The organism is Psychrobacillus sp. FSL K6-2843, assembly GCF_038626375.1.
In the GTDB taxonomy this organism is placed as follows: domain Bacteria; phylum Bacillota; class Bacilli; order Bacillales_A; family Planococcaceae; genus Psychrobacillus; species Psychrobacillus faecigallinarum.
Map to the genome: position 1 here is coordinate 2306480 of NZ_CP152021.1, position 115343 is coordinate 2421822.

Here is a 115343-nt window from a genome sequence, read left to right on the forward strand (position 1 = left end):
TGTTCGGATGTACCCTCAATATCAAGAATATCATCTTGAATTTGAAATGCCAGACCAATGTGGAAAGCATATTGACGCAAAGCATCCATGACTTCCTCGTTAGCTTTTGCAATAATTCCTCCTGCTATAATACTGAATAACAAGAGTGCACCGGTTTTGTTAATATGGACCTCTTCTAATTCCTCTAAGGATAAAGTTTTACCCTCACCAAGAATATCTAATACTTGGCCACCAACCATCCCTTCAGCTCCTGAAGCAAAGCTAAGACGGTCGATTAAGAAGACTTTTTGTTCAGCATCCAGATTTTTTAGTCTCGCAATAATACCAAAAGCCAATGTTACTAAAGCATCTCCAGCAAGAATCGCCAAAGCCTCTCCAAAAACTTTATGGTTAGTTGGCTTTCCTCTACGAAGATCGTCATTATCCATGCTAGGTAAATCATCATGTATTAAAGAATAAGTATGAATCATCTCTATTGTGCTAGCAACTTTTATGGCATCTTCGTTTTTAACGTTTAGTTCCTGTAATACCGCTAGCGTATATAAGGGACGTATTCTCTTTCCACCAGCTTTAAGGGAATATAGCATTGCTTCTTTTAGTTGAGAAGGTGCTTGAATTTCATTAATCATCGATTCCAGCTGTTGTTCAATAAGCGGTTGGTTGGCTTGGATAAATGTATTTAAGTTACTCATCAGTTTTCCCTGCTTCTTCTTTATTTTCGCCCATGAAAGATACTAATTGTTTCTCAGCGCTTTGTAATTTATCACTGCACAATTTAGATAGTTCCATTCCGTTTTGATAAAGTTCAATCGCATTTTCAAGAGGAACATCCCCTTGTTCTAGCTGTCGTACAATTTGTTCTAATTGTAGCATTGCCTCATCGAATGGAATTTCTTTTTTTGCCATGCTATTTTACCCCCTCTTTACTAACTGCTTGTTGAACTGTAGCCTCTATTTGACCATCTGATAATGTTACAAAAATAGAATCACCCTGTTGGACATCTTCTACAGACTTAACTAATATGCCTTCTTTGTAAGTAATACTATATCCGCGATCCATAATTTTCAAAGGATTTAACGCCTGCAAAGTTCTTAACGAACCAGTAAACTGTTGTCGATTTTTTTCAAAGGATGCAATCATTGCTTGTGTGAGTTGATTGGTACTTGTTTGTAATGTTTTTGACTGTATCGTTATAAGCTTTTGTGGGGAAAGTTGTTTAAATCTATTTTCTAACTGAAAAAAGTTCCTGTTTTTTTCTTGTGATATCCGTTTAACTTCTTTATGAAGTTGTTGTTCTGCCCGAATATACCTTTCTATAAAAGGACGATACAGTTTTTCTGGAGTTGCCATTACAGGCGAAGTAATAGCCCTACGGTATCTATTTTTTTCATCGGCAAGTCTTTTCGTAACAAAATGAAGACTAGCCGATTGGTAAGACAAAATATTCTTCATTAAGTTCTCTTTACTAGGTACTGCCATTTCTGCAGCTGCCGTAGGAGTAGGTGCCCTCAAATCAGATACAAAATCAGCGATAGTCGTATCTGTTTCATGGCCAACAGCACTAATAATGGGAATTTCGCTCTCTGCAATAGCACGAGCAACTATTTCCTCATTAAATGCCCAAAGATCCTCAATGGAGCCTCCTCCTCTTCCCACTATCATCACATCAATATCACCTAAGGCGTTTGCCTCCCTAATAGACTTCACTATTGAAGGCGCTGCCTGTGGGCCTTGAACGATACTTGGGAAAACGAGTACCTCACTAATTGGATAACGTCTTTCCAAAGTAGTCAAAATATCTCGTATCGCTGCTCCTGTCTTTGAAGTAACAACACCAATCTTTTTAGGGAAAGCTGGCAGCTGTTTTTTTCTGCTAGGATGGAAAAGACCTTCTTGTTCAAGCTTTTTCTTTAACTGCTCAAAAGCAAGAAAAAGTTCACCTATCCCGTCCGGCTGTATAGAAGATGCATATAGCTGATATTGACCTGCTGCCTCAAATACATTTATATCCCCACGCACCAACACATTCATACCACTCTCAGGTACAAATTTAAGACCTCGAGCATTCATAGCAAACATGACAGATGTTAAACGAGCTGACTCATCTTTTAGAGTGAAATAGATGTGACCACTAGAATGTACCTTCACATTGGAAAGTTCTCCTTTAACGTACACATCACGCAAATGGGTATCTGCATCAAATTTTCTTTTTATGTATTTAGTTAAAGCTTTTACAGTTAAATATGTATGAGACATAATATCAACTCCTACTACTTGATGACAAGCTAAAAGCTGTTCTACTGTAGAACAGCTTTTAGCTTATTTATCTAGTGTATTCTCAGCAGCCAAGCATGTATTTTCCATTAACATAGCAATAGTCATTGGTCCTACTCCTCCAGGAACTGGAGTAATTTTAGATGCTACTTCTTTTGCAGAAGCAAAATCTACGTCACCGCATAACTTGTTGTCTTCATTTCGATGTATTCCAACATCAATTACAACTACGCCTTCTTTTAAGTAACTAGAGTCAATCATTTTCGGCTGACCTGTAGCCACTATTAATATATCAGCTTGCTTTGTATGGTTATGTAAGTTCTTCGTTTTTGAGTGGCAGTAAGTTACCGTAGCATTCTTTTGTAAAAGGAGCTGACCCATTGGTTTTCCAACGATGTTACTTCGCCCAATAACCACAGCGTGTTTTCCTTCTATTTCAACGTCGCTATATTCTAATAGCTTCATCACCCCAAAAGGTGTACAAGATAGGAAGGTCGGCTGACCAATCATCATCTTTCCTACGCTTACTGGATGAAATCCATCTACATCTTTCAATGGAGATATAGCTGCAATTACACGATCCTCATTGATTTGTTTAGGGAGAGGCAACTGAACTAGAATGCCATGTATCTTTTCGTCCTGATTTAGCTTTTCAACACTATTTAAAAGCTCTTCTTCAGATATAGTTTCTTCCAGCTCAATCATAACCGAGTACATACCAAGTCTTTCACATGTTCTAGTTTTACTGTTCACATAGGTTTGAGAAGCTGGATCACTACCAACTAATACAACAGCTAATCCTGGTGTAATACCTTTTGCTTTTAGATTATCTACACGTTCTTTTACTTTTTCTGTAACTTTTCCAGCTATTTCTTTTCCATTAATTAGATTATCTGCCACTATAAACGCTCCTTAATGTTGAAGATTATTGCTCTGTATATTTGGATAATACTCCATTAACAAATCGACTTGATTTTTCGTCTCCATAAACTTTGCATATTTCTAATGCCTCATTTATAACTACTTTTGCTGGAGCTTCGTTTGCATATAATAATTCATAAACAGCTATACGAAGAACTGTTCTTTCGATTTTTGGCAATCTGGATAAAGACCAGTTTTCTAGCTTGTCTGATAAAGAGGCATCGATTTCTTCTTTATGTTCAATTGTACCCTTTACTAAATCTGTTAAAAAAGGGTCATTTTCTTCAGTAACATGCCCTATAGCTTCTTCTATTGTAATTTCATGATTGTCTAGCTGGAATATTGCCTGCAGTGCTAGCTCCCTTGCTTTTCTACGTTTCATTATTTGTTCTCCTTTAAATGTAGCTATCTAACCCATAATAGCATATTTTTTTAGAAAGTGCTTATTAGAAAGAAGAAAATAAGAAAAAGAGCCCCCCTAGGGAGCCCTTTTCTATTATTCTGTAGCTTCAAATTGCACACCAGTAATATGAACATTTACTTCTTTTGGAACTAAACTAGTCATATTCTCAATTGCTTGGCGTATTTGGGATTGGACTTCTCTTGCAACAGTTGGTACGGAAGCACCGTATTTTACTAGACAATATACGTCAATATACAAACCATCATTTGTTATTTCTGTTTTAATGCCTTTACCATGCACCTTTTTTCCTAATCTTTCTACTACTCCTGCAGCAAAGTTTCCTCGCGTTCCCGCGATACCCTCTACTTCATTTGTAGCAATTCCAGCAATTACTGTGATTACTTCAGGAGCAATTTCAATTGTTCCTAAGTACTCTTTGCCTTCAGGAGTCATTTGAACAAATTTTTGTTCGGTTGTTTCTGTCATATGGCTCACTCCTTTTTATGAATTCATCACATCGTATTTCTCTAAAAACTTTGTATCAAAATCTCCAGATACAAATACCTCGTGATTCATGAGCTTTTCATGAAAGGCAATTGTTGTTTCCACACCTTCGATTGCAAATTCTCCAAGTGCGCGCTTCATCTTAGCAATTGCCTCTTCTCTCGTTTCACCATACGTGATAAGTTTAGCCACCATAGAATCATAAAACGGTGGAATCGTATAGCCTGGGTATACTGCTGAATCCACTCTTACCCCCAGTCCACCTGGCGGTAAATAAAATTCAACAAGTCCTGGAGATGGCATGAAGTTTTTATCTGGGTTTTCTGCATTGATACGACATTCTATAGCCCATCCATTAAGTTTAATATCTTTTTGTGCGAAAGGCAATTTTTCTCCTGCTGCAACTTTTAACATTTGTTTTATTAGATCTATGCCAGTTATCATTTCCGTAACAGGATGCTCCACTTGAATTCGGGTATTCATCTCCATAAAGTAAAACTTTTGGTTGATATGGTCAAAGATAAACTCAACCGTCCCAGCGCTTTCATAACCAACAGCTAGGGCAGCTTTAACTGCTGCATTACCCATTTCAGCGCGCAGTTCCTCAGATAGTGCTGGAGATGGAGCTTCCTCTACAAGCTTTTGCATACGTCTTTGCACGGAGCAATCTCTCTCTCCTAAATGCACTGCATTTCCATAAGAATCTGCTAGCACTTGAATCTCTACATGACGAAATACCTCTATATATTTTTCTAAGTAAACGCCAGGGTTACCGAATGCTGCTGCCGCTTCTTTTTGTGTTATTTTAATCCCTTTGATCAAGTCTGCTTCATCTTTTGCTACTCGTATTCCTTTACCACCACCACCAGCGGTCGCTTTGATGATGACTGGAAAACCTATTTCATTTGCTACTTTTAGTGCGTCCTCTTCGGTTTCAACGATTCCCTTAGATCCAGGAACAGTCGGTACTCCTGCTTTTTGCATAGTTTCCTTAGCAACATCCTTTATACCCATGCTTTTAATCGCTTGTGATGTAGGACCAATAAACTTAATGTCGCACTCCTCACAAAGCTCTGCAAATTCAGCATTTTCGGCTAAGAATCCATAACCCGGATGTATGCCTTCGCAGCCAGTTAACTTGGCCACACTGATAATATTTGAAAAGTTCAAATAGGAGTCTTTCGATAATCTAGGCCCTATACAATAAGCCTCATCTGCTAGTTGTACATGTAAAGCCTCTCGATCCGCTTCAGAATATACAGCAACAGTTTCAATATCAAGTTCTTTACATGCTCTAATTATACGAACAGCTATTTCGCCACGATTGGCAATCAACACTTTTTTCATGATGCTTACCCCTTTCCTCTTTTGTTTTCCTATTTATGCTTTTACTAGGAACAGAGGTTGGCCATATTCTACCAATTGTCCGTCTTTAACTAGGACTTCCACAATTTCTCCGTCTACTTCTGCTTCAATTTCATTGAATAGTTTCATCGCTTCTACGATACATACGATTGAGTCAGCAGTCACTTTACTACCAACTTGTACATATGCAGGCGTATCTGGAGAAGAAGATTGATAAAATGTGCCGACCATTGGAGAAGTAATTTTATGTAAAGAACTATTATCTTCTTCAACTGGAGCTAGTTTTGCTACTTGATTTTCTGTTTCTACTACTTTTGGAGCCTCGTTAACAACCGGAGCCTGTATTGTTTCTACTTTCGAAGCCTCTCCAACTGATGAGCTTTCTAATGATTGAATAGTCGATTTGTGAGAGTTTTTATCCCCTCTTTTAATCTTAATTTTAGTTCCTTCTGATTCATATGAAAACTCATCTAGTGTAGACTGATCAATTAGCTTAATAATTTCTCTGATTTCTTGGATCTTCATTTAGCCCATCTCCCTTAATTACTATTTAATACTTCCCTTTTCATTTTAGTCGTTTTTAGTTTAATTGGGAATAGAAACGTTTAAATGTTCATTACTTTTAGGGAATAACAGACTTAAACAAGCCAAAAACTACCTTTTATACAGTAACTTTAATACGCTATATTAGTGAATTTTTTTAAAAAAATTAAACCATAAATTGTTATATATAGTATAAACAGAAAAAAAGTGCCCGTTATAGGCACTTCTCTTACAGACCATCAAATTTTACTTCTACTTGATAAGCTTGAGGATATTCTCTCTTCACTGCATAAACAATATCAGAAGCCTTTTTTGAGGATTGCTCATTTGAAACTACATCAATCAACACTTTGTTGTCCTCTATACGAACTAAGGCATCATCATAGCCTAGGGACTTTATGATAAGCTCCAACATCGCTTCTGTTGAATCTATTTTCACTAACTGCTCAATTTGAGAATATGCCTCATTTTTTTGCTCAGCTGTAAATTCAGTTGAAGCAACCTTAGATTCAAGTTGCTCATGGAGTTGACTACGTTTTTCTTGAACTTCCATACGTAACTCTTCATAAGCATTACTGTGAGAAACAAATGATTCTTCATTTGTGGAAGCAGTTTCTACTAACTTAACATCCTCTACCGAGTCATTTGAAAATAAAGCAATTCCATCAAAAGGGGATGGTTTTTCTGTTGCGTAATACACGGTTACCACTGCAACTAAGCTTAATAAAGTTAAAAACCAAACGGATCTCTTTTTAATATTCATTATTATTTATCCTCCAATTCCATTTCTTCTATCACTATTCGATGTGGAGATATTTGCAAAACAGATGAAAGGGTTTTTATAAGATTGTTTTTTATACGATTATCGCTCGCTCCTTCCGCAACTACCAGTATTCCAATCAGTTCTTCTTTTTCCATCTTGCTCTCACTTGTCCATTGGAAAAATGATGAATCACTTTCCTTTTTATTTTCAGATCGTTCTGCGTAATGAAAGTAAATAGACACCTTGCCAACCCCATGAATTTTTTCAAGTATTTCTGAGAGCTCATCCTTCGTTTGAGCTTCTGGAGGGGTGGAATTGTTTTTTACGTCATCCGTCAGCCCAAAAATCTCTGAAAATAAGAGACTAATGACTAATACTGCTAAACTTATAACTACAAAACGAAAAGTGGGTTTTTGTTTTAATGAAATAGTAGTTCACCCTTCTTTTCATATTGGATAACATACTTTATGCAACACAATCTATTTATATGAAGAAAAAGGAGATAATCCATACGATTATGGAAAGTTTTACGAAAAAGCCTGTTCTCTCCTTGTCCAATTGCTCGATTAAGATAGATAGAATTTCTCCAATTATGACAATGAGGAGAATTCCATATAGTAATGCTGAGAAATCTACCATTAACCCTTCACACCTATCAATAGTTTGGCAAAAAGCATGATTAAAATTATTGTAAAGAAAAACGCAAAGGCTATTAATACGGAGATAATCGAAAGTACAAATAATGTTTTTCCAATATCATCTAATAGACCGCTAATCTGCCCATCAACAAAAGGTTCAAGAATTGCACTGAGAAAGCGATATAGAAACGCAATTAGAATTGTTTGTATCGTTGGAATAGATATTAAAACTAATATAGATACCAAAATAGAATTTCCTGTGATAGCAGAAGCTGTAGATGAGTAGCTTTTCATTGTACTGATACTTTCGGTAAGCAAAGAACCAACAAAAGGTATATTGTTAGAGATCAATCTTTTTACTGTTTCATTTACAGCCCCGCTCACTGACCAAGTAATCACACCATTGACCGTTATAAATAGACTGTATAACAGAAGCATGATGGAGGTGGCTCCCACCAAAGTCATACGGATTAAATCTGACATTTTAGAAAAAGAAATGGCAGGTTGAATCCTAGTGATTAAATCAAAGAGAAAGGCTGCTAATAATGCAGGAATCATAATTTTATCTACCATAATAGATGTAAAGGTTGAGAACAGCAAAACGACCGGGTTCCATAGAGTGACTAGAAATGCCCCTCCAGATAAAGCTATCCCTGCCGTTAATACTGGATAGACTCCCAAAAACACGTGTACCAGCTCACCTGTTACTACTTGAACCATTTTTACTGTTCGAAAGGCAGGCTCCAAACAGTAAAAACAAATAATAAAAATAAACAATAATTTAAATAACCTTTTACTGCTGGGAATAAGCCATTCCAAACACATAAACGCAAAACCGAACAGGAGAATATAAACGAACGTTTGTATTACTTCTTTTGCTGGTTGCAAAATTGTTGCAATAATTTCATCCATTACTGCTCATTCCTTCAAGAGAGTAGTCCCATAACTGAAAAAAACTTTTCATAAAATTGTTTCATATGTTGGAGCCATACGATAAGTAAGATTGCCTTAGTCGTGAATGTAATCAGTGACGCCAAACTAGTGTACTCATAGTCCTCTAAGAGTTCTTCAACAATTTGCGAAATAAATAGGAGGATAACTGAGAACAATAATAGTTTTACGATTGGTAGAATCGCTTCTGGAACACTGGAGATATACTGATTAATAAAAGGAATAATGATTGAAGTAGTTAAATACGTTAAAAAGAGAAAAATATAAATGGTATAAATAAGGGAGTGAAGTTTGGGGTAGATTTCTTTAACTAACTGCAACAAGCAAAATGCTATTATAATAGTAATATAGACAATCATTTGCTAACTCGTCATAACAAGCCATTCTAAAAATGAGGAGATTTCATAAAAGAACAGCCTTAGTAAACGAAGCAATTCTATTGTCATGTAAATGTATCCTACAAAAAACAAAAAAAATGCAAACTCTTTTTTCCCTGTCGATTCAAAAAACAAGTGAAGAATTGCTATCAATAAGCCTATACCCGCAACTCGAAGTACATCGTGAAGTTCCACAATGCCTCCCCCTTCCCTATTACGTACTATATGTGGGACAGGTGGAGAATATGAACGAATAGTAAGGAAATACCTAGTCCGCTATATGTAACAAATTGAATAAATTCATAGTTTCTATTTATGTATAAAAATACGAACAATAAAAAAGTACACAATTATATACATATACTTTGCGATGAATAAAGTATAATTGATTTTTCACTTTAAGAGTATGTGTTCCGCAGCATGAACGATAAGCCATCATCGTGGCTTACCACAGATTCGCCGCCTGTCGTTCCAATAAACAGACTGACAAATGGTCGTTTTATAGAAAAATGCTATTTTGGAATTAATTAAATTCAAAAAAATTAGCGATTATTTTATAATGATTATGGATAAAACTATGAATTAAAAAGCGAGCCAATGTCATTGTAGGAATAGGCAACTATAGATTGTAAACTAGTATAAAAGGAAACAAAAGTGCTCTACTCGGAAGTTTTTAGCTAGCTGTATAATCCAACCCGTTCGCTTACCGTAAAGAATACTTGCATCCGGTAAAGGGAATAATATATTGAGCTAATCCAGCAAACGCTCTAAACTTTCCAATTAACTTCAAGAGGCATTGCGTTTGAAAATAGAGTATGTTTCTAGTTCAATATAAAAAGGTACCAGGAGGTTTCCCTCTTGATACCTTTTTTGATTATATTATGCTCTTGAAACGTATGAGCCTTCATCAGTATTAATGATAAGTTTATCACCCACATTAATAAATAGTGGCACTGTAACAACTAAACCTGTTTCTAATTTAGCAGTTTTTGAACCACCACCAGAAGTATCTCCTTTGATTCCTGGCTCAGTTTCTATAACTTCTAGTTCCACTGATTTTGGTAATTCTACACCAAGTGTTTCTCCTTGGTATTGTATTACTTGTAATTCCATGTTTTCACGAAGGAATTTTAATTCATATTCGATTTGGTTTTCATTAAGCTCTAATTGCTCGTATGAATCCGTGTCCATGAAGATATGTTGATCTCCGCTTGCATAAAGGTATTGCATTTTTTTGTTATCGATTTGAGCTTTCTCCACTTTTTCTCCAGCACGGAAAGTTTTTTCATTCACAGAGCCGTTACGTAAGTTTCTCAGTTTTGAACGAACAAATGCAGCACCTTTTCCCGGCTTTACGTGTTGAAAGTCTAGAACACGGTAAAGAACGCCGTCTACTACGATTGTTAAACCTGTTTTAAAATCATTTACTGAAATCATTTAATTTCCTCCAAATTACGATAATATTAATAATTCTTTTGTAGAGTGTGTTAGCTTTTCTAGGCCATTCTCAGTCACGAGTGCATCGTCTTCTATACGAACTCCACCTATGTTCGGTAGATAAATCCCAGGTTCTATTGTAATAACCATGCCTGGTTCTAAAACAATGTCCGATCTGAATGATAATCCAGGTCCTTCATGAACTTCTAATCCGATACCATGACCAAGTGAATGGCCAAATGCTTCCCCGTATCCTTTTGAAGCGATATAGTCTCGTGCGATCGCATCTGCTTCTTTTCCAGTCATTCCTGGTTTAACCTTTTCAAGAGCTAATAATTGAGCATCTAAAACTACTTGATAAATTTCTTTTAGTTTTTCACTCGGCTCTCCTACTGCAAGAGTACGGGTTGTATCAGAGATATAACCATTATAAAGAGCTCCGAAATCTAATGTAACAAAATCTCCAACTTCGATTACTTTGTCTGTTGCTACTCCATGTGGCAATGCAGAACGTGTCCCTGAAGCTACAATTGTATCAAAAGAAGAGGAAGTAGCGCCACGTTTACGCATAAAGAATTCCAGTTCATTCGAGACTTGTAGTTCCGTCATGCCAGGTTTTATGTAAGTCACAATATGCTCATATGCCTCATCAGCTATACGACAAGCTGCCTTTATTATACTAATCTCTTCGTCCGTCTTTATCAAGCGAATTTTTTCAACCACTCCCGACAAAGGTACAAGATCTGATGAAACAGCTTGCTTATATAATTCATAAACGCTGTAAGTCACATCATCTTTTTCAAAGCCTAGTGATTTAATACCCATTTCTGTTACTTGGTTAGAGACTTCCTCTAATAGAGTTTTAGTATGCTGAACAATACGAAAATCCTTCACTTGACTAGCAGCCTGTTCGGTATAACGGAAATCTGTGATAAACACTGCATCATCTTTAGATACAATTGCGACACCTGCCGTACCAGTAAAGTCGGTAAGATATCGTAGATTGTACCCGTTTGTGATTAATAATGCATCCACGCCTCTTTCTTCTAATGCTAAACGCAGCTTTTCTAATTTCATCATTAGCCCTCTTCTCATTATCAAAATAAACTCTATTGTCTATTTTATCATAGGAAAGGGAGTGGGTAAATTTTCATTTTCCAATCGGCTGATCCTTGGAATGGAATATGGCTGACTCCATGAGAAATCGCACACCTATAACGACGATGCAAATAAAGGGAATGGATGTTTTTTTTATCGTTTTAATCATTGTAGCATCACTAATCAGCCACTCTACGATAAATGCTAGTATAATCCCAAAAATGATACTGGAAATAGCAACTGGAACTTTCGCTGTCAAAATACTTATATAATAAATCACTAAACTTATTGCCCAAATAACTAGAAACAAAACTAACCAGCGAAGATAAACATTTGTATCATCGAACATCTCGAAGGATTTTGAATAACCTACTGGATTCCATTTAACAAAGTGAAATAAATGTAAAAATTTAAGCAATGCAGTAACTACAACAGCAGCTGCTAAGCTCGTAAAAAAAGATAAACTTTTCATGCACAACATCCTCCTTTTTAATCAGTTTGTGCCTTTCCTAGTTTTACTAAACAAAATAAGAAAAACATTTCCTATAGAAGATTCATAAAAAAATAAGTCTTTAAAGCAGTAGTTTTACATGTAAAAAAAGAGCATATGCAGAATCTGCATATGCTCTCTTCTATAATATTTACAGTCCACATTTTAGCTGTGCATTGCAATTTGTACAAGTGTTACATCCACCCATTTCCTCTACCGTACCTTTACGACAGACTGGACAAGTGTTTCCAACTTCAGATCCTATTGTTACGTTTGTAGAACGTAAATCCTGAATCGTATCGATCAAGACAATCGGACGTTTTTCCATTACTTTTTCTTCTTTTACTGCATCATCATCTACTGTGTTTTCTTCTGCTTTTAGCGTTAATACCTGTGAATCACGACTTCCATCTACGTAAACTGTTCCACCTTTTGCTCCACCGCTATACAATCGCTCATAAACTGCCTCTACTTGTTCTACAGTATAGCCCCGAGGTGCATTTACTGTTTTCGAGATAGAGCTATCAATCCAACGTTGGATGATACATTGCACATCTGCATGTGCTTCTGGTGGTAATTCCATGGCAGTAACAAACCAGTTTGGCAATTCATCTTCTTTTACAGTTGGATTTGCATCTAAATATTCCTGTACGATATCCGCTTTTACTTCGATAAACTTACCTAAACGGCCACTTCTGTAATACGTGAATGAATAATAAGGCTCTAATCCTGTAGATACTCCAACCATTGTTCCAGTAGAGCCAGTAGGAGCAACCGTTAATAAATGAGAATTACGAATTCCCTTTTCAAGCACTGCTTCACGAATATCTTGGGGCATAGTTTGCATAAATCCAGTTTCCGTAAATGCCTTACGAAGTCTGTTCGTTTCTTCTTCCGTCTCTCCAGTCAAGAATGGGAAGCTTCCTCTTTCGCTTGCAAGTTCCGCAGATGTTTCATAAGCAGCTACAGCAATTGTCTTAAAGATTTCGTCCACAAGGAGATTACCTTCCTCCGAACCATACTCTTTTTGGCAATAGATTAAAAGGTCTGCTAATCCCATAACTCCAAGACCCACACGTCTTTCTCCTAGAGCTTGAATTTTGTTCTCTTCTAAGAAATATGGAGTAGCATCGATGACGTTATCTTGCATACGAACACCAACACGAACAGTTTCTTTTAATGCTTCAAAATTTACTGTTTTAGTATCTTTGTTAGCAAATTGCGCTAGGTTTACTGCAGCTAGGTTACACACTGAGTATGGTGCAAGTGGTTGCTCTCCACATGGGTTTGTAGCGACAACTTTTTGTCCATATGCAGTTGCATTCGTTTTATCGTTAGCATTATCGATAAAGAACACACCTGGCTCTGCAGAATAAGTTGCACAGATATTGATAAGGTTCCATAATTCTTTTGCTTTCACTGTACGGTATGTACGAACCTTGTAGCCCATACGCTCCCACTCGCGAACGTCACCAATTTTATGCCAGTTTTCATTATAGAAGGTCATTTCTTCTTCTGTATAGGATTCTGTTGCTGGGAATCGAAGGTCGAAGTTCCCGTCCTCTTCCACAGCCTTCATGAAATCATCTGTAAGAGTTACAGAAATGTTTGCTCCAGTTAAAAACTCAGGGTTATGAACTGAGAAAGTACCTCCGTCACGCAGTTTTGTTTCTGCATCGCGGATAATCTCATCGCTGAAGCCTCCTAAGCCTGGAATGTTTTTATAGTTAACAATTCCCTGGTACATAGCTTCTTCTTGTGCAGTAAGAGGCTTAAATTTAAGCTTGTCCTTTGCAAGTTGTTTAATGGTTTCATCCTTAGTGTTCTCGATCAAAAAGCGAAGAATACGTGGATTTTGCATTTTAGAAATGATAAATTCCGCAATATCTGGATGCCAATCCGCAAGCATAATCATTTGTGCTCCGCGTCTTGAACCACCTTGTTCTACTAGGTGAGTAAGTTTAGCAATATCATCTAACCAAGATACAGACCCTGATGATTTACCGTTTACACCACGAGCCAATGTATTACGTGGACGAAGAGTAGAACCATTTGTACCTACTCCTCCACCGCGACTCATGATTTCCATTACTTGTTTACGGTGATCACTGATTCCTTCACGTGAGTCAGCAACAAAAGGCATAACATAGCAATTGAAGTAAGTTACATCTGTTCCTGTACCCGCTCCATATAATACTCGTCCAGCAGGTATAAATTTAAGGGAAACTAATTGTTGATAGAACTTTTCAAACCATTCAACTCTCTTTTCTTCCGTTTCTTCTACAGAAGCAAGTCCAGTTGCATTACGCTTAGCAATTTGTTCATAATAAACCTCTAACGGTTTTTCAATTACACTCAAAGGACGGCGAACGATGCCTGATTTTATCTTAGAGCTATCATCTATTGCACTGCGATAGTCTTCTTCGATTAATACTTCCGCCGTTTTATCTTCCTCGTTAATAGAGACAATATAACCAAGACCTCTAGCAGGAAACTTAGGGTCTTCCTTTACTGTTAAAACGACAAAATCTCCTACTTTTAGCGTTTTCTTCTCAGTATCCTTGAATGAATATCTGTCAATCATTACCAATCGAGATACACCTTTGTGTGTTAGATTCATATCTTCTGTTATTGGATGGACTTGAGGAAATAATTCGATATCTCGATTTAATTCTTTTACATTTAATTTCATATTAGTTTCATTAGTAGTAGTTACCAATTGTTTTTCCTCCTTTCTACAACTCGCATTGACACAAGATGTAGTAGCTTTATATATCATACGGTACTACATATAGAGGTGTAAAGTGATTTAATTTGGCAAATTAAATTTTAAGCATTAATTCCTATTCCTCATTTTGACCATATGCCTTTAAGACTTTTATTTTTTTAAATTCCATTCGTCATTTGCATAACGCCGTTTTTCCAACGTTTTCACATATTCAATTTGTTTCTCATTTAAGCTAAATGGCACCAATTCAACATTTAAAGCTTCTGAAAATCCATCCCTAAAAGCAACCTTGCATATGTCTATAGGTATCGGTTTTTGTAATAATTTGTTTATAGCGACAGCTTTTTGATTTATACTTTTTTTCACCTTTTCACGTGCTTCATCCGTAGAAAATTTAAAAGTTTGAACTAGTTTCTCATCGTCTAAATCTAAAAGTATCGCTCCATGCTGTAATATAACACCTTTTTGTCTAGTTTGAGCACTACCTGCAACCTTTTTACCTTCCACCACTAGCTCATACCAACTAGGTGTGTCAAAGCAAACGGCAGTTTTAGGATTCTTTAGAGCTTGTAGCTTATCAGGAGTGTTAGGAATAGAAAAGTAAGCTTCTAATCCAAGACTCTGAAATCCTTTCAACAGTCCCTCACTGATTACTCGATATGCCTCCGTGACTGTTGCTGGCATATCTGGATAGTCTTCCGAAACAATGACGCTATATGTAAGTTCATGCTCATGAAGAACTCCTCGCCCACCTGTTGGTCTTCGAACAAATCCTAAACCAAGCCTGCGAACTGCTTCCATATCTATCTCTTTTTCTACCGATTGAAAATAACCAATTGATAGAGTTGCAGGATTCCATTCGTAAAATCGAATCACAGGTGGAATCAAACCTTCACTATGCCAGTCTAGAAGTGCTTCGTCAAGCGCCATATTATAAGATGGGGCGCACGGACCTGAATCAATAAAGTACCATTTTGTTTTTTCCAAACTTCTCCCCCCTAACAACGCTATTCATTTTACCAAAATGATTGAATTGTATCTAGCAAATCTTTTATAATAGATATTGGAAGTATAGAAAGGGGAAAGACCGTGTTAGAGACTCTTTATATTATCATAGCAATATTGGTCGTATTATTAGTTTATGCTGGAATTTCAGCATACCGACTAAAGAAAACAGTTACAAACCTTACGCAGGAACAATTCATCGAGGGTTATCGAAAAGCTCAGTTAATCGATGTGCGTGAACCAAAGGAATTTGATGGAGGTCATATTCTTGGTGCAAGAAATATACCATCATCTCAATTGCGTCAACGTCACAAAGAAATTCGACCAGATAAGCCAGTATATCTTTATTGCGGAAATGGCGCAAGAAGTGGACGCGCAGCCATGTTCTTAAAGAAAAAAGGCTACACGCAGCTTAACCAATTACAAGGTGGTTTTAAAAGCTGGACTGGAAAGATAAAATCCAAATAATATAACATAAGGTTCTTCTTACCAAGAGGAACCTTTTTTGTTTAGAGCTTTTACATAGGGGGATTGGCTAATGAAGGTATTATTTTCTAACGAAGAACAATTTAGAGAGTTACACCCAAACTATGAGGATTTTGCTATTTTAACACGGAGAGTCATTAAGCTCTTAAATGAAAATTATGAGGGCAATTGGCAATTAGTGGATATAGGAGATCATATAATTCAATTAGATAACAGTCTAATCGAAATGATGGAAAATGAACTGATTCAATACAAAATTTTAGGAAATATTTATGAAGCAAAGCCATTAAGTAAAATTGCCAATAAATCTTCACTTTCGATGGAGAGCAAGCTAGAGATTGTCAGTACCTTTGAAAATACGGTTATTTTATTTCCTGAATATCAAGTGGCTGTAACGATGGCCTTTAATTTTTCGGGAGGGAATGCTTGGCCTGAATATTTTTTCTTTTCCACTTCCCCTGAAGGTGCCCTTTACTTTTTAGAAGAAATAAACGAAAAGCTACGTGAACTTCTCATGCAATCTGTCACCTATTTGGTAGACACGGAACACGGGGTACAACGAAGAAAATATGGGGAGCAAGCTGCCGTTCAAAGAGAGGAAGTTTTACTCGAGAACCATATTAAACAAGATATTTTTCGTTCTATCGATGAATTTTTTAATGAGGACGGTCATTTTTTCAAGGAATACGGTCTTCCATACAAAAGGGGTATCTTACTTTATGGTTCCCCCGGCAATGGAAAAACAACATTAGTTAAATCTATAACAGGATCTACAAAGGCTCCGGTGGTGTATTGGCAAATCACTGAATTCACAGGAAGCCATTCAATCCAAGAGGTTTTTGGGATAGTTACAAGATTAGCGCCAGCTATTCTAGTAATAGAGGATATTGACTCGATGCCTGAGTATACACGCTCCGTCTTTTTAAACACGCTAGACGGAACACAATCTCGCGAAGGGCTATTTATCATTGGAACCACTAACTACCCTCAAAAGATTGATCCTGCACTTATTAACCGAGCTGGAAGATTTGATCGTGCCTATGAAATTCCTTCACCCCCGCAAAAGGTAAGAGAAAATTACTTACAAAAGGTAGATAAAAAGAAGATTTTTACTGAGGAAGTATTGACAGATATAGCTAAACGTTCAAAGGGCTTATCTGTTTCCCAATTAAACGAATTGTACATGTCCATTGCATTGAATTGGCATTACGATGGGGAGCTTGGATACGAAAAACGTATTAACGAACTAATTCAACAAAACAAACGTACTCTTAAAAATGACTGGGAAGAGGACGATCATTCTATTGGCTTCTAATTTCTGCATAAACACTCCTGGATTTTAGTAGGAGTGTTTACTTTATTTATATAACTTTTTATACATAATAAATGTATGAATATTATATTTCAACTTGAAAAAATATTGAGTTTCTTCTATATAGAAGGACATATAGTTTATGAGAGAGACATCATAGTTAAAATCGTCCTATTATATGCGCAGAATGGAGATATTACCTCCCGCTCCATCTTTAGTAATTAAACGAGAGACTATCTAATCGATAGACGAATATTACTTCAGTTTATCTCTGGAGTACTCCCACTTCTCTTTATTTCCTCCGTGTTTGTAAGTACATTCCCTCCCTTCAACCAATTTTCTAATATATCATTGAAAAATTCTGGAGCTGCTAATGGAATTCCATGGCCTATACCACTAATAGTAATCGCATTTGCACAATCATGTTTGTTCAATAGGTCTCCCGCCGAATTTTTCATCACTTTTTTTTCTTTATCTCCTACAGTTATTAATAGCCTAGTTTTTACATTAGAATATTCGAATGGAATATGAAAGGACATATTCTCCTCAAGAACTCTTGTAAGGGTGTTTAAAGACATTTGGTTGCTCTCTTTGAAGTATTGTTCAAATCTATCTTCTCCTATATACAATGTCTTTGCTTGGAGCTTAGAAAAGGATCTACTCTTTATGAACGGATAAGTTAACTTTAACGAAGGTTTAACCATTTGCTTTCCAAGCGGTATCTTTCTTACGAGTGCACTATTAATCATTGCACAGTTTATTAAATTTTTGTTAATACATAGCATTTGAATAGCTATTTGTGCTCCTAACGAAAAACCAACAACAATTTTCTTCTTATCTTCATGCTGTTCCTGAAGTAAATGTATGAGTTGAAAAGCGCAATCCTCAATAGAGACAAATTCGCTCTCATTATCTTGGCCATGACCAGGAAGATCTGGTACAATACAATGATAGTTTTCTTTAAAGTACTGAACCTGCTTATCCCACATCCACCCTGCTACTCCTCCACCATGTAGAAATAGGATTATTTCGTCGTTTTCTTGGCCAAATTCCTTGTAATATAGGACCATTTTATTTCCCGCCTTTTCTTTTGTCCTCCAGACTGTAATTGTTTATCTGAGATGCCATCTGCTATCTTCTGAAAACAAAAAATAAGTAACATAAATATAGCTAACGGAGGTATTATGAGCCACAATTGTTTTGTTAGAAATACTTCCTTCGATATGGAAATCATTCCTGACAATTCGTAAATTTCTCGTGATAGTCTAGGGCTATCAAGAAAGTTAATTGCTCCACCAACAAAAATGGATAAAACACCTAAATGTACGAGTGTTTGAAGTACTTGCACTATGTGCTGGGCCCAATATAACCAAAGTTTCCTACCTATTTGTGGATTAATATGCTTTAGTACAATCCATATTAAAGACCCTCCCATTACAGCAGAGTTTTGTACATATTCTTTTTTAATCGCCTCATTCATTTCGTTGCCAATAAGACTAGTAGTAATCGGAAGTACTAGCACAGACAAGATAAAAACTTGGATAAACAATCTTTCCCACAGTGTAGTTTGCCATTCACCAGAATAGGCGATTAAAATCGGTAGAAGCAAAATATACATTAATAATGTTAAAGGTAAAAAGTGCATCCCGTCAGCTATACTATTAATGGCTTTTCTCCATTTAGCTTTTAAATAGAAAGCATAAACAAAACCAAAAACATATCCTCCAAACACTCTAACAGTAGCGACTAGAAGAGTTAACACAATAGTATATTTTGTTCCAACAAGTAGTTGTTGGAAAATGGAATATCCATGTGGATCCGTGCCTAAAAGAACACTACTAGATGGAGGCAGTGGCGACCTCCCGATTAGAGATCCTGTCTCGTCATATAAAAAATTTATCTGTTCCACATGGTCATCATAGAAAAAATAATATGCTACACTTACACTTAGCAGGCAAAAAACAATCATTAATGGAATTGTTATATTCATATACTGAGTGAGGAGAGCGAGTATGCTCACCCTTTTTTTAGTTTTATAACGAAAAAGATTCTTCCACTGGAGGGAATTCATGAATGAAACTCGCAACCCTTCGAAAAGAACACTTTTTTCTCGCTGACCCTTCTTAACCGTATTTTCTCCAATCGAATAAAAAAGAAAAAATGGTATAAATATAGATAAAAGTATGTACGCAATGCCCTTTGGAGTGAAATCATTTCTTAAATAATGCAGAATCCCCGGAATCCCAAAAAGATACTCTATGATAAATAAGGAAGACAGAGTAAGCCAGACAATTGACTTTGATTGAAAAAAGACACTTTGTAAGACGTTAGAGGTACAATGCCTAAGCAGAACCTCTAGCTTGGATAGACCCTTCGATCTAGCAAGCTCTACATATGGCTCTCCCATCTCTTGATTAAATAAAAGGACAAATAATTTATAAAAAAGAATGGTCGGAATTACTGAAAGACAAATAACTGGCGCAGCATAAATAACTTCTCCTCCTAAGCTATAAAAGGAAAGAATGCGATAACCAGACATTTTATATATCTGGACTACTGCTATTTGGATAAGAAATATATAAGCGAAATCGGGTACAGCAGTAAGTAAGTTTGCTAATTTTAATAAGACTTTTTGAATTGGCCCTTTTGAAATAGTTGTGAGAATAGCCAAAATAAAGGAAACAAACATAGAAAAAACCAACGAGGCAATCAAAATAGTCATAGAATACAAATATGGCCCAAATAATTACCTAAGCTTATAGGAATAGATTCACCTGTTTCAATAACAAAATAACTAAGAGACCATTGAGATGGTAAAACTAAACTTTTGCTCACCTCTAGCACTGTATGAAAATATAAAGAAAAATCGAATATGCTACCTATTTGAAACAAAACAACAGGGACACTACTAATTAAAACAATGCCCAAAACTCCTAAAAGAAACTTTCCTAATAAATTGAAACATTTACGCATATTTTCCCCCCTAGAAAAGTCTCTTTTAATGTTCTAAAGGGTTATACGTAATTTTTAGCTAAAAGTTTCAAAAATGTTAAAATTTAGATTTTATGTGGATTTTTTTACATTGTTAGTAAGATACATAGCTATTATATATATGACTTGTTCCTATTCATATCTGTAACTAAATTAGGATTTTCTTTCTTCATTTTTTCGACTAAAATTTCTGCATTTGTTGGATCCTTTATTAACATATCTAATTCTCTTTGCGTGATTCCAACCAACTGTATAAAATCTACTCTTCCATGAATGCTATCTATACCTAGAATCTCTGTGTCTTCCACAATAAGCAGAGCTGTAATTGCAGATTCTACTCCAATATGCAGAGAACCTCCATTACCTGCTACATACTGTAAAGGTTCAAACGGTCTTTTCTGTGTATTGGTATACCTAGCGAGATTAGAAAGCATAGATATTGCCCATAAACAATCTTCTGTCTCTTCCTCCGACAGCTTAATAGTCATTTCATAACCCCAACCACTCCATTCACCACCAACTGCTTGTTCGTCCACGTATAACTCGGTCATTCCATAAGTCACAATATGCTTATATCCATTAGGAGATTGATAAATACTATACCCGTCAATATATTCATCTCCGCCAAACATAACCCTAGAATGTAGATTAGTTCCAAAATGAGCTGGCTCCTGATTTGGATAAAGCTGATCAAAGACTACATCTATTGCATCCCAACCCGGTGACCAATCCTCTTGTTTTGCTGCTCGCTTTTTATATTCTTCTAAATTCATAGTACATCCATCCTCTCATCTGTAATTATATTAAAAGCTATCTGTATAAAATAAATGCTTCACTCCCTAAATGGGTGAATAAGTTATTAATTCTACGAGAAATGGGACCATTAAGTTTCAGATTTGGCAGATTTCAATATGGAAATTGCGTGGAAAAGTGATTTATGACCGGATAGATTTTTTTATGACCGTTCAGAGAGGTTTTATGACCGGATAGAATTTTTTATAACCGTTCACGACGGTTTTATGACCGGATAGAAAAATTTATGACCGTTCAACAAACTAAAACCACTTGGAGAAATAAAAAGAACGTATCAATAAGACCAATACGTTGTGACCTTGCTTCTTCTCGATTATGAAACAACACACATCAATAATATGAATATTTTAAAAAATGATAGAATTGTTACAATAGATTTTTTGTACTTTAATAGTAATCATCAATGATATAGGTGGTGTCTTTTTGGAAAAAGAAGTGAAAAAGAGCCTTATTAAAATTTATCCGTTACTGTCGTAGGTGTAATTCTAATATTAATGGTTCCTATTCTTTTTAATTTTTTTCTAATAACTGTTTTCACATTATCTTCTACACAATTTGGCTCGTCCTTTTAAGAAGGAATGGGGAACGGTATTCCCCCCCCTTCTTCGACTTATTCTATTATGCCCTTAACTTCAGAGATGCAATAAGGTAACCTTATTATTTTCATACATCTCATCTCCTCATATAATTACTAGATTACAACTATTGTATAGCCATTTTAAGCAATACTCCTATAAAAAAAGTGCGACCCCTTAGGATCGCACTTGATAATTATGATTTTGTGTATCTTAAAACAGGTTTACGAGCTGCCTTTGTTTCGTCTAAACGATTGATTACCGTCGTATGTGGTGCATTTTGAACGATTTCTGGATTTTCTTCCACTTCTTTAGCTATTTGAATCATAGCTTCGCAAAATGCATCTAATGTTTCTTTCGATTCAGTTTCAGTTGGCTCGATCATCATGCCTTCCTCTACATTCAATGGGAAGTAGATTGTTGGTGGATGATATCCGAAGTCAAGCAGACGCTTAGCCATATCTAATGTACGAACTCCTAATTTCTTCTGGCGACGACCACTTAAGACGAATTCATGCTTACAATGGCGGTTATAAGGAAGGTCGTAATAAGCTTCCAAACGTCTCATCATATAGTTAGCATTTAATACTGCATATTCTGTTACTGCTTTTAGCCCATCTGGACCCATAGAACGAATATAAGTGTATGCACGAACATTGATACCGAAGTTACCATAGAACGGCTTAACACGGCCAATTGTTAGTGGACGATTGTAGTCAAATGTGTATTTGTTGTCCTCTTTAACTAGAACTGGGCTTGGAAGGAAAGGAATTAAATCTGCTTTCACTCCTACTGGTCCAGAACCTGGACCACCACCGCCATGAGGACCTGTAAATGTTTTGTGCAAGTTTAAATGAACGCAGTCAAAGCCCATGTCTCCTGGACGCGCTTTAGACATAACAGCATTTAAGTTTGCACCATCATAGTAAAGCTTACCGCCTACACCATGGATAATTTCAGCTAGCTCTAAAATGTGTTCCTCAAATAATCCTAGTGTATTAGGGTTAGTAAGCATTAGGGCAGCAGTATCTGGACCTACGACACGACGAAGATCCTCTAAATCTACTAAACCATCTTCGTTTGACTTAACTGTGATTGTCTCAAATCCTGCTACAGTAGCAGAAGCTGGATTTGTACCATGTGCAGAGTCAGGCACAATTACTTTTGTCCGCTGTGTATCACCATTTGATTCGTGGAATGCACGAATCATCATAAGAGCGGTCCATTCACCGTGGGCTCCTGCAGCAGGTTGTAGTGTAACTTCATCCATACCTGTGATTTCTACTAGAGATTGCTGTAGATCATACAACATTTCCATTGCACCTTGCACTGTTGATTCATCTTGAAGTGGGTGTATGTTCGCAAATCCTGGGAAGCGTGCAACAGATTCATTGATTTTTGGATTGTATTTCATCGTGCATGAACCAAGTGGATAAAAGCCTGTATCCACTCCATGGTTACGATTAGATAACGCTGTATAGTGACGCATAAGGTCAAGTTCTGATACTTCTGGAAGCTGTGCCTCTTCTTCACGCATCATCCCTACAGGTAATATTTCGGATAAATCTACTTCTGGGACATCTAATTCAGGAAGACTATATCCTACTCTACCCTCTTTTGTTATTTCAAAAATTAGTGGTTGATTGTCCTTATGCATAAAGAGCCCCCATTTCTTGAACGAGTGTATCTATTTCTTCTTTTGTGCGTTGCTCAGTTACTGCGATCAACACATGATTTTTTAAATCAGAATAAATGCGGCCAAGATCAAACCCACCAATCATTCCTTTTTCAAGAAGCTTACTATTCGCATCAGCTATTGAGCCATTAACTTTAACTACGATTTCGTTAAAATGTGCCCCTTGGAAAGGAACCTCAAAACCAGCTTTTTCAAATGCTAGCTTCGCATAATGAGTCTTAGTAATATTTTGAATAGCCATTTCTTTTACACCTTTTTTACCAAGGGCAGTCATTGCTACAGATGCGGCAAGAGCATTAAGGGCTTGGTTAGAACAGATATTAGAAGTAGCTTTATCACGACGAATATGTTGTTCGCGAGCTTGTAGCGTTAATACAAATCCACGACGCCCCTCCTCATCAGTTGTTTCTCCAACAAGACGGCCTGGTACCTTACGCATTAATTTAGAAGTTACTGCGAAGAAGCCACAGTGCGGTCCGCCAAATGCTTCAGCAATACCAAAAGGTTGCGCATCTCCAACTGTAATATCTGCTCCAAATTTACCTGGAGGTGTCAAGGCACCCAAAGCAAGCGGATTAGCAGAAACAACAAACAATGCATTTTTTGCATGTGTTATTTGTTCAACTTTCGTTAGATCTTCAATTTGACCGAAGAAGTTCGGATATTGAACCATAACAGCCGCAGTATCCTCATCGACAGTTTCTTCTAGCTTAGCTAGGTCCGTTACTCCATTTTTCATCGGTACAGTAACCACATCCACATTTTGACCCTTTGCATAGACTTTAACTACATCAATGTATTCAGGATGGATTGCATCAGAAACAACTAATTTCTTGCGTTTTGTGTGTCCTGCCGCAAGGTTACCTGCTTCAGCTAAAGCTGTACCACCGTCATACATTGACGAGTTTGCAAGGTCCATTCCAGTCAATTCGCAAATCATTGTTTGAAACTCAAAAATAGCTTGGAGCTCACCTTGAGATATCTCTGGTTGGTATGGTGTATAAGCTGTATAAAATTCAGAACGTGAAATAACATGATCCACAACGATTGGCTTGAAATGATCATATACTCCGGCACCTAAGAAAGAAGCGTACTGTTTACTATCTGCATTTTTAGCAGCTAGCTGGCTTAATTCTTTTAAAAGAGCAGATTCTGCCTTTGCAGGTTTAATATTATACTCACCTTTAAAACGAACCTTCTCTGGGATATCAGCAAACAATTCATCAATAGAAGAAATGCCGATTACTTGTAACATTTCCTTTTGATCTTGTTCAGTCATTGGTAAATAACGATGCTTCATCAATGGACAACCTCTTTCTTTGGCTTATTTTTCTCTTTTATAAAATGGAGTAGGTATAGTAACTGCTTTTAGTCGCTTGTTGCGAATTTCAACCTCTACCTCTTGACCAATTTCTGCAAATGTTGCGTCAATTAAAACCAGACCAATATTCTTTTTCAAAGTAGGAGATTGAGTTCCCGTAGTAACAAAACCAATTTGCTTATCATTTGCAAAGATTGGATAACCCGTACGAGGAATTCCTTTATCAATCATTTCAATTCCAATACTCTTTCTAGGCACACCATTTTCTTTTTGTTCTACTAAAACTGATTTGCCATTAAAATCTTGTTCTTTATTTAACTTCACAACAAAGCCAAGCCCTGCTTCAAGAGGAGTAATATCCTTCGACAACTCTTGGCCATATAATGGTAGGCAAGCTTCAAAGCGAAGTGTATCACGAGCACCTAGTCCACAAGGTAGTAAACCTTCTTCTTTACCTGCTTCTAGAATACTGCTCCATAAATCTTTCATATCATTGCTAGCTGCATAGATTTCAAACCCGTCTTCTCCTGTATAGCCAGTTCGAGAAACTAGTACTTGTTTGCCAGAAACGTCTATATTATCTTTAAATCTGAAAAATTTAATTTCAGTTAAATCCTGAGAAGTTAACTTTTGAAGGATTTCTTGTGCTTTAGGACCTTGCAGAGCTAACAGGCCATAATCATTTGATCTATTGTCCAACTCAACACCATCAATAGTATTTTGTTTCATCCACTCAAAGTCTTTTTCAATATTACCAGCATTAACAACTAACAAATAATGTTGATCTTCCAGTTTATAAACTAAGAGGTCATCAACAATTCCACCGTCTTTATAGCACATCACATTGTACTGTGCTTGGCCATTCACTAATTTTGAAATGTCATTGGTAACAAGACTTTGTAAATAGCTTTCACTGTTCGGACCTTTTACAAAAACTTCACCCATATGGGATACATCAAATAATCCAGCTTTCGTACGTACTGCCTCGTGCTCTTCTTTAATACTTGAAAACTGAACTGGTAGCTCCCAGCCACCAAAATCGATTGTTTTCCCTCCGTAAGATGAATAGACATCAAACAAAGGCGTACGTTTTAACTGTTCTGACAATTTAAATTCCTCCTTTTAATAGGTAGAAAAAGCATAAGTGAAAAAAAGCTAAATGGTTTCTTAATCGCAAAAAAGGACAGAAAAACCCCTTTAACGTAAAAAGGGTTCTCTGTCCTGGCACCTGAAAGTTTACCATAAATGGCTTTCCCCTTTGGTGGCTTTCCGTTCATAACGAAAGCACTCTCCAGAGTTGCGTCCTATACGAGTTCTTTTGCCTGAGAGATTCATAATAGTAATTACTTGCTCCTTCGGCGACGCAGCTGATGCGTTCTCTCCCCATATATTCATCCGCTAAATATAGACAAAACACTAGCTTTGTCTATATCCTAACATTGAACCTAAGAGAGCGCAATCATTTTTGATAAACTTATTAAAAACCGAACGAAAATATATAAAACCAATGAATCATTCGCCTTTAAGACGATTTACTTGAAATCCTGCATATTCTGTTATTTGACGAAGATGCCTGTTTTCCGTACGAATCGTTATGTGGGCAGCCTTTTTGTAACTTCTCCTACGGGTGTTGAAAAGTAGCTGTAATTCTTCCTTCGTGCTTCTTTGAACGATTGGTCTATTTTTATCGTTCTTTATGCGTATCCAAATGTCTTCAAAGGTAGCATCAAGAAACAACACCAATCCATTGTTTCGCATAATTTTAATATTTCTATCGAGTGTCGCTACACCTCCACCCGTGGAAATAATACAAGATTCTTTTCGAAAATTTAGTAAAAATTCGGTCTCTAAATTTCGAAAATAGGCCTCTCCATGCTGTTCAAATATTTCAGGAATCGACATTTTCTGTCTTTTGACAATTTCTTTGTCCATGTCATAATAGGGCATCTTCAAGAGATAGCTCAGTCTTCTCCCGACAGCACTTTTACCACTGCCCATAAAACCCACTAAATAAATCTTGTACATTTTTTATCAACTCACTACATACCAGGATTATTTTCACGCTCAATAAAATTACTTATTTTATTGATAGTATCACTAATATGACGGATTTCCAACGAATCATATGTTCGATATTTGGATTGGTATGCTGCAGTTATCGTTAAAACCGAAAAACAAACTATAGATAGCAGGATAGTGGAAGCTAATAATAATGCACCTTTTTGGTCAAGTAGAATACGTAACATAGAAAGTATGCTCCTTTTGTTGTCCATTAAAAAAAGTAACGAAAAATGTAATCTTTTGTCCTTCAGCACTCACATTTAATGTTTGGACATTTAATAGAAGTGGCTCATGACCAAGTTTTTTTATTTGTTTTCTTACGACATTAGATGAGTATTCCACATCATATTCTATACCCTGCTTATAAAAACGAATTCCAGGTTGCTCACTTTGAACTATAAAATTCTCTACATCATTCAAATAAGCTTCCACATATTGTATAAATAGTGCCCATTCAATTTCGGATGGATCAGCTACTTTCTTTTCTGTTGTATATAACGACCACATAATAAGCGCAAATATTTGAGCAAAAATGATAAACACACTAAGCTGTATAATTCCGTCAATAAAAGTATAACCTTTTTCGTTACTTAGTTTGTTTGTGAGGTATCTACGCAATTTACTTTCTCCCCCCGAACCCCCTTGTACTCAATACAAATTTGCTTGAAATCTACACGAAATTGATATTCAATATTTTCAATGGTGAGTGATCCACCTGTTATATTTTCAGTTATGAACATTTTGGCAGCTTCATTCATGACCACAGCCGAATGGTATTTCCTCTTTTTATCCTCTAGCTGCACACTCATCTTCGTAAGAAGAGGTATTAACATAGTAGCCACCATAAATGTTATAAACAGTGTCAATAATGTTTCTGCCCAAGAAAATCCTTTACAATTCATAGCTTACCCTGCCTGAACCAATATGAACTGTCACTATTTTAGTTCCCTTCTTAGTAAGGAATGAAAATTTCCCAAATTGATTGACAGCACCATTAGTTTGAAAGCGTAGTCCCTTTAAATAACTATCTATAGACAAACTCATATGAGATGGCAGGCTACATTCCAGTAGTATAGTTCCCGATTGTTTTACGGAGTAACTAGTTCTATTCTCGTCAAATGCTAATGTGATCAATTGTTGATTACCTATGGCAATCGATTGAGCTTGTTGTAAATCTAAATGAAACTGATGTAAAAATCTTTTCTCTTCCAATTCCTCTATTTTATCGTTTGCTCCATAAATAACTGCTGACGTAATTACCATAACGATTAATAGCATCAAGATAGCCTCTATTAAGGTATAACCATTTTGGTTTAACTTAACCTCCACCATTGCCTGAATCCTTTATTGAAACTTTCCCATCTACTATAATAACTTCTTCCCCTCCCGGACAATTTTTGTTGTTCTCACCTAGATACTCTGCCACACTTAAATCATTCAACGTAGGGGTCACATTTTTATCTATTTTATATGCTTGTACTTGGCCTTCTACCATTTTCACAAATGCCTCACATCCTTTTTTATCTATGTTGGCAGAATGTTTGGTAACGTTAGGAATAGAGATTAATATTAAAACAGATATGATTAGCAATACAATCATCATTTCTATTAGTGTAAAGCCCCGCTCATTTTTTAAGATTATCCACATAAACTTGCTCCTTTAAATTATATTTATCATTTCATAAACTGGTAGTAATATAGCCAGATAAGCACCTATTATAAAGACTGCTAATATTAGGAACATTACTGGTTGGATGATACTAAGGTATCTAGATAGCCTTGCCTCCATTTGTTTATTCATAAAATCGCTGTATAAAGTCAATTCCTTACCTAAGTATCCGTTGTTCTCCCCATGTACGATAAATTGATGAAAGTCTACTGTGAAATTATCTACTAATACAGCCCCCTCAGAGAAGGAAGAACCGTAGATCACCTTTTCCTTCATCTCAGATACTATATGTTGAAGTAATTTGTTTTCCTTCTGATTAATTAATGCTCCAAAGGATTCTTGAAGAGATAAACCACTTTCTAGCAGTACACCCATTTCTCTCGAAAATACTCTAGTTAACAGTAAACGATACCAGTTATTGATAATCGGTGTTTTTTTAAGAAGTGTTATTTTAAATTCAACACTTTTGTTTCTAAATATGAACCATAGCAATACTATAAAAACTATCATGAAAATTAAAAGTGTAAGGAATATGTTAGGAAGGTTTAATAACGTATTGGTAAGCGCAAGTGAGCTTTGAGGTTGGGGTTGATTTTTGGAAAGTAAAGATTCCATATTAGGGAGAAAATACATTCGAAAAACAGTAAACAATAAAAAAATGACAACAAACAAAAAAAGAGGATACATTAATAGGCTCTTTAACCGCTTTCTTGCTTGCTCCATAAATTTGGCATTGATGCTTAAAATTTCAGTAGTCTCTGCAAGATGGCCATGCTGAGATGCTAAATGAAGAGGGAGCAATAACCGATTAGGAAATCCAAGCATCCTGAATACCTCTACTATACTCTGCCCTCTTTTTTGAATGTCCATCACCTTCATTTGAACTACATTTACATTTTTAACATGAAACGGCAAAAGCATCGTAACAGCTTCATGAAAAATATAACCCTCCTTCAGTAATTCGCTCAATCTATTAAGGAAGGTGGCTTGCTGTGATACCGGTACAATTTCATTCTTTTTATGAAAATAAGCTTTAAGTGTTTTTAATAACACCTTCCCTTATCCCCCTTTCAATTTGATAAGAAAGAGTTAGCGGAAAAGGTATTTTAAAGCTACTGCCATAACTCAAGGAAGTTAGAGCTTCTTCCAACATATCACCAGATATAATTTCGAATATAGCTGATAATTCAGGCGTATTAGTTTTAATTACTGTAACTAACCTTTGAGTAACAATTCCAGTTACTGTTTGTTTCAGCTCATCTAAGCTAATACCTAAATCCATTAATCTGTATAAGGCACCTATTCCGTCCCTTGCATGAATTGTGGACACTACTAAATGTCCCGTTAAAGATGCTTGAATTGCAGCCTTAGCAGTATCTTTATCTCTTATTTCTCCTATCATAATTACATCTGGTGAATGCCTTAAAATAGCCTTTAGACCTTTGGCATATGTCACACCAGATCGCTCATTCACTTGAATTTGTAGTAAATAAGATTGACTGTTTTCTACTGGATCTTCTAGCGAGATAACATGCCGATTCATATTTTCTGCGCAATACTTAGTTAACGAGTACATCGTCGTGGATTTTCCTGAGCCAGTTGGTCCAACAAAAAGGATCATACCTTGACGCTTGTTTGCTAATTCTACGATTTGTTCAGAGGCACCCCTGAACAAGGATAGCGAATGAATAATTTTGGCATTATCATGCTGCTGGAGACGAATGACAAGGCTTTCCTTTCCGTATACGGATGGTAAAGTGGAAACGCGAAATGAAAACTTTTGGGAGTTAAATATGTGTTGAAAGGAACCGCTTTGTGGTTTGCGTTTTTCGCTAATATCAAGAGAGGATAAAAATTTGAAGTATGAGATGATTTTTTCACCAAGATTTAATGGGAGCTGACCTGCCTCAAACATTTGGGAATTTTTTTTAAAAGAATATGTGTAGATTTCTTCATTAGGGATCATATGAAAATCTGAAGCACCAAATTGATGAGCTTTCTTTAATAGCTGAAAGCATTTTTGTTCCACTATATTTTCTTCCTGTTGCATTATCTATCCTTTCCCCAGTTACAAGCTTGGCCGCAAAAGCTTCTACAACATAGTATACTTCCTTTCTCCAAATAAATAAAGTGATTTTTTAAAATATTTGTAATTGATAATTAAATAATATTGGCATTTAAATACACAAACGTTTTGCACTTTCTTGATTGGAACTACTAGTAGTGCGACAGCAACCGATGAGGATTATCACTTACCTCACAGAAAGCTTCTGTCTAAAGCGAAAATAAATTATACTTCATGATATAATCTTTATTCTATCTTCGTCTTTATCATATTTTGTAAAATAAATAGGAATTATTGACTTGTTTACTTTATATTAGTTTGTCATTATTAATTTCTCCCTTATAATAAAGTTAATGGAAGGTGGGATTTACTTGTCCGACACATTAAAATTAACTGGTACCCTTGCTGATGAGACCAGGTACTCAATCTATCAATATATTACAAAAGAAAATAAAGAAGTGAACGTTCAGCAAATTGCACAACAGTTCGGGATTCACCCCAATGTTGCTAGACTACATCTTACGAAACTAAACGAAGCGAAGCTGCTGACATCTAAATTTGTTAAAAATGAAAAAGGCGGTCGTCCTGCACGAGTTTATGTGCTTGCAGAGGACCCTATCCACTTAAGCTTTCCCAAACAGGAGAATCATTTATTACTTGAATGGTTATTGGAATTAGTTGATGCTATGGGTGATGCAGCTATTGATAAAGCAAAGGATATCGCTTATCAAAACGGTCACAAAGCGATAAATCATAAACAAGTGGATACACTAACTTTTGAAGATAAACTAGAAATTATGAAAGAAACAGCCCATTCGATTGGTTATATCCCGAACGTAACTGAAAAAGAGAATAAAAAAATTATTACCTTTTCCATCTTTAATTGTCCTTATAAGGATTATTTGAATAAATATCCACATTTTATATGTATATTACATGAATCTTTCCTAAAGGGACAATTTGATACTCTTTTCCCTGAGAATACCTTTGTTCAATTAGAAAGCAAACAGAATCACTGTATTAATTGCGTATATCATGTGGAAGTCCTATAATGAGGTGAAGATGTATCTTATTTGTGACAAACTTATGTTATTCCAATGTAGATGTTTAATAATCAGTTTACATGTAAGAACACTTTCATTTATAATGAATAGGAGAATTATTTGTATTCTTTGCAAAAGGAGGGACTACAATTGGGCAATATGTATAAAGTAATGGCTTTCTGGACAGGGATTTTTGCAGTTATGTTTTATTTAGGTGATATGTCAGAAGCTTCTTTACTATTTTTAGCAAATACGGGGTTATTCCTTCTTTTAGGGTTCTTAAACCTATCTGAGCGTATGTATATGTACATCTTCGGGGCTTACTTAATGTTCTTCTTCGCCGGCTTTACATACTACACTACATTCATACATGTACCAGGTGGACATTAATTAAGTCCAAAAGCAGCTTCCATATTGGAGGCTGCTTTTTAAATTCGCTTTTTATTTGGGGTTAAACAACCCTTGTTGAAATTTACTTTTGATTAAAATCCATTCAAGAACGGGTTGGAGTTCATTTCATCCTGGATAGTTGACGCAGGTCCGTGCCCAGGATAGATTACAGTTGCTTCTGGGAGCGTTAATAGCTTTGTGTGTATGGAGTGTAACAATTGCTTCTCGTTCCCTCCTGGGAGATCGGTGCGACCGACGCTATTTTGAAATAACGTATCTCCTACAATAGCAAATTCCTCTGTCTCAAAGTAAAAAGTTAAACTACCCGGTGAATGTCCTGGGGTGTGAGAAATGAAAAATTCAAAATCGCCTATACTTGTTTTCTCCTCTTTACTTAAATAGAAGTCTGCCTCCTTGGCAGAAATATTCGGAATTTCGGCGTATTTAGCAGATCCATTCTTTCCTGGATCTATTAACCAAGATTTTTCTGAAGGATGTATATAAACTGGTATACTGAATACTTCTCTAACATCATCTACAGCTCCAATATGGTCAAAATGTGCATGGGTTAGGAGAATGGCAATCGGCTTTAAATTTAGTCTTTTTAACTCCTTTACAAGCTTCTCTCCATTTCCACCAGGATCAAAAATTAAGCACTCTTTTTTTGCATTAGAAATGATATAGCAATTCGTTTGAATAAAACCCAATGGATATGTACGTATATTTAACATAAATTCACCTCCCTTCTATTTTAAACGAAAGTGCATCCATTGTTCAATCTTTCGCCACTTTTATTACTCGACAAAAGAAGAGATAACAATTACAATAGAAGAGGAATATGCAATCGCGACATTCATTTAATATGTCGGAAGGAGTGTCTTTCATGAACTTATTAATGGTTATTTTTGGTCTTGTTGCAGTGCTAGGTATTATAGGCACTTTCCAAGCTCTCAAAGAGAAAAATTTACTAAGTGTTTTATTTAACTTTGGTACATTTGCAGTTTTTGGTTTCTTTACTGTTATGACAATAATAAACCAAGGATTTCCACCAAGCTTACACTAAAACGCAAAGAAAAAGCTGCTATACAACTGTATAGCAGCTTTTTCTATTCGATTATATTTAACCATTTTGCTTCTTTTAGAGGTTTCAATGAAATCCATTGCTCTTTCTCATGTCCACCTAAACAAACCTTACCACTCGGTGAACAGTCTATTGGACGCTCGTTAATATCGCCAAATAACTCTTCCCCTTTTACTGTGTAGCCTGCTATAATACTTTTTTCGTTCGTTTCGTCCATATTCCCTGCCTTTTTTGATTGAAAAGCAATGAAACTGTTTGGGGAAGTTATCGATATTGTAGGAATTACCCATTCTGAATAATTACTTACTGCAGGAGAGACCCATTCAAACATTTCCCCACTATTTTTGTCTTCTAAGTGATACTTAAATTCCATCTTTTCTTCATCTACTTGGATATATAACATCGATTCACCAAAGTTCTGGACATCTATTATATGTTCCCATTTTGTATCTTGAATCTCATGATCAGCTGTTGAATAAAGTTTCAATGAACTACCATCTAAGCTCGATCCACTCCAGTCGAAGACCATTAAATTTTCCTCATCAAACCATTTAACAAAAGGATTTTCAACATCTATAGCTTTCAATTCTTGTGTAGACCCTTCATAAACAAAAGCATTATAAGTCCAGTCCTCATAAAACGTAGAGAACACTATTAAATTAGAGTTAGTTGGATGCCAATCCATATAAAGCTCTGCTGATTCAAAGGAGAGACTTTGTTCTACAACTCCACTTTTATGTAATAATTGCACCTCTGCAGATGAAGAATTGTTAGAAGTATGTAATAGAATCATTTCCTTGTTCGGGTGAATTTTCCCTTGTATAATTGGGACGTTCGTTCTATAAATTTCTTTCCATTCCTCTTTAGATATCGAGTAAGACTTCAATATCCAATGACCTTTATCTACTAAAACAAATAAAATTTCATCATCTGACAACCAACCGACCACGCTGTGAAATTTTGAACGCTCCAAGTGGATTGATGGCATTTTTGTTTCATTGGACTCATTTTGTACTTCTTTAACTGGGGTTTGTTGCTGGGAGACGTCATCAGGGGTTTCTACCGATGGCTGCTCTTTTTCTTTACACGCTTGTAGTAGAATTACACAAAAAATCAAGAACACAATTTTTTTCAACAATCTCCCCCCTCACCTTACAAATTAGACGTTTCAAATAGACTTTTGTTTCATAAAAAAGCACAGACTTTTTTGTCTGTGCTTTTAAAAATAACCTATTTTGCCGACTCTTTAGTTTCATCAATCAAGAGGTTACCAGTTTTTAAATCATAAAATCGTAGTAAGTCTCCATTGATAATTTTATCGGAGTAACCTAGCTCCTGAGTAGCTCTGTCAATATACGTCTGACAGTTTTCCACATCTACCTCTATACCTGAACCATTCTCATAACAAGTGTTTCCAGCATATACGTAGTCCTCAGTAATAAATCCACCATTTCTGTTAATAACAAATTCCTCATGATCTTCAGAAAAAATGTCTGCACCTAGTTGCATATCTTTGTTCGTTTCAACACCTAACAAATGTAAGATTGTAGGTCGCAAATCAATTTGCCCTGAAATTTCACTCACTTCTTCTCCAGCTCCACTATTTGGGATATGGATAAACATCGGTACACTTTGTAATTTAGCAGATTCATATGGAGTAATCTCTTTACCTAAATACTGTGACATTGCAGTATTATGATTTTCAGAAATTCCATAATGATCACCATACATTACAATAATAGAATTATCATATAATCCTTTTTCTTTTAAATCATCAAAGAATATTTTTAAGGATTCGTCCATATAACGAACTGATTGGAAATATCTATTTAGTGTTCCAGAGTTCGAATCATATTCAAGTATTAACATATCTTCTTCATCTAATGTAAAAGGATGGTGATTAGTTAAAGTGATTAAACGTGAATAAAAAGGTTGTGGCATGTCTGTCATTAAGTCGACAGATTGCTCAAGGAAGGGAATGTCCTTAAGACCCCAGTTTACTGAATTATCATCATTCACATCATAACTCATGACATCATAGAACTTTTGAATGTTAAGTGACTGATACATCATATCACGGTTCCAAAAGCTTTTCTTGTTTGCATGCATAACATTTGTAAAGTAACCTTCGTCATTTAAACGTTCAGCCATTGAATGAAATGTATTTTCTCCGTGTGTAAAAAATACTGCTCCTCCGCCTAAACCATAAAGAGAGTTCTCTACTAAAAATTCTGAATCGGACGTTTTACCTAAACCAGTTTGATGATAGAAATTGGAGAAGTAAAAAGTATCCTTATCATTTGTTAGAGAATTTAAAAACGGTGTTACCTCATGTCCGTTCATATCGTTATTTAATACGAAGGATTGTAAAGATTCCATCGAAACAACAATAAGATTTCTATCCTCAGCTAAACCAAACGTTTTTTCATTTGGATCTGCTTGGTTTGAACGTACATAGTTATTAACTTCGACTAATTCACTTCCATCTGCAAGTGCACGCTGTGCGTGTGACTTAGACTGAATAAAGATGTCGTATAAGTGGTAGTTATATGAACCAAGATTTTTTACTAGCATTTCACGGTCAAAGCTTCTTGTTAGAAGCTGTGGTCTTTCAATTTCAGCAAGCCCTAAATTTAAAAATAGAATAGCAGCAGAAAGTACAAAATACGCTCTTCTAGTTGAAGCTTTAATAACCTTACTTTTTTCACCTATTTTTAACCATTTAATTGCTATTAAAATAATCGCAACATCAGTGAAATAGAAGATATCAGTCAAGAAGATACTTGCTGCAGCTGAAGATCCCAAATCACCAAAGTTACTTGTTTGGAACAAGACTGGTATGGTGATGAAATCTGTAAAGAAACGATAAAAAACTGCGTTTGCATAAAGTACTATTGAAAGTATCACACTAACAACTACTATATGTCTATTTCTGGCCTTCGTGGATTTGTAAAATAACGAAATTCCATAAACGATAAGCAAAAAGCTTAAAGGGTTAATAAATAAAATAAATTGTTGCATTATATTCTCGATTTTCATATCAAAGCTCGTGTGGTACACAGTATACGTTTTTATCCACGTTGCCACAATTGCAATTACAAGAATAGAATGTGTTGGCCAGGTTTTCTTCATTGCCTACATCCTCCCCTATTCACTCTTTCTATGAGTAAAAGTAACAGTGTATATATTAATCCTTTCATCAAAATAAATCAATATTAATGAAATGGAATTTTAATATAAAATTTACAAAACCTATTTTTACTTACCCTATGTTAGACGGATTAAAACCTAATAAGTTTCATTTAATTTAGAAGATAGCTTTTTTATCACATATTCATATAGCATTTGTAGTTATAAAGACTTACTTAATTTACCTTTTTCCTGTCTTAATAACAAAATGGCTAGTTGAAAATCTTGTGCTTCAATCATCTGCATAGAATACAGTTCTTTTATTTCTTCTTCCATTATTTCAAGATCCGCGATTCGGTCTTTTGTATATACAAATATCCCAAAGCGTTTTAACAGTTGCATAACATCATATACGGATTTCAAGTTAATCCACCCATCTCCCTATTTTCCTTACACATTATTGTTGTACGCTCGGTAATAATGCTATCTACTGGAAGATCAAAGTCTTCTGACACAATTTCATCAACTAATTGCATGTCAAAAGCCAAAGACATAGACTTTCCCTTGTAATTGGATAAGAAACGGTCATAATATCCTCCGCCATATCCTATCCTATACCCTGATTTACTATACACAATTCCAGGCACTATTAGCAAGTCAATTGAACTTGGTTCAACTGCTGTGGTCAATTTAGGATTAGGCTCTTTTAAATTCATATAAACGGTCTCCAGTTGATTGTAGTCTTCTATACGATAAAAGGTCATCGAACGATCCTGCGGAGTACATTTTGGCACAACAACTGTTCTTCCCAACTCCCAAAGAGCATGTATAATCCCTTCAGTATTTACCTCTGGGAAAGCTGATATGGTTAATCCAATAGTACGAACATTTAAGGATGAAATTTCCTTTATAAAATTTGTTTTAATTTGCTCGGAATATAATATGTATAAGTCGCTGTCTAATCTAGACAGTTTATCCTTCATGTTTTTTCTCATTAATTGTTTGGACATTTTAATACCTCCAATAGCATCTATTTGCGAAGAAAAAAACCAAAACCTTTATGGTTTTGGTTTAGGTTATTATTTAGTTTCTCTATGAAGAGTCATTTTCTTTTCACGAGAGCAATATTTTTTAAGTTCAAGACGTTCTGGATTGTTACGCTTGTTTTTCTTAGAAATATAGTTGCGCTCTCCGCAATCTGTACAAGCTAATGTAATATTAACGCGCATGGTTGTCCCTCCCACTCTTTGCCAGGATTAAATATAAAACTTGAGCATGATTTATACGACTAACCAATTATAGCACACAATTGAAGAAAATCTACAATATTATAGAAGAATTTGTTTAAAGTTTTTTAGGATATGGTAGTATGAGTACAGGATATTTAAATTTGAGGTGAAAATTATGGACTTTTCTATCATTATAATAATCATTGGAATAATTTTAATGGCACTTTCTTTCTTTATCAAAGATGGTTCAAAAAAAGTGGAGGCCGAGGTCGAGGATCTTTCTTTTACTCTCTATCAAGAAACGAGCGCTCTAAAACGTAGATTAAAGGTAATCGAAGAGGAATTGCTAATTGATCCAATAAAGACAGCACCTAAAAAAAATGTTGCTACAAAACCAGTAGTTCATGCAATCATTAAAAACCAGGTGTTAGAACTACATAAACAGGGGTATTCTTTAAAGGACATTAGTAGCCGCTCCTCTTTGACAGTTGAAGAAGTTAAATCTGTGATTGGTGGTACACGCTAATGAAAAAAACAGCCATACGCTTTTTAGGTATCGGATTATTCCTAGCAGGCACAATTATACAATTAGAGCACAGATTATCTAATGAAGATATTTCTTCAGCAGGCGACGCACAAGCATATAAACAATCACAACAAGAGCTGTCTGAGGTAAAAAAACAACTTGCCCAGCTGCAGCTCAATTTAAACAATGCTCAAAAGGAACAACCTAAACAGAATGAAACAGAGGTAAGCAAACAAGAAGTTTCCTCCCCTACTGTTAATGCTTTTAGCTTAGCTATAAAGTCTGGTATGACCTCTTCTGATATTAGTTTAGTATTAGAAGAAGCAGGAGTTATTCAAAATAAAATGGATTTTGAAAATTATATTGTTGACCAAGGATTGTCTTCACGAATTCAAATAGGAACGTATGAAGTGGATTCCAAAATGACCATCAAGCAAATAACTGAGCTGATAACAAACTAAAAGGTAGACATCCTATAAATGGGATGCCTACCTTACTTCTTATTATAAAACGTCTGATTAGTTGTTTAACTCGTAATGTCTTCCTTTTAATAAATATAAAAGACGTTCTGCCATGTTAGTAGCATGATCCGCGGATCTTTCTAAGTAACGACACACAAAGGAGAGCTGTGTCACTTGACTAAGATGAGCTGGTTCGTTTACTCCTACTGCTAATAAGGTTTTAATCGCGTGCCCATACATTTCATCAACTTCATCATCTAGCTTAGCGATGGCTTTTGCCTCTTCCATATCTTCTTTGATAAAAGCTGTTAAGGTTTGTTCTAACATCGAGATAGTTTTTACTCGCATCTCATCTAACAGATGAATAGGAGCTATATGCTCATCTTTTCCTATGCGTATGGTTTCTTTTGCAATATTAACTGCATAGTCCCCAATACGTTCCATATCGGCTGCAATCTTCACCAACACCATAAGTCTTCGTAAGTCTGTAGCTACTGGCTGTTGCTTTGCAATCAATAAAATTACTCGATCATTAATTTCTTCTTCCATACGGTTAATATGGATGTCATTATTTATAATGGTTAATGCGCCTTCAATATCATTAGCCAGCAAATAATCCATCGCTTTGTCAATCGTTTGAATAGCCGTATTACTCATTTCTAACAAAAGCTGCTGGACATGTTTAAGTTCCGCATCAAACTTCTCTCTTCCTACCATAATCATTTGACCCCTTTCTTTTATCCGAAACGTCCTGAAATATAATCCTCTGTTCTTTTATCCTCCGGAGTTGAAAAGATAACATCCGTTTTGTCAAACTCAATTACTTCTCCATTTAAGAAAAATGCCGTTTTATCAGAAATTCTAGCTGCTTGTTGCATATTGTGTGTCACGATGATAATAGAATAATCCTTTTTTAACTCCTGGATTAGCTCCTCTACCTTTAATGTAGAGATAGGATCAAGCGCAGATGTAGGTTCATCCATTAGTATTACGTCAGGTTCAATCGCTAGACAACGAGCAATACAAATTCTTTGCTGTTGGCCACCTGACAAACTATATGCATTCGTATTTAATCGGTCCTTTACCTCATCCCATATAGCTGCTCCACGAAGACTCTTTTCTACAATTTCATCTAGTAATTTCTTGTTTTTAATGCCGTGGATTCTTGGACCATAGGCGATATTGTCATAGATGGACTTTGGAAAAGGATTAGGCTTTTGAAAAACCATACCTACCCTTGTTCTCAATTCCTCTACTCCATAGCCTGCGTCAAGGATGTTTCTATCTCTATATATAATATGTCCGGATGTTTTTACTGTTGGTACTAATTCTACCATTCTATTCAACGTTTTAATATACGTAGATTTACCACAGCCTGAAGGTCCAATAATAGCTGTTACTTCGTTTTCATGAATCTGAAGGTTTATATTTTTTAAAGCATGATGAGTACCATACCATAAATTTAGTCCTTGTGTATCGTATACAATTTTAGATATTGAATGATTCGTTGTATGTTTGGTCGTTTTAGTTTTAAGCATTTAAGAGTCCCCCTAATAACGTTTTTGGAATTTGTTCCTTATAAAGATTGCTATTGAGTTCATGATCAATAAAAACATCATTAATACTAAAATCCCTGCAGAAGCTACATATTGAAAATCTAACTGTGGTCTTTTAGCCCAATCATAAATCTGCATAGGAAGTGCAGTGAACTGACTCATTACTCCATCAGGAAGAAAGTGGATAATTACAGGAACTCCAATTACTACTAAAGGAGCTGTTTCTCCAACTGCACGAGACAATGCTAATATTGCTCCTGTTAGAATGCCAGGAATGGCTGAAGGAAGAACTATTTTTAAAATGGTTTGCCATTTGGTTGCTCCCATTCCATAGGAAGCTTCTCTTACCTCTGTTGGAACTGCACGAATTGCCTCCTGTGAAGCAACGATAATGACCGGTAATATTAGTAAACTCATTGTAAATCCTGCTGCCAAGATACTATTTCCTAATGCCAACGCACGGACGAAAATTGTTAAACCGAGTAGACCAAAAACTACAGAAGGAACTCCAGCTAAATTGGATATATTCATTCGAATAAAATCATTCCATTTGTTTTTCTTTGCGTATTCCTCAAGATAGATTGCTGTCCCTACTCCTAATATTAAGGAAACTGGAGCAACCACACACATTAACCAAATAGAACCAACTAAAGCCGCCTTTATACCAGCTTTTTCAGGAAAACGAGAGCCAAAATTATTGAAAAATTCAGGGGTTATATATCCAATGCCTTGTGAGATTATTCGATAAAATAATATACCTAATGCTAATAACGCAAACATAGTAGCTAAAAAAAAGATAAACTTAAAAATTCTATTTAATGTTAGTCTTCCTGTCATTCTCTTAATCACTGACTCATGATCCACGTATCTCATTTAATATTCCTCCCGAAACTTTTTCGAAATAACGTGAGCTAAGTAGTTCATGAAAAGTGTAAATAAGAACAATGTGAAGCCCACTGCGTAAATGGAATAATAGATGGTTGTTCCATAGCCAGCATCACCCGAGGAAACTTGAACAATATAGGCTGTCATTGTTTGAATAGATTCGGTTACATTCCAATCAAACTTTGGTGTAGACCCACCTGCTAAAGATACAATCATCGTTTCACCGATTGCTCTAGACAGTGCAAGCACGATAGAGGCTATAATTCCAGATAATGCTGCGGGCAATACAACGCGCAAGGAAACCTCCAATTTTGTAGAGCCCATCGCCAGGGCCCCTTCTCGGATTGACTTTGGAACAGAAGACATCGCATCCTCTGATAAGGACGCAATCATTGGCAGAATCATAATTCCAACGACAATTCCAGGGCTTAAAGCATTAAAGATTTTTAAATCTGGTATAAGCTGTTGTAAAAGTGGTGTTACAAATGTTAAAGCAAAAAAACCATAAACAATGGTTGGAATACCAGCTAACACTTCTAAGATGGGTTTGATAATTCTTCTTGTACGATCACTGGCATATTCACTTAAGAAAATAGCTGATCCAATACCAAAGGGCACAGCTACAATCCCTGCAATACATGCTACCTTTAAAGTTCCAGCTATTAAAGGGAGAATTCCGAATACTTGCTCTGTATTAGCAAATGGAAACCATTCTGTACCTAATAAAAAGTCGGTTATTGGTACTTTAGAAAAGAAAATACTAGTTTCTACAACTAAGGTTAGAATGATTCCAAACGTTGTAAGGACAGAGACCGATGCAATTAGCATAAGACCTATTGGTATAACCTTCTCTATTAACTTTTTCGATCTTTTCTTGTTAGATTTTGCAATTAGATCTTGAACTGATGTGCCATCCATCATCTTTTTTTGTACCACTGTATATCCCCCTTTTACCAAACGAAAGAAAAGAGTAGCCGGAAGCTACTCATGTCTTTCTCCATGAAAATCTTCTGTTTATTTAAGAGCTTCTAAATCTGCCAAGCCTTTTTCATATTCTTCTTCAGGTAGGCTTACGTAACCTACTGCTTCTGCCATTTCTCCTGCTTTTTCAATCGTGTATTTCATGAAATCATAAAATGCTGGATTTTCCTTGATTGCACTATTTTTAGCATAAACAAATAATGGACGAGATAACGGAGAATATTCACCTGATTCAATTGTTTCGTTTGTTGGTTCAATACCTTCCACTTTAACAACCTTTAAAGTATCTTGGTTGGCTAGGTAATAAGCATATCCAAAGAAAGCAATTGCATTTTTATCTCCTTGAACGCCTTGAACCAGCACATTATCATCCTCTGAAAGTTGTGCAGATTTCACTAAATCTGCCTCATCTAATACTACTTCGTCAAAATAGTCATAAGTACCAGAGTCTGTGCCTGGTGAATAGAAAACAATTTTTTCATCTGGCCACTCCGGATTGATATCAGACCATTTTTTCTCTGTTCCATCTTCAATCCACATTTTCTTCAATTCTTCTATTGTTAAAGAGTCAACCCAATCATTGTCTTTGTTAACTACTAACGATAAACCGTCATATGCAATTTGGAACTCCGTGAATTCTACTCCTGCTTCATCTAATTTTTGCTTTTCCTCTTCTTTTATAGGGCGCGATGCATTGGAGAAGTCTGTATCTCCAGCTATGAATTTCTCAAAGCCTCCACCAGTACCTGATACCCCGACTGTTACTTGTACTTTTGATTGCTCTGTTGAATATTCTTCAACTACTGCTTCCAGTATAGGTGCTACTGTACTAGATCCATCTCCAGAAACTTTTCCTTCTAAGACAGCTTCTTCTTGAGAATCTTTCGATGCTGAGGATGCGGATTCTGTATCCGTTTCTGCCTCTTCTGTTGAATCTGTTCCACAAGCCCCTAGAGCAAGTGCTGATCCTACCATAGTTGTCATTAATAAGTACTTCCAGCTTTTCATCAGGTAAATCCCCCTAAAGTATGTTTTCTGTCTTACAAGTTTTACTTTAAGGCTTTGATATTGAGTCTGTATAAAGGTAGTGTAAATATTTTGTAAATTAAAATTAGATAATTTTTAGAGAATTAAGTTTAAATTATAGTTATTAATCAACTTCGTATTTCTACTTCTTATGGAAGAATCACTATAGATATATCGAAAGTTTTAAGCATCTTTACTCTGCTATTGAGAGACCAAGTGTTGAACCCGGTTTGTTATTTAAAGTGACTATTATTCAATATGTATTGGCATACTTACGAAGCAATAAACAATAAAAGAGATTAAAATAAATATGGCGTGTAGCTTTTTTGAAGATTCATTTTGGATACAGAAGTACCGCACATAAAATTCAAGAGTACTTGACTTAAATAACTTCAAAAATAGACAAAGTACCCCGAGAGGCGAACTCTCGGGGTACTTTGTCTGATTTTCCATCTAGGATCAGTTTTCATTATTCTTCATCTGTTTTATTTTTTTCATCACTTTCATCGATTTGATCATTTGTAAAGGCAGGTTTTATAGAAGGTGTAGAAGTAGAATCATTAGTTTCTAATTCGTTCTTTTTCTTCTGAATATCAAAGTAAGTATCTACAACTTCTCTTGCCATCGCACTTGTATAATTTGTTTTATAGGTGGATTCAGTGAATGCTTGAGGCACTACAATCGCATAAGCAATTTCAGGATTATCATATGGGGCGAAGCCAATATGAGTTAAGTTAACTGTTTGCACTGATTTCTCCATTGTACTATCTTTATAATACGATTGAGCAGTCCCTGTTTTACCTGCAGCAGTGAATGGAGCACTTCCAAAAGCTCCTCTACCTGTACCCTTGTCTCCAAAGTAAACTCTTTGCATCCCTTTTCGGACTTGGTTAATCTCTTCCTGAGAATTATCTATCACATTTAAAACTGTAGGAGTTATTTCCTTCACTAACTTACCAAGAGTTACCCCATCCTCAGAAGGCTCTCTAATTTCCTTCACGATATGTGGCTGTATACGTGTACCGCCATTAGCAATAGTTGCAGTATATTGAGCTAATTGCAAAGGAGTATAAGTATCATATTGTCCGATACTTAAATCTAGTAATTTACCAGATTCATTTTGACCGATAAAACCAGTGGATTCTCCTGGTAAATCTATCCCAGTTGGAACTCCCAATCCCATCTGCGCATATCCATTACGCATTTTCAAAAATGCATCCTCTCCAAAATAAATCGGTTGGTTTGGCTGATACGTCTTACCTGCCAATGCATACGCAATTTTAAACATGTACACGTTGGAGGATCGTTCCAATGCCGTTAAATCATTTAATCGGATTCTGCCGTTTCTATTAAATACAGAACTTTTAGGACTCGAACCCTTTATTCGAATAGGTTCATCGACTAAATACTCCCCAACTTCAATTGCATTTTCTCTATATGCAGTCAATACGGTAGCCGGCTTTACTGTGGAGCCAAGCTCATAGCCTGTTTTAAAAGCTCCATATGCATAATCATTAGCTACCCATTTGCCATTTTCTTTTTCTAATTTCTTCCCAACTAAAGATAGAACATCACCAGTATAAGGATCTAATATGATTAAAAAAGCACTGGTTAAATAATCCGTTCCCCTATTGTTTTTCATTTGAAGCAACTGTTTCTCTACAATAGCTTCCATTTCTAGTTGAACTTGACTATCTGTAGTTAGAACAAGCTCATTTCCGGGCTTTCCTTCGTATACTGTTTCTACATCCATTACTCGACCTTTACCATCTGTAATATTTTTTACAACAGATTTTTGCCCTTGCAGTACTTCTTCATACTGTTGTTCTATATAGGAAGTACCTACACGATCATTACGAGTGTAGTCTCTAGATAGGAAATAATTCAGGCGCTCATTAGGAAGTCCTTTTTTCGGGGAAGAAACGCTTCCCAAAACAGCTAAAGTGGAGTTTTTTACTCGTCTCCAGTCAGTTGTCGTATTTACACCTGTCATATCCGCCTCACCTAGACGCTCAGAAACTCTTGCAAATTCTTCCGCTGTGACCTCGAGTATATCTCCTTCCTCTTTATTCATTTCGTCACCTTTAATAATTTGAGGGGATAATGCGTAGCCGGTAGCCATTTCTCTATAGATAGCAATAATTTCCTCTTCCTCAGGTGTAAAGGAATTAAGCTGTTCTTCCGTAAGCTTACTACGTTGAAGACGGTCGATTGCTCTATTCTTTTCAGCCTTCGTTAACTCTTCGTTATTTTCTATTTCCTGTCTTTCTTTATCTGTCACAAGTTTTTTAGCTTCTTCGTCATTCTTTTGCAACCAATAGTCTTGTCGATCGCTTTTTGTAATATTTTTCGTATCTTTTTCAATTAACTTGCTCAATTTTTTAGCGGTTTTTAACATATCCGCAGAAGTAGTTGTCTGCATCTTAGTATAAGTTATTACCTTTTGAGGCTTATTATCAACTAATATTCGTCCTTCACTATCATATAATCGTCCACGGGGAACGCTTGTATTAACAGCTACTTCCTCGGTCCGCTCTAGATCACGTGCATAGTTCTCCCCTTTTACAATTTGAAGGAAGCCCAGTCTTAATATTAAAATTGTAAAAAGTAAAAAAATAGAAAAGAAAAGAATGTTCATACGAAAAGTTAGATTTGCTCTTTGTTTCGCCTTCATACTCTGTGCACGTTTTTTAGTTGTTTTTCGCATGATTTCACCTACTTGTTGAATAATTTTATCTTATTTTATTGTAACATAAAAAGCACACACTTTTAGACGAAAAAGTGTGTGCTAAGTTTCATTTTATAAAATATATTCCTATTGCAGGAAAAATTATTTTGCAGCTGAATAGCGTTTTGAAACTTCATCCCAGTTTACAACATTCCAGAAAGAAGAAATGTAATCAGGACGACGGTTTTGATAATTTAAGTAGTATGCATGCTCCCATACATCTAAACCTAATAATGGAGTTTTACCTTCCATGATTGGAGAGTCTTGGTTAGCAGTTGAAGAAATTTCTAATTCTCCGTTTGCTACAGATAACCAAGCCCAGCCTGAACCGAAACGAGTTGTAGCTGCTTTCGCAAACTCTTCTTTGAAAGCGTCAAAGCTACCGAATTTAGCATCGATTGCTTGAGCTAGTTCGCCAGTTGGAGTTCCTCCGCCGTTTGGAGAAAGAAGTTGCCAGAATAGTGAGTGGTTAGCATGCCCACCACCATTGTTACGCACTGCAGTTTTGATGTCTTCTGGAAGAGCATCAATGTTAGCAATAAGTTCTTCAACAGATTTGTTTTCCAAATCAGCTTTTCCTGCAACTGCATTGTTTAAGTTAGTTACATAAGTATTGTGGTGTTTCGTATGATGAATATTCATCGTTTCTTTGTCGATATGTGGTTCAAGTGCATCGTAAGCGTAAGGTAATTGTGGTAATTCGTAAGCCATTATAGTTTCCTCCTAAGAAATAATATAGTAATTTTCTATCCATTTATTAGCGTATCAAAATATGAACAAACGTTCAAATAAAAAAGACTAAATTTTTCTCCTACTTTTGACTGAGTTAAATAAAGAAAACAAAAATTACAATCATAATTGTTAAAATTACTATTTTAGCAACAGAGGATGTTAGGAAACCGATTAAAGAACCTATTCCAGATTTGGTCGCTTGTTTAAATCCTTCTCTTGTCACTATTAGTTCTGCGATAACAGCTCCCAGGAAGGGTCCGATAATTATACCAGCAACTGGGATAACGAATGGTCCAAACAACAATCCAATTGTACTCCCCCAAACTCCCGCCTTCGTTCCTCCGAACTTTTTAACTCCAAATGCGTTCGCTGCCATATCTGCTCCAAACAAAAGAACAACAAATAATATTTGAATAGCCCAGAATAGCCAAGTCAATTCGTTGAAAGAGAAAAACAATCCATACAAGATATAACCCAATAGCATAAAAACTACTGAAGGAATAATAGGATAAAAAGTACCAACAAAAGCTATTATAAAACTAGCTATAACTAAAATCCAACCAATAATCTCTATCATACACGTCTCCCTAATACGGCCTCGGCCACATTACATGCATGGTCTCCGATCCGCTCTAAATTACTTAAAATGTCTACGAACATTATACCAGCTTGACCCGAGCATTTCCCTTCATTTACACGTAAAATATGATTTTTTCTATATTGTCTTTCCATTTTATCTATAACATTTTCTTGTTCAGCTACTTCAGTCGCAAGTTTATCGTCGTTAGTGTTCAAAGCCTCTATCGCTTTTTCGACTGTTTGTATAGTCAGTTCAAACATTTCCGATACATCTTCCAATGCATCTTCCGTTAAAATAATTCGATGAACCTCTTGATAATCGATTAGCTCCAAAATATTTTCGAAGTGGTCTCCGATTCTTTCTATATCCCTTACCGTATCCATAAGCATATTATGTCTTCCAGAATCTTGATCGGACAATGGCTGAGAAGAGATTTTCACTAAATAATCTGTAATTTTTTGATCTAAATTATTTAATGCATCCTCTATTTGATAAGCTAGATCAGAATTTCGTTTGTTTTTTGTTTTTAAATAAGCGTATGTATTCTCTAAACCTTGAACACTTAGAGCGCCCATCCGCAAGATTTCTTCTTTAGCCTGCCCAATTGCGATAGATGGTGACTGTTCGATAAAATTAACATCTAAATGTTTTGGTTTATATTCAATGGAAACATCGTCTCCCGGTATTAACTTAGTTACTAAATATGCCCAAGCGCCTATTAATGGGAACTGTATAATCGTATTTGCCACGTTAAATGAACCATGTGCAAAGGCTATTTGCATTTTACTCTCTAAATCAAGAACACCAGATATCCATTCAATATATATAGTAAACGGTATTAATAAAAGTATAAAAATTACTGAACCTACTACATTAAACAAAACATGGGTCGCTGCAGCTCTCTTTGCAGCAACAGAAGCACCTAAAGATGCGAGAATCGCTGTAATAGTAGTTCCTATATTATCCCCGAAAAGAACTGGTAAGGCACCTTGGAGAGATAGTAGATTTTCTGCATAAAGCCCTTGAAGAATAGCAACGGTGGCACTTGAACTTTGAACTATTAGAGTAAATATTGTTCCTGACAATAAACCAAGGAATGGATGGTCACTCATCGCCAGTGTAAAATCTGTAAACGCCTCTAACTCTCTTAAAGGCTGCATGCCTCCACTCATTAATTCAAGACCTAGAAATAATCCCCCAAATCCAAAAATGACTTCCCCAACATTTTGTACAACATGTTTCTTAAAAAAGAAGATTAAAAAAGCTCCTACAGCCATAATTGGAAGTGCATAGCCACCTACATCAAAACCAATGATGAATGCAGTAATGGTTGTTCCTATGTTAGCACCCATAATAACACCAATTGCTTGTCGCAGCTTCATAAACCCTGCACTTACTAGTCCAACAGTAATAACAGTTGTACCTGAACTAGATTGAATTAATACGGTTACAATAATACCAACTAAAACCCCCATAAAAGGATTGGTAGTATAGCGATCTAATATATCTCTTAACCGTTCTCCTGCTGCTTTTTGTAAACCGTCACCCATATACTTAATGGCGAACAAAAATATACCTAGTCCCCCAAAAAATTCAAATAGCATTTGTTGCCAGTTCAATTCCACGATGTGCTCAACTCCTATTTCGGAAAATTAATACATTTCTATTATGATGAAATTATTAAGCTTATGTAAACACATACTCACCATTCTTTACAATATCTTAACAAAGCAAATAAATTACTTTGTTTTCTTCATTCTGAAGATGATATTATGAAGTAGGAAGGGTGATATCTATGAATCTATATCAATTATTTAAAGCAAGCTTACATAGCCCTAAAAAAATTGCGGCATTTCGACTTATACCTATTGGAAAGGTTATGCAATACATATTCATCTATGTATTTCTAATGACAGCTTTCTCCTTTTACGGATTTATAAATGGTATTTCAGAACAACAACAAAATGTTGAGGGACTTATTGAATATTTTGCGGATATTCAATGGTTGATCTATCCGTTCGCTTTTATATTTTTGTTTGTATTAAATACTATGTTGATATTTGTCCGTATTAGTATCTTTGCCTATATAGGTACCCTAATACTTCATTTATTAAAACGACGTGGCGAATATCGTCATTTATGGAGAACGACTCTATTTGCCAGCACTGTTCCAATGTTGCTTTCCATCCTTTTTGCATTACTGCAATGGTCTAATGATTATTTTCAATTAGTAATCTATGTCATTACGTTTGTCTATTTATTTATGTCTTTAAAATATTATCCTATCAAGAGATAATGCATAATGTTCCCTCCTGCGACATAGAGTTCGTTAGGGGGGATTTTTAATGAAACTATTTTTAGCAACCATCGCGTTACTTGTTTCGTTTTATATTATTAAGGTAGATTTGTTTGAGGGAACTATCCCATTAGCATATTCGAGTGAGATACAAATGGAGAAGTGCATTGAATCTCCTAACTATATTGTTGCAGAGATTATGCCTGGGGAAACTATCTATTCTTTATTTGCGATTTATCCTACTAGTGAAGATATTTCATTTACTAAACGTTTAAATGATTTTTATGAGCTAAATCCTCATTTAAAAAACCAGTCATTCCATGTAGGAGAAAAAGTACTTTTACCTGTTTATACATCGCAAACAAACTGTAAAAAAGAAAATTAGAGGTTTCTTCCTTGTCAATTCATTTGAAAGACTGATAAAATGGTGGATAGTGACGGCATAAAGCCTCAAGAAGGAGAGAATTTCATGAGTGAAATAATTCATCGTTCCAAAACTCGTCCTGTGCGAGTTGGAAACTTGACTATAGGTGGCAGTAACGAGCTTTTTATCCAAAGTATGACTACAACTAAAACACATGATGTAGAAGCAACTGTGGCGGAAATTTTACGCCTAGAGGAAGCTGGTTGTCAAATCGTTCGTGTAGCTTGTCCAGATGAACGTGCCGCTTATTCGATCGGCGAGATAAAAAAACGTATTAATATTCCATTAGTAGTGGACATCCATTTTGATTATAAATTAGCGCTAATCGCTATCGAACAAGGTGCTGATAAAATTCGTATTAACCCAGGTAACATTGGGCGCAAGGAAAAAGTAGAAGCTGTAGTAAATGCGGCTAAAGCAAAAGGTATTCCAATCCGAATCGGTGTTAATGCTGGTTCTCTAGAAAGAAAAATTCTAGAGAAGTATGGCTATCCTACAGCAGATGGTATGGTAGAAAGTGCTCTTCACCATATAAAAATTCTAGAAGACTTAGATTTTCATGACATTATTGTTTCGATGAAGGCTTCTGATGTTAGCTTAGCAATTGAAGCTTACCGCAAGGCTTCTGAAGCATTTGACTACCCACTTCACTTAGGAATCACTGAGTCAGGTACATTGTTTGCAGGTTCTATTAAAAGTGCTGCTGGCCTTGGAACACTTCTAGCGATGGGTATTGGTAACACAATGCGTGTATCTTTAAGTGCAGATCCAGTTGAAGAAGTAAAGGTTGCAAGAGAGCTTTTAAAAGTATTCGGTCTTTCTTCTAACGCTGCAACACTTATATCATGTCCGACTTGTGGACGAATCGAAATAGACCTAATTTCTATTGCAAATGAAGTAGAAGAATACATTTCTCATATTAAGGCACCTATTAAAGTAGCAGTATTAGGATGTGCAGTAAACGGACCTGGTGAGGCTCGTGAGGCTGACATAGGTATTGCAGGTGCACGAGGAGAAGGTCTTTTGTTCCGGAAAGGTAAAACTGTTCGTAAAGTTCCCGAGGAAACAATGGTTGAAGAGCTAAAAATCGAAATTGATAAAATTGCTGCTGAGTATTTTGCACAACAAGAGCTAGATAAACAACAAAAGGATGCTGAAACACAACAAGCGTAAGGAGAGATACAATGACGAATGTACGATTCGGCATAGATATAGATGGGACAGTCACTTGTCCTACTTCTTTGCTTCCACATATAAATGATGCTTTTAAATGTAATTTACAGTTAGAGGATATTAAAGAGTACGATTTAACAAAGGCATTTGAAGTAGACCAAAAGGAATTTTATGAATGGTTTAAGTCGTCTGAGTCAGTAATCTACGCTACCTCCCCTATTCAAGCAGATGCTAAAGCAGTTTTATCTGCTTGGAAGGAAAAGTATGAGCTATACTTTATCTCTGCTCGTGGAGAAAACGTCATGGACGTAACTTTAAACTGGTTTAAAGAGCAAGAGCTACTATATGATCATATCGAATTGATCGGTACTCACAACAAAATAGAAACTGCCAGAAAACATGGCGTACATGTATTCTTTGAAGACAAGCATGACAATGCTGTAGAAATTAATGAAGAGCTAGATATTCCAGTTTTATTGTTCAACACTCCATATAATCAACAACCCGCTCCTAAGGGCGTCATTCGAGTGAATAACTGGATTGAAGCAAATAATTGGATCGAAAAAGAATTTTCGATGGCTATTAAGTAATATGAAAAGGGGTAACCTGTTAAGGGTTATCCCTTTTTTGAATAGTATTTTCAAGCTTCAATTGAAATGTTACTTAAACAATACAAACTTACTTGTAATCGGACATAGGTGTTTCCTGATTATAGGCTAAGTAATACAAAACATTAGAAAAGAGGAAACAGACATGGATATTATTATATTCGGAGCAAGTGGCGGTGTAGGCAAACAATTTACTAAATTAGCATTAGAAAAGGGTCACTCTGTCACAGCATACATACGGACCCCTTCTAAACTAGCGATGGAGCATGAAAATCTGACTATTATTCAAGGTGACGCTTTTGACAAGAAAGCTGTCGAGGAAGCTATAAGTGGCAAGGAAGCAGTTATTTCATGTTTAGGATCCACTACTGGGATGAAAAAATCTACTCAACTAGAAAATATGATAAAAAATGTAGCTGATGGAATGGTTGCGAATAATGTGAAACGAATTATTTATACTGCCTCTGCAGGTGTGGAAAATGAAATACCAGGGATAATGGGCAAAATGATGATGAAAATGCTGGGTAATGTGTTAGCCGACCATAAAAATGCAATTGATTACATTAAATCGAATGATTTAACTTATACAATTGTTAGACCAATGGGACTAACAGATAAAGCATTTACTGGTAATTATAAAGAATCTACTTCAAGTGTTCCTAATTCAGGGCGATCTATATCTAGAGCAGATGTTGCGGATTTCATCTATAAGGCATTAACTAATAGCGAGTACGAAAACACTTCTGTGGGAATTAGTAGCTAAAACCTTTTAAGATAAATGAAACTAACAATCGTGGACACATACTTGAGAAGGAAATAAGCCACAACAAGCAGCAAATAATAGTGGCTTAAATTCTTCACTCCCCATTCTTTTCCTGACTACGCTTTCTCTCAAAGAGTTTTACGACAATCCGAGCTCCGATTACTACAATAGGTCTCTATTTTACGACAATCCTACGGAAATTTACTACAATCCCCTGCATGTCCCTTCTCTCGAGAAGGTTTTACGACAATCCGTGCTCCATTTAAGAAATTTACTACAATCCCCTGGCAACAAAAAAAGTGTAAACCATTAAAGGCTTACACTTCTCAATGACATTCTGGACAGTTTCCGTAAATCTCAAATTTATGATTTTCTATCTCATACCCCGGTATACTATTTTGAAGCACTTCCATTGGGCAAAAATTGATTTCTTTAATGTTGCCACATTTTAAACAAATAAAATGGTGATGATGATGATCTACTTCACATTGCATTCGAAAGTTCTTTTCCCCTGCCAGCTCTGTTTCTTCTAAAATACCAAGCTCTACGAAAGTATTAAGATTACGGTAAATTGTATCGTAGCTCATACCCGGGTGTTCCTCCATCATGACATCTAATATATCTCTAGCTGTAATATACTTACTTGTTTTAGAAAAAATATCGAGAATCTGTTCTCGCTTATCGGTTTTCTTAAAGCCTTCTTTTTTTAAAAGATCCCATGCTTTTTCTATGTTCATGTTGCAACCGCTCCTTTTCTTCCCACCTTTTTAGCTAAGATAGCTAGAAGCAAGATAATAATAGAAGTAACGACAATAGTTCCACCTGGGGCTAAGTCCAAATAAAACGCGCTTACTAGTCCAATGACAACAGCTAGTTCGCCAAAAATTACAGATAGAATAAGAGCCTGCTTAAAGCTTTTGGATATTCTCATTGCTGCTGCCACAGGCAGTGTCATAAGCGAAGAAACAAGTAATATACCGACAATTCTCATAGATGCAGCAATCACTAGAGCTGTTACCACCATGAAAAGCATATGGATCCATTTAGCAGGAAGACCTGAAGCCTTTGCATATTCTTCGTCGAATGATAAAACAAAAAGTTCTTTAAAAAATAGCCCTAAAAATAATACCACAACAATTGAAATGCTAATAACTATCCATAAATCTTGTCTGCTGACGGCAGATACGGAACCAAATAAGTAACTAAACAAATCTGAACTGAATCCCTCAGCTAAAGAAATAAATATAGCACCAAAACCCAAGCCTGCTGACATAATGATGGGAATTGCCAATTCTTCATAATGTTTATATAGACGACGCAGCCTTTCGATAAAAAGTGAGCCCGTAACCGAAGCAACTATTCCTAAATATAATGGATTAAGTAGCGCTAGTGCCCCAATCGATTGGCTTAAGTAAAGACTACCTGCTATCCCTGCAAGGGTCACGTGGCTCAATGCATCTGCTATCAGTGATAGCCTTCTTACAACGATGAACACGCCCAACAGAGGAGCAATAATTCCAATAATCAACCCCGAAACAAATGCATTTTGAAGAAATTCGTATTGAAAAATAGATTCTATCATGACTGTACCTCACCTTGGTGCTCAACTTTACGGACCGAATGACCGTACCATGCTTCCAATTGTTCTTCACTCATCAATTCCATGTCTTTTTTAAAACCATGGAAGTGCATTCTTTGATTTAGACATGCCACATGACTGATGCTAGTTGAAACGGCGTCAACATCATGGGTAACTAGTATGACAGTAATATTATGTTCACGATTCAAGTGTACTAACATATTATAAAATGAACGAACATTTTTGCTGTCAATTCCAACTGTAGGCTCATCTAATATTAATATCTTAGGATTACTAATCATTGCTCTTGCGATGAATACTCTCTGTTGCTGGCCACCAGAAAGCTCTCCTATATTTTTATCAGCGAAATCTTCCATTCCTACTGCCTTTAATGCTTGTCGAACTTGAAGTTTAATATTCTTAGGGAAACGCTTAAAAAGACCTGTTTGTTTAACAATTCCGCTTCTAACCACTTCACTTACTGTGGCAGGAAAGCCCGTATTAAACGAATTCGACTTTTGAGATACGTAGCCTATCCATTCTCTCTCTTTAAATTTATGAGCAGGCTTTCCAAATAGGAATACCTCTCCATCTGTTGGCTTTAACAGTCCTAGCATAATCTTTAGAAGTGTGGACTTTCCAGAACCGTTAGGACCAATAATGGCTAGGAAATCTCCTTCCTCAATGACTAAGTTAATATCGATTAACGCTTGTGTTTGTTCGTATTTATAAGAAATATTATGTAATTTGATTAATGGTAAGGACACTTTGTTTCCTCTATTCTAATTCAGAATGATTACGATTTACAATGATAAAGTATAGAGGATAAATCGTATTGTGTAAATAAAATTGCTTGAAAGGATGTTCATATGGATATTGGGAAGTTTATAATTCAACTACAAAACTGTACTAAAAAAGAATTTAAACAAATCCTAAAAGGTTTTGACGTGAAGCTGTCGGATAAAGAAATAGAGGGAGTTCATCCTTTGCTTCAAGAAATTTCTATAACTTGGCTAGTATTAGGAGTACCTAATGCCATCCAGCAAAAACTGATTCAAATTTTAGGTGAAAAGCGCGCTATTACTCTTTATGAGCAGTTAAAAGAAAAAGGCCCCTCCTCTTTTCGTTGAAAAGAGAAGGTGCCAGACAATTTAAATATTACACAGTAAGTAATTCTAATGCCTTAGGGTCAAATAATTTAGAACGAAGCATCTCAATCTCCATTTTATAAGGAGCTTTTTTCGATTTAGCATCTACACCAACAAAAGGCGTCTCTAGTATTTTAGGTATTTCTGTAAGCTGTGGATGATGCACAACATATTGAAGTGCCTCAAATCCAATTTCACCAAATCCAATATTTTCATGACGGTCTTTAGCTGCTCCACAAACGTTCTTACTATCATTAATGTGCAACACTTTTAAACGGTCAATTCCAATAAGTTTGTCAAACTGATTTAATACACCATCAAAATCATTTACTACGTCATAGCCAGCATCATGTATATGGCATGTATCCATACAAACTGACAATCGATGATTATTTGTAACACCATCGAATATTTGAGCAAGCTCTTCAAAAGTCCTTCCACACTCTGATCCCTTACCTGCCATTGTTTCTAATGCAATTTGGACAGGGTGTTCAGTTGTCAAAACTTCATTCAAGCCTTCTATAATTTTTTGTATACCTGCTTCAGCTCCAGCGCCTACATGAGCTCCTGGGTGAAGAACAATTTGTGTTGCACCTATCGCAGCAGTACGCTCCACTTCTTTTTGGAGAAATTCTACACCTAAAGCAAATGTTTCTGGCTTTGTGGTATTTCCTAAATTAATAATATAAGGTGCATGAACCACAATATTAAAGATGTCATTTTCCTTCATATGCTGTAATCCAGCCTCAATATTTAATTCCTCAATTGGTTTTCTACGTGTGTTTTGAGGTGCTCCAGTATATATCATAAATGTGTTTGCACCGTATGATGCTGCCTCTTTACTAGATGCCAGAAGCATTTCTTTACCACTCATGGAAACATGTGATCCTAGTAGCATGGAAGTCCCTCCTTATTTCTTACGGTTTTTAATGCGACGCTCTCTTTTCTTCACTTTGTCCATTTCCCATTTCATATTACGCTTGTAGCCTGGTTTAACTTTTTTAGGTTTACGGACTAGCGCCTTCGCTTTAGCATCGATTTCATTTTCTACTTTTGTTCTATTCTTTCTCGCATGGCGTTCTTTTAGCTCTGTCCATTCACCGTTACTTACATCTTTGTGTTCAAATGTAATGCCCATTTTTTCTATACGGTTTAACGCATCCTCATCAGATGGTTCAAACAATGTGATTGCTGTCCCAGTTAGCCCTGCGCGAGCCGTTCTACCAACTCGGTGAATAAAGAATTCTAAGTCCTCTGGAATTTCATAATTGATGACATGGCTTACTCCAGGAATATCAATTCCACGAGCTGCTAAGTCTGTTGCAACTATATATTGATATTCTAATTCATGAATTTGTTTCATCACGCGTTTACGATCACGAGGAGAGATATCTCCATGTACAACGCCTACTTTTACGCCGTTACCTTGTAAGTAATTTGCAACTTCATCGGCATTTTGCTTTGTATTAGCAAAGATAATTGCCAAATAAGGATTGATACCTTCAATAACATCTAATAATCGTTTTTTACGAGATTTACTACGTACAGGTACAACAGTAAAGTCAATACCATCTGCTACTGGGCGTTTGTCACCTATTTTAATATGCACAGGAGAGTCCATATATTTTTTCAAGAATGGTTGTAGTTTTTCTGGAATAGTTGCAGAGAATACAAACATCTCTAATTGATCAGGCATACGTGATGCGAACTGATCTATTTCGTTTATAAAACCTAAATCAAATGCTAAATCTGCTTCATCCACTACTAATACATTTGCAGTATGAACTAAAAGCGCTTGTTCAACAGTTAAATCACGAAGTCGACCTGGTGTACCAACGACTATTTGTGGCTGTGTTTTTAACTTTTCGATTGAACGAGCCTTGTCTGTTCCTCCTATGAATAGCTTAGTTTGAATCTCTGTACCCTCTATTAACTTGTTCAACTCTTTATATATTTGAGTTGCAAGTTCTCTTGTTGGAGAAGTTATGATTGCTTGTACCTCTTGTTTACTAGCATTTACTTTTTCAACAATCGGTATCAAGAAGCTATGAGTCTTTCCAGTCCCCGTGTGTGCTTGACCAATCGCACTTTTCCCCTTTAATACTAAAGGAATGATTTCTTTTTGAATTGGTGTTGGTTCCTGGAAGCCTAATTTATTTATTGCTTCTTGTAAAAACGGTTGAAAATTATAATCTGTGTATTTGGACATTTGAGTCCCTCCCTATCATATCTTTATTGTAACACGATTGTACATAAAACGGATAATTTGCATAGAATAGAATAGTCTGTATGTTCGAAAGGAGATGAAACAAATTGCGCTATGAATCTTTTTATCCATTCGCTCAAAGAGGGAATGACTTTTCTAATTTTGGCAATCAAAATTCCTTCCAGAATGCCCCTCCTCCTCCACAAAATTTCGGTGAAGCTCCAAGTGGACCTAGTAATGGACCGGCGAGCGGACCTCTTACTAATTTAGTAAGACATTTCCAAGGAGGCAATGGTGGTTCTTCAGCTCCACTTACTGGAGGCGGTTTTAGCCAGGGTCCTCCCCCTGGAGCTGGCATGTTTGGGCAAGGACCTCCTCGTGGAGGATTTAATGCGGGAGGACCGCCAGGTGGTCCTCCCGGAGGTTTTGGACCAGGACCACAAGGCTTTGGGCAAGCCGCAGCAGCGGCTGGCGCTGCTGGTGCCGCTGGAACTGCTGCTGCAGGGGCTAGCGGTCTAAGCAGTAAAACGATGTCTTATTTGCAGACTGCTGATAAGTTTATTAATACAGCTCAACAACTAACACCTATGGTCAAACAATGGGCACCTATGATACAGAATGTACCTGCACTATTGAGACTTTATCGAGGCTTCACAGCTGCTCCTGCTGCAGGAGCAGCAGCAACTGCAGCCACTACAGCTTCGGCGGCGGCTGCAGCCCCGGTAGCAAGAGCAGCAAGCGCGGTAGCTTCCACTGGAGGTGCCTCGCTACCTCGAATCTTCCAGCCGCCGTTTTAATACTTTGTAATCAACCTTAACCTCCGTTATAATATGAGTATGCTCGTATTGAAGGGAGTTTCTTAAAAATGATTGTACAAAAAATTTCGCCTAGAGGATATTGTTATGGTGTGGTGGATGCTATGGTTATTGCACGTAACGCTGCGATGGACTCATCTCTTCCACGGCCAATTTATATATTAGGAATGATTGTTCACAACAAACATGTAACCGATGCTTTTGAGCAAGACGGAATTATTACACTGGATGGAGAAAATCGTTTAGATATCCTATCCAAAGTGGAGAAGGGTACCGTTATCTTTACTGCTCACGGTGTTTCCCCAGAGGTAAAAGAACTGGCACGTAAAAAAGGTTTAGTTTCTATAGATGCCACCTGTCCTGATGTTACTGTTACCCATGACTTAATCGAAGAAAAAACAGCAGAGGGCTTTGAGATTATTTATATCGGGAAAAAAGGACATCCCGAGCCAGAAGGCGCTATCGGAGTTGCTCCAGGTAAAGTACATTTAGTGCAGACAATTGAAGACATTGAAAATCTATCCCTACCTGACGAGAAATTATTAGTGACGAACCAAACTACAATGTCTCAATGGGATGTTGTTCATTTGATGGATAAATTAAAAGAAAAATTCCCTAACATTGAAGTTCACAAAGAAATTTGTCTAGCCACTCAAGTAAGACAAGAGGCAGTTGCTGAACAGGCTGGCAAAGCAGAGCTTCTTATTGTGGTTGGCGACCCAATGAGCAACAACTCTAACAGACTCACTCAAGTTTCAGAGGAGATTGCAGGAACACCATCGTACCGAATTGGTGATATTTCCGACCTAAAATTGGAATGGCTAGAAAATGTCAATCATGTTGCGGTTACTGCTGGTGCATCCACACCAACTCCGATTGTAAAGGAAGTTATTCAATTTCTAGAAAAGTTTGATCCGAATGATCCATCAACTCATGATACTTCAAAGAAAGTACTTCCTGAAAAAATTCTTCCAAAAATTAAGATTCCTAAACCAGTTATTCGAATTGAACCATATTCTATCAATTAACAAAGCTGCTTCCTTGAGAAGCAGCTTTTGTTTTAGTGTGGACACTTATCCCTTAAATTATTCGAAAGGGCTCAGTAGATAATTGTGATACAATAAAAATACAGTCCAATTTTTTTTCCTCACATTTAGCATTCATGTAATCTGAGACGCCTTTTTTCATGATCTGCTCTATGTGATGTCCAGGATCAATAATAGCAAGGTCTATTGCCAGGGCATCCTGTGCAATATGGAAATATAAATCACCTGTGACCAATACATCTGCTCCTGCTCTTTTCGCTATTTGTATATATTTGTTGCCATCTCCGCCTAATATTGCAACCTTTTGAACAGGTTTTTCCATTGATCCCACTACCCTAACAAATGGAACATTTAATTGAGATTTAACGGTGTTTGCATAATCCCCCAATGAGACTGAATTTGGTAGTAAACCTATTCTTCCAAGTCCCTTTTCATTGACTTCTATATCAAGTTCCATCAAATTGTATGCTGGTTCTTCATATGGATGAGCATTTAGCAGGGCTTTTAGGACTCTATTTTTCTTTGTAGCCGGGAACACTACCTCGATTTTATCTTCCTCAACTACTGCTAGTTTATTTGCCTCTCCTATATAAGGTTTTGCTTCACTATTTGGCTTAAAACGGCCCTCTCCGGGAGTTGTGAAGCTACAACTATCATAGTCACCTAGTTTACCTGCTCCTGCCTCCCCAATCGCTTTTCTCACGGCTTCAGTCGCTTCTTTAGGCGTAAAGACCTCTAGCTTCATTAGCTTCTCAGAAGTAGTCGGCTCTAAAATGGATACGTTCTCTAACTTCAAGGCATCGGCCAATAAATCATTTACTCCCCCTGTTGCAATATCCAAATTAGTATGAGCTGCGTAGACTGCAATTTCATGCTTTATCAACTTTTCAAATAAACGTCCTTGAGGTAAATCAGTTCTAATATTTTTTAGTTTATTATAGATAGGCGGATGATGAGCAATAATCAGCTGACATCCTTTTTCAATTGCTTCATCCACCACTTCGTTATTGACATCTAATGTTACAAGGACCTTAGTAACTGGCTTATCTAACCTTCCAATTTGAAGACCTACAGAATCTCCTTCTACTGCTAAAGAGCGAGGAGCCCATTCTTCAAAAAAGGAAATAAGATGCTGTCCATTTGTTTGCTTCATACTCACAACAGCTCCTTAACGATTGACATCTTGTTCTCTAGTTCCATTATTTTATGTTCAACTTCAGTGGAATTAGGGATAGTCTTTAATTGTGTCCATATTCTTTCCCATTCTTTCACTTCAACTGACCATTTTTTCTTAAATATATTTGTTCTGACTTGCATTAATATTGGTCCAACTAAGAGCTCCTGCTCAGTAAGAGTCATGCTCCCTTTTTTTAATACGATTACTTCATATATTTTAGAATGCTCCTCTAGAATAGTTTCCTCTTCAATTTTCCAGCCTTCTTTGACTGCCCATTCACGGATTGCCTTTGCGTGGATATTAGGTTGGAGAATTAACGTGTGGACATTCGTAAGCTTATGCTTGCCAGCTTCTAAGATGGAAGCGATTAATGGACCACCCATCCCAGCAATAGTAATCGTGCCTAAGTGATCTTCCTCATTAATAACTTGTAATCCGTCTCCAAAACGGACCTCTATTTGATTTTCTAAACCTTCATTTTTAACTTGCTTTAAGGCAGATTCATATGGTCCTTTTACAACTTCACCCGCTATCGCTTTTTTGATAGTGGATTGATGCACTAAATAACATGGTAAATAGGCATGGTCACTTCCAATGTCAGCTAAAATAGTATTTTTTTCTACGTAGGAAGCTACTGTTTTTAGTCTATCTGATAAATTTTTTGCATTCATTCTTTACACCTCTAAAGTTATTATAACAAAAATAAAAAATGCGTTCGAGTACTTGCAGTGATAGTTTTCATTTATATAAAAGTATAACACTGCCCTAGTTTGAGATTTAACATGTCGTTGATTGGATTATTAATTACAAATGAAATTTTATCGAAGAGCTGTATTGATAGATTATCGCTTTTCCACACTTTTAACAAAAATCATGTCTTACGATTGATTCTTGCTCAAATTTTAATCATTTAATAAAATTCACATGAATATGTAATTTTATATTCTTTCTTGTCATTCATAAAAAGCAATATTAAAAAAAGACCTCGATTCTTAAAAAGAATCCGAGGTCTTTTATCGAAATATTAGTTACCTAAAGATTTGATCCAAGTAGCCATTTCATCTAGGTTTGCTTCTGGTACTAAGCCAGCAGGCATAGCGCCTTTACCGTTTGCTAAAACGTCTTTGATTTCATCTTCCGATAGTGCAGTACCAACTAATGATGGTCCCATTCCACCTTCATATGAGTTACCGTGACAGCTAATACATTTTCCTTGAGCAAGTGCTTCAGGATCGAATTCTCCAGCAGCAGCATCTTCTCCGCCTTCAGCAGATTCTCCACCTTCAGCAGATTCATGTTCTGAAGTGATTTCTTCTTTGTTACCTACGCCATCGATAGATAGGAAGAAAATTAAACCGATACCAAATGCCATAATTAATATAAATGGAATAATTGGATTCTTTTGCATAGTTAACCCTCCTTCTTTGATACATTCTTTTCTAATATAGAATTAGTCAACACTCATATTGTACTCCATTGTGTCGAAAACGAAAAGTGTTATTGAAGAAGTTTTATAGCTTTGTGACAAAATCGACATATTTTTTTAAAATTAACAACCAATATGTCTAGCAATTACCATTCGTTGGACCTCAGACGTGCCTTCTCCAATTTCCAGTAGTTTTGCATCTCTCATAAAGCGTTCCACCTCATACTCCTTCATATAACCATATCCTCCGTGCAGTTGAATTGCTTGATCTGCCACTTCCATTGCAATTTCGGACGCATATAATTTACACATAGATGCCTCTTTACCAAAAGCACGTCCTTGATCCTTCAACCAAGCTGCCTTATAAACCATAGTTCTTGCTAATTCTATTTTCATGGCCATATCGGCAAGCTTAAATTGCGTAATTTGAAATTCTGATAAAGTTTTTCCGAATTGCTTACGCTCTTTAGAATATTGTAGAGCTCGATCAAAAGCTGCCTGTGCAATACCAACTGCCATTGCTCCTATACCAATTCGTCCACCGTCTAAGGTAACTAAAAACTGTCTGAACCCATTTCCTCGCTTACCTAACAAATTCTCTTGAGGTACTCTTACATTATCTATTACCAATTCCGTTGTATTAGATGCATTCAAACCCATTTTTTCATAATTGTCGATAACAGTGAACCCTTTAGCATCTGTAGGAACTATAATTGCTGATATTTCCTTTTTACCATCCTTAATATCCGTTATTGCAGTCAAAGCAAGATGCTTTGCATAGCTAGCATTTGTTATAAATGCCTTACTACCATTTATGACAAAATCATCGCCTTCTTCTTTGGCGGTTGTTTGAGTTCCTCCTGCATCAGATCCAGCGTTAGGCTCCGTTAAACCAAACGCACCGAAGGATTCTCCTGTACAAATTGGAACTAAATACTTTTGCTTTTGCTCTTCTGTTCCAAACAAGCTAAGCGGAGCTCCTCCTAGTGAAATATGTGCCGAGTAGGTAATGCCTGTAGAGGCACATGCACGGCTCAATTCCTCTGTTACAATAGCAAAGCTCACTGTATCTGCCCCTGCTCCACCATACTCTTCTGAAAACGGTAAGCCCATCATCCCCATGTCGGCTAACTGTTTAAAGACTTCTTTCGGAAAATGCTTTGTTTTGTCACGCTCAATAGCTCCAGGAGCTACAACTTCGTTAGCAAACTCCTTAATAGTCTTGCGAATCATCTGTTGTTCCTGAGTTAAATCAAAATTCATTTTATTCCATCCCCTTTGTAAATAAAAACGCTTACTTTTTTATTATACAAAAGATTGCGGAAATTAGCATATTAAAAAGCGATTCTATGTCACTAGTAATAATTATTACACAATAAATTGAAAGATTTATTATAAGAATTGGTACAAAAAAATAGGAAGCCAAGCCTTTCCTGCTTATTTACAGGCAAGAAGGTTTGGCTTCCTATTAAAATTAAAAACAAACTCAAAATTACCAGATTTCCAATTAATACATAAATTATCTATACGATATATATATAAGCTATATAAACTAGTATGAAGATTATTCCCACTATACCGGAGATAGTGAAGTAAATTAGCTTCAAAAATACTCCAGAAAGAAGCCATAAAATACAATTAGCGATAATCATAAATAATAATATATTTGGTTCACTTATAAAGTAGGCTTCCCAAATTTTGAAAGTAACCCCTAGCAAAAGCAATGCAGAAAAAACAAATAAGAGTGGGGTTAAAAGAGAGTTATTTTTTGCTAGTTTAATAGCAATGTAGACAAATAATATCACAGCAACTCCAGCAAATATAATCGGTAGTATGTTTGAAGTCATAGTTAATAGTGCGGTTAAGATCGCTAAAGTGATTAGTCCTATAAGAAAAATAACTCCATTCATTTTTAAAGATGCTTTTTTCTTTTCCTTTTCCAAAACTGCTTGATTGTTTACTTCTATTTCTTCTTTCTCCCCTTGTGCATAAAGAGCAGTAAGAAAATCACAGTAATGCTCCGGGAGAAGTTTATTTTGCTTCCAGAAAGCTATTTCATTCAGTATTATTTGCTTTTTTTGAACTGACATACTAATCCTCTTTTCCATTCTCTTCCTTATGCCAATTGGATAATCTGTGTTTGAAGACTTTGAGTTTATATCTTTCTATGTATCAGGTTGATTGCAACTTTTGGAAATATTTCGTATTTTATTACTGTAAAAAAGGCATCCTTTTTAGGATGCCTCTTTATTATTCTAAGAAATCTTTTAAGCGTTTGCTTCTAGAAGGATGACGTAACTTTCTTAAAGCCTTCGCTTCAATTTGTCGAATACGTTCACGTGTTACGCCGAAAACCTTGCCAACTTCCTCAAGAGTTCTCGTACGCCCATCATCTAATCCAAAGCGTAAACGTAATACATTTTCCTCACGGTCTGTTAAAGTGTCTAACACATCTTCTAATTGCTCTTTAAGAAGTTCGTATGCTGCATGATCAGAAGGTGATTGTGCATCAGCATCTTCAATGAAATCTCCTAAATGAGAATCGTCTTCTTCCCCAATAGGTGTTTCTAAGGAAACTGGTTCTTGTGCTATTTTTAAGATTTCACGTACTTTTTCTGCTGGAAGATCCATCTCTTCTCCGATTTCTTCCGGTGAAGGCTCACGTCCTAAATCTTGTAGTAACTGACGTTGAACTCGAATTAGCTTGTTAATTGTTTCAACCATGTGCACTGGAATACGAATTGTTCGAGCTTGGTCAGCAATTGCACGAGTTATCGCTTGTCGAATCCACCAAGTTGCATAAGTACTAAATTTGAACCCTTTACGGTGGTCAAACTTCTCTACTGCTTTAATAAGACCCATGTTACCTTCTTGAATTAGATCCAAGAATAACATTCCTCGTCCCACATAGCGTTTAGCAATACTAACAACTAAGCGTAGGTTTGCCTCTGCTAGACGTTTTCTAGCTTCTTCATCTCCTTGCTCGATTCTTTCAGCAAGTGCGATTTCTTCCGAAGCCTTCAACAGATCTACTCGGCCAATCTCTTTTAAATACATACGAACAGGGTCATTGATCTTAACGCCAGGTGGAACACTTAAATCATTGAGATCAAAGGTTTCTTCTTCTTTCCCTTTCATCAAACGATCTAAATCCTCTTCATCTCCGTCTTTACGACCAAGTTCAATTCCTTTGCCCTCTAAATGCTCAATGAACTCTTCGATTTGATCTGATTCCAAATCGAAAGAAGCAAGTTTGTCGGCTATATCATGGTAAGTTACCTCACCATTTTTTTTACCTAGTTCGATTAATTGTTTTTTTGCATCTTCTAATGATAATTCGATATCCGTTTCTTTTGTACGTTCAGACTTGTCCGCCATAAGAATTCCTCCTTTTACTACCGGATGATTATTTATTGAAAATCTACTAAAGATTTCTTTAACTGAATGGCCTCTTGTGCCAGCTGGAGAGCTTTAGTTATATCCGACATTTTTTCAGCCTCTTTAGCTTCATGTAGCTTACGTTCTATTTGCTGCTCAATCCGGTATTTTCTAATATGGCGCAAACAGTCCATGACTTCTTCCGTTTCATGCTCTGGATCACGTTCTGAGAGCGCTGCTTCCATAACTATTTTTCTAAGTTCACCATCATTTAAAACTTCTAAAAACCTTTGATAATCACCATCGGGATAATCTTCGTAATAACCCATTAAGCGAACATATGCAGCTTCATATGCATCTCTTATAAAACATGGGCCATCATTGATGTTACTTATTGCAATATCAATTACTTGAGGGTTGTGAAGCATATGTGCCAACAATATTCTTTCCGCTCTTTCATCCGCTGAAATGGTTCGTTTCTTTTTCGGCAGCTCTTGAGGAGACGCAATAGGAAGAGAATGATTGCTTTTAGTTTCTTTTGCTTTTTTCCCCTGTATTTTGCGCAAATGTTGATATATCGCTTCTTCTGATACGTTTGTCTCTTGAGACAGCTGGCGAATATAGAGATCTCGCTCTACAGTAGAGTTTCTATCACTCAGTATTTCCAATATCTCTTGAATATACTGAAGCGTATCATTTTCGTTATTAAAATTCTTGTCCCTCTTTGACACAATCATCATAAATGAAAGATAAGAATGAGGTTTGTCAATAATTTTTTCCCTAAAGGCTACTTCTCCATAATTTTTTATATAGTCATCAGGATCCATTGCATCAGGAATAATTGCAACCTCAGTTTGAATACTTTGGCCTTGAAGAGATGTTGCAGCTTTACGAGCAGCCTCCATTCCAGCTTTATCACCATCGAAGCAAAGAGTGACATTGGTAGTTAATCTCTTGAGCTTGGTTATATGTTGAGACGTTAAAGCGGTTCCCATTGTTGCAACACCGTTTGTTATACCCGCTTTTGATGCTGAAATAACATCTAAAAAGCCTTCAAAAATAATCACATTGCGTTGCTTACGTATATCAAGTCTTGCTTTATCTAAGTTATAGAGAATTTGGCTTTTCTGAAAAATAGGAGACTCTGGACTATTTAGATACTTTGCTTCGTTTTCTTTCTTGTGTAGTATCCTTCCAGAGAACGCCACTACGTGTCCTGTTTCATCGAAAACAGGGAACATAATTCTTCCGCGGAACCGGTCAAAATACTTCAGCTCATTTTCTTTTCTTATAATAAGTCCAGTTTTCTCAATTTCTTGTAAATCCATACCTTTTCTCTCTAATAAGGTAGTAAGAGCATCCCAGCTAGGTAGTGACCAGCCTATTTTATACTTTTCTATAAGCTCGGTAGAAAACCCTCTTTCTTGTAAGTAATGTAATGCATTTTCTCCCTCCTCCGTGTGAAGTAACAGATGATGAAAATATTCGCTAGCAAACTCATGCGCTTTTTTCATAAGAGATACTTCTTTAGAGACTGGTGCTTTTTCCTCTATACTATGAGCTGACTTATGTTCAATCTCCATACCGAGACGACTACCAAGCTTACTAACAGCTTCATGGAATGAGAGATTTTCAATATCCATTAAAAACGTAATTACATTTCCTCCGGCTCCACAGCCAAAACAATGAAAAATTTGCTTTTCGTGTGTGACTGAAAAAGATGGGGTTTGTTCACCATGAAAAGGACAAAGACCGAAGAAGTTTCTACCTCTCTTCGTAAGTTGAACATACTCACTGATTACATCTACAATATCTGTGTTATTTCTAACTTGTTCGATTACTTCTTCTTCTATACGATTCGTCATTATTTCACCATCTTTACTTGCTACTTAGTATTAATTCGAGAGACTTAAGAAAAATCCTGCAAGAATCGACAAAATAATTACACAAAAATACGAAATAATTCTTTTTTCCACAAAGAATTATTATAAAACATTTCAATATATTAATCTATACTTTATTCGCTTTCGTACATAAAAAAACCTTTTCACATTCGTGAATCGGTCTTTAATATTTCAAATTATTTTTGTTGGATTTGATTTATGACTAGATTAGCAGTTTCTTCTACTGCCCTATTAGTCACATCTATTACCTGACATCCAATTCGATTGACGATACGTTCAAAGTGTTCAATCTCTTCATTTATACGTTCTATCTTCGCATAGCTCGCATCATCCTTCAAACCAATAGCGATAAGTCTTTCTCTTCGAATCGAATTAAGTTTATCCGGAGTAATAACTAATCCAAAGCACTTCAATGGATCTATTTGAAAAAGTTCCTCTGGTGGCTCTACCTCGGGAACAAGTGGTACGTTAGCCACTTTATATCTTTTATTAGCTAAATACTGAGATAATGGAGTTTTAGAAGTTCTTGAGACACCAATCAATACTATATCAGCTTGTAAAAGCCCTCTAGGATCTCTTCCATCATCATACTTGACAGCAAATTCCACTGCTTCTATTTTTTTAAAATAGTCTTCATCTAGTTTGCGAACAAGACCAGGCTCTTCAAATGGCTTTTCATCTAATTTTTTTTCGAGCAGACTGATAACAGGCCCAATTAAATCTACGCATTGCAAATCGTACTTCTTGCAATACGTCACAATTGCCTCTCTCATATCATGCTGAACTAATGTATATAAAATACAAGCGTTCTGTTCTTTAGCCAAAGCAGTTATCTCTTTAATGTGGTCCATGGAGTCAATATGGGTAAATCTTTTTAGCTTTGTATGTTGCAAGCCAGGTCTAAATTGGCTGATTGCAGCCTTTGCAACTAATTCACCCGTTTCTCCTATAGAATCTGAGACGATAAACAGGTTTAACATTTTCATTTTTTCACTCCTCATAAATCATGGTCATCTGCTAAAGATAGGAAAGCTCGTGTAATATTTGTCTTTGTTATTCTCCCGACAATCTCTAAACCATCTTTAGTTTCTTTAACAACTGGTAAAGAATCGATTTGTCGACTCATTAGTTTATTAGCTACTTCTATCAATGTATCTTCTTTTAAACAATACGTCACATTAGGCATTCTTGTCATAATCATATGTACCGGCATTTTGGTTAGATCTTGATTTCCAATACTTGTACGTAAAAAGTCTTTCCTTGAAAGAACTCCCGACAATACAGACTTTTTATCTACCACGAACAACGATCCAACATCCTCTAAAAACATTTGACATATTGCATCGTAAACTGACATACCTTCTTCAACAACAACGGGGATAGATTGAAAATCCTTTACTAGCATCTGTGCAATATTATCTGAAATAGCCTGACTGGTTTTTTTACCAGAATAAAAATATCCAACACGTGGACGAGCATCTAAAAAACCAGCCATCGTTAAAATCGCGAGATCCGGTCTAAGTGTAGACCTTGTTAAACTAAGTCGTTCTGCTATTTGTTCACCTGTAATAGGCCCATTCCCTTTTACAATGTCCAAAATTTCGACCTGCCGTTTGTTGAGTTCGATTGGACTCACCGCCTCAAAATTATACTTATTCTAAATAATTATATACCATTATGCATCACATTGCTAAATAAAGAAGCATATGTTACAATCATCAATAATATTAAAGCGTTGAAGAGCATTATAAGTACTGTTATTTTAGCGAGTGGTGATAGTGTAAGACCACACCTACAGGAAACGGCAGCTCGGAGCTTAAGCTTTTAAAGTGGATTGTACAAACAATCAATCGGGGTGGAACCGCGGGTTATAAACTCGTCCCCGGGCTATTGTAGCCCGGAGACGAGTTTTTTTGTACTCATTTTACTTTAAAAGAATATTTATCAAATAGGAGGTATGTCAAATGGAATTTTCAATGGAAAATGTAGTTAGTTTAGCAAAACAAAGAGGTTTTGTATTCCCAGGCTCTGAAATATATGGAGGTTTGGCAAACACATGGGATTACGGTCCTTTAGGAGTAGAACTAAAAAATAATGTAAAAAAAGCTTGGTGGAAAAAATTCGTTCAAGAATCACCATATAACGTTGGTTTGGATGCAGCAATTCTGATGAATCCAAAAACTTGGGTTGCTTCAGGACATATAGGCAACTTTAATGATCCTATGATTGACTGTAAAAAATGTAAATCACGCCACCGCGTAGACAAAATTATTGAAGATGCATTAGATAAAAAAGGAATAGAAATGGTTGTAGACGGTCTTTCCTTTGAAAAAATGGAAGAGATTATGAAAGAACATGAGATTGTCTGCCCTTCTTGTGGTGCTTATGATTATACAGAGATCCGTCAATTCAACTTAATGTTTAAAACTTTCCAAGGAGTAACAGAATCGTCTACTAATGAAATTTTCTTACGTCCAGAAACTGCTCAAGGTATTTTTGTAAACTACAAAAATGTGCAGCGTTCTATGCGTAAAAAAATGCCATTTGGTATTGCCCAAGTAGGTAAGAGTTTCCGTAATGAAATCACTCCTGGTAACTTCACTTTCCGTACTAGAGAATTTGAACAAATGGAATTAGAATTCTTCTGTAAGCCTGGCGAGGATATGGAATGGTTTGAGTTCTGGCGCAATTATTGCAAAGAATGGCTTTTAAATTTAGGTGTTTCTGAGAATAGCATACGTCTAAGAGACCATTCTGACGAGGAGTTATCACATTACTCCAATGCAACAACAGATATCGAATATAAATTCCCATTTGGATGGGGAGAGCTTTGGGGAATTGCTGACAGAACAGACTTCGACTTGAAGCAGCATATGGAACACTCTGGTGAGGACTTCAATTATATCGATCCAATAACAAATGAAAGATATGTCCCTTATTGTATCGAACCATCTTTAGGAGCTGATCGTGTAACTTTAGCATTCTTATGTGAAGCTTATGATGTAGAGCAACTAGAAGGCGACGATCAACGTACAGTTCTGCGCTTCCACCCTGCTCTTGCTCCTATTAAGGCAGCAATCTTACCTTTATCTAAAAAACTTTCTGAAGGCGCTACTGCTTTGTTCTCTGATCTTAGCAAGCATTTCATGGTGGACTATGATGAGTCACAATCAATTGGTAAACGTTACCGTCGCCAAGATGAAATTGGTACACCATTCTGTATCACATTCGACTTCGATTCAGAAACAGATGGCCAAGTTACAGTTCGTCACCGCGATTCTATGGAACAAACTAGAATGCCAATAGCAGATGTAAAAGCTTATATTGAAGAGCAATTACAATTCTAATTAATGCATAAAAGGAGAGAAAGTGAAAAATTCACTTTCTCTCCTTTTTCTTATTTTTACAAAAAAATGCTCCTTCGAAATTACTCTTCCGAAGAAGAATCCTTTTGAGGGTTATTATAGAACTCTGGGGTCTTTTCCATTTGGTCCAAAAACCCTTGAGATTTTAAACGTACTCCTACTTGCTCATTATAAATTGTTCGCACAATTTTTTTTATAAATCCTTTTGTTTCTTTTTTTAAGGAAAGCTTACCAACCTGATCTATCGGGACCGTATAAAATGTTCTGATTAGCTTAACCTGAGCTGGAGTTAACCGAATTAAGTATGGATCAATCGAAAAGCAACGATGACATAAGAAACCTATCTGAGCGAAGGAAAATGCAAATTCTCCATCTGTAGATCCACAATTGGAACATTGATGAAGTACAGGATATATGCCCGCAACAGGTAACATCTTCCATTCTACAAACAAGCTAATTGCCTCTGGGTCATAGCCTTCAGTTATAGCCTCTAACGCTTGCTGTAAAATCGTAAATACATGCGGTTTTGGTGACTCATCATCTATTAACTTATCAACTAACTCCATGATAAAGCTTGCATAGGCGGTGGTAAAAATATCTTCCCGGATTACACGCATCGAGTCAATAATTTCTCCTTGCTGCAGAGATCCCATGCCTCTTCCTTGCTGAATTAAGAAATATGCATAAGTAAATGGCTGAGAAATAGAAGAGAGCCGGCTCGTCGGCTTTTTTGCACCACGAGCCATAGCTGCCCTTTTCCCTAATTCTCGTGAGAAAATAGTTACTATTTTATCTGTTTCTCCGTAAGATGAGGTTCGTAAGACAATCCCTTCTACCTTTTGAAGCAAAAGCCTTCCCTTCCTTCTAAGCGTGCTCTATAAGTCCCATTCTTAATATTCGTCTTCTCTAAAACCATAGTCTCTTAAGTGGGCGGATTTATTGCGCCAATCCTTTTGTACCTTCACCCATAGCTCTAGAAATACTTTGGTTCCTAATAGCATTTCTATGTCATGACGCGCTCTTGTTCCAACCTCTTTAAGAAGAGCACCTTTTTTACCAATTACAATACCTTTTTGGGAATCTCGCTCTACAATAATTGTAGCCATTACACGAATCATATCTTTATCTGTGTCTTCTTCTTTTTTAATTTTATCTATCACTACTGCAATTGAATGTGGAATCTCTTCCCTTGTTAAATGTAATACCTTTTCTCGTATTAACTCAGAAATAATAAATCTCTCTGGATGATCTGTTACTTGGTCAGCTGGATAGTATTGTGGGCCTTCCGGCAAATACGATTGAATCGTCTCTAGCAACCTTTCCACATTATTACCCTGAAGAGCGGAAATTGGAACGATCTCAGCAAAATCATATTTGTCTTTATAAGACTCAATGATTCCTATCAAATCATCTGGATGCACCTGGTCAATTTTGTTAATAACTAAAAATACAGGTGTTTCATTTTTTTCAAGCAAATCTATGATAAACTCATCACCTTTACCTCTTGGCTCTGTAGCATTTACCATAAATAATATTACATCAACCTCGCGTAATGTGTTTTTAGCAACCTTTAACATAAAATCTCCAAGTTTATGCTTTGGTTTATGGATACCGGGCGTATCGATAAAAATCATTTGACTTTCATCTAAAGTAAGAACCCCTTGTACCTTATTGCGAGTGGTTTGAGGCTTATCACTCATAATTGCTATTTTCTGACCGATAACACGGTTTAAAAAAGTAGATTTCCCTACATTTGGACGTCCAATAATTGATATGAAACCTGATTTAAAACCTTCATTGTTTTGCTGCATAATCTAAATCCTCCGTTGTAAAAGCTCCTGGTAATAACTCAGATACCGTTGTTTCTGTTACATTTCCTTTTAAATTTGTTAAAAATACTGGCATATCCGCATCGCAAAATTCAGCTAAAACTTGTCTGCAAGCTCCACAAGGAGAAATTGGCCCCTCGGTGTCACCGGAAACAGCAATAGCAGCAAAGTTCTTTTTGCCTTCAGAAACGGCTTTAAAAATTGCTGTTCTTTCTGCACAGTTTGTTAATCCAAACGACGCATTTTCAATATTGCAACCTAAGATGATTTCACCGTCAACAGTTAGTAGAGCTGCACCTACTGGGAATTTTGAATAAGGAACATATGCTTTATTTCTCGCTGCTATAGATGATTCTAATAATTTCTCTTTATCCATGATGAACACACCTTTTAAAATAAGATTACCGACCATTTCGGTATAAATATGATTAAACCTATAATTACTGTGCAGATGGCATAGACTAGACAAGCTCCAGCAGCAATATCCTTTGCCTGCTGAGCTAATAGATGATAGTCAGGTGATACAAGGTCTACAACCCTTTCAATCGCCGTATTAACCAATTCTATCATGAACATCCCAAAAATGAGCATGACAATAATGATCCACTCCCATTTAGAGAGCCCGGTGAATATACCCGCTAACGAAACTATACCTGCTGCCAGTAAATGTAAGCGAAAGTTTTGTTCTGTTTTAACAGCCTGTAATACTCCTTGTGTAGCATAGACGAATGACTTACCAAATTTATGAAAGTTCATGGCCTTCACGCTTCAAACCAAAAGCTTGTAAAATATTTTCTTGTAAACCAAACATTTCCTTTTCCTCTTCTTCTGTTCCATGATCGTACCCTAGCAAATGTAAAAATCCATGAACAGCTAAGAAGGCAAGCTCTCTTTCAAAAGAATGTCCATACGACTCTGCTTGCTCCGTTGTACGTTCTACTGAAATAACTATATCTCCAAGCAATGTAGGAAGGTCTGCATCTTTTATTTCTATTTCTCCTTCACCCATTTCTTCCATTGCAAATGAGATTACATCTGTAGGCATGTCTTTGTTTCGATAGTTTTTATTGATTTCTTGAATTACATCATTAGTTACAAAAGTGACACTAACTTCACTTCCATCTTTTACATGTAATTGATCTGCTGCTGATTGAAGTACTTTCTCAACTAATGCAACTGCTTCTTCGGATAATGTATTTGTTTCGTCCATTAAATCCATTACTAGCATGTTTGTTTACTCCTTACTGATTATTTGGGATATTCTATTCTGGAATGGAATGTACCATTCATCGTTGAACAGAAACTTTCCTCAATTTTCTTTATTTCCTTGAATGATAAATCGCATTCATCAAATTGTCCATCAATTACCTTATCTTTAATAATTGATTGGATTAGGCGGTGTATTTTTTCTGCATTCGGTTCCTTCATTGAGCGAACAGCAGCTTCTACGCTATCAGCTACAGAAATAATAGCTATTTCCTTTGTTTGTGGCTTTGGACCAGGATACCTAAAAGATCCTTCTGCAATATTCGGATTCATTTCTTTTGCTTTATGATAAAAGAATTTTAATAGGCTTGTGCCATGATGCTGCTCAGCAACATCAATAATTTCTTTAGGAAGCTTATTTTTTTTCAAAATGTCTGCTCCATCTACTGCATGAGAAATAATAATATCCTTGCTTGCCTCCGGCGATAGATTATCGTGCGGATTATAACCATTAACTTGGTTTTCTATAAAAAATCCTGGACGATTAGTTTTACCGATATCGTGGTAATAGCAACCAACTCTAGCAAGTAAGCCATTCGCCCCTATAGCCTCACAGGCCGCTTCTGCTAAGTTTGCCACCATTAGGCTATGATGATACGTACCAGGTGTTTCTGTCAGTATTTTCTTTAACAAGGGATGATTTGGACTGGAAAGTTCAATCAACCTCATAGTGGAAAGTATACCAAAAGCTGACTCAAAAAAAGGCAAAATACCAAGAGTAAGTGCACCTGATAACACTCCAGAAACTAATGCTGCCCCGATATAGAATGCAATATCTGTAAACTCATAAGTGGTTTTGGTCATCAACAAATAAAATAATATAAACGTTAAATTAACTGAGGCCACTATTAAGCTTGAACGCAGAATCTGTGAAGTGTTATACATATGCTGCATAGCAAAAATGCCCGCTATCCCACCAAAAAGTATGTATAACGCCACTTCCATTTGAAAAATATTCGTATATCCCTCTTGAAAAATAATACCAGCATAAGCAGCTACGACAAAATTAGAAATAAAGGCTGCTCGTTCATTGACTAATATATAAACTAACATGGATACCATAGCAGTCGGGAACAAAAATGCAATAATGATATCAAAATTGTACGCTACTGATTGTAGCACTTTCATCATCAACACGGATACAATAACACTAAAAGCCACAACAATCAGATTTTTTGCGTTGTGAAGGTTAGATTCTTTTACACGAATTGTTTGTCCAAAAAGAACCCACATCGTAAGTAAAACAAATAGCGATACACCTATGTATGGCTTATAGGATGATTTGTTTGTCAGCATACCTAATAACTCTAGTTGACGATATACCTCTTTACTAACGATTTCACCTTTTTGTACAAGTATTTGACCTTGTAAAATTCTTGTAGGCTCAACACTGGCCTTAGCTTGTTCGATACGTAGATCGGTTAATTCATCATTTTTTATTTCTGTCGCTATGATGGAGCCACGAGCAATTGATATGAGGACATTCGTTACGTCATCAGGAAAATTAAATGTAGTACGTACTTTTTGAACGACTTTATCTCTTTCTATGGCCAAGTTTTCCGTTCGGATTGGTTCATTTAAAGTCTCTTCTACTAAAACCGGCAGCTTTTCTTTCGCCTCGTTAAGCGTAGCGGGATTTTGCTTTAGTAATATGTTTAAAGCATCATCTGTCAAAGGCACAAAGCTGTCATTTTCTGTTAGCACGTTCATCTCTTTTTTTAGTTTTTGTAAACTTTCAACTGCTGATTCAGGTTCATCAGGGGAAATTTCTCCTTTTACATCTAATACACTGTCAAAGATAGATTCGGCAATTGTGGATTGATTTTCTGCCGTTTCTTCTTGAAATTGGTATACAGGAGATACTTCAGCAGCCGCTCTTTCTTTTTCCTCCTCCGTCTTCACAGGATCTTCCATTGTTTTTACGGATCGAATAGTTTCAGGGGCTAAATTCATTAAAGATATATCGTATGTATTTTCTTGTACGCTTCCTTTTATTAATAGGAACATACTGATAGAAGTTAGAAGGATAATAATTATAGGGAGGTATTTATTTTCTCGCCATCTTTTCCATTTCATTATTAACGACTTCATCCATTCATCCCCTTGCTCTACTATTCTCTTTATTATACCTTATATACAAAACAATTGGACAATTAATCTATTAAGAGTGTTATAGCTTTAAAAAAGGTTAGCATGAATGTAAATATATATCTTTAGGAAAACGTATGTGAATCAGTAAACAAAAAACAGCCGTCTATTATTGACAGCTGTTTTAATATATTATTGATTTTCTTCATATGCAGAAATAATTTTAGCTACTAGAGGATGACGTACTACATCCCCTTGCTCTAAATATTGGAAATGGATTCCTGAAACTTTATGAAGAATTTTTTCAGCAACAATTAGGCCTGACTCGGCACCCTTCGGTAAATCGATTTGGGTTTTATCTCCAGTAATCACCATTTTAGATCCGAAGCCTAGGCGGGTTAAAAACATTTTCATTTGAGCTTTTGTTGTATTTTGAGCTTCGTCCAAAATCACAAATGCATCATCTAAGGTTCTCCCACGCATATAAGCAAGAGGAGCAATTTCTATAGTTCCTCGTTCCATTAGGCGATCTGTTTGTTCTGTACCTAACACATCATGCAAAGCATCATATAACGGGCGTAAATAAGGGTCTACCTTCTCTTTTAGATCTCCAGGTAGAAATCCTAGACTTTCACCTGCTTCGACTGCTGGACGTGTTAAAATGATTCTCTTAACGTGTGCATTTTTTAAGGCTTGGGTTGCCATTACTACAGCAAGATAGGTTTTCCCAGTTCCCGCTGGCCCGATTCCAAATGTCAAATCAGAATGTCTAATACCTTGAATATACTCTCTTTGACCAATTGTCTTCGCTCGAATTGCTTTCCCTTTTGTATTCCGAGCAATCTCTTCATCATAGAGGCTTGCGAAATACTCAATAGTTCCATTAATGCTCATTTCAATTGCAGTTGAAACATCACGAAGGTTTATATTAATACCTTTTCTAATTACAAGTAGTAGCTGTATGATTAACTGTCTTGCATCTTCCACATTTTGTTCTTCTCCAGCAATTTGTATCAACTCGCCTCTAGTAATCAACTGCACCTTTAGCTCTTCTTCAATAAGCTTAATATTTTTATCTGAAATACCTAGCAGCATAACTGCTTCGGTTGGGTCTTGCAGATTAATGTCTAGTTGTTTTTGTTGGCTCATGTGTCGTCTCCTTGGGGTATAACTTGTGGTGTTGCAATATTTTCATTTATTAGTAATAATATCTTCCCTTTCACTTTATCATTTTCAATAGACATCTGTAAAACTTTATCTTCTAATATTTGAGTGCCAATAGGTAATTCATTCATGATTTTTTGAAATAATAAAGGACGTACTAGATGTTTAACTGATTCCTCATTTAGATCATACGAAACCACCTCACTACCTTGTACATACCCTGCTTTAAAATAAGGCTGCAAAAACCGTGGCATAGCTATTTCCTTCCAAAAGTCATTCTTATCATCTGTCTTTTTTTGAATGAGCACTTCTCGTGTTGTAGGCTTTATGATAGTGACCTTTCTTGGAAGTTCAAAGTTAAGCTCTATCCAATAGCTTGCGTAGACTTTACCCTCAGCACTTGTAATTATCCGTTTGTCACCTTGAGTAACAAATCCATTAACAAGAATATCACCTTTTTTAACTGAAGTATTTTTTTCTACCGCTCGTACCCCTTTTACTAATTCAAAGTCTGTAATTACTCCACTTCTTTTAGCGATAAGATGAGATGGCGGTGCATTTTTTACTTCTCGCTCATTTGTTACCGGGGCAAGCATAGGGGTGACTGTTAAAGTTGAACCAGATTGAGTAAAATGAATCCAAGAAAATTCCTTATGCTTCAGTAGAAGTTTCTGCCTAATTTCTTGTTCAGATGGTAATGAAGAAATAAGCATCCTTTCTTTAATTTTCATTTCCTTTAGCTGTTCCGTTATCATGATGTTACTCTCTGGCGTATATGAATCAATGTTGACCTTCCATATAAATTGTGCAAAGATCAGCGGTATTATGAAAAAAAAGATTACCCCAATAATGGAATAAGAATATATGGAAATGGTGCCGCTTGTTGTTTCGTCCTTTAGCTTTACAGGAAGTTTCATCGTTTTTCGTATTTTCCTAAATTGCTTCAAATCTTTTTTCTGAATGGAGAAGAACAAACTATCCTCCGTGCTATAAACTCGATACACTTCGATATCGTGAGACAATAATTTCTGAAACAAAACAAACTGATCAGTGGTGCTTGCTAATTGGATACGTACTAGTTGTTTTGACATTAGCCGTTGTCCTTCCTAGTAAGTTTAAAGCACTGGAGTTTATCTACCTGAAGATGAAGGCGTTCCATTGACATCGACTTTATAAATAATCGTTCAGCTTGTATTTCTAGTAGATGATGATTGTAGGAACAGACTAACTCCGTATCTGATAATCGAAGAAGCGAAATTTCATAATCTAAAATAATGTCATCAAAATTATCAATCATAATACTCGCGTGGAGTGGAAATAATTGTTTGATAAAAAACACCCCTTTACATGAATTTATGCATGTAAAGGGGTGTTCATGATTTATCTTTTTGATTTTGGAGGAGCTAATATCTCCGATAAAACTATAGCACGCATAAGCTCTTCTTTTGTATCGGGCATAATATTTTGAACAACCGACTTTTTAGTGGCATTTTGTTGGCTGACTTGATGCACGGAAAGACGGCCAGTTGACCTCGGAACACCTTGGTCTCTTCCTATTTCCCTTCCGACCTTTTCTATAACCGGAGGAGCATCTACCCGTATTTCTTTAGGTACAGAAAGAGGTTTTCTTTCCATTTTGGTTTGTTGCTCCTGTTGAAACTCTTTCGCTAATTCCCCTAAGCTTTTAAAAGGATTTTGAGCAACCGGCTTTTGCTGTGGAGCCCTTTGTATATTGGGCTGTGCAGGCTTAGGTGCAGGTTTTTCTTCCTGCTTCTTTCTTCCAAACAATGAAGTAAGAATAATAATTATTAAGGGTAGTATTAAACCTTCCAAGGAGAAGTCCTCCTTTCTGCGCTAATACTAGTCTTTTAACTCATCAGTGGAAGGTTTATCATTTCCAACCTTGCTGATAGAGTCTCTCATACCAGTATCTGCTTTGATGTTGTTATAATTCATATAATCCATAACACCCATATTACCTTCGCGTAAAGCTTCAGCCATTGCACGTGGCACTTCTGCTTCTGCCTCTACGACTTTAGAGCGCATCTCTACAACTTTCGCTTTCATCTCTTGTTCTGAGGCTACTGCCATTGCACGACGTTCTTCTGCTTTAGCTTGAGCAATCTTTTTATCTGCTTCTGCTTGCTCTGTTTGTAATTCAGCACCGATGTTTTTGCCGACATCAACGTCCGCAATATCAATCGATAGAATTTCAAATGCTGTACCAGAATCTAGCCCTTTAGACAGAACTGTTTGTGAAATTAAATCCGGGTTTTCTAATACGCGTTCATGGCTTACACTCGAACCAATTGTACTAACGATACCCTCACCAACACGAGCTACAATTGTTTCTTCACCAGCACCACCGACTAAACGGTCAATATTGGCACGAACTGTAATACGTGCTTTTGCTTTTACTTCGATACCATTCATCGCAACACCTGCAATAAATGGTGTTTCAATTACTTTCGGGTTAACGGACATTTGTACTGCTTCTAGTACATCACGGCCTGCTAAATCAATTGCTGCTGCACGTTCAAATGATAACTCAATATTTGCACGATGTGCAGCGATAAGCGCATTGACAACTCGGTCAACGTTACCACCAGCTAAGTAATGGCTTTCTAACTGATTGATAGTTACATTCAATCCAGCCTTATGTGCTTTAATAAGAGGATTTACAATACGAGATGGAATTACTCGACGTAATCTCATACCTACTAGTGTAAAAATACTAATTTTAACTCCTGCTGCAATAGCTGAAATCCATAATGCTATCGGGAAAAATGTTAAAAATACCGATAATAGGATGAAAGCTATGACAATTATTACTATTGTACCTATCATGCTACCACTAATCATTGTGTTGCCTCCCCTTCTCTTGCTTCTCGAACAACTATTCGAGAGCCTTCAACCTTAATAATAACCACTTGCTTATCCTTTCCGATAAAACTTCCGTCGGATACAGCATCGATGCGCTCGTTCTCAATACGTATAGTCCCAGAAGGTCTAAGCGGTGTCATCGTTTCAGCTATTTTTCCAACTAAATCTAAACGATTATGATTGGACACATATCCTTTTTCAGTAGTAGTTGCATCCGTCAAAATCATTTTGTTTAATAACCTAACCTTTTTTCCGAAGAATTTCACAATAATCACCATTCCTATTATAGCTACTGTTATTGCTATTAAAACCGCAACGCTCATATAAAAAAGATTACCACCTGCTAATATTATGCTAAATAATATAGCTACTAAACCTAATATACCAATAATCCCACCAGGAATAAAGAATTCGGCTATTACTAGCAGGATTCCCAGTGCCAGTAAAACAAAGGTTTCATATCCTGCTAATCCTGCTACAAGATGCCCGTAAAAGAATAGACCTAAAGAAAGTAAACCTACCGTTCCAGGTACTCCAAAACCTGGAGAATATAACTCTAGGATTAGCCCTAAGCTGGCAAGAGATAATAAAATCGGCACTACTACTGGGTTAGTTACAATTCTTGCTAGCGTTTCTACAAAAGCTTCCTTTGTTTCAACTACTTTCGCTCCTGTTAAATTGCTTTTTTTAAGCAATTCATCAAAAGTAGCAACCGTTCCCTCTGAATAACCGACTTCTATTGCTTCTCTTGCTGAAAGCGTTAACAATTGTCCTTCTCCCGCTCTGTACTCAGGAAGATCAACAGACTCGTCTGCCATCGCTTGAGCATAAATAGGTTCTTTGCCGGTTCTTTCAGCTGCATTTCTCATTTTAGCCTTCCAGGCACTAGTTGCCTTCATGTCAGCAGCATTTCCGGCGCTATCAATAACTGCTGCTGCTCCCATCGACCCATTAGGTGACATATAAATCTCGTCTGTGTGTAGAGCTAAATAGGCTCCAGCCGATAATGCCTGCGAATTAATATAGGCTATTTTCCTAATAGGTGTTGAATCTAACAAATTCACGATTTTCTCTGCCGAGTCTACGAATCCACCAGGAGTATTTATATCAAAAATTATAGCATCTGCTTCTGCTTCCTCCGCTTCCTTTATAGACCTTTTTAAGAAAGCATATAAACCGTCTTCTACTTCTTCATATATAGGAACCTTATAGACAGTCTGAGTGTCTGCTGAAAAAGAGGGTACAACCATTGCAAATGCGGCAAGTAATAAGCAAAAAGAAATAAACAGCCGCGCTAATCTCACACTTAAACCTCCCTTCTTCTATATGTATATTACTGTTTACGGTTGAAAATCAAAAAAGTTTCAATAAATTAAAATAAACCGAGAAAATAAATTTTCTCGGTTTACATAATTGTAAATTTTAATCATACAGTACGTGTTTTGAACGTAGGGATGGTTGGGATTAAATTACCACTTACGTTTACGTGCAGCTTCTGATTTCTTTTTACGTTTCACGCTTGGTTTTTCATAAAACTCGCGCTTTCTAACCTCTTGAATTGTACCACTTTTAGATACAGTACGTTTGAAGCGGCGAAGAGCATCTTCAAGCGATTCGTTTTTGCGAACGACAGTTTTTGACATCTCTCTTTCCCTCCCTCCGAACACACGTCAGTACATAACCAAGTGTTATGTACTAAAAAATTATACCGTATAATAAAGTCTTGGTCAATACTTTGGCATTAATTAATAATCAGATTTACTTTCTAATCCGTTTACAATCTCAACACCAGAACTTGCCCCTATTCGAGTAGCTCCTGCATCTACCATCGCTTCAAGATCTTCAAGGCTTCGAACTCCACCAGAAGCTTTTACACCAAGGTCTGGTCCAACTGTTTCACGCATGATTTTCACTGCGCTTACTGTTGCTCCTCCAGTAGAAAAACCAGTAGAAGTTTTGACAAAATCTGCCCCAGCAGTTTTAGATAACTCACTAGCTTTAATAATTTGTTCATCCGTTAACAAGCAAGTTTCTAAAATTACCTTCACTATTGCCTTGCCTTTTGCAGCATTAACTACTGCTTCTATGTCTTTTTGGACATAATCATAATTTTCATCCTTTAAAGCACCTACATTGATAACCATATCAATTTCTTCAGCACCGTTATCGATAGCATTAGTTGTTTCGAAAGCTTTAACTTCACTAGTAGTAGCTCCTAATGGAAAGCCAATAACTGTACAAACTTTAGCAGGTGAATTTTTTAATAAAGATGCGCTTAATTTTACCCATGAAGGATTTACACAAACAGAAGCAAAGTTATATTGTTTCGCTTCCTCGCAAAGTTTTTCAATTTGTGTTTTTGTTGCGTCTTGTTTTAATAGAGTATGATCTAATAATGCGGCTATGTTTTGTGTCATCATATAAACTCCTTCCAGTTGTACGTACCTCTTAATATTACTGATAAAAACAAAAAAAAGCTAGTGTGAAAGCCATACTAGCTTCAGACTGTAAACAAAACAAATAATTTGAAATTGTCTATAGTTTTTTTATTTTTACTACATAATATGTAATCGTCGATTTTAGTTTCAGGCGTCTTGCTTTTCTCAGGCATGGGCAAATCCGGATGCAACGGATCCGCGAGCTGTCCGCTTAGGATTCTTAGCTCCTTCCACTTCAGTGGCGAGAGTTTGCACATCAAAATTTCTAAATCTACTAATACGTTAGGTTTAACGTGTTAAATATCATGAGGACAATAAACCAAATCAATGACCTTGAACACATGCTACCGATTGAGCAGTTTGACCGTCTGACTTTTCGTAGATACTACTAACTCTTAGAGTTCAGGGGAGATATGAACTCAATTATCTTCAAAAATGACAAAGTACCCCGAGAATTGAACTCTCAGGGTACTTTGTCTAAGGTTAGAAGCTTAGTATGAATGTTACACTAGTTCTTTAACTTCTTCTAATATTCGTACAAACTGTCCTTCATTTTGTGGATATCCAGCCCGTGTTATTTTTACGCGCACTAATTTACCTATTAACTCTTCTGTACCTGGAATAATAACTTTTAAGTAATTATCTGTATATCCTTCTACAAATGACTCTCCTGATTCATTGTTTACTACTTCCTCAGGAATAATTTCAAGTACCTCATCTTCGAAACGAGAAGCATAATCTACCGCCAATTGGTCATTCAGTGTTATTAGGCGATGAACACGTTCATTTTTAATCTCTTCGTCTACTTGGTCTTCCATTCTAGCTGCTGGTGTACCAGTACGTTTTGAATATGGGAAAACGTGCAATTCAGAGAATCTTTGGTCACGGATAAAGTTATATGTTTCCATAAATTCTTCTTCCGTTTCTCCTGGGAATCCTACAATTACATCTGAAGTGATTGCTAAATCGGGAAGAGCATCTCTTAGGCGATCCAAGCGATTAGCGAAGAATTCCATCGTGTATTTACGACGCATTCTTTTAAGAACAGTATCGGATCCTGATTGTATAGGAATATGCAAATGCCTCACTACAATCTTAGATTCTTTTAATACATCAATCACTTCGTCTGATAGCTGACTTGCTTCGATGGAACTAATTCTTAAACGCTTCAAGCCCTTAACATTCATCTCAATATCTCGTAATAATTGAGCTAAATTATAGTCCTTTAAATCTTCTCCATATCCACCAGTATGAATACCAGTTAACACGATTTCTAAATACCCTGCATCAACTAGTTGCTGGGCTTGTCTTACTACTTCTTGAGGGTCTCTGGATCTCATCAAACCACGAGCCCATGGAATGATACAAAATGTACAGAAATTGTTACAACCTTCTTGGATTTTCAAGGATGCACGAGTACGGTCAGTAAATGAAGGAACATCAAGCTCTTCATATACACGATTTTTCATAATGTTTCCTACTGCATTGATCGGTTTACGCTCCATTTTATATTGTTCAATATAACCAAGCATTTTCGTACGTTCTTGAGTACCGACAACAATATCTACTCCTGGAATAGCCATAATTTCAGCAGGAGAAGTTTGAGCATAACATCCAGTAACACAAATAACAGCATCAGGATTTTGACGAATAGCACGTCTAATGACCTGTCTGCTTTTTTTGTCTCCTGTATTCGTTACAGTACAAGTATTTATAACATACACATCAGATTTTTTTTCAAAATCCGTACGTTCATAACCATTATCCTTAAACAGTTGCCAAATAGCCTCTGTTTCGTAATGGTTTACTTTACAGCCTAATGTATGGAATGCAACGGATGACATATCCTTACACCTCTTTCATTCATATTCATAGGAAATTGCAGCAAGCGCATATAATGGCGCCGTTTCTGTTCTTAAAATTCTAGGTCCAAGTGCGATAGGTTTAAAATCATTTTCTAATAATTGTCTTACCTCTTGTCTGTCCAATCCACCCTCTGGACCAAAAACAATCAGTATCGATTGTTTATCATACACCTTTTTTAATTGGTCGGCAAACTTTTGTCGTTCTGTTAGTTTAGCATCTTCTTCATCTGCTACAAATTTAACATCATACTGTTTAGCAATTTCTAAAAGTTCCAACATCGTTACAGGATTATGTATCTGTGGAATAAAAGATCTATGCGATTGCTCTGCTGCTTCTTTAGCAATTTTTTGAAGTCTGCCAATCTTTTTATCATTTTTTGCTTTATCCCATTTTACAATAGATCGCTTTGCTTCAAATGGGAAAAGTGAATGCATACCAAGCTCGGTTCCCTTTTGAGTTATAAGTTCCAGTTTGTCTCCTTTAGGTAGCCCACAAACAATTGAAACTTGCAAAGGCATTTCGTTTGTAACTTTCAGCTTTTCAACTACTTCTAGCAATACTTCTTTAGAGGTCCCTTGTACAATCGACATAATATAAGTATCTTTTTCACTTACTATATATACATGGTCACTAGGAGACATGCGCATCACCTGAATCATGTGATGCGCGTCTTCTCCAGTTATAGTAATAGTATTATTTTGGTCTACAGGCTCTTTTGTAAAATAACGTTGCAAGATAATTACCCCTTTACTTTACAGGCTTTCTAGAAATAATTGTAACCCAGTCTTCCATCATCATGACTTCATCCACTTCAAAGCCTGACTGCTGTAAAGATTCTCTTACATCTTCTTTCTTTGTCGCAATAATACCTGAAGTGATAAAAAGTCCACCAGGCTTAACAATAGAATAGGCATCATCTGTGAAGGTCATAATAATTTCAGCTAGTATATTTGCGACAACAATATCTGCTTGTTCAGTTACATTATCAAGTAGGTTCCCATGAGTAACTTGAACGATATCATCCACTCTGTTAATGGCAATATTCTCTTTTGCAGATTTTACTGCTACCTCATCAAGATCCAAAGCATGAATCGAAGAAGCACCTAGCTTTGCTGCTCCTATTGACAGAACTCCTGAGCCAGTTCCAACATCAATTACTGAAGTATTTGGCTGAACTGTTTTCTCGAGCGCTTGCAAGCACATAACAGTCGTTGGATGTGTACCTGTACCAAAGGCCATACCAGGATCCAACTCAATAATTAACTCGTCTGAGTTAACTCTTTCATATTCTTCCCATGTTGGGACAATAGTAAATCGATTTGAGATTTTTACAGGATGGTAATATTTTTTCCAAGCCGTTGCCCAATCTTCCTCGTCAACTTCTGTTACAGTGATTATATTATGTCCTAAGTCGATATTGAAATTTAGCAAGTTGTTGATCGCAACCTTAATCTCTTCTACTGTCTCTAATAAAAAGCTTGTTTCGGCTAAATAAGCTTTTATTCGCACACCATCTACCGGAAAATCATCTGGATTTAAGCTATAGATTTCTCCAAAGATATCTTCTCTATCTCTAACCAATTCTTCTGAATCCTCAATAACTACTCCGCTTGCACCAGCCTCATGCAAAATATTGCTTACCGCTTCCACTGCCTCATTAGTAGTGTGAATAGATAGCTCCGACCATTTCACTTGCTCCAACTCCTTATTCGCCTTTTATTGTTCTTTTGATTTTATCAAATAATGAACTACCTTGTTCTTCCGGAATATCTCCACTGATTTCCGCAAATTCACGTAATAATTGTTTTTGTTTTTCTGTAAGCTTTTTAGGTGTAACTACTTTTACGATAACATGTTGATCACCGACACCATAGCCATGTACATTTTTCACGCCTTTTCCTTTAAGACGGAATGTTGTTGAAGACTGTGTACCTGCAGGAATTTTAAGCTTAACTTTTCCTTGAACAGTTGGAATCTCTACTTCGTCTCCTAGTGCTGCTTGAGCAAAGGTTAAAGGTAGCTCGTAATAAATATCGTCGCCATCACGCTCAAAGCGAGGATCGGCTTTTACACGGAATACTACGTAAAGGTCACCAGCAGGACCACCGTTTACTCCTGGCTCACCCTGACCACTTACACGTAGCTGTTGCCCATCATCTACACCAGCTGGTACAGTAACTTTAATCTTTTTGCGCTTATTAACCGTTCCTCTACCATGACAGGTTGAACATTTTTCTTTGATGATTTTCCCTGTACCCTCACAGTAGTTACATGCACGCTTCGTTTGAATTCGACCAAAAGGAGTGTCTTGAGTAACATTCACTTGACCATTTCCGTTACAGTGCGAACATTTTTCAGGATGAGTACCTTGTTTAGCTCCAGTACCACTACATGTATCACAAGTTTCTTCCTTAGATATTTCAATTTCTTTTTCCATACCAAAAACTGCTTCTTCAAATTCTATAGTCATAGAGTATTGAAGATCGTTCCCTTTTCTTGGCGCATTTGGGTCTCGACGTCGTGTTCCTCCGCCTCCAAAGAATGAACTGAATATATCTTCAAATCCAAAACCATCTGCACCACTGAAACCACCACCAAATCCTTGGTTTGGTCCCGCATGACCAAATTGATCATATTGCGCACGTTTTTGGTCGTCACTTAAAACTTCATACGCTTCGGAGATTTCCTTGAATTTCTCTTCTGCATTAGCTTCCTTGTTTAAATCTGGGTGATATTGCTTAGACAATTTCCGATATGCCTTTTTTATCTCGTCCCCAGATGCACTCTTGGCTACACCAAGTACTTCGTAATAATCACGTTTGCTCATAGTTCACTCTCCTGCTCTGTTAACTTACACATAAAGATAATTGTAACATGGACAATTTCGTAATAGCAAAACAATTAGCGTTTTTCTCCATATTACAGACATTGAAAAAGCCAAAGCCGAAAACGGTCTTTGACTTTTTCTGGTCGACATTACTTGTCTTTATCGTCGTTTACTTCTTCAAACTCTGCATCGACTACGCCGTCATCAGATGGTCCGCCTTCTTGTTGTCCATTAGCAGCTGCATCAGCTTGTGCTTGTTCATAAAGCTTCATTGTAAGTTGTTGAACGATTTCATTTAACTTGTCTTTTTTAGCTTTAATGTCTTCTAAGTTTCCAGCTTCTAAAGCTGCTTTAAGCTCTTCTTTTGCATCTTCTGCTGATTTTTTCTCATCATCTGAAACTTTACCTTCAAGATCTTTTAGAGTTTTTTCAGTCATAAATACTAGTTGGTCTGCTTCATTTTTAACTTCCGCTTCTTCTTTACGAACTTTATCTGCTTCAGCGTTTGCTTCTGCTTCTTTTACCATACGATCAATTTCTTCGTCAGATAATGAAGTGTTTGATTGGATAGTAATTGTTTGTTCTTTTTGAGTTCCAAGATCCTTAGCTTTAACATTTACGATACCATTTTTATCGATATCAAATGTAACTTCGATTTGTGGTACTCCACGTGGTGCTGGTGGAATATCAGCAAGTTGGAAGCGGCCAAGAGTTTTGTTGTCTGCTGCCATTGGACGTTCACCTTGTAACACATGAATATCTACAGCTGGTTGGTTATCAGCAGCAGTTGAGAAAGTTTGTGATTTAGATGTCGGAATTGTTGTATTACGATCGATTAACTTCGTGAATACTCCTCCCATTGTTTCAATCCCTAAAGAAAGTGGTGTTACGTCTAAAAGTACTACATCTTTTACGTCACCAGTTAAAACTCCACCTTGTACTGCTGCTCCCATTGCTACTACTTCATCTGGGTTTACACCTTTATGTGGTTCTTTACCTGTTTCTTTCTTAATAGCTTCTTGTACAGCAGGAATACGAGTAGATCCACCAACTAAGATAACTTTATCAATTTGAGATGAAGATAATCCAGCATCTTTTAATGCTTGTCGAGTTGGTACCATTGTACGCTCTACTAATTGAGCAGTAAGATCATCGAATTTTGCACGAGTCATTGTCAATTCTAAGTGAAGTGGACCAGCTTCTCCAGCAGTGATAAACGGTAGTGAGATTTGTGTTGATGTAACGCCAGAAAGATCTTTTTTCGCTTTTTCAGCTGCATCTTTCAAACGTTGTACCGCCATTTTATCTTTAGAGAGATCAATACCATTTTCTTTTTTAAATTCTTGTACTAAGTAATCCATGATTATTTGGTCAAAGTCATCCCCACCAAGACGGTTGTCCCCTGCAGTAGCTAATACTTCAAATACTCCATCACCAAGTTCAAGGATAGAAACGTCGAAAGTACCTCCACCAAGGTCATAAACAAGAATTTTTTCATCATGATCCATTTTATCTAAACCATATGCTAGAGCTGCTGCAGTAGGTTCATTGATAATACGTTCTACTTCTAGTCCTGCAATACGACCAGCGTCTTTTGTAGCTTGACGCTCAGCATCGTTAAAGTATGCAGGTACAGTAATTACAGCTTTAGTTACTTTTTCTCCTAGATATTCTTCAGCGAATCCTTTTAAATATTGAAGAATCATAGCAGAAACTTCTTGTGGAGTGTATTCTTTTCCTTCAGCAGAAACCTTTTCACTTGTACCCATTAAACGTTTAACTGAAGAAATTGTATTTGGATTTGTAATAGATTGACGTTTTGCTACTTCCCCAACTTGTTTTTCGCCGTTTTTAAAAGCAACTACAGATGGTGTCGTACGATTTCCTTCTGGATTTGGAATTACTTTTGGTTCTCCACCTTCTAGTACAGATACACATGAGTTTGTTGTTCCTAAGTCAATACCGATAATTTTTGACATACAATTTTCCTCCTAATAAATACTGTTTATATGCAATTTATAATATAATTGGTGACCAAAATGGCACCAATAAAAATCTGTTTGAATTTACTATTCGTTTACTTTAACCATTGATGGACGTAGTATTCTATCTTTCAATTTATAACCTTTTTGTAATTCTTGAAGGACAATGCCAGATTCTTTCGTGTCATCCTTCTCTTGCATAACTGCTTGATGTAAATTCGGATCAAAAGGCTCTCCCTCAGCTTTCACTGCTTCTAAGCCTTCTTTTTCAACTGCAGTCACTAGAGAGCGGTAAACCATATCTACACCTTTAGCTAAAGAAACTGCCTCTTCTGTTTTTGGTTCTACTGCTAGAGCACGCTCTAGATTATCTAAAACCGGCAAAAGATCATTCAACAATGCTTGGGCACGATATTTATAATCTGCTTCTTTGTCTAATTGAACACGTCGTTTGTAATTTTCAAAGTCTGCACGAATACGAATAACTCGATCCTGCTCTTCTTCCAATTGTTGTTTGAGAAGAGTTAATTCATCTACTTCTTCTACCTCGACAGCTTCATTATTTTCAGTCGCCTCTGTCGTTTCGTCTACTACTTCTTGAGTAACAGTCTCTTGTTCTGTTTTTACTTCTTCATTTACATTTTCGTTTTTGTTTTCCATTTAGCAGCAACTCTCCTTTATCCATGTTGACCACGTAATATCCTAGACAACTCTCTAGACAAGTCCCCACTTATCACGTCTAATAACGATACTACACGCCTATAGTCCATTCTTGTGGGGCCAATTATAGCAATAGAGCCACTTTGTTCCTCTCCAATATCATAAGAGGCTGTAATGATACTACAATTGTCCATTCCAAATTGATTGTTTTCAGAACCAATACTGATATTGATGCCTTTTTTGTTCAAATGGAATAGTCCGGGGAACTCATTGACGTGTTCCATCCAGTACATGATACTTTTTGCTTTTTCTACATCATTAAATTCTGGTTGGCTTAAAAGTTGCATTTTACCGCCATAATAAACTTTATCCTCGTGCTCAATAGTCATAGCTTTGTTTAAAGATCCAACTAGAGCGTTTAAACGTCCACTATTTTGACGAAGCACTGATTGAGTCACAATCTCTAGCTTAGATTGTAGTTCGTGTAAATGAACTCCAACTAGATGCTCATTAATGATATTGACCATACGCTCAATATCTGAAGCAGTAAAATTTTCAGGTATAGAAAATACACGATTTTCCACATGTCCACTGTCGGTAACAATAATAGCAACTGCAGAATCATCCGTTAATGGCACAATAGATAACCGTTTGACCCGATGCTTTCTAACATCTAAGCCTAACATAATAGAGGTATAGTTCGTTAGCTCAGACAAAATGTTTGCTGACTTTCGAATTATTTGCTCTGTCTCTACCATTCTTTCTTCAAAAATAGAACGAATTTGTTTGATCTCATCTTTGGAAATAAGCTGTGGAGTTAATAAATTATCCACATAATAACGATAGCCCTTTTCTGAAGGTACGCGGCCAGAAGAAGTATGTGTTTTCTCTAAGAAACCCATATCTTCTAAATCCGCCATATCGTTTCGAATAGTAGCAGGACTAAAAGGTACTTCCTCCTTCTTCGAAAGTTGACGAGATCCAACTGGCTGAGCAGTTTCAATAAAATCATCTACCGTTACTTGCAATATTAACAATTGCCTGTTAGTTAGCATGATCATCACCTCTGTTAGCACTCATCTATAGAGAGTGCTAATACTCATATAAAACTTATCAAATCTAAAGAAAACTGTCAACGATTAAGTATTAATTATTTTAGAAAATATTGAAATACTTCGTTGCCAACAAATCTTCCTCGATTAGTTAAAAATACGTAATCATTTTTTATTTCTATAAGTTCCTTTTTTAGAAGCTCCTCTATTTCGTTACCGTAAGCCTCGTAAAGACTTTTACCGTACCGTTTTTCAAAATTGGATAGGGAAACTCCCTGGTTCTTTCTAAGTCCGAGGAACATTTCTTCTTCCATTTTCTCTTCATAAGTCACTTCTTTTTGCATCATTACAGGCTTTTCACCTATCTCTAGCTGCTGCATATATTTTTTTAGGGGGCCATGATTAGAATATCTAATACTGTTCACATATCCATGTGCACCTGCTCCCAAACCAATATATTCATCATTATTCCAATACAGTAAGTTATGTTCTGAAGCCTTTCCCTCGTATGAGAAGTTGCTAATTTCATACTGTTTGTATCCATTTCTCTTCATTTCATCCATTAAATAGCCATACATTTCAGCCTCTAAATCCTCTCCTGGTAAGGAAAGTTTGCCTTTTGAAAGGAGATTATAAAATATTGTTTTTGGCTCTACGAGTAAGGAATATGCTGAAATATGAGGAATCTTCAAACGGAATGCCTCCTGGAGTGATTCCTTCCACTGCTCCATGGTTTGATTAGGTAAACCATACATCAAGTCAATACTTATAGAAGGAAACTCCGTCTGTTTTGCGTATTGAATAACATCATAAACGTGATTATTAGAATGTGTTCTTCCTAAGATTTTTAACAAGTCCTGATTGAAAGTTTGCACTCCCATACTTAATCTATTCACACCAAATTTTCGCATTAGCTGCATTTTCTCCAGAGTTAGCTCATCTGGATTTGCTTCCGAAGAAAATTCCTTTACGTGTTCAAGCGGAATATATTGATGTATCAGAGTAAGCAAACGTTCTAACTGTTCAAGCGACAAGGCAGTAGGTGTTCCTCCTCCAAGGAAAATTGTCTCTATCTTAGCTTTCGCTAAATCGTCTTGCCAAAGTGCCATTTCTTTTCCTAACGACTCGATATACTCATCGACTGGCTGATTATGAAAATAAAATTTATTAAAGTCACAATAATTACATATTTGATGACAAAAAGGGATATGTATATACACTCCACGAACCATTCTAAGCCTTCTTTCTATGTTCTTTTATAAAATACGAAGAAGGAGGCAAACAGTGCCTCCTTCCCCATGATATTTATCAAAGCATTAAAATTTCCACGTTTTCAATCTTTGTATACATAAATTATAGCTTATATTCTATGTTCCTTCAAACTATTGAAATTAGCGTACTCGCTAGATGAATTGAGCAAATTATTCTAACTAAGCTATTTGTTTACTTCTTATAGGAAGAATGACTTTAAATAATATGCTCATCTTATAGAAAAAGGAGCTGAAGTTAAATGCTTAGAAAAATCTATTTCACCCTCGGAATACTTATAGCTGGAGTCTCTGTTCCGATTAGTTTATCAACCAATGTAAATGCTCAAGAAGCAGTTCCAGCCTATGCTAAATGGGGGAATCTTGCAGTAAAGGAGACTCAGGCAAAATATCCAAATGCGTCTATTATTGACTACTTGTACGAAGGAAGAGAAACAAAAGAGAATTCAACAATTGAGAGATTTAAGCTCTGGATAAAGGATGGCAGCAAAGAGTTTGGTGTTTTTGTAAGTATTGAATATACTACCTCTACGGGAGAATTGATTAAGATAGAGTTCCAGGAAACTCCCCAATAAATATAAAACCATGGAGAGCTGATACGCCTCTCCATGGTTAGGTTAACGGAAACTTATTTATTTGGCTCATCCATTTTCAGAACTGCCATAAAGGCTTCCTGCGGTACTTCCACAGATCCAACTTGTTTCATACGCTTTTTACCTTCTTTTTGTTTTTCAAGTAGCTTACGCTTACGAGAAATATCTCCGCCGTAACATTTAGCTAAAACATTTTTACCCATAGATTTGATAGTAGAACGAGCTATAATTTTCTGTCCCACTGCTGCTTGAACAGGTACTTCAAACTGCTGTCTTGGGATTAAGGCTTTCAGCTTTTCTACAATAAGCTTTCCACGCTCGTATGCAAAATCCTTATGAACAATAAAGCTTAATGCATCTACTTTTTCGCCGTTCAATAAAATATCCATCTTTTGAAGCTTAGATTCCTTGTAGCCGATAAGCTCATAGTCAAAGGAAGCATATCCTTTAGTGCTAGATTTTAACGAATCAAAGAAATCATACACTATTTCTGAAAGTGGAATTTCATAAATAATATTTACACGTGCAGATGATAGAAAGTCCATTGTAATAAAGTTACCACGTTTACGTTGGCAAAGCTCCATAACTGATCCTACGTAATCTTCTGGAACCATAATAGAAGCTTTTACATAAGGCTCCTCGATGGAGTCAACCTTTTGAACATCTGGCATCATAGAAGGATTATCTACTTTAAGTGTATCACCGCTAGTTAGTTTTACGTTATAGATAACACTTGGTGCTGTAGTAATAAGGTCAATTTTGAACTCTCTTTCAATACGCTCTTGAATAATTTCCATGTGTAATAGTCCTAAGAAACCACAACGATAACCAAATCCTAAAGCTTGAGAGGATTCTGGTTCGAATTCTAATGCAGAGTCATTCAGCTGTAGCTTTTCTAAAGCATCACGAAGGTCATTATACTTTGAATTATCAATTGGGTATAATCCACAGAATACCATCGGGTTCATTTTTCGATAGCCAGCTAATGCCTCTGTAGCTGGATTATCCGCTAAAGTAATGGTATCCCCAACACTTGAATCACCGACATCCTTCATAGAAGCTGTTAAGAAGCCAACATCCCCTACTGTCAGTTCATCACGTTGTGTCGTTCTTGGTGTGAATACTCCAGTCTCAACCACATCGAATTCCTTGCCAGATGACATCATTTTAATGCGGTCTCCCGGTTTAACTGTTCCTTGCATGATTCGGATATAGACAATTACACCACGGTAAGGGTCATAAAGAGAATCAAAAATTAGTGCTTGTAGTGGGGCTTCCGGGTCACCTGTTGGTGCAGGAACCTTCTCCACAATTTGCTCTAAAATCTCTTCTATACCAATTCCAGCTTTTGCTGATGCATGCACAGCTTCAGAAGCATCTAAACCAATTACCTCTTCAACTTCCTTTTTCACACGTTCTGGATCAGCAGCGGGCAAATCTATTTTATTGATAACTGGTAAAATTTCTAAATCATTATCAAGAGCTAGATATACGTTTGCCAATGTTTGAGCTTCAATACCTTGTGCAGCATCGACAACCAATATAGCACCCTCACAGGCTGCTAAGCTTCGAGATACCTCATATGTAAAATCGACATGTCCAGGAGTATCAATTAAGTGGAAAATATATTCTTCCCCATCTTGTGCCAAGTATTTAAGCTGTACTGCATTTAATTTGATCGTAATTCCTCGTTCTCTTTCAAGATCCATAGAGTCAAGCAATTGGTCTTTCATTTCACGAGATGTTAATGTTTTCGTTTTTTCTAAAATACGGTCCGCAAGTGTCGACTTCCCATGGTCTATATGGGCGATAATCGAGAAATTACGGATTTTTTTCTGTCGTGCCAATCTTTCTTCATTATTCATGCATGTTCACTCCTAATTAAACTATTATGAATTATACTATGAAAAGAATGTATATTACAACAACAACAAGCTTAAAACCCTTATATTTCAATGTTTTGAAAGAATGGAGGAATTTCATTCTATGGAAAATTACATTCTTTAATAAGCATAATTGAGGCTATATTGGGCAACAAAAATATATATAACAGGGGCGAATGTACAGGAATGAGTAAGTATTTTATTAGAATTAGGATAACTAACTTTTTCAATCATTAGGTTAACTCACTGAAATTTTCGATCATGTGTTAACAACAAAAATAAATGCACTTCGAGATTATATTATACAAATGTTCTTTTTGGGGTATTCAAAATACAGTTTTAAAATGATTATTATTTTTAAAACTCTTCTTCAACTAAGCACATTTTAGTTGAAGAGAAGCTTTAATTTTGTTTTTAAAAATGTATTTTTAAGACTCTAGTTATCCCCTTTTCTTTTAAAATCACTTTCTTAAGCCTAACTGTCTTCTTTTAGCTAGTGTAGTTCTTCAATGTTGTACACAGTCTTATAATAAATGTGCTTTTCAAAAAATACAGGCAGCTTGACTTCTCTAAACCTCTATTCAAAAATATTTCTTTTTATTAAGAGCTAAATACTTGGCGTAATGAATCGTATTTCTTGCTACGTCTAATTCACTATTAAATATTATTGGAATTCCTGGTCGCCAATTTACTTCAAATAACCATAGTCTTTGGTTTTCATCGATTCCAACATCGATTCCTAATTCATCGAGTGGAGAACCATCGTATAATGCATCAAAATGGTTAGAAAAGCTTAACGAAAAATGCTCAAGTTCTCTTTTAATATTAAACCAGTCATCATTAAACTCTTTTTGCAAAAAACGGTCCAGATAAGCAGTATAACCGCCACTACCTAAATTTGATGTAATACTTCCTAATGGTCCAATACGGGGGTATATCGATGTTATGACCCATTTGCCTTCTCCATTTTTTTGAACATGCAAACGTAAGTCGTATACATGGCCTGATTTTATCTGGCATGATATAAACCTCTGAACTATATATTCTTGTTCTTGGATTTTATGTGATACAAAGTCTAGCAACTCTTCTTTCGTATATATTGAGATTTTGCCCGCGTCATTAATTTTGAATTCATCCTCTTCTTTTTCAATAAAGAGAACACTCTCGCCTTGGTGTCCAGAAGTAGGTTTCATAATAATCTTTGAATATAAATTAATCATATCTAGTAAATCTTTGACACTTGTTAGTTCGAGTGTAGGAATCAGGTATTGTTTAAATTCCTCACCTTTCGTCACCCTTTTATAGACACTCAATTTACTTCCAATTGAATGACTTGTAAATGGGATGCTTTCAGATAAATAGTCGACTATTCTCTCTGCTTTTTTACTTAAAGGATAACTCGCATTATAAATAACGTCTGGAAAAGGGTATTCCTTTTCAATCCACATACCATTTTCATAATATTTACCCATTATTTTTTGGTTTTTTATATCCACTTTCCCTGGTGTAAAGTAAAAAAACTCCACCCCTTCACAACCGAATAGGCGTATGCCTTCTTTACTTTCTCTGGTTCCGCTCTATGATGCATCATACCGATTAAAGTCATGATGTCTTTCTCAACTCCTTTTACAAAATATCACTGATAATTATTATAAAAAATTTATTTTACTTATCACCATTTATCTCCAATTATTATACTTTGACGATTAATTAAATTCGGATTGATGCACTGGATACTGCAAAAATCTTGAACGGATACAATCACATTAATTTGCGTTTTTTCTAAACCATATGGCATGCGTATAGTATCAGTATAATTTCCTTCTATATCAATTGGATATAATAATGATAAGTGGACAATCGAGTGGACTAGGTCTTCAATACGGAAAAAGCAAGTTCTAAATGAGGTTTGACAAGTTGAGGTTATACCGTAAGCAAAATAAGGTTCAGTAGCGTCAGAAGAATTAAAAACAATTGGAATGGTATCGTGAAGTATACCTTTAAAGATTGGTAATTTTGCCTTGACTTGCATTTCGTAGACTGTTTTCAATATGGATTTAATGTTACTGGTTGATTCGCCCTCATATGAGTTTGTTTCTCCGTTACTAATCATTATTATTCACTCCAAAAGTTATACTGGTTCAATATAAAAACGAATTTCTTTTGCGGCCTCTTTCGCAATGCTCATTGCTTCCTCTTTATTGTCTGAAGAAGCCAATACATAACCATAGCGATCGCCCATGAATAGAGGTGGATGGAGTATTTTCCCTTTTTTAGGCTTTATAAAAACTTCGTCTACTCCCGGTAGCCGGGAACTGCGATTTTTTCCTGTGACCTTTATTAATTTCCCTGTAGAATGACTCGTTAAATACTGAGCATACACAAACCTGCTGTATTTTTTTTCGAAGTTAGGCTCTTGTCCTAAAAATATTTTTATTGTCTCTTCAACCAAATTAATTCCATATGCTAGTTCAATTATTCTATTCATTGCGCCACCAGAAATACGAGGATTTATTTCAATTAATTTCCATTCATTATTAATTAATCGCATTTCTAAATGACAAGATCCATTATCCATTTCAAAACGCTCTAAAATCAAACACACAGTTTTATATATATCGTTATAAAAGGCTTCATCCATTTCCCCTAACAAAGAATAACCAGTAACAATAAAACGTTCTAAGAAAGAAATTTCTTGTTCAAGGACTGCAATGATATGAACTTCACCATTGTAAACACAAGCTTCAATCAAATATTGAGGTCCATCTAAATATTCCTCTAATAATACTTCATTACTTCCTTATTTAAATAGATTATTAATGGAGAGAACTAATTCTTCTTCATCTTTGACAAATAAAACATCTTTAGAACCAGATGATACGGGTGTTTTTACAATGAGAGGAAATGACTCTTTTTGTCTATCGATAAAGTCTTCTAAAGAGTCATCTTTTACAATCCTTGCAAAATAGGGGGAGACAGGAAGATCTTTTAATAGTTCACGTGTTAAAAGCTTATCCTCCATTTTCGCTAAAGGTTCCGGGGGCACAGCAGTCAATTCAAATTCTTTTGAGAGTTGAGCCGCTACATGGACGTAAGGATCAATAAAACTCAATATAGCTTCTATTCTTTTCCCTTGTGATTGTATTGCTTTTATATTTTCCTTTAACAAATTATAATTGGTCAATTCAACAAAGACCAATTGATGAACATCGGGAAAATCAGGCCTGTTTTTAAATTGCAATTCCCTATCTGTTAACAATATAGTAAAAAAACCTAGCCTCTCAGCAGCTTTTATTGCCTCCCTACTTGAACCCGATTTATTACTACCTATAAAAATAATGGTTTTCATAATTTTGTATTATCAACCTTTCTAGTGACTTTCTTAGTATCTTTAGTCCTTAAGCAGTTTATTCGATAGCAGCTTGATTTGTTTAGGACAACTTACCTACATATTAAGAATAAATAAATGAAATATTTTAAAGTTAAATTTCATAAACAGCACTTTATCATTAAAATACGAACATTTGTCACTTGGTAGATTGTAGTGACAAGCGCTGACTTTACTGGAAGGAGCGAACAGTTAAGACATAATCAACCGCGAGTGATCTCGACTTACCCTTCCTCTGCATTATTTTTTTAGGGTTACTTAAGACATGTTTATTTGAACTGCCTCTTTTACTCTATACCGATGCACCTAACATAGACCAAAATCTAAATAGAAAATAACAATTATACGACTCTATTTAAAGCCATTTTTAAATCATTACAAGATCATAAAAATTAGTTGGACCATTCTATCAACTTATTTTTTATAACTCCATAAAACGCAAATATAAGAGAATAGCGTACCTCTATGGTAGAACTTATTTAAATTTGTTATTAATGCCTTAGGTTGAGATAGACATACTCTCTCGAATTCTTTTCACTATAGCATCCAAAAAAAGATTCTCTTCCCAAATAACATAAATACCATTTCTTCGTGGTTGTTAATGTTAATATAGAATTATGAAACTAAGAGACCCCACCCACGTTAAGTGAGCGAGGCTATTATCATTTCCCATTTAATTGTTCTAGAACTGCCTTGGATGGTGTTTCATATTTAATATATCCATCCATTTTTGTTACCCAATGGTTATCCCCGACATTATATTGACCCCCATGTAACTCTCGATAATTATAAACCCGATATTCCTCTCCTGGATTTAAAATTCGGACCTCTACTAGCTTTCCCTCTTTTTCTGTCCACAGATTAATGGGCTTCAGAATTGTGAGCTTACCTATTTGACCTTTTTTAAGCTCAGTTTTACCCCACATGATTTTAGCAGTGTCTGTAACTTCCTTATCATCTACCTTAATCAAAGGAAAGATAGGCCTTTGCCCGGCCTTCAATTGAGCAATGGATAAACCTTTGTTATATTGCAAATGCGAGTAATCCTTAAAGCTTGTCCAATCTCCACCCCATTCAAAGCCCATAGACTTTGCGATTTCTGCAACACGTTTCCAATTCTCATTAACTGTCCATATTGATTTGTTTCCGTCATCAGTAACTAAAAAATAATCAATAGCCAGTCCATAATTGTGAATGGACGTCCCTGGGGCAGCATTGGAGATTATACTACCCTTTGAGCCGTATTTTTTGCCATTCCAAATGAAGTTCGGTCTTCCTTGACCATAAATATATGCTTGGTCTTCTTTGGAACGAAATCCAGAGGATATTTGTATATGGATACCTTCACTGTAACAACGTTTTATTAGCTCAATTGTATATTCCTTTAGAGAAGGATGAACAGCTCCCATCCGATTAATGGAGCGTTTTATCAGTTCTTCAAGTGATACCACCATATTTTATTCACCTCAATTCACTTTAAGTTTGTAATCACCTTTTTTTAAAAGGATAGATAGGCTTGCGATTTACAACCATCTGTTAATATAGCTAGCGTAAAAGCATCCCTATATTTATTGTATTCAGCAAAATCTATTAAGTTTAAGCTATTAACGCAACCTATCGAATAATTAGTTTGCTAATTCTAAATTGATTACTTCATAATGCAAAAAACTACATCAAAAGCGACACATTTATTTTCCATAAAAAAATACCGAGAACACTTGAGTTCACGGCATACTTTTATCTATATGTTTTTCTTAAGATCCATTATGGGATGAATTTCAAACTGGTGCCTCATTAGCCCTTTCAACTTTTAAATATAGCTAAGCAATTCCACTACGCTAAGATACTACTTGTTCATTAAGAATATTTGAAATAGCTTTCGCTAATATAGCAATTGACCTATTTAACTCCACTTCTGTACTGTCAATTCCACCAAGCTCAATGAGCGCAGAGTTTTTATTGAGATCCTGATTATATACTCCATCTACACCATCACCGACTTTAACAGTTACTTTCCTAGCAATTCCCGGAACCAATGTATTTAGCTCTTCTGTTAACTTATTTGCTAGCTGGAGATTCCATTTATAATTTTCATGTTCTCCTCCAACGACAAACATAAGCTTGGCATAGCTCTCTTCTCCCACCTGTAAAGTAGTGGTTGCAGCCTTTGCAGAGTCTCTATGAATATCTAAAATAATATCATAGTTACTTTGGGATAATGCATCTTTCACAAAAGGTCTTACAGAATTATAGTTTTTAGTTTCAGATGGATTTTCAAGTGAAAGGAATTCTGTTTCTACTTGATGAAAAGCAAATTGAGCCGTAATTTGTTCTTGAAAGTTAGTAATATTCTTTTCTTGATGATATATCTCGATCTTTTCTCCACTGGCAGCTAATATTGGTTTAAATGCTTCTTGCCAATGTGTAAAATAGACGAAAGCTTTTCGAGGTGGCAAAATTTCTGCTACCGTTTGTGTCTGAGTAACAGGGGGTGTTTCAATTTGCGCTGCATATACAACAGGTATTTCCTCTTTTTTCTTTTCAGTTACTTTTTCCGTTGTCGTTTCGGTCATAAGAGGTGTTTGGATTATTGCAATGATGATAGGGGCTAAAAATAAGAGTAATAAAATGCTAGTCAGCTTCTTTAAGGTATTAGTCATAGGTTCCACTCTCCTCACACAATCGTATGAGAAGAGAAGGAATTTTAGAACGACCTATTTACTTGTAATCCATGTTTCAATGCCTGTGGAAAGCATATATGCATACTGTTCTACCCATAAATCAGTTTCTTTTGGTGTAACAAATAAAGAAGGATTTTTTCCAACAAAAACTTCCTCAAATAATTGTCTTTTCTCTTCAGTAGACCAACCAACCCATTCTCCAAAAATAGGCTCAAGCACTTTTTTATCGATGTTTGTCTTATTTGAAACCATTGGAGTAACAGATAGGGCAGAAGAAGGTTTTCCCTTCTCCTCCACGCGTGCTGCCACGTGATGAATGACTTGCTCAACTGCATCTGCATATAACACTGGACCGTCTACAACCATTGGTACTCCAATTGCTGTAACAGGAACACCATAAACTTCCTTTGATATTTCCTTGCGCTGGTTTCCTACACCAGAACCAGGGTGTATACCTGTATTTGTAATTTGTATAGTCTTACAAAGACGTTCGCTATTTCTTGCAGCTAAAGCATCCATCACAAGAATAAGATCAGGCTTAAATGCTTCGCTTATGGCACTGACAAAATCGCTTGTCTCAAAACCGGTTTGACCAGTTACACCTGGAGCATACATAACAACTTTCACTTTTTCATTATTAGTCAAAGAAGAATTTTGTAGGTATTCAATTGCTTTTGGTCCAATAGCATCGGGTGTAACTGTCGCATTTCCAAGTCCAATTATTAATATTTTGGATTCATCTGTTAAACTAAACTCTTTATGCATATCTCGAAGATGATCAATGAAAGTCCTCGCTATGTTTTCAAAACTCTTCTCATCGTGTGGACTAAGGGTCAGATCAGTCAAGGTAATATACTTCCCTTGTTTCTTACCAATCTGTTTTTCACCTTCTTCGTTCACTTCAATGGAAGTAATAAGTACCGCTCCATTGCGACCCTCATCAAATTTAATACCTTCTGAATTGTCTAATTTAGCTTTCTGACTTTCTGTACGGTGTTTCACCATTTCTTCCGATTCATCGATTAAATCTGTTCTTCCCCACATTATAATCACCTCTAAAATAGTTTGTTCAAAGTGTCAAGTAAATATTCTTTGCATTTATATATTGCAATTTGTTTTTTCGTTTGTTAAAATAATGCTTGTTGTATAAACTGTTACCAACAAAAAAATGTATCATCTCAGACCTTATTAGGAGGTGAAAGGTATGCCAAACATTAAATCTGCAATCAAGCGTGTTAAGAAAAACGAGACTTTAAACGCTCAAAATGCAAAAGCAAAATCAGCTATGCGTACTGCTGTAAAAAAAGCTGACACTGCTGCACTTAATAACGATGAAAACGCAAAAGAACTTATTAAAACTGCAATTCAACAAGTTGAAAAAGCAGCTTCTAAAGGTTTAATTCATAAAAACGCAGCTTCTCGTAAGAAAGCTCAATTAATGAAAAAAGCGTAATAAAAAAAGACTGATCCGAATTCAAACTCGGTCAGTCTTTATTTTTTGCTTTTTTATATTTATTATTCGACAATTAGTTTGATTTCAAAAATCTATATTCTTGAGAATTAGATGACATGTGCTAAAAAACAAGATTAGCGTTTGGAGCAGGCCAAAACCAGACAGATTCTACTACTTCAATAAAAACAATTCTAAAATACGATCTCTATTTGTACTTAAAGTTTTCAACTGAAGATCAACAGTAGCTAAATCATTTAATGTGTGAATCAACTTCTCCTCTTGATGAAGTAATGGATTATCGAACAATAGCTTCACACGATAAGGATGTACCTTCAATTGAGTGGCAATTTGTTGGGCATGATAGCCTTTTTTCTTCAAATGGCTTACTTGTATCATTAATCTCACCTGAGTAGCTATAAGCGCATTTAACTTTAAAGGGTCTTCTTTTCGCTTCAATAAGTCATGATAAATCTCAATTGCTTCACTTTTTCGGCCTGCTAAATAAGCATTCCCCAGTGTAAAAACATCCTCTTCAAGGGTACGAACCAGTAATGACTTAACAGTTTCCTCATCGATTTCTTGTTCCTCGCCAATAAAAGTGGCAATTTTAGAGATTTCCGTTTTTAAGTGAACTAAATTTGTTCCTCCATTTTCAATTAAACGGTTTACCGCTTCCTCTGATATACTTTTCCCTTCATTTGAAGCTTCATGTAAAACCCAGCTTTTTAAATCATGATTTTGTAAACTCATTGCCTCTATTACATTAGAAGCCTGCTTCATCGCCTTTGTGATTTTCTTCCGTTCATCCAGCTTCTCATACGGAGCTACAAAAACTACTATAGCGGAGGGAGAAGGATTTTTTAGCCAGTTCTCCAGCAATGCCGTATCATGAATGATTTTCTCTTTTCCCTTTTCCGTAGCTTTTAAGAAGAATGTATTTTTCGCGATAATTAATTTTTTATCTGAGAAAAAAGGAAGTGTGTCTGCCTCATATAAAACTTGCTCTACATTGCTTTCCTCTAAATCAAAGTAGATAATCTCTGGCTCTCCTTCATCCTCAAGTTTATTTTTCAATTTTTTTATAGTTTCTTCTATGAAATATGCTTCTGTTCCGTATAATAAATATACATTTGAAATATTTCCTTTTGAAATTTCCATCCACTTTTCTGAAATCATGTTGGTGCTCCTTACTACTTTTAGATATATATATTATAGCGTAAATATGGTGAAAACTTTGTGACATTATATAATTAAAGGGAAATAAGAAAGTTTGTGTGTAGATTTTTTGAGCACTATCCTTTATAATTATGTGGAAATAGGAGGGTTAACAATGAATGAATTTGAACAAAATGTACAGTCGAAACGTAATGACGCAATCGACTCTGGCGTAGGTTTTGTAGTCTCCTTTGGATTTTTTGCCATTATGTTTATTATTGCAGTAGTTATCGAGTTTGTTTCTCGATAATACACGAGAAGGGTTTTGTCTTTCACAGACAAAACCCTTTTCTCTTTCAAATTTTAATGAGTAGAAATAGTTACTTCTCCCTCTTTTGATATAATTATCTCTATAGCTCCATCTATACCGGTCTGCAAAAATGGAATTTTTAAAGTATGCAATCGTTCCAAAACTTCAGAATGCGGATGCCCATATCTATTGTTAAAGCCTGCTGAAATAACTGCCAAATGAGGATTAGCCACTTCCAAAAAAGTTTGCGTGCTAGATGTTTTACTACCATGATGTCCTAACTTAAGTACAGTCTGATCCTGGAGGATGTCAGGATAAGCAGAACTTAATACTATTTCTCCCTCTCTTTCTAAATCTCCAATAAAAAGCCCTTTAAAATAATCGTTACTCATAGATAAAACTAATGAATCATTATTTCCTTCATATATGTTATCCATCGGATATAAATAAGATAGGTTATAGTAAGAAGATTCAATTCTCTCACCTGTAAATTTTTCTATGACAGGTATTTGCTTTAAGTTTATTTCCTCTCTTAAATCATGCATAATAGCTTTTTCATAGGAGCCAGGTGTAATGTGTATTTCTCCAACTTTAACTTCTTGAAGCACCTCCTCGGCGCCCTCCATATGATCTGCATCTGCATGTGATAACACCATTGTATCAATTTTCCTTATCCCTCTTCCCTTTAAAAAGGGAACAACAACTTGTCTTCCAACCTCGTACTTATTATTAGACTCTTTCCAAGCCTCTTGGTCGAATCTAAGCACACCTCCAGTATCTATCATAATGACTGCTTCTCTATAAGGCATTTCAATAACAATAGAATCTCCTTGTCCTACATTTAAAAAGGTAATTCGAGTCGAAGAATCTAAATATGGCGCTAGTTGCAATAAAATGATTGGGGTAAAAAGAACGAGCAAGCCATTCTTTATAGATTTCATTCTTTCCAATTGAATAAAAAAAGTAATGACACTCACATATGCTATTACTACATACCAAACTTTCGGTTGAATAGGATTCCAAACCTGATATGGAAACGATCCTATATAGAGGATAAAATCGTCCAGTAATAGGCGAATTGGTTCGTAGAATAAAAAAACAAGATTACATATAGATGGAGAAAGAAAGGTGATTAAAAGTAAAATAATATTGATAGGAAGTACAATAAATGAAAATAGAGGGACAAACAAAAGATTGGCTATAAAAGAGGATAGAGAAATTTCGTTGAATTGATATATTAAAATAGGATAAACTATAAGCTGACAAACAGCTGTTAAGATAAATGATTGAGTTATATAAGAGCGCCCTAGTTTTAACATGCTCGCGGAAAATATTAAAGAAAAAGCAGCTAAGTAGGATAGCTGAAATCCTACTTGATAAATTATCCATGGAGAATAAAGAAGAAAACCAATAAAGCTATAAGAAAATGCGTCAGAAATGACAAGCTTTTTTTTGAAAAGACCGCTTATTAAAAGAATTTCTGTCACAGATACCGCCCTCCACACTGAAGGCGCTCCACCAGCAATAAGCCCATAAAGCGGTAAAACAATGATTAATAACCAATTAGCTGTTTTTCTTCGTACTCCGAGACGTATTAATACTTCATGAAGAAGTAGCACTACTAATGCTACATGGAGGCCTGAGATAGCAAATAAATGAGTTATTCCTAATGTTTGATAGGCATCTTGAAGTTCAGGTGGCATACTTTCTCTACTGCCAATTAATAGAGCCTCAGCCTCCGCTTGAAGAGAATTTGGAAAGGTCCTTTGAATATGCTGCTTAATCCTATATCGTTGCTCAGCCATATAAACTCGAAAACTATATTTTTTACTTACCAGCTCGTATTCATCAATATTTAATTGACCAACCGCTCCATGGCTTTTTATATAAGATTCCATGTCAAACGCATATCGATGAGCTAGGGGTTGATCCAACGGTGAGTTAGCCTTGACTTGAAGCTCCCATCCAGTTAGAGAATAGTTTGAGAAAAAAACCTTGTCCTGCTCATCTGATATTTTAAGCTGTACATACCACTTTTGACCGGAATCAGAAGCTGCAAAACCTCTTATAAAGCCACCATTAATACGATAATTATCTGTCCATGTGATAGTGTTTACATCGTTTTTAGTTATATTTTCAGGATTAACGAGTTCTACAAGGAAAAATGTACAAATCCCAATAGCTATTATACTAGAAGATAAAAGAATAGGAATTTGCTTATAAAGAAACCAGTAAAATAGGATTACAAAAAAGAACAATAGCCATGTCGATTCAAAAGCAGCTATAGTGGCCAGTAAAATCGACATTGCAAAATATATTACATTACCTCGGATTGCTCCAATCCAAATAATTCAGCCACCTTCCTTTCATATGGCAATAATTCTTCTTCACTTGCGCCCTTCTCCTTAAGCTTTACAATTAGCTCCATATATAGGTTTACCTTTTCATCACTCAAAAAATCAATTTTGCGTTCATCGAAAGGAACATGAATAATTTCTACTCCAGCTTTGTTAAGTAATTCAATCGCATAGTCGTTGTTTTTATAGTCTTGTGCATAATATAATCTTGAAATGCCTGCTTGAATAATCGATTTTGTACATGGTAAACATGGAAAATGAGTAACATATAAATCTGCGCCGCCTACAGTAATACCGTATTTTGCGCATTGTAATAACGCATTCATTTCAGCGTGTACTGTTCTAACGCAATGATTGTCCACTACATAACATCCATGATCAATACAATGTTCTCCACCAGAGATTGAACCATTATAGCCTCCAGCCATAATACGTCTATCTCGAACAATCGTTGCTCCAACTGCTAACCGAGTACATGTACTTCTTAAAGCAAGTAAATGGCTTTGTGCCATGAAAAATTGGTCCCAAGTGATTCGCTCCATATAAATACCTCCCATACTAGTACTTCTTTAAGTTTAGTGCTTTAGTGGCTAAACTTCAATATGGTCATTTAATTCACTTTGATATGGGGTTCTATTTTCTCAAAAGTCTTCTGACCTATTCCTGTCACCTTTAACAAGTCTTCTTTTACCTTAAAGCCCCCACTCTCCTCTCTATAGGTAATAATAGCTGCAGCCTTAGATGGGCCAACTCCTGGGAGAGTAGTTAAACTTTGTACATCTGCTTTGTTAATATTAACTAATTGGTCAGAAGAATTGGATGAGGAGATGTTAAATGAGTCTTCCATTACTTCACCTAACTCAGGAACATAAATAATCATTTCATCCTCCACTTTTTGAGCGTGATTAATCATTTTACTATCACTTTCTGGCTTATAACCTCCAGCAAGTGAGATAGCCTCTAAAACACGGTCACCAACTTCTAGCTCATAGACTCCAGGCCTTGAAACAGCGCCCTTAATCTCGACAAAAATAGTGGTATTCTCTTCGTATTCAGTTGTTTCTTCTTCAGGGAAATTAGATTTAGTTAATAGGGAAGGTTGAATTTCCTCAGCGGAGGGGTTTGCTGAGTTAAATTGCTTTTGGATTAAAATAAACAGGAGAAAGGTTAAAACTATTATTGGGAGCAGAAATTTCTTAATGTGTATCAATTTAAATTTGGAATTCAATGCAATCATCCTCTTTCGAAAAGAGGTAAATATATGGAGTTATACAAAATATACTAAATTTACCTCTTTTTGAAAAGTATTATTTTATTGCATGAATAAAATACCGCTCTACTTCATCCTCTGACTGTTCGCCAAAAATAGAGGTTGAAACAGAGACGTTAGAAAACCCACTCTTTTGGAGTAAGTCGAAATATATTTCTAAAGGGTGGCTGCGCTGATAATGAGATTCCTCAAATCGCTCATAGTAGCCAGATTCTCCACGTACAAAAAAGGTTATATCATGATAGATAGAATGAGCTTCCTCGCCTTGCTCTGTATGCCAAATATATGCCACCTGGTCATCCTCGTAAGTAAAAGGTCCTTCTGGGAATATATTATCCATTTTAAATAATGAGTGGATATCAAAAAACAATTGACCTCCATCATTTAAACAATCATACACTCGAGCAAAGGTCTGTTCTGTCTCTTCTAAGGTCTCTAGATAGTTGATAGAATCTATAGCTATTACTGCTATATCTGCATCGTTTATCCCATCTATCTCAGCCATAGATTGGCACAAAAAAGAAATGTTAACGTTTTCCTCAAGGCTTCTGTTTTGGGCTACAGTCAGCATTGATTCAGATAAATCAATGCCGATAACCTCATAGCCAGCTTTTGCAAACTTTACACTTAGTACTCCTGTGCCGCAGCCTATATCAACTAGTCGTTTATTTTCCGAAACTGGTGCTTTACCCTGCACCCATTCGGCGTACTTGTCATATGGTATATCTGACATCAACGAATCGTAGATAAAGGCAAACTGATCATAAGTAGACATTAAGCATCTTGCCCTACTTCGATCATAGGAGCATCTCCCCATAGGCGCTCTAGGTTGTAATAAGAACGCTCATCCTTGTGAAATACGTGAGCTACTACATCGCCCATATCCACTAATACCCAACGTGCTTCATCAAAGCCTTCCATGCGTTTAACGTTGTATCCTTCTTTGCTCGCTTGGTCAAAAAGTTCCTTTGCAATCGCTTGAACTTGACGATCAGAGTTAGCGTGGCAAATAAGAAAATAATCAGCAAGTAATGATACTCCTTGCATATTTAATATAACAATATCCTCTGCTCTTTTGTCATCGGCAGCTTTATAAGCAATCTCGACTAATGTTTTGTTTGAAGTCATTCTTTCACTTTTCCTCTCTTTTGTATCAAGTCATTATAACAATGAAATGAATCCGGAAAAACCGGCTGTCTTTTTTTTATTAGAAATGCCATACTATGCTGCACACAACTTAGCATGCCCTCTTCTAGGTCTATATTCGCTATTTTTCGTAAATCCTCTACTCCTGGAAAATTACGACTAGGTTCTATCATATCGGAAATATAAATTATCTTCTCTAAATCAGACATTCCAGCTCTGCCAGTGGTATGAAATTTTATGGCATTTAGTATGTCCTCATCATCGATATTAAATTCTTTTTTCGCTACGTAGCTTCCTACCGGAGCATGCCATAATTCATGGTGAAATTCTAATAATTTTGCATCCATGTTTTCAGATATGATTATACTTTTCAACCACTCTTTTTCGGCATATTTCACACTGTCATGTAAAATCCCGGCAATTTCTGCTTTTTTTGTATCTGCTCCGTATTTATCCGCTAGTTCAATAGCAGTTTCTGCAACACCTCTTGTATGGATATAACGTCGCTCCGGCATACGATTTTTCATTTGCTCTAGAATGTGTTCAAATCTCATAAAGCTTCTCCTTTTCAATGTAATCTCTTACGTTATCCGGGAGAAGAAACCTCGTTGTTTCTCCGTTCTCCAAACGTTTTCGTATGACAGTAGAAGATATATCGATTTGGGGTATATCTATTGTAGTAATAGGATATGCAGTCGCTATAGAGGTGCTTGGTCTTGCAACACCAACAAGTTGAACTATTTTTAATAGCTCGTCTATACGATGCCATTTTGGTAAATATTCTACCTGGTCCCCACCAATGATGAAATAGAAATCAGTATTTGCTTCCCGTTCTGCTAAAATTTTCATAGTGTCAAATGTATAAGAGGTTCCACCTCGAATAAGCTCTATTTTTTCTATAGCCAGATAAGCAATATCAGTAACAGCAATTTCTAGCATTTTTAAGCGTTGTTCAGAGGTAATGCGTATATCTTTTGACTTATGAGGGGGAATTGCATTTGGCATTAGTCTCACTTCATGTAAACCCAGTGCATGAAACACTTCGTTAGCAATGATTAGATGGCCAATATGTGGAGGATTAAATGTTCCTCCCAATATCCCTACTTTTTTTTTCATGCCTTACTCGCTTTAGGAAGCTCAATTCGTTTATTGTTTTTAGAAGGCTTATAAAGAACTACCGTTAAACCAATTAACTGAACAAGCTCTGCTCTAGCACCTTTTGCAAGAGCTTCTGCAACTTCTTGCTTTTCATCCTCACAGTTTTGTAAGATACTGATCTTGATCAATTCACGCACTTCTAAAGCTTCACTTATTTGCTTTGTCATTGCATCATTAACGCCACCCTTACCTACTTGGAATATTGGTGAAAGGTGATGCGCTTGACTACGTAAAAATCTTTTTTGCTTACCTGTTAACATATTATCCTCCTAATTGCTCTGTCAATCGTTGAATCATATCATTGGTATTCGGATAACTTCCGTTCCAATATGAAAAGGCTAGGGCACCTTGATGTACAAGCATACCTAGTCCATTAATTGTTCGAACATTATATTTTTCTGCTTCCTCTAAAAAAGGGGTAACTAAAGGATTATATACAATATCAGCAACAATTGCATTCTCTTTTATCCCCTTTAAATTTATGGGAAGCGTTTTAGTGTTATTTTTCATGCCAAGAGGTGTAGTTTGAATCACAATATCAAATGTTTGCAATTGTTCCTCTGCCTCTTGAAAAGTTATAGCTTGTCCAAATTGGAGCTCTTGTACGAGTTTTTCTGCGTTGGTTTTCGTACGGTTCGCAATAGATAGTTTTTGATAGCCAAGCTGCTTAAAGGCATAAACGATACCTCTCGCTGCTCCTCCCGCACCAAGAATTAATATACGATTTGTGTTCTCGGTCTGGCCCAAAGAACGTATAAATCCTAAGCCATCGGTATTATAGCCTACAAATTGTCCACTCTCTGTTTTTACTACTGTATTAACTGCACCGATTCCTACGGCTGACTCATCTATTTGGTCCAAAAAAGGAATAATTGCCTCCTTATATGGCACTGTAACATTCCAACCACTACAGCCTAGTAGCTTTAAAGATTGTACAGCCTGCTCAAGCTTTCCATCCTCGACTTGTATGGGAATATAGCTAGCATTAATATTTTGTGACGAAAGCCAATAATCATGCATATATGGAGATAACGAATGAGCAATCGGATTTCCTATAACTGCAAACCATTTCTTCATAGTATTTCCCCCTATATAAGAGATGGACGAATGGACACTTCTACTCCTGCAGGTGCATGAGCCGCTACAATTACTCCACCTTTTTGCACAGTAATCCATCCAAGTCCTGAAAACACGATATCTGTTTTGTCTTCTTTAATCTTGAATTCATGGCGAACTAATGGAGGTAGTAAATCTGTAAACTTCTCCGAAGGAGGTGACAATAACTCTCCTCGATGCTCTTTCCATAAGTTTTCAGCGTTATCCAGCTTAGTACGATGAATTGGAATATCATTTGCTATATAACAAGTAAATGCTGAACGATCGCCTTTAATAAAATCGAAACGGGATAATCCACCCAAATAAAGAGTTTGCTCGTTATTAAGCTGAAAAACTTTAGGCTTTATTTCTTTTTTAGGCGTGATGAATTTAAGTTCAGTCGGATCTAAGTAATGAGCCATTTGATGATGATTAATAATCCCCGGCGTATCATAAAGTGCTTTTTTGTCATCCAAAGGTATTTCAATCATATCTAAAGTTGTTCCGGGAAAATGTGACGTAGTGATTACTGCATCTTCTCCAGTGGCCTGCTTAATAATTCTGTTAATAAAAGTAGACTTCCCGACGTTAGTACATCCTACAACATAGACATTTTCACCTTTACGATAATGTTCAATTGCGTCCATAGCTTCAGGCATTCCCGTACCTTTATGAGCACTAACAAACAAAACGTCGATCGGAGAAAGGCCTGATTTCTTAGCTTCTTGTTTCATCCAATTGATTACTTTATTTTTCTTAACTGATTTAGGTAATAAATCTGCTTTATTTGCGACTAATAGTATAGGGTTGTTCCCGACAAAACGATGTAAGCCTGGTAGCCAGCTTCCGTTAAAATCAAATATATCAACAACTTTAACAATCAAACCTTTTTGCGTGCCTAAGCCATTTAATATTCTTAAAAAGTCATCGTCAGTTAATGATACAGGCTGTAATTCATTGTAATTCTTTAATCGAAAACAACGTTGGCAAATAATATCTTCTTTTTCTAGGGATGAAACAGGAGCGTATCCCGGATCTCCTACAACTTCGGTTTGGATAACTGTTCCACAACCGATACACTTTGGTGCTTCTGTCACGCTTCTTCCTCCCATGTAACTTGTCCTTTTTTGTCCAAGTAACTAAAAATTCTTCTTTCAACCATCCGGTTAAACTTGGTAACAAATCCATCTGATTTTGCAACCGGTATTACTAAAATAGTATGGAGCTTTTGTCTATTTCCTCCGAAAACGTCTGTTAAGAGTTGGTCTCCGATAACTACAACCTCCTCTTTTTTTACAGACATTATACTCAGCGCATGACGAAAAGCCTTTCCTAAAGGCTTTCTCGCTTTATATATAAAAGGAATCCCTAATGGGTCTGCGAACGATTTCACTCGTAATTCATTGTTATTTGAAACAATGGTTACTTGAATTCCAGCTTCTTTCATCGCAGAAAACCATTCAATTAGTTTAGGGGTTGCATCTGGACGATCCCATTCTACTAATGTGTTATCCAAATCTGTAATAATTGCTTTAACACCTTTTTCCTTCAACATTTCAGGTGTTATATGAAATACACTTCTAACGAACTCACTTGGTATAAAATTTGAATACAAAGACGAACACTCCAATTCGACACTTTTTCTTTAACGATTATAGCATATTTGCGACTTTCTCACCCATTTGAACAAACTTTCCTGGACCAATTTCTTTGGAGAACTCGATACTGCCTTCTTGAAACAATAAGACAACAGTCGAGCCAAAGGAAAAATATCCCACTTCCTCTCCTTTTCTCCATTCGGTGCCTTTGTTTGTTAGTTCGATGGAATTCACAAACATAGCCCCCACCTTAACATGGAAGCAGTGCTTTTCATTGGGCATCTGGAGCTCAGTCAACAAACGATAGTTTCCACTAATTGTTTCCTTTCCATATGCTAAGCCCCATTTGTTGACTGGAAAAGATTTCTTTCCTAGCAAATATTGCCGAGTAACCTTACCGTCTACCGGGGCATGAATGCGATGATATTCAGCAGGACTAAGATATAAGATCATAAACTTACCATTCTCATATTCTTTACCTATTTTTGTGGAGCCGAGCATATCATAAAGCGTATACGCTTTTCCCTTAACATGAAAAATTCCATCATACGTTATATCACCAAAAGTTTCAATGGTTGCGTCGACAGGGCTTATTATTCCAGACTCACTTTGATCTATCATTCTACTATCTTTTTTTAATGAACGAATAAAAAAATCATGTAATGTCAAAAATTCATGGACATGACATGGTATTTCATCTATATCTATATTAAAATATTTAATGTAAGCGGGTATAACTTTTTTGCTAAGATTAGACTGGGCAAAACCTTTGATTAAAGATGATGACCATCTACCATTTGTTAATTCAATCATAGATTGGTATAATTTTTCTTTCATTTTGGTCTCCCTATAAAGATTTACTTACAATTTTTGTTTACTCGAAGTATAATGAACAAATATGTTATTTGTAAAGGAGTGATTTGCAATGTATTTACAAAATGCTATGACTCAAACATTAAAAAAACTGAAAACACAAGCTGCCAATATGATTACGATTGGCAATCTAGCGTTTGGTGGAGCAGCTATTATGGCTACAGTAAATGAATACTACTCTTTTAGCGTATTATTTATATTTATAGCAGGTTTATTAGATCGTTTTGACGGAATGGTAGCTAGGAGATTCAACTTGGAATCCGAGCTAGGCAAACAATTAGATTCTATGAGCGATATTATTTCTTTTGGAATAGCACCCGCACTTTTAATGTACTCATTAGTATTACAAAATTTTAGTGTTGCAGGAATGATTATAACTGTTATATACATCGCGTGTGGAGCTTTTAGATTGGCACGCTTCAATATTTCAGAGTCAAATGGATTTTTTACAGGTCTTCCGATTACCGTAGCCGGAGTTATTCTGACTCTTTCCTATTTTGCAATCGACTTAGTTCCACCTGTTACCTTTATGTTCTTATTTATTATACTTGCACTTTTAATGATTAGCACTTTTACATTGAGAAAAGTTTAATACAATTTCAAGAAATAATATTTTCTAGAAGCGACTGCAAATGCAGTCGTTTTTTTCATATTTTGTCGGATTTGCACATATATTGAATGTATAACTAGATGGAGGTGAAAAAGATTTCTGGTCTTCTAACCGCATTTATAAACATTGTCATCGATTTGCCACTTGTGCTAGGGTATTTGAAAGGGCAGGCGTTCCATCAACCACTCTCCCCGGAAGAAGAACAAGTAATGATTCAACGTTTTCTAGATGGAGACCTTACAGCAAGAGATGAACTAATAGAGCGTAATATGCGTCTTGTAGCGCATGTAGTAAAAAAATTTCACCCTAAACACGAGCTTTTAGACGACTATATATCAATAGGAACAATTGGTCTGATGAAAGCCGTAAATAGCTATACACCTACCAAAAAAACAAAATTAGCTACTTATGCAGCACGCTGTATTGAAAATGAGATTCTAATGTACTTACGTTCATTAAAAAAAGTACAAAAGGATATTTCTTTACATGAGCCAATCGGAATGGATAAGGATGGTCATTCCTTAGAAATAACTGATTTACTGCAAGGGCTAGACAAAAGCTCTGACGAACAGCTTGTTGAAGAGGAGGATACAAATCGATTATATAAACACTTATCTCAGTTAGAAAAACGAGAGCTTGATATCATCGTGCGTCGGTATGGACTATTAGGTCATGAGCCGATGACACAAAAAGAGATTTCCAAACAATTAAAAATATCCAGAAGCTATGTCTCACGAATAGAAAAGCGTGCACTCGTCAAATTATATCAATATTATGTTCATGAAAAAAACTCTCTTGATGCATCAAACACCAAAAGAGCTTAGAGGAACTTAATCTTCACTTGTTTCTGCAATCATTACAAATGCTAAAACAGCTGTAACTAAAACAGACATAGCCATAATAAAAACCATTTGATCTCCCCCTAGACTGATGTGAAAGCGTTTTGATACCTTCATCATAGCATATAATGGAAATGCAAATTATATGTATTCTATGCCTTAGTTTGTCAAAATAATGACAACTTAAATGTTCCCAATTACTTGTAATACTATTTCTGTCGAATGCTTTGCTGCTACAGGTAAAAACTCATCAAAACTGATTGATGATTCTTTACCGGCAATGTCAGATAATGCACGAATTACCACAAAAGGCACTGAAAATTGGTGACAAACCTGTGCAACAGCTGCCGCTTCCATTTCACACGCTTTCATCTTAGGAAAGTAGTTTCGAACAATTTCAACTTTGTCTGGGTTATGCATAAATGTATCACCTGTCGCAATTAAGCCAGTAGCTGCTTGGTGTTCACCAATTTCATTTACAGCATCTTCTGCAAGCTTCATTAAACGCTCATCGGATTTAAATGCAGGTGGTAGCTGAGGTACTTGTCCTATTTCATATCCAAAAGCAGTAACGTCTACGTCGTGATATCTCACTTCATCTGAGATGACTATTGCTCCTACTTCTAGATGAGGGTCATATCCACCCGCTGAACCTGTATTGATCACATAGTCGGGCTTATACTCATTCAAGAGAATAGCTGTAGACATCGCTGCATTTACTTTACCAATTCCACTTTTCAACAATATAATCTCATGATTTTTATATGTACCAGTTGTAAATTCACTATTTGCAATTTCTTTAGTCTCTGAATTCTCAATCGTATTTCTTAATAGTTCCACTTCTTCTTCCATTGCTCCGATTACTGCAATCTTCATAATAATAACCCCTTTCAAAAAGTACTTCTTTTAAAGTAAAGGAGAGCGGCACTTTAGTCAAGTACCGCTCCCAATTTATAATGTTATTTTACAGCTTTGAGCTTTTCTTTTTTAGTTGGCTTCCATCCCTGTCCTTCAACCCATTCTAACGATATTCGATAAATTTCAGAACCATCCTTAGATGTAACAGTTCCTATAGACTTTTGAGGGCTACCTCCATTGCCTAGGAATTTAACATACATACTAGAAGGATCTAAGTTTGCAGCGTAAGCTAGAGCATCGACCTTTTCCTTCCAATCTACCGAATCCTTGTCATAGCTTGAAACATGTTCACCCGCTTGTGACGTGCCGATGGGCTCCCAGGACGAGTCTACCATAACAGATTCAACATTGGGATCTCCTGATTCTTCTGTCGTTACAAGAGAGCTATTGGTAGAAGAATCTGGTTCATTAGCTGAATCATTGTCTTCCGTTGTGGGCTCATTTTGTTCACTATCTTCTTCAATTTCTTCCGTAGTCAATTCTTTATCTTGTTCTGGCACTTCTTCAGAGTCTTTGATATCTGAAACAGATTCAGTATCCTCTTTCCCTGT

The 115343-nt window shown here is 36.2% G+C and carries 127 protein-coding genes, 2 pseudogenes and 1 riboswitch (2 of these 130 running past the window's edge); of the genes and pseudogenes, 21 read left to right on the plus strand and 108 right to left on the minus strand.

Features of this window, described 5'->3' with window-relative positions; all coding sequences use genetic code 11:
• From MKY94_RS11650 to MKY94_RS11740, 19 genes are all read right to left on the minus strand, one after another.
• Window positions 1–692 carry the 5' portion of a polyprenyl synthetase family protein gene (locus tag MKY94_RS11650; RefSeq protein ID WP_144536026.1) on the minus strand. It extends 190 nt beyond the left edge of the window, so the window shows 692 of its 882 coding nt (coding positions 1–692); its start codon is at window positions 690–692; its stop codon lies off the left edge, out of view.
• Entirely contained in the window at window positions 685–906 is a 222-nt protein-coding gene (gene xseB, locus MKY94_RS11655) for an exodeoxyribonuclease VII small subunit (protein ID WP_144536024.1), read from the minus strand. The genes MKY94_RS11650 and xseB overlap by 8 nt, the downstream gene beginning before the upstream one ends.
• 1 nt (window position 907) lies before the next feature.
• Window positions 908–2260, minus strand: coding sequence for an exodeoxyribonuclease VII large subunit (xseA, locus tag MKY94_RS11660; protein WP_342578682.1), 1353 nt, complete (start codon window positions 2258–2260; stop codon window positions 908–910).
• A 60-nt stretch (window positions 2261–2320) separates the two neighbouring features.
• Window positions 2321–3175, minus strand: coding sequence for a bifunctional methylenetetrahydrofolate dehydrogenase/methenyltetrahydrofolate cyclohydrolase FolD (gene folD / locus MKY94_RS11665; RefSeq protein ID WP_144536020.1), 855 nt, complete (start codon window positions 3173–3175; stop codon window positions 2321–2323).
• Window positions 3176–3200: 25 nt separating this feature from the next.
• Complete coding sequence (gene nusB, locus MKY94_RS11670) at window positions 3201–3578, minus strand: transcription antitermination factor NusB (protein ID WP_144536018.1); 378 nt, start codon at window positions 3576–3578, stop codon at window positions 3201–3203.
• A 114-nt stretch (window positions 3579–3692) separates the two neighbouring features.
• Window positions 3693–4085, minus strand: a complete 393-nt coding sequence (locus MKY94_RS11675; RefSeq protein WP_144536016.1) for an Asp23/Gls24 family envelope stress response protein — start codon at window positions 4083–4085, stop codon at window positions 3693–3695.
• 15 nt (window positions 4086–4100) lie between these two features.
• Window positions 4101–5450 carry an acetyl-CoA carboxylase biotin carboxylase subunit gene (accC, locus tag MKY94_RS11680; protein WP_191696879.1) on the minus strand — a complete coding sequence of 450 codons (1350 nt, stop codon included), beginning with the start codon at window positions 5448–5450 and terminating at the stop codon, window positions 4101–4103.
• 33 nt (window positions 5451–5483) lie between these two features.
• Entirely contained in the window at window positions 5484–5993 is a 510-nt protein-coding gene (accB, locus tag MKY94_RS11685) for an acetyl-CoA carboxylase biotin carboxyl carrier protein (protein ID WP_342577094.1), read from the minus strand.
• A 247-nt stretch (window positions 5994–6240) separates the two neighbouring features.
• Window positions 6241–6774 carry a SpoIIIAH-like family protein gene (locus MKY94_RS11690; RefSeq protein WP_144536010.1) on the minus strand — a complete coding sequence of 178 codons (534 nt, stop codon included), beginning with the start codon at window positions 6772–6774 and terminating at the stop codon, window positions 6241–6243.
• Between the two features lie 2 nt (window positions 6775–6776).
• Window positions 6777–7016 (minus strand): hypothetical protein, encoded by a 240-nt coding sequence (locus MKY94_RS11695; protein WP_144536008.1) that lies wholly within the window; start codon window positions 7014–7016, stop codon window positions 6777–6779.
• A gap of 241 nt (window positions 7017–7257) precedes the next feature.
• Window positions 7258–7413, minus strand: coding sequence for a hypothetical protein (locus tag MKY94_RS11700; protein ID WP_154310667.1), 156 nt, complete (start codon window positions 7411–7413; stop codon window positions 7258–7260).
• Window positions 7413–8324, minus strand: a complete 912-nt coding sequence (locus MKY94_RS11705) for a stage III sporulation protein AE (RefSeq protein WP_151109495.1) — start codon at window positions 8322–8324, stop codon at window positions 7413–7415. The genes MKY94_RS11700 and MKY94_RS11705 overlap by 1 nt, the downstream gene beginning before the upstream one ends.
• Window positions 8325–8338: 14 nt before the next feature.
• Window positions 8339–8722, minus strand: coding sequence for a hypothetical protein (locus MKY94_RS11710; RefSeq protein ID WP_151109493.1), 384 nt, complete (start codon window positions 8720–8722; stop codon window positions 8339–8341).
• A gap of 3 nt (window positions 8723–8725) precedes the next feature.
• A complete protein-coding gene (locus tag MKY94_RS11715) occupies window positions 8726–8935 on the minus strand; it encodes a SpoIIIAC/SpoIIIAD family protein (protein WP_144536004.1) in 210 nt (69 codons plus the stop codon).
• A 684-nt stretch (window positions 8936–9619) separates the two neighbouring features.
• A complete protein-coding gene (gene efp, locus MKY94_RS11720; RefSeq protein WP_144536002.1) occupies window positions 9620–10177 on the minus strand; it encodes an elongation factor P in 558 nt (185 codons plus the stop codon).
• A gap of 15 nt (window positions 10178–10192) precedes the next feature.
• Window positions 10193–11257, minus strand: a complete 1065-nt coding sequence (locus MKY94_RS11725; RefSeq protein ID WP_144536000.1) for an aminopeptidase P family protein — start codon at window positions 11255–11257, stop codon at window positions 10193–10195.
• Between the two features lie 70 nt (window positions 11258–11327).
• On the minus strand, window positions 11328–11747 hold the full coding sequence (locus MKY94_RS11730) for a hypothetical protein (protein WP_144535998.1): 420 nt from the start codon (window positions 11745–11747) through the stop codon (window positions 11328–11330).
• Window positions 11748–11916: 169 nt separating this feature from the next.
• Window positions 11917–14484 carry a vitamin B12-dependent ribonucleotide reductase gene (locus MKY94_RS11735; RefSeq protein WP_342577096.1) on the minus strand — a complete coding sequence of 856 codons (2568 nt, stop codon included), beginning with the start codon at window positions 14482–14484 and terminating at the stop codon, window positions 11917–11919.
• 159 nt (window positions 14485–14643) lie between these two features.
• The gene (locus MKY94_RS11740; protein WP_144535995.1) at window positions 14644–15480 is read right to left on the minus strand and encodes a biotin/lipoate A/B protein ligase family protein; all 837 of its coding nucleotides are present in this window, start codon (window positions 15478–15480) and stop codon (window positions 14644–14646) included.
• Window positions 15481–15582: 102 nt separating this feature from the next.
• Between MKY94_RS11740 and MKY94_RS11745 the strand changes: the two genes are divergently transcribed.
• Window positions 15583–15966, plus strand: coding sequence for a rhodanese-like domain-containing protein (locus MKY94_RS11745; RefSeq protein WP_144535993.1), 384 nt, complete (start codon window positions 15583–15585; stop codon window positions 15964–15966).
• 70 nt (window positions 15967–16036) lie between these two features.
• Window positions 16037–17299, plus strand: a complete 1263-nt coding sequence (locus tag MKY94_RS11750; RefSeq protein WP_342577097.1) for an ATP-binding protein — start codon at window positions 16037–16039, stop codon at window positions 17297–17299.
• Window positions 17300–17556: 257 nt separating this feature from the next.
• Here the strand turns inward: MKY94_RS11750 and MKY94_RS11755 are convergent, their stop codons facing one another.
• The 15 genes from MKY94_RS11755 to comGA form a co-directional block, all read right to left on the minus strand.
• A complete protein-coding gene (locus MKY94_RS11755; protein ID WP_340844488.1) occupies window positions 17557–18366 on the minus strand; it encodes an alpha/beta hydrolase in 810 nt (269 codons plus the stop codon).
• Window positions 18321–20009, minus strand: coding sequence for an ABC transporter permease subunit (locus MKY94_RS11760; protein ID WP_342577098.1), 1689 nt, complete (start codon window positions 20007–20009; stop codon window positions 18321–18323). Before MKY94_RS11760 ends, MKY94_RS11755 begins: the two co-directional genes overlap by 46 nt.
• 5 nt (window positions 20010–20014) lie before the next feature.
• On the minus strand, window positions 20015–20269 hold the full coding sequence (locus tag MKY94_RS11765; protein WP_342577099.1) for a hypothetical protein: 255 nt from the start codon (window positions 20267–20269) through the stop codon (window positions 20015–20017).
• A gap of 131 nt (window positions 20270–20400) precedes the next feature.
• Complete coding sequence (locus MKY94_RS11770) at window positions 20401–21060, minus strand: suppressor of fused domain protein (protein ID WP_151109483.1); 660 nt, start codon at window positions 21058–21060, stop codon at window positions 20401–20403.
• A gap of 811 nt (window positions 21061–21871) precedes the next feature.
• Window positions 21872–23332: an aminomethyl-transferring glycine dehydrogenase subunit GcvPB gene (gene gcvPB / locus MKY94_RS11775; protein ID WP_191696872.1), complete on the minus strand. Its 1461-nt coding sequence runs from the start codon at window positions 23330–23332 to the stop codon at window positions 21872–21874.
• Window positions 23325–24671 (minus strand): aminomethyl-transferring glycine dehydrogenase subunit GcvPA, encoded by a 1347-nt coding sequence (gene gcvPA, locus MKY94_RS11780; RefSeq protein ID WP_342578683.1) that lies wholly within the window; start codon window positions 24669–24671, stop codon window positions 23325–23327. The genes gcvPB and gcvPA overlap by 8 nt, the downstream gene beginning before the upstream one ends.
• A gap of 24 nt (window positions 24672–24695) precedes the next feature.
• Window positions 24696–25799 carry a glycine cleavage system aminomethyltransferase GcvT gene (gene gcvT / locus MKY94_RS11785; protein WP_144535981.1) on the minus strand — a complete coding sequence of 368 codons (1104 nt, stop codon included), beginning with the start codon at window positions 25797–25799 and terminating at the stop codon, window positions 24696–24698.
• 193 nt (window positions 25800–25992) lie between these two features.
• Window positions 25993–26087, minus strand: a riboswitch (glycine riboswitch).
• Window positions 26088–26204: 117 nt separating this feature from the next.
• The gene (locus MKY94_RS11790) at window positions 26205–26717 is read right to left on the minus strand and encodes a shikimate kinase (RefSeq protein WP_144535979.1); all 513 of its coding nucleotides are present in this window, start codon (window positions 26715–26717) and stop codon (window positions 26205–26207) included.
• Between the two features lie 14 nt (window positions 26718–26731).
• Window positions 26732–26938 carry a hypothetical protein gene (locus MKY94_RS11795; protein WP_144535977.1) on the minus strand — a complete coding sequence of 69 codons (207 nt, stop codon included), beginning with the start codon at window positions 26936–26938 and terminating at the stop codon, window positions 26732–26734.
• Complete coding sequence (gene comGF / locus MKY94_RS11800; protein ID WP_342577100.1) at window positions 26919–27371, minus strand: competence type IV pilus minor pilin ComGF; 453 nt, start codon at window positions 27369–27371, stop codon at window positions 26919–26921. Before comGF ends, MKY94_RS11795 begins: the two co-directional genes overlap by 20 nt.
• Window positions 27344–27655 carry a hypothetical protein gene (locus MKY94_RS11805; protein ID WP_144535973.1) on the minus strand — a complete coding sequence of 104 codons (312 nt, stop codon included), beginning with the start codon at window positions 27653–27655 and terminating at the stop codon, window positions 27344–27346. Before MKY94_RS11805 ends, comGF begins: the two co-directional genes overlap by 28 nt.
• The gene (gene comGD, locus MKY94_RS11810; RefSeq protein ID WP_340844493.1) at window positions 27645–28085 is read right to left on the minus strand and encodes a competence type IV pilus minor pilin ComGD; all 441 of its coding nucleotides are present in this window, start codon (window positions 28083–28085) and stop codon (window positions 27645–27647) included. Before comGD ends, MKY94_RS11805 begins: the two co-directional genes overlap by 11 nt.
• Window positions 28072–28401 carry a competence type IV pilus major pilin ComGC gene (gene comGC, locus MKY94_RS11815; RefSeq protein ID WP_144535969.1) on the minus strand — a complete coding sequence of 110 codons (330 nt, stop codon included), beginning with the start codon at window positions 28399–28401 and terminating at the stop codon, window positions 28072–28074. Before comGC ends, comGD begins: the two co-directional genes overlap by 14 nt.
• Before the next feature lie 12 nt (window positions 28402–28413).
• Window positions 28414–29475 (minus strand): competence type IV pilus assembly protein ComGB, encoded by a 1062-nt coding sequence (gene comGB / locus MKY94_RS11820; RefSeq protein WP_342577101.1) that lies wholly within the window; start codon window positions 29473–29475, stop codon window positions 28414–28416.
• A complete protein-coding gene (gene comGA / locus MKY94_RS11825) occupies window positions 29456–30451 on the minus strand; it encodes a competence type IV pilus ATPase ComGA (RefSeq protein ID WP_342577102.1) in 996 nt (331 codons plus the stop codon). The genes comGB and comGA overlap by 20 nt, the downstream gene beginning before the upstream one ends.
• Window positions 30452–30858: 407 nt before the next feature.
• Here comGA and MKY94_RS11830 point away from each other — a divergent pair, with 407 nt between their 5' ends.
• Window positions 30859–31539 (plus strand): helix-turn-helix domain-containing protein, encoded by a 681-nt coding sequence (locus tag MKY94_RS11830; RefSeq protein ID WP_342577103.1) that lies wholly within the window; start codon window positions 30859–30861, stop codon window positions 31537–31539.
• A 141-nt stretch (window positions 31540–31680) separates the two neighbouring features.
• Window positions 31681–31920: a DUF2626 family protein gene (locus tag MKY94_RS11835; RefSeq protein ID WP_144535961.1), complete on the plus strand. Its 240-nt coding sequence runs from the start codon at window positions 31681–31683 to the stop codon at window positions 31918–31920.
• Window positions 31921–32012: 92 nt separating this feature from the next.
• Here MKY94_RS11835 and MKY94_RS11840 read toward each other — a convergent pair whose 3' ends face one another.
• The gene (locus MKY94_RS11840) at window positions 32013–32651 is read right to left on the minus strand and encodes an MBL fold metallo-hydrolase (protein ID WP_191696866.1); all 639 of its coding nucleotides are present in this window, start codon (window positions 32649–32651) and stop codon (window positions 32013–32015) included.
• A 152-nt stretch (window positions 32652–32803) separates the two neighbouring features.
• Here MKY94_RS11840 and MKY94_RS11845 point away from each other — a divergent pair, with 152 nt between their 5' ends.
• The gene (locus MKY94_RS11845) at window positions 32804–32983 is read left to right on the plus strand and encodes a DUF2759 domain-containing protein (RefSeq protein WP_144535957.1); all 180 of its coding nucleotides are present in this window, start codon (window positions 32804–32806) and stop codon (window positions 32981–32983) included.
• A 43-nt stretch (window positions 32984–33026) separates the two neighbouring features.
• Here the strand turns inward: MKY94_RS11845 and MKY94_RS11850 are convergent, their stop codons facing one another.
• The 5 genes from MKY94_RS11850 to rpmG all read right to left on the minus strand — a co-directional run bounded on the left by MKY94_RS11850 (window position 33027) and on the right by rpmG (window position 37359).
• Complete coding sequence (locus MKY94_RS11850) at window positions 33027–34136, minus strand: hypothetical protein (RefSeq protein ID WP_144535955.1); 1110 nt, start codon at window positions 34134–34136, stop codon at window positions 33027–33029.
• A 95-nt stretch (window positions 34137–34231) separates the two neighbouring features.
• Complete coding sequence (locus MKY94_RS11855; protein ID WP_342577104.1) at window positions 34232–36133, minus strand: LTA synthase family protein; 1902 nt, start codon at window positions 36131–36133, stop codon at window positions 34232–34234.
• Between the two features lie 219 nt (window positions 36134–36352).
• A complete protein-coding gene (locus MKY94_RS11860; protein WP_151109459.1) occupies window positions 36353–36553 on the minus strand; it encodes a YqgQ family protein in 201 nt (66 codons plus the stop codon).
• The gene (locus MKY94_RS11865; RefSeq protein ID WP_144535949.1) at window positions 36550–37140 is read right to left on the minus strand and encodes a 5-formyltetrahydrofolate cyclo-ligase; all 591 of its coding nucleotides are present in this window, start codon (window positions 37138–37140) and stop codon (window positions 36550–36552) included. The genes MKY94_RS11860 and MKY94_RS11865 overlap by 4 nt, the downstream gene beginning before the upstream one ends.
• A gap of 69 nt (window positions 37141–37209) precedes the next feature.
• Window positions 37210–37359 (minus strand): 50S ribosomal protein L33, encoded by a 150-nt coding sequence (gene rpmG / locus MKY94_RS11870; protein WP_053588882.1) that lies wholly within the window; start codon window positions 37357–37359, stop codon window positions 37210–37212.
• 175 nt (window positions 37360–37534) lie between these two features.
• Between rpmG and MKY94_RS11875 the strand changes: the two genes are divergently transcribed.
• Window positions 37535–37885: a hypothetical protein gene (locus MKY94_RS11875; protein ID WP_144535947.1), complete on the plus strand. Its 351-nt coding sequence runs from the start codon at window positions 37535–37537 to the stop codon at window positions 37883–37885.
• The gene (locus tag MKY94_RS11880) at window positions 37885–38346 is read left to right on the plus strand and encodes an endolytic transglycosylase MltG (RefSeq protein ID WP_144535945.1); all 462 of its coding nucleotides are present in this window, start codon (window positions 37885–37887) and stop codon (window positions 38344–38346) included. The genes MKY94_RS11875 and MKY94_RS11880 overlap by 1 nt, the downstream gene beginning before the upstream one ends.
• A 57-nt stretch (window positions 38347–38403) precedes the next feature.
• Here MKY94_RS11880 and phoU read toward each other — a convergent pair whose 3' ends face one another.
• From phoU to MKY94_RS11925, 9 genes are all read right to left on the minus strand, one after another.
• Entirely contained in the window at window positions 38404–39063 is a 660-nt protein-coding gene (phoU, locus tag MKY94_RS11885; protein WP_154310655.1) for a phosphate signaling complex protein PhoU, read from the minus strand.
• Between the two features lie 20 nt (window positions 39064–39083).
• Window positions 39084–39884: a phosphate ABC transporter ATP-binding protein PstB gene (gene pstB / locus MKY94_RS11890; RefSeq protein WP_144535941.1), complete on the minus strand. Its 801-nt coding sequence runs from the start codon at window positions 39882–39884 to the stop codon at window positions 39084–39086.
• 12 nt (window positions 39885–39896) lie between these two features.
• Complete coding sequence (pstA, locus tag MKY94_RS11895; RefSeq protein ID WP_144535939.1) at window positions 39897–40775, minus strand: phosphate ABC transporter permease PstA; 879 nt, start codon at window positions 40773–40775, stop codon at window positions 39897–39899.
• Window positions 40776–41708: a phosphate ABC transporter permease subunit PstC gene (gene pstC / locus MKY94_RS11900; RefSeq protein ID WP_151113636.1), complete on the minus strand. Its 933-nt coding sequence runs from the start codon at window positions 41706–41708 to the stop codon at window positions 40776–40778.
• A 93-nt stretch (window positions 41709–41801) separates the two neighbouring features.
• Window positions 41802–42776, minus strand: coding sequence for a PstS family phosphate ABC transporter substrate-binding protein (locus tag MKY94_RS11905; protein ID WP_154310654.1), 975 nt, complete (start codon window positions 42774–42776; stop codon window positions 41802–41804).
• Window positions 42777–43263: 487 nt separating this feature from the next.
• A complete protein-coding gene (locus MKY94_RS11910) occupies window positions 43264–45501 on the minus strand; it encodes a penicillin-binding protein 2 (protein ID WP_144535936.1) in 2238 nt (745 codons plus the stop codon).
• Window positions 45502–45624: 123 nt separating this feature from the next.
• Window positions 45625–46233, minus strand: a complete 609-nt coding sequence (locus MKY94_RS11915; protein ID WP_144535934.1) for a superoxide dismutase — start codon at window positions 46231–46233, stop codon at window positions 45625–45627.
• 115 nt (window positions 46234–46348) lie between these two features.
• Window positions 46349–46828 (minus strand): DUF456 family protein, encoded by a 480-nt coding sequence (locus tag MKY94_RS11920; protein ID WP_144537147.1) that lies wholly within the window; start codon window positions 46826–46828, stop codon window positions 46349–46351.
• The gene (locus MKY94_RS11925; RefSeq protein ID WP_154310653.1) at window positions 46828–48459 is read right to left on the minus strand and encodes a Na/Pi cotransporter family protein; all 1632 of its coding nucleotides are present in this window, start codon (window positions 48457–48459) and stop codon (window positions 46828–46830) included. The genes MKY94_RS11920 and MKY94_RS11925 overlap by 1 nt, the downstream gene beginning before the upstream one ends.
• Window positions 48460–48629: 170 nt before the next feature.
• Here MKY94_RS11925 and MKY94_RS11930 point away from each other — a divergent pair, with 170 nt between their 5' ends.
• The 5 genes from MKY94_RS11930 to MKY94_RS11950 all read left to right on the plus strand — a co-directional run bounded on the left by MKY94_RS11930 (window position 48630) and on the right by MKY94_RS11950 (window position 52098).
• Window positions 48630–49130: a DUF1189 family protein gene (locus MKY94_RS11930; RefSeq protein ID WP_154310652.1), complete on the plus strand. Its 501-nt coding sequence runs from the start codon at window positions 48630–48632 to the stop codon at window positions 49128–49130.
• 49 nt (window positions 49131–49179) lie between these two features.
• Complete coding sequence (locus MKY94_RS11935; protein ID WP_144535929.1) at window positions 49180–49515, plus strand: hypothetical protein; 336 nt, start codon at window positions 49180–49182, stop codon at window positions 49513–49515.
• Window positions 49516–49599: 84 nt separating this feature from the next.
• Window positions 49600–50727: a flavodoxin-dependent (E)-4-hydroxy-3-methylbut-2-enyl-diphosphate synthase gene (gene ispG / locus MKY94_RS11940; RefSeq protein ID WP_144535927.1), complete on the plus strand. Its 1128-nt coding sequence runs from the start codon at window positions 49600–49602 to the stop codon at window positions 50725–50727.
• Between the two features lie 11 nt (window positions 50728–50738).
• Window positions 50739–51317, plus strand: coding sequence for a hypothetical protein (locus tag MKY94_RS11945; protein ID WP_154310650.1), 579 nt, complete (start codon window positions 50739–50741; stop codon window positions 51315–51317).
• A gap of 163 nt (window positions 51318–51480) precedes the next feature.
• Entirely contained in the window at window positions 51481–52098 is a 618-nt protein-coding gene (locus MKY94_RS11950) for an NAD(P)-binding oxidoreductase (RefSeq protein WP_342577105.1), read from the plus strand.
• 326 nt (window positions 52099–52424) lie between these two features.
• Here MKY94_RS11950 and MKY94_RS11955 read toward each other — a convergent pair whose 3' ends face one another.
• From MKY94_RS11955 to MKY94_RS11965, 3 genes are read right to left on the minus strand one after another with little or no spacing between them, the layout of a single operon-like run.
• Complete coding sequence (locus MKY94_RS11955; RefSeq protein ID WP_144535922.1) at window positions 52425–52835, minus strand: Fur family transcriptional regulator; 411 nt, start codon at window positions 52833–52835, stop codon at window positions 52425–52427.
• Complete coding sequence (locus tag MKY94_RS11960; protein WP_342577106.1) at window positions 52832–53680, minus strand: metal ABC transporter permease; 849 nt, start codon at window positions 53678–53680, stop codon at window positions 52832–52834. Before MKY94_RS11960 ends, MKY94_RS11955 begins: the two co-directional genes overlap by 4 nt.
• Window positions 53677–54444: a metal ABC transporter ATP-binding protein gene (locus MKY94_RS11965; RefSeq protein ID WP_151109437.1), complete on the minus strand. Its 768-nt coding sequence runs from the start codon at window positions 54442–54444 to the stop codon at window positions 53677–53679. Before MKY94_RS11965 ends, MKY94_RS11960 begins: the two co-directional genes overlap by 4 nt.
• 102 nt (window positions 54445–54546) lie before the next feature.
• Here MKY94_RS11965 and MKY94_RS11970 point away from each other — a divergent pair, with 102 nt between their 5' ends.
• Window positions 54547–54807 (plus strand): hypothetical protein, encoded by a 261-nt coding sequence (locus tag MKY94_RS11970; RefSeq protein ID WP_144535916.1) that lies wholly within the window; start codon window positions 54547–54549, stop codon window positions 54805–54807.
• Between the two features lie 28 nt (window positions 54808–54835).
• On the opposite strand, the gene MKY94_RS11975 is transcribed toward MKY94_RS11970, so the two are convergent.
• Window positions 54836–55723 carry a deoxyribonuclease IV gene (locus MKY94_RS11975; RefSeq protein WP_151109435.1) on the minus strand — a complete coding sequence of 296 codons (888 nt, stop codon included), beginning with the start codon at window positions 55721–55723 and terminating at the stop codon, window positions 54836–54838.
• A gap of 12 nt (window positions 55724–55735) precedes the next feature.
• Window positions 55736–57034: a DEAD/DEAH box helicase gene (locus MKY94_RS11980; protein ID WP_144535912.1), complete on the minus strand. Its 1299-nt coding sequence runs from the start codon at window positions 57032–57034 to the stop codon at window positions 55736–55738.
• A 104-nt stretch (window positions 57035–57138) separates the two neighbouring features.
• Here MKY94_RS11980 and vrrA point away from each other — a divergent pair, with 104 nt between their 5' ends.
• A complete protein-coding gene (vrrA, locus tag MKY94_RS11985) occupies window positions 57139–57828 on the plus strand; it encodes a VrrA/YqfQ family protein (protein ID WP_342577107.1) in 690 nt (229 codons plus the stop codon).
• Window positions 57829–57896: 68 nt separating this feature from the next.
• A complete protein-coding gene (locus MKY94_RS11990) occupies window positions 57897–58874 on the plus strand; it encodes a 4-hydroxy-3-methylbut-2-enyl diphosphate reductase (protein ID WP_151109431.1) in 978 nt (325 codons plus the stop codon).
• A 52-nt stretch (window positions 58875–58926) separates the two neighbouring features.
• On the opposite strand, the gene MKY94_RS11995 is transcribed toward MKY94_RS11990, so the two are convergent.
• The 9 genes from MKY94_RS11995 to MKY94_RS12035 form a co-directional block, all read right to left on the minus strand.
• On the minus strand, window positions 58927–60045 hold the full coding sequence (locus MKY94_RS11995; RefSeq protein WP_342577108.1) for a Nif3-like dinuclear metal center hexameric protein: 1119 nt from the start codon (window positions 60043–60045) through the stop codon (window positions 58927–58929).
• A 2-nt stretch (window positions 60046–60047) separates the two neighbouring features.
• Entirely contained in the window at window positions 60048–60740 is a 693-nt protein-coding gene (locus MKY94_RS12000; protein ID WP_342577109.1) for a tRNA (adenine(22)-N(1))-methyltransferase TrmK, read from the minus strand.
• A 353-nt stretch (window positions 60741–61093) separates the two neighbouring features.
• A complete protein-coding gene (gene cccA / locus MKY94_RS12005; RefSeq protein ID WP_144535902.1) occupies window positions 61094–61477 on the minus strand; it encodes a cytochrome c550 in 384 nt (127 codons plus the stop codon).
• Window positions 61478–61618: 141 nt separating this feature from the next.
• Window positions 61619–62758: an acyl-CoA dehydrogenase family protein gene (locus tag MKY94_RS12010; protein ID WP_144535900.1), complete on the minus strand. Its 1140-nt coding sequence runs from the start codon at window positions 62756–62758 to the stop codon at window positions 61619–61621.
• Between the two features lie 260 nt (window positions 62759–63018).
• Window positions 63019–63585, minus strand: coding sequence for a hypothetical protein (locus MKY94_RS12015; protein ID WP_191696858.1), 567 nt, complete (start codon window positions 63583–63585; stop codon window positions 63019–63021).
• Window positions 63586–63745: 160 nt separating this feature from the next.
• Window positions 63746–64873, minus strand: coding sequence for an RNA polymerase sigma factor RpoD (gene rpoD / locus MKY94_RS12020; protein ID WP_144535896.1), 1128 nt, complete (start codon window positions 64871–64873; stop codon window positions 63746–63748).
• A 32-nt stretch (window positions 64874–64905) separates the two neighbouring features.
• Complete coding sequence (gene dnaG / locus MKY94_RS12025; protein WP_151109425.1) at window positions 64906–66738, minus strand: DNA primase; 1833 nt, start codon at window positions 66736–66738, stop codon at window positions 64906–64908.
• 215 nt (window positions 66739–66953) lie between these two features.
• A complete protein-coding gene (locus MKY94_RS12030) occupies window positions 66954–67763 on the minus strand; it encodes a pyruvate, water dikinase regulatory protein (protein ID WP_144535892.1) in 810 nt (269 codons plus the stop codon).
• An 11-nt stretch (window positions 67764–67774) separates the two neighbouring features.
• Window positions 67775–68413: a helix-turn-helix transcriptional regulator gene (locus MKY94_RS12035; protein WP_151109423.1), complete on the minus strand. Its 639-nt coding sequence runs from the start codon at window positions 68411–68413 to the stop codon at window positions 67775–67777.
• 328 nt (window positions 68414–68741) lie between these two features.
• Between MKY94_RS12035 and MKY94_RS12040 the strand changes: the two genes are divergently transcribed.
• Complete coding sequence (locus MKY94_RS12040; RefSeq protein WP_342577110.1) at window positions 68742–70124, plus strand: glycine--tRNA ligase; 1383 nt, start codon at window positions 68742–68744, stop codon at window positions 70122–70124.
• An 80-nt stretch (window positions 70125–70204) separates the two neighbouring features.
• Here MKY94_RS12040 and recO read toward each other — a convergent pair whose 3' ends face one another.
• The 22 genes from recO to hemW all read right to left on the minus strand — a co-directional run bounded on the left by recO (window position 70205) and on the right by hemW (window position 91429).
• On the minus strand, window positions 70205–70990 hold the full coding sequence (recO, locus tag MKY94_RS12045; protein WP_154310641.1) for a DNA repair protein RecO: 786 nt from the start codon (window positions 70988–70990) through the stop codon (window positions 70205–70207).
• Window positions 70991–71032: 42 nt separating this feature from the next.
• Window positions 71033–71953, minus strand: a complete 921-nt coding sequence (gene era, locus MKY94_RS12050; protein ID WP_144535884.1) for a GTPase Era — start codon at window positions 71951–71953, stop codon at window positions 71033–71035.
• Window positions 71937–72347 (minus strand): cytidine deaminase, encoded by a 411-nt coding sequence (locus MKY94_RS12055; RefSeq protein ID WP_340844512.1) that lies wholly within the window; start codon window positions 72345–72347, stop codon window positions 71937–71939. Before MKY94_RS12055 ends, era begins: the two co-directional genes overlap by 17 nt.
• A 14-nt stretch (window positions 72348–72361) precedes the next feature.
• Window positions 72362–72727, minus strand: coding sequence for a diacylglycerol kinase family protein (locus MKY94_RS12060; RefSeq protein ID WP_144535880.1), 366 nt, complete (start codon window positions 72725–72727; stop codon window positions 72362–72364).
• The gene (ybeY, locus tag MKY94_RS12065) at window positions 72714–73199 is read right to left on the minus strand and encodes an rRNA maturation RNase YbeY (RefSeq protein ID WP_144535878.1); all 486 of its coding nucleotides are present in this window, start codon (window positions 73197–73199) and stop codon (window positions 72714–72716) included. The genes MKY94_RS12060 and ybeY overlap by 14 nt, the downstream gene beginning before the upstream one ends.
• Window positions 73200–73219: 20 nt before the next feature.
• A complete protein-coding gene (locus tag MKY94_RS12070; protein ID WP_342577112.1) occupies window positions 73220–75328 on the minus strand; it encodes an HD family phosphohydrolase in 2109 nt (702 codons plus the stop codon).
• A gap of 189 nt (window positions 75329–75517) precedes the next feature.
• On the minus strand, window positions 75518–76474 hold the full coding sequence (locus tag MKY94_RS12075) for a PhoH family protein (RefSeq protein WP_144535874.1): 957 nt from the start codon (window positions 76472–76474) through the stop codon (window positions 75518–75520).
• A complete protein-coding gene (locus MKY94_RS12080; RefSeq protein WP_144535872.1) occupies window positions 76471–77580 on the minus strand; it encodes a sporulation protein YqfD in 1110 nt (369 codons plus the stop codon). Before MKY94_RS12080 ends, MKY94_RS12075 begins: the two co-directional genes overlap by 4 nt.
• On the minus strand, window positions 77580–77786 hold the full coding sequence (locus tag MKY94_RS12085) for a hypothetical protein (protein ID WP_144535871.1): 207 nt from the start codon (window positions 77784–77786) through the stop codon (window positions 77580–77582). Before MKY94_RS12085 ends, MKY94_RS12080 begins: the two co-directional genes overlap by 1 nt.
• 83 nt (window positions 77787–77869) lie before the next feature.
• A complete protein-coding gene (locus tag MKY94_RS12090) occupies window positions 77870–78322 on the minus strand; it encodes a hypothetical protein (protein ID WP_144535869.1) in 453 nt (150 codons plus the stop codon).
• 27 nt (window positions 78323–78349) lie between these two features.
• On the minus strand, window positions 78350–79351 hold the full coding sequence (gene floA, locus MKY94_RS12095; RefSeq protein ID WP_144535867.1) for a flotillin-like protein FloA: 1002 nt from the start codon (window positions 79349–79351) through the stop codon (window positions 78350–78352).
• The gene (locus MKY94_RS12100) at window positions 79348–80622 is read right to left on the minus strand and encodes a nodulation protein NfeD (RefSeq protein WP_144537145.1); all 1275 of its coding nucleotides are present in this window, start codon (window positions 80620–80622) and stop codon (window positions 79348–79350) included. The genes floA and MKY94_RS12100 overlap by 4 nt, the downstream gene beginning before the upstream one ends.
• Before the next feature lie 219 nt (window positions 80623–80841).
• Window positions 80842–81015: a 30S ribosomal protein S21 gene (gene rpsU / locus MKY94_RS12105; protein ID WP_004227078.1), complete on the minus strand. Its 174-nt coding sequence runs from the start codon at window positions 81013–81015 to the stop codon at window positions 80842–80844.
• A gap of 102 nt (window positions 81016–81117) precedes the next feature.
• The gene (deoC, locus tag MKY94_RS12110; protein WP_342578684.1) at window positions 81118–81789 is read right to left on the minus strand and encodes a deoxyribose-phosphate aldolase; all 672 of its coding nucleotides are present in this window, start codon (window positions 81787–81789) and stop codon (window positions 81118–81120) included.
• Window positions 81790–82313: 524 nt separating this feature from the next.
• Complete coding sequence (mtaB, locus tag MKY94_RS12115; protein WP_144535863.1) at window positions 82314–83654, minus strand: tRNA (N(6)-L-threonylcarbamoyladenosine(37)-C(2))-methylthiotransferase MtaB; 1341 nt, start codon at window positions 83652–83654, stop codon at window positions 82314–82316.
• Between the two features lie 15 nt (window positions 83655–83669).
• Window positions 83670–84410 carry a 16S rRNA (uracil(1498)-N(3))-methyltransferase gene (locus tag MKY94_RS12120; RefSeq protein WP_154310638.1) on the minus strand — a complete coding sequence of 247 codons (741 nt, stop codon included), beginning with the start codon at window positions 84408–84410 and terminating at the stop codon, window positions 83670–83672.
• A 13-nt stretch (window positions 84411–84423) separates the two neighbouring features.
• On the minus strand, window positions 84424–85368 hold the full coding sequence (gene prmA / locus MKY94_RS12125) for a 50S ribosomal protein L11 methyltransferase (protein WP_144535859.1): 945 nt from the start codon (window positions 85366–85368) through the stop codon (window positions 84424–84426).
• 13 nt (window positions 85369–85381) lie between these two features.
• Window positions 85382–86503, minus strand: a complete 1122-nt coding sequence (dnaJ, locus tag MKY94_RS12130) for a molecular chaperone DnaJ (RefSeq protein ID WP_144535857.1) — start codon at window positions 86501–86503, stop codon at window positions 85382–85384.
• 149 nt (window positions 86504–86652) lie between these two features.
• On the minus strand, window positions 86653–88482 hold the full coding sequence (gene dnaK / locus MKY94_RS12135) for a molecular chaperone DnaK (protein WP_151109408.1): 1830 nt from the start codon (window positions 88480–88482) through the stop codon (window positions 86653–86655).
• A 90-nt stretch (window positions 88483–88572) separates the two neighbouring features.
• Window positions 88573–89145, minus strand: coding sequence for a nucleotide exchange factor GrpE (grpE, locus tag MKY94_RS12140; RefSeq protein WP_151109406.1), 573 nt, complete (start codon window positions 89143–89145; stop codon window positions 88573–88575).
• Window positions 89146–89162: 17 nt separating this feature from the next.
• Window positions 89163–90200, minus strand: a complete 1038-nt coding sequence (gene hrcA / locus MKY94_RS12145; RefSeq protein ID WP_144535851.1) for a heat-inducible transcriptional repressor HrcA — start codon at window positions 90198–90200, stop codon at window positions 89163–89165.
• Between the two features lie 95 nt (window positions 90201–90295).
• A complete protein-coding gene (gene hemW / locus MKY94_RS12150) occupies window positions 90296–91429 on the minus strand; it encodes a radical SAM family heme chaperone HemW (protein WP_151109403.1) in 1134 nt (377 codons plus the stop codon).
• 278 nt (window positions 91430–91707) lie between these two features.
• Here hemW and MKY94_RS12155 point away from each other — a divergent pair, with 278 nt between their 5' ends.
• A complete protein-coding gene (locus MKY94_RS12155; RefSeq protein ID WP_342577113.1) occupies window positions 91708–92040 on the plus strand; it encodes a DUF3889 domain-containing protein in 333 nt (110 codons plus the stop codon).
• A 53-nt stretch (window positions 92041–92093) separates the two neighbouring features.
• On the opposite strand, the gene lepA is transcribed toward MKY94_RS12155, so the two are convergent.
• The 7 genes and pseudogenes from lepA to gpr form a co-directional block, all read right to left on the minus strand.
• Window positions 92094–93923 carry a translation elongation factor 4 gene (gene lepA, locus MKY94_RS12160; RefSeq protein WP_144535845.1) on the minus strand — a complete coding sequence of 610 codons (1830 nt, stop codon included), beginning with the start codon at window positions 93921–93923 and terminating at the stop codon, window positions 92094–92096.
• Window positions 93924–94522: 599 nt separating this feature from the next.
• Window positions 94523–95547: pseudogene (locus tag MKY94_RS12165) on the minus strand (YheC/YheD family protein).
• 66 nt (window positions 95548–95613) lie between these two features.
• Window positions 95614–96054: a CotY/CotZ family spore coat protein gene (locus MKY94_RS12170; protein WP_151109397.1), complete on the minus strand. Its 441-nt coding sequence runs from the start codon at window positions 96052–96054 to the stop codon at window positions 95614–95616.
• Between the two features lie 18 nt (window positions 96055–96072).
• Window positions 96073–97290, minus strand: a pseudogene (locus tag MKY94_RS12175) (ATP-grasp domain-containing protein).
• 701 nt (window positions 97291–97991) lie between these two features.
• On the minus strand, window positions 97992–98783 hold the full coding sequence (locus MKY94_RS12180; protein ID WP_151109395.1) for a M15 family metallopeptidase: 792 nt from the start codon (window positions 98781–98783) through the stop codon (window positions 97992–97994).
• Between the two features lie 384 nt (window positions 98784–99167).
• The gene (spoIIP, locus tag MKY94_RS12185; protein ID WP_151109393.1) at window positions 99168–99989 is read right to left on the minus strand and encodes a stage II sporulation protein P; all 822 of its coding nucleotides are present in this window, start codon (window positions 99987–99989) and stop codon (window positions 99168–99170) included.
• 54 nt (window positions 99990–100043) lie between these two features.
• Complete coding sequence (gene gpr / locus MKY94_RS12190; RefSeq protein WP_191696852.1) at window positions 100044–101054, minus strand: GPR endopeptidase; 1011 nt, start codon at window positions 101052–101054, stop codon at window positions 100044–100046.
• A gap of 160 nt (window positions 101055–101214) precedes the next feature.
• On the opposite strand from gpr, the gene rpsT reads away from it, so the two are divergent.
• Window positions 101215–101463, plus strand: a complete 249-nt coding sequence (rpsT, locus tag MKY94_RS12195) for a 30S ribosomal protein S20 (RefSeq protein WP_144535837.1) — start codon at window positions 101215–101217, stop codon at window positions 101461–101463.
• Window positions 101464–101634: 171 nt separating this feature from the next.
• On the opposite strand, the gene holA is transcribed toward rpsT, so the two are convergent.
• Window positions 101635–102639 (minus strand): DNA polymerase III subunit delta, encoded by a 1005-nt coding sequence (gene holA, locus MKY94_RS12200; RefSeq protein ID WP_151109390.1) that lies wholly within the window; start codon window positions 102637–102639, stop codon window positions 101635–101637.
• A gap of 154 nt (window positions 102640–102793) precedes the next feature.
• On the opposite strand from holA, the gene MKY94_RS12205 reads away from it, so the two are divergent.
• A complete protein-coding gene (locus tag MKY94_RS12205) occupies window positions 102794–102928 on the plus strand; it encodes a YqzM family protein (protein WP_144535833.1) in 135 nt (44 codons plus the stop codon).
• Between the two features lie 53 nt (window positions 102929–102981).
• Here MKY94_RS12205 and MKY94_RS12210 read toward each other — a convergent pair whose 3' ends face one another.
• From MKY94_RS12210 to MKY94_RS12265, 12 genes are all read right to left on the minus strand, one after another.
• Window positions 102982–105234, minus strand: a complete 2253-nt coding sequence (locus MKY94_RS12210; protein WP_191696851.1) for a DNA internalization-related competence protein ComEC/Rec2 — start codon at window positions 105232–105234, stop codon at window positions 102982–102984.
• Between the two features lie 11 nt (window positions 105235–105245).
• Entirely contained in the window at window positions 105246–105827 is a 582-nt protein-coding gene (locus MKY94_RS12215) for a ComE operon protein 2 (RefSeq protein ID WP_151109386.1), read from the minus strand.
• A 68-nt stretch (window positions 105828–105895) separates the two neighbouring features.
• A complete protein-coding gene (locus tag MKY94_RS12220) occupies window positions 105896–106513 on the minus strand; it encodes a helix-hairpin-helix domain-containing protein (RefSeq protein WP_191696850.1) in 618 nt (205 codons plus the stop codon).
• Window positions 106514–106592: 79 nt separating this feature from the next.
• Entirely contained in the window at window positions 106593–107330 is a 738-nt protein-coding gene (locus MKY94_RS12225) for a class I SAM-dependent methyltransferase (RefSeq protein WP_151109382.1), read from the minus strand.
• Window positions 107330–107683: a ribosome silencing factor gene (gene rsfS / locus MKY94_RS12230; RefSeq protein ID WP_144535823.1), complete on the minus strand. Its 354-nt coding sequence runs from the start codon at window positions 107681–107683 to the stop codon at window positions 107330–107332. The genes MKY94_RS12225 and rsfS overlap by 1 nt, the downstream gene beginning before the upstream one ends.
• Window positions 107680–108255 carry a bis(5'-nucleosyl)-tetraphosphatase (symmetrical) YqeK gene (gene yqeK, locus MKY94_RS12235; protein ID WP_144535821.1) on the minus strand — a complete coding sequence of 192 codons (576 nt, stop codon included), beginning with the start codon at window positions 108253–108255 and terminating at the stop codon, window positions 107680–107682. Before yqeK ends, rsfS begins: the two co-directional genes overlap by 4 nt.
• Window positions 108245–108817: a nicotinate-nucleotide adenylyltransferase gene (locus tag MKY94_RS12240; RefSeq protein ID WP_342577115.1), complete on the minus strand. Its 573-nt coding sequence runs from the start codon at window positions 108815–108817 to the stop codon at window positions 108245–108247. Before MKY94_RS12240 ends, yqeK begins: the two co-directional genes overlap by 11 nt.
• A complete protein-coding gene (gene yhbY, locus MKY94_RS12245) occupies window positions 108814–109119 on the minus strand; it encodes a ribosome assembly RNA-binding protein YhbY (RefSeq protein WP_144535817.1) in 306 nt (101 codons plus the stop codon). The genes MKY94_RS12240 and yhbY overlap by 4 nt, the downstream gene beginning before the upstream one ends.
• Before the next feature lies 1 nt (window position 109120).
• Window positions 109121–109936: a shikimate dehydrogenase gene (aroE, locus tag MKY94_RS12250; RefSeq protein WP_191696848.1), complete on the minus strand. Its 816-nt coding sequence runs from the start codon at window positions 109934–109936 to the stop codon at window positions 109121–109123.
• 11 nt (window positions 109937–109947) lie between these two features.
• Window positions 109948–111051 carry a ribosome biogenesis GTPase YqeH gene (gene yqeH, locus MKY94_RS12255; RefSeq protein WP_191696847.1) on the minus strand — a complete coding sequence of 368 codons (1104 nt, stop codon included), beginning with the start codon at window positions 111049–111051 and terminating at the stop codon, window positions 109948–109950.
• Entirely contained in the window at window positions 111048–111509 is a 462-nt protein-coding gene (locus MKY94_RS12260) for a YqeG family HAD IIIA-type phosphatase (protein WP_229654121.1), read from the minus strand. Before MKY94_RS12260 ends, yqeH begins: the two co-directional genes overlap by 4 nt.
• Before the next feature lie 97 nt (window positions 111510–111606).
• A complete protein-coding gene (locus tag MKY94_RS12265) occupies window positions 111607–112389 on the minus strand; it encodes a phosphatidylserine decarboxylase (protein WP_151109374.1) in 783 nt (260 codons plus the stop codon).
• 88 nt (window positions 112390–112477) lie between these two features.
• On the opposite strand from MKY94_RS12265, the gene pssA reads away from it, so the two are divergent.
• Both pssA and sigK read left to right on the plus strand, forming a co-directional pair.
• The gene (gene pssA, locus MKY94_RS12270; protein WP_144535807.1) at window positions 112478–113017 is read left to right on the plus strand and encodes a CDP-diacylglycerol--serine O-phosphatidyltransferase; all 540 of its coding nucleotides are present in this window, start codon (window positions 112478–112480) and stop codon (window positions 113015–113017) included.
• A 113-nt stretch (window positions 113018–113130) separates the two neighbouring features.
• Window positions 113131–113859, plus strand: a complete 729-nt coding sequence (gene sigK, locus MKY94_RS12275) for an RNA polymerase sporulation sigma factor SigK (protein ID WP_144537143.1) — start codon at window positions 113131–113133, stop codon at window positions 113857–113859.
• 6 nt (window positions 113860–113865) lie between these two features.
• Here the strand turns inward: sigK and MKY94_RS12280 are convergent, their stop codons facing one another.
• From MKY94_RS12280 to MKY94_RS12290, 3 genes are all read right to left on the minus strand, one after another.
• Window positions 113866–113994, minus strand: a complete 129-nt coding sequence (locus MKY94_RS12280; RefSeq protein ID WP_260866568.1) for a hypothetical protein — start codon at window positions 113992–113994, stop codon at window positions 113866–113868.
• Window positions 113995–114057: 63 nt separating this feature from the next.
• Window positions 114058–114750 (minus strand): 5'-methylthioadenosine/S-adenosylhomocysteine nucleosidase, encoded by a 693-nt coding sequence (mtnN, locus tag MKY94_RS12285; protein WP_144535805.1) that lies wholly within the window; start codon window positions 114748–114750, stop codon window positions 114058–114060.
• Window positions 114751–114833: 83 nt separating this feature from the next.
• Window positions 114834–115343 carry the 3' portion of a YrrS family protein gene (locus tag MKY94_RS12290; protein ID WP_151109372.1) on the minus strand. It continues 156 nt past the right edge of the window, so the window shows 510 of its 666 coding nt (coding positions 157–666); its start codon lies beyond the right edge, outside the window; the stop codon is at window positions 114834–114836.

What these genes read in the sequence shown, in the direction of transcription:
- xseB (WP_144536024.1), bottom strand. Translation starts at nt 906, where the DNA reads ATGGCAAAAAAAGAAATTCCATTCGATGAGGCAATGCTACAATTAGAA.
- nusB (WP_144536018.1), bottom strand. Translation starts at nt 3,578, where the DNA reads ATGAAACGTAGAAAAGCAAGGGAGCTAGCACTGCAGGCAATATTCCAG.
- MKY94_RS11675 (WP_144536016.1), bottom strand. Translation starts at nt 4,085, where the DNA reads ATGACAGAAACAACCGAACAAAAATTTGTTCAAATGACTCCTGAAGGC.
- accC (WP_191696879.1), bottom strand. Translation starts at nt 5,450, where the DNA reads ATGAAAAAAGTGTTGATTGCCAATCGTGGCGAAATAGCTGTTCGTATA.
- accB (WP_342577094.1), bottom strand. Translation starts at nt 5,993, where the DNA reads ATGAAGATCCAAGAAATCAGAGAAATTATTAAGCTAATTGATCAGTCT.
- MKY94_RS11690 (WP_144536010.1), bottom strand. Translation starts at nt 6,774, where the DNA reads ATGAATATTAAAAAGAGATCCGTTTGGTTTTTAACTTTATTAAGCTTA.
- MKY94_RS11700 (WP_154310667.1), bottom strand. Translation starts at nt 7,413, where the DNA reads ATGGTAGATTTCTCAGCATTACTATATGGAATTCTCCTCATTGTCATA.
- MKY94_RS11705 (WP_151109495.1), bottom strand. Translation starts at nt 8,324, where the DNA reads ATGGATGAAATTATTGCAACAATTTTGCAACCAGCAAAAGAAGTAATA.
- MKY94_RS11710 (WP_151109493.1), bottom strand. Translation starts at nt 8,722, where the DNA reads ATGATTGTCTATATTACTATTATAATAGCATTTTGCTTGTTGCAGTTA.
- efp (WP_144536002.1), bottom strand. Translation starts at nt 10,177, where the DNA reads ATGATTTCAGTAAATGATTTTAAAACAGGTTTAACAATCGTAGTAGAC.
- MKY94_RS11725 (WP_144536000.1), bottom strand. Translation starts at nt 11,257, where the DNA reads ATGATGAAATTAGAAAAGCTGCGTTTAGCATTAGAAGAAAGAGGCGTG.
- MKY94_RS11730 (WP_144535998.1), bottom strand. Translation starts at nt 11,747, where the DNA reads ATGAAAAGTTTATCTTTTTTTACGAGCTTAGCAGCTGCTGTTGTAGTT.
- MKY94_RS11750 (WP_342577097.1), top strand. Translation starts at nt 16,037, where the DNA reads ATGAAGGTATTATTTTCTAACGAAGAACAATTTAGAGAGTTACACCCA.
- MKY94_RS11755 (WP_340844488.1), bottom strand. Translation starts at nt 18,366, where the DNA reads ATGGTCCTATATTACAAGGAATTTGGCCAAGAAAACGACGAAATAATC.
- MKY94_RS11765 (WP_342577099.1), bottom strand. Translation starts at nt 20,269, where the DNA reads ATGCGTAAATGTTTCAATTTATTAGGAAAGTTTCTTTTAGGAGTTTTG.
- MKY94_RS11770 (WP_151109483.1), bottom strand. Translation starts at nt 21,060, where the DNA reads ATGAATTTAGAAGAATATAAAAAGCGAGCAGCAAAACAAGAGGATTGG.
- gcvPB (WP_191696872.1), bottom strand. Translation starts at nt 23,332, where the DNA reads ATGCATAAGGACAATCAACCACTAATTTTTGAAATAACAAAAGAGGGT.
- gcvPA (WP_342578683.1), bottom strand. Translation starts at nt 24,671, where the DNA reads ATGAAGCATCGTTATTTACCAATGACTGAACAAGATCAAAAGGAAATG.
- MKY94_RS11790 (WP_144535979.1), bottom strand. Translation starts at nt 26,717, where the DNA reads ATGTACAAGATTTATTTAGTGGGTTTTATGGGCAGTGGTAAAAGTGCT.
- MKY94_RS11795 (WP_144535977.1), bottom strand. Translation starts at nt 26,938, where the DNA reads ATGTTACGTATTCTACTTGACCAAAAAGGTGCATTATTATTAGCTTCC.
- MKY94_RS11805 (WP_144535973.1), bottom strand. Translation starts at nt 27,655, where the DNA reads ATGAATTGTAAAGGATTTTCTTGGGCAGAAACATTATTGACACTGTTT.
- comGD (WP_340844493.1), bottom strand. Translation starts at nt 28,085, where the DNA reads ATGGTGGAGGTTAAGTTAAACCAAAATGGTTATACCTTAATAGAGGCT.
- comGC (WP_144535969.1), bottom strand. Translation starts at nt 28,401, where the DNA reads ATGTGGATAATCTTAAAAAATGAGCGGGGCTTTACACTAATAGAAATG.
- MKY94_RS11840 (WP_191696866.1), bottom strand. Translation starts at nt 32,651, where the DNA reads ATGTTAAATATACGTACATATCCATTGGGTTTTATTCAAACGAATTGC.
- MKY94_RS11845 (WP_144535957.1), top strand. Translation starts at nt 32,804, where the DNA reads ATGAACTTATTAATGGTTATTTTTGGTCTTGTTGCAGTGCTAGGTATT.
- MKY94_RS11855 (WP_342577104.1), bottom strand. Translation starts at nt 36,133, where the DNA reads ATGAAGAAAACCTGGCCAACACATTCTATTCTTGTAATTGCAATTGTG.
- MKY94_RS11865 (WP_144535949.1), bottom strand. Translation starts at nt 37,140, where the DNA reads ATGTCCAAACAATTAATGAGAAAAAACATGAAGGATAAACTGTCTAGA.
- rpmG (WP_053588882.1), bottom strand. Translation starts at nt 37,359, where the DNA reads ATGCGCGTTAATATTACATTAGCTTGTACAGATTGCGGAGAGCGCAAC.
- MKY94_RS11875 (WP_144535947.1), top strand. Translation starts at nt 37,535, where the DNA reads ATGGACTTTTCTATCATTATAATAATCATTGGAATAATTTTAATGGCA.
- MKY94_RS11880 (WP_144535945.1), top strand. Translation starts at nt 37,885, where the DNA reads ATGAAAAAAACAGCCATACGCTTTTTAGGTATCGGATTATTCCTAGCA.
- phoU (WP_154310655.1), bottom strand. Translation starts at nt 39,063, where the DNA reads ATGGTAGGAAGAGAGAAGTTTGATGCGGAACTTAAACATGTCCAGCAG.
- pstB (WP_144535941.1), bottom strand. Translation starts at nt 39,884, where the DNA reads ATGCTTAAAACTAAAACGACCAAACATACAACGAATCATTCAATATCT.
- pstA (WP_144535939.1), bottom strand. Translation starts at nt 40,775, where the DNA reads ATGAGATACGTGGATCATGAGTCAGTGATTAAGAGAATGACAGGAAGA.
- pstC (WP_151113636.1), bottom strand. Translation starts at nt 41,708, where the DNA reads ATGATGGATGGCACATCAGTTCAAGATCTAATTGCAAAATCTAACAAG.
- MKY94_RS11905 (WP_154310654.1), bottom strand. Translation starts at nt 42,776, where the DNA reads ATGAAAAGCTGGAAGTACTTATTAATGACAACTATGGTAGGATCAGCA.
- MKY94_RS11910 (WP_144535936.1), bottom strand. Translation starts at nt 45,501, where the DNA reads ATGCGAAAAACAACTAAAAAACGTGCACAGAGTATGAAGGCGAAACAA.
- MKY94_RS11915 (WP_144535934.1), bottom strand. Translation starts at nt 46,233, where the DNA reads ATGGCTTACGAATTACCACAATTACCTTACGCTTACGATGCACTTGAA.
- MKY94_RS11930 (WP_154310652.1), top strand. Translation starts at nt 48,630, where the DNA reads ATGAATCTATATCAATTATTTAAAGCAAGCTTACATAGCCCTAAAAAA.
- MKY94_RS11935 (WP_144535929.1), top strand. Translation starts at nt 49,180, where the DNA reads ATGAAACTATTTTTAGCAACCATCGCGTTACTTGTTTCGTTTTATATT.
- ispG (WP_144535927.1), top strand. Translation starts at nt 49,600, where the DNA reads ATGAGTGAAATAATTCATCGTTCCAAAACTCGTCCTGTGCGAGTTGGA.
- MKY94_RS11945 (WP_154310650.1), top strand. Translation starts at nt 50,739, where the DNA reads ATGACGAATGTACGATTCGGCATAGATATAGATGGGACAGTCACTTGT.
- MKY94_RS11950 (WP_342577105.1), top strand. Translation starts at nt 51,481, where the DNA reads ATGGATATTATTATATTCGGAGCAAGTGGCGGTGTAGGCAAACAATTT.
- MKY94_RS11955 (WP_144535922.1), bottom strand. Translation starts at nt 52,835, where the DNA reads ATGAACATAGAAAAAGCATGGGATCTTTTAAAAAAAGAAGGCTTTAAG.
- MKY94_RS11960 (WP_342577106.1), bottom strand. Translation starts at nt 53,680, where the DNA reads ATGATAGAATCTATTTTTCAATACGAATTTCTTCAAAATGCATTTGTT.
- MKY94_RS11970 (WP_144535916.1), top strand. Translation starts at nt 54,547, where the DNA reads ATGGATATTGGGAAGTTTATAATTCAACTACAAAACTGTACTAAAAAA.
- MKY94_RS11975 (WP_151109435.1), bottom strand. Translation starts at nt 55,723, where the DNA reads ATGCTACTAGGATCACATGTTTCCATGAGTGGTAAAGAAATGCTTCTG.
- MKY94_RS11980 (WP_144535912.1), bottom strand. Translation starts at nt 57,034, where the DNA reads ATGTCCAAATACACAGATTATAATTTTCAACCGTTTTTACAAGAAGCA.
- MKY94_RS11990 (WP_151109431.1), top strand. Translation starts at nt 57,897, where the DNA reads ATGATTGTACAAAAAATTTCGCCTAGAGGATATTGTTATGGTGTGGTG.
- MKY94_RS11995 (WP_342577108.1), bottom strand. Translation starts at nt 60,045, where the DNA reads ATGAAGCAAACAAATGGACAGCATCTTATTTCCTTTTTTGAAGAATGG.
- MKY94_RS12000 (WP_342577109.1), bottom strand. Translation starts at nt 60,740, where the DNA reads ATGAATGCAAAAAATTTATCAGATAGACTAAAAACAGTAGCTTCCTAC.
- cccA (WP_144535902.1), bottom strand. Translation starts at nt 61,477, where the DNA reads ATGCAAAAGAATCCAATTATTCCATTTATATTAATTATGGCATTTGGT.
- MKY94_RS12010 (WP_144535900.1), bottom strand. Translation starts at nt 62,758, where the DNA reads ATGAATTTTGATTTAACTCAGGAACAACAGATGATTCGCAAGACTATT.
- MKY94_RS12015 (WP_191696858.1), bottom strand. Translation starts at nt 63,585, where the DNA reads ATGTCAGTTCAAAAAAAGCAAATAATACTGAATGAAATAGCTTTCTGG.
- rpoD (WP_144535896.1), bottom strand. Translation starts at nt 64,873, where the DNA reads ATGGCGGACAAGTCTGAACGTACAAAAGAAACGGATATCGAATTATCA.
- dnaG (WP_151109425.1), bottom strand. Translation starts at nt 66,738, where the DNA reads ATGACGAATCGTATAGAAGAAGAAGTAATCGAACAAGTTAGAAATAAC.
- MKY94_RS12030 (WP_144535892.1), bottom strand. Translation starts at nt 67,763, where the DNA reads ATGAAAATGTTAAACCTGTTTATCGTCTCAGATTCTATAGGAGAAACG.
- MKY94_RS12040 (WP_342577110.1), top strand. Translation starts at nt 68,742, where the DNA reads ATGGAATTTTCAATGGAAAATGTAGTTAGTTTAGCAAAACAAAGAGGT.
- era (WP_144535884.1), bottom strand. Translation starts at nt 71,953, where the DNA reads ATGCAGCAAAACAATGAAGGTTTTAAATCAGGTTTCATATCAATTATT.
- MKY94_RS12055 (WP_340844512.1), bottom strand. Translation starts at nt 72,347, where the DNA reads ATGGATAAAGAGAAATTATTAGAATCATCTATAGCAGCGAGAAATAAA.
- MKY94_RS12060 (WP_144535880.1), bottom strand. Translation starts at nt 72,727, where the DNA reads ATGAACTTTCATAAATTTGGTAAGTCATTCGTCTATGCTACACAAGGA.
- ybeY (WP_144535878.1), bottom strand. Translation starts at nt 73,199, where the DNA reads ATGCTAGTAATGGATTTAATGGACGAAACAAATACATTATCCGAAGAA.
- MKY94_RS12070 (WP_342577112.1), bottom strand. Translation starts at nt 75,328, where the DNA reads ATGAAGTCGTTAATAATGAAATGGAAAAGATGGCGAGAAAATAAATAC.
- MKY94_RS12075 (WP_144535874.1), bottom strand. Translation starts at nt 76,474, where the DNA reads ATGAGCCAACAAAAACAACTAGACATTAATCTGCAAGACCCAACCGAA.
- MKY94_RS12080 (WP_144535872.1), bottom strand. Translation starts at nt 77,580, where the DNA reads ATGTCAAAACAACTAGTACGTATCCAATTAGCAAGCACCACTGATCAG.
- MKY94_RS12085 (WP_144535871.1), bottom strand. Translation starts at nt 77,786, where the DNA reads ATGATTGATAATTTTGATGACATTATTTTAGATTATGAAATTTCGCTT.
- floA (WP_144535867.1), bottom strand. Translation starts at nt 79,351, where the DNA reads ATGATTAGTGGTAGCATGATAGGTACAATAGTAATAATTGTCATAGCT.
- MKY94_RS12100 (WP_144537145.1), bottom strand. Translation starts at nt 80,622, where the DNA reads ATGGTTGTACCCTCTTTTTCAGCAGACACTCAGACTGTCTATAAGGTT.
- rpsU (WP_004227078.1), bottom strand. Translation starts at nt 81,015, where the DNA reads ATGTCAAAAACTGTCGTTCGCAAAAACGAATCGCTTGAAGATGCTCTT.
- deoC (WP_342578684.1), bottom strand. Translation starts at nt 81,789, where the DNA reads ATGACACAAAACATAGCCGCATTATTAGATCATACTCTATTAAAACAA.
- mtaB (WP_144535863.1), bottom strand. Translation starts at nt 83,654, where the DNA reads ATGTCATCCGTTGCATTCCATACATTAGGCTGTAAAGTAAACCATTAC.
- dnaJ (WP_144535857.1), bottom strand. Translation starts at nt 86,503, where the DNA reads ATGAGCAAACGTGATTATTACGAAGTACTTGGTGTAGCCAAGAGTGCA.
- dnaK (WP_151109408.1), bottom strand. Translation starts at nt 88,482, where the DNA reads ATGTCAAAAATTATCGGTATTGACTTAGGAACAACAAACTCATGTGTA.
- grpE (WP_151109406.1), bottom strand. Translation starts at nt 89,145, where the DNA reads ATGGAAAACAAAAACGAAAATGTAAATGAAGAAGTAAAAACAGAACAA.
- hrcA (WP_144535851.1), bottom strand. Translation starts at nt 90,200, where the DNA reads ATGCTAACTAACAGGCAATTGTTAATATTGCAAGTAACGGTAGATGAT.
- hemW (WP_151109403.1), bottom strand. Translation starts at nt 91,429, where the DNA reads ATGGTTCGTGGAGTGTATATACATATCCCTTTTTGTCATCAAATATGT.
- MKY94_RS12155 (WP_342577113.1), top strand. Translation starts at nt 91,708, where the DNA reads ATGCTTAGAAAAATCTATTTCACCCTCGGAATACTTATAGCTGGAGTC.
- lepA (WP_144535845.1), bottom strand. Translation starts at nt 93,923, where the DNA reads ATGAATAATGAAGAAAGATTGGCACGACAGAAAAAAATCCGTAATTTC.
- MKY94_RS12170 (WP_151109397.1), bottom strand. Translation starts at nt 96,054, where the DNA reads ATGATTAGTAACGGAGAAACAAACTCATATGAGGGCGAATCAACCAGT.
- MKY94_RS12180 (WP_151109395.1), bottom strand. Translation starts at nt 98,783, where the DNA reads ATGGTGGTATCACTTGAAGAACTGATAAAACGCTCCATTAATCGGATG.
- spoIIP (WP_151109393.1), bottom strand. Translation starts at nt 99,989, where the DNA reads ATGACTAATACCTTAAAGAAGCTGACTAGCATTTTATTACTCTTATTT.
- gpr (WP_191696852.1), bottom strand. Translation starts at nt 101,054, where the DNA reads ATGTGGGGAAGAACAGATTTAATCGATGAATCGGAAGAAATGGTGAAA.
- rpsT (WP_144535837.1), top strand. Translation starts at nt 101,215, where the DNA reads ATGCCAAACATTAAATCTGCAATCAAGCGTGTTAAGAAAAACGAGACT.
- holA (WP_151109390.1), bottom strand. Translation starts at nt 102,639, where the DNA reads ATGATTTCAGAAAAGTGGATGGAAATTTCAAAAGGAAATATTTCAAAT.
- MKY94_RS12205 (WP_144535833.1), top strand. Translation starts at nt 102,794, where the DNA reads ATGAATGAATTTGAACAAAATGTACAGTCGAAACGTAATGACGCAATC.
- MKY94_RS12210 (WP_191696851.1), bottom strand. Translation starts at nt 105,234, where the DNA reads ATGTCGATTTTACTGGCCACTATAGCTGCTTTTGAATCGACATGGCTA.
- MKY94_RS12215 (WP_151109386.1), bottom strand. Translation starts at nt 105,827, where the DNA reads ATGGAGCGAATCACTTGGGACCAATTTTTCATGGCACAAAGCCATTTA.
- MKY94_RS12225 (WP_151109382.1), bottom strand. Translation starts at nt 107,330, where the DNA reads ATGTCTACTTATGATCAGTTTGCCTTTATCTACGATTCGTTGATGTCA.
- rsfS (WP_144535823.1), bottom strand. Translation starts at nt 107,683, where the DNA reads ATGACTTCAAACAAAACATTAGTCGAGATTGCTTATAAAGCTGCCGAT.
- yqeK (WP_144535821.1), bottom strand. Translation starts at nt 108,255, where the DNA reads ATGAGATTTGAACACATTCTAGAGCAAATGAAAAATCGTATGCCGGAG.
- MKY94_RS12240 (WP_342577115.1), bottom strand. Translation starts at nt 108,817, where the DNA reads ATGAAAAAAAAAGTAGGGATATTGGGAGGAACATTTAATCCTCCACAT.
- yhbY (WP_144535817.1), bottom strand. Translation starts at nt 109,119, where the DNA reads ATGTTAACAGGTAAGCAAAAAAGATTTTTACGTAGTCAAGCGCATCAC.
- aroE (WP_191696848.1), bottom strand. Translation starts at nt 109,936, where the DNA reads ATGAAGAAATGGTTTGCAGTTATAGGAAATCCGATTGCTCATTCGTTA.
- MKY94_RS12260 (WP_229654121.1), bottom strand. Translation starts at nt 111,509, where the DNA reads ATGTTGAAGGAAAAAGGTGTTAAAGCAATTATTACAGATTTGGATAAC.
- MKY94_RS12265 (WP_151109374.1), bottom strand. Translation starts at nt 112,389, where the DNA reads ATGAAAGAAAAATTATACCAATCTATGATTGAATTAACAAATGGTAGA.
- pssA (WP_144535807.1), top strand. Translation starts at nt 112,478, where the DNA reads ATGTATTTACAAAATGCTATGACTCAAACATTAAAAAAACTGAAAACA.
- MKY94_RS12280 (WP_260866568.1), bottom strand. Translation starts at nt 113,994, where the DNA reads ATGATGAAGGTATCAAAACGCTTTCACATCAGTCTAGGGGGAGATCAA.
- mtnN (WP_144535805.1), bottom strand. Translation starts at nt 114,750, where the DNA reads ATGAAGATTGCAGTAATCGGAGCAATGGAAGAAGAAGTGGAACTATTA.